We start from the raw sequence: 115,343 nt of genomic DNA, 5'->3' as shown, positions 1-115,343 counted from the left end.
ACTTGGACAGATAATGTTGTTGGCTGCGCCAGTACAAGCTGGAGTGGAGGGCAAAAGTTACAATGTCAATGTTAAATCGAGTCAGGGAGATAATTTCACTGCTTGTTTTGAATTTAACGCCGATGGTAGCAGCCTACGCTTTGTTGGGCTAGACGCTACTTATAGCCGTACAAATCTAGGTAAAGCTCAGAGAAATTGGCAAGCAGTCACAAATCCAACTTCAGTAGTAAGTGTCGCACTTAACGGTGAAGTAAGAGGAGACTTTGTTCCAGATCGGATGATAAGTGGTAATGCTATCAATTCCAACGGCACTACTTATACATTTAATGGAACACTCTTATCTGAGCCAACATGTCCGATTGAGATTGAATCCGAGATAGGTTCAGAAAATCCCTTCTTCAAATAATTTAATCTATGCAGATTTGATCGACCAGATCAGCTTTTGGTTAACGAAGACAGACAATTTATAAAAGATGTTTGTAGATTATGGTCAAGACAATACCTGTGTCATCAGTACTTAAATTCTGTCAAGTTCGGTAGGGCGTAGTTTACTGTCGTATGCATCGCGTTTAGCTCAAAGAACACTCAGAAATTCAATTTAGCTCAACATATTCAACAATATTTGCCAAGCCTTAGCAAATCTTAATCTGCTGTGAGAGATGCCGCTAAGAGGCGACGTATCCTCACCTTTTGCAAAGTATTTTCATTTCTCCCGCCTGAGAGTTACTTAAATTCGCTGGCGGGATTTCGGCTGGAATGAAGTCGACAGTTTTAGCAGCGATCGCTAAATTTAACCTCAAAACAGTACTGTAAGAGCAGATAATCACTTTGGTGAACCAAAATAAACTCGATTAATCTATGGCATCGATAACCGGAAAAGTTGCAATTATTACTGGTGCATCACGGGGAATTGGACGAGCGATCGCACTAAAATTAGCTGGTAACGGCGCATCTATTGTCGTTAACTATGCAGGTAATGCAGGCAAAGCAGAAGAAGTTGTTGCAGAAATTGAAAAGTTGGGAGTAGAGGCAGTTGCTATCCAAGCTGATATTAGCAAAGTGCCCGACATCCAAAGATTATTTGAGCAAACTCTTGAACACTTCGGTAAAATCGATATTTTAGTCAACAATGCTGGAATCGCCTTCTATAAACCAATTACTGAGGTGAGTGAAGAAGATTTTGACGCGATTTTTGCGATTAATGTCAAAGGTACTTATTTTACTTGCCAACAAGCCGTGCAACACATGGCAGAAGGAGGACGGATTATCAACTTTTCCTCATCAACCACAGCGATGATGCTGCCAACTTATAGTGCCTATGTAGGAACTAAGGGTGCTGTTGAACAAATTACGCGGGTACTAGCTAAAGAATTGGGTGCAAAAGCGATCGCAGTTAATGTTATTTCTCCTGGCCCCACCGATACAGAACTATTTCGAGAAGGCAAAACACAAGAACAGATAGATCGTTTAGCCCAAATGGCTGCTTTTAATAAACTGGGAGATGTGCAAGAAATCGCCGATGTAGTAGCATTTCTCGCTAGCAACGAAGCCAGGTGGATCACTGGACAAAACATTCGTGTCAACGGTGGAATCGCGTGAGGAAAAGCTCTCTTGATGAAAGCGATATTCCCCGTTTCAAAACCTCAGCCAGTAATGTGCAACGGCGTAATAGAGATTTAAGCGATGAATTCCAATATCAATCTTTTCACACCAGTTCAGCTTGGCCCTTACACCCTACCAAACCGGATCGTAATGGCACCAATGACGCGTTTACGGGCAATTGCAAGCATTCCCAACTCGCTAATGGCAACTTACTACACCCAACGCGCTAGTGCTGGGCTGATTGTTACCGAATGTACAATGGTTTCACCTTTAAGTTTAGGATACATTAATTGTCCAGGAATTTACTCAGAAGAACAAGTGGCAGGATGGCGGTTGACAACTAATGCAGTACATGAACAAGGGGGCAGAATTTTTTTGCAACTTTGGCATTCTGGGAGAGTTTCTCACTCAGCTTTACTTGGTGGAGAGTTGCCAGTTGCTCCTAGTGCGATCGCTGGGATTGGCTCACTCCACACACCCATAGGTAAAGTATCGTTGGAAACTCCCCGTGCTTTAGAAAGCGCAGAAATTTCCGAGATTGTTGAGCAATTCCGCAAAGGTGCCGAAAATGCTATGGCGGCTGGTTTTGATGGAATTGAACTTCACGGTGCATTTGGCTATTTAATCGACCAATTCCTCCAAGATGGCTCGAACCAGCGCACAGATGAGTATGGCGGTTCCATAGAAAAGCGTAGCCGATTTCTCTTAGAAGTTGTGGAAGCAGTCGCTGGCGTTTGGGGTGCAAACCGGGTTGGTATCAAACTTTCGCCAAGTAACACTTTTTATGGAATGCATGACTCTAACCCTCAAGAAACTTTTGGTTATGCGATCAATGCTCTTAACTCCTTTGGACTTGCCTATCTTCACCTGATGGAACCGAACGAAGTCGATTTAGCAACCCGCGAAGTCATGAACCCTGTTACACCCTACTTCCGCCAAGTATTCCAAGGTACTTTGATTACCAATGGTGGCTACAATCGCTCAACAGGAGATAGTATTCTTACTAGTGGCAATGCAGATTTAGTTTCTTTTGGCAAGCTATATCTTGCTAATCCTGATTTACCAAAACGCTTAGAACTTAACGCACATTTGAACACCCCAGATCCAAAAACATTTTATGCCTCTGACGCCACAGGATACACCGACTACCCATTTTTAGAACTTCAGACCACTTAAAGGAATCACAGTCATCTGTTTAAAATTCATCGAAAATTACCACGCCGATCGCTACGCTGAAGCCTTAGAAGTCTTAAATGGAGGACAAACAGCAACCAGAGTTGCAGATAAAGATTTTAGGCGTTGCAGAACAGTGGGATGAATTGGGGCAAGCAGGGGAGGCAGGGGAGGCAGGGGAAGCAAGGGGAGAATTTTGGAAGTTACTAAATCATCCCGCAACTATGCAACGCCAGATTTTAAAACTCGGAAATGGATTTGTAAACAATGCAGCATGATTTATGATCCGGTTGCTGGCGATTCTGATTCGGGAATTGCACCTGGTACACGCGAAGTATCTCAAGAGATACTTCGCATTCTTATCTTTATATAAAACTGATACAGTCAGTTAACAGGCTATTAGCATACCTTTTTACATGGATGCTATCCGAATACCTTAGTCTCAAAAATCTCAAAAACCTCACTAATTATTTAATATTTAAGTCTAGTAACAACTCATATCTTAATAATTTTTAATTAAATTTTAGTTAATATAAATAATAATTAATTTTTCGTAATACTTTTTTTGTATTATTGTCTGCTATCTTAAAAACTACACAAATTCCTTTTCCTTAATGTAAATTTAAGATTTCTAGCTTTTACTAACTTTCAAATATTTTGGAGATATTTTCGTGTCTGTCATTAAAATTGCACACGAGCAGACTCATGCATACCAAAAATTTTCACAACAGTATTCCAACTTAGGAATTGAAAGGACATATTATCTTGCGTTCGCCGATATTCCCCAACTCATTCAAAACCCTGCTTGCGATTTACTAGCTCTAGATTTTGGGTGTGGAGCAGGGCGATCAACTCGGTTTCTCAAGTCTTTGGGATGGAATGCGATCGGTGTTGATATCAATGCCGAAATGTTAGCCCAAGCTCGTCAAATCGATCCAACTGGAACATACTATTTGATTGATGCATTGACGTTGCCTTTTGCAGATGCTAACTTCAATCTGATTTTTCAAAGTTTTGTCTTGCTCGAATATTCCTCCATTCCTCAGATGATAGAAACACTCAAAGAGTGCGATCGCCTACTAAAAAATGATGGCATAGCGATCATCGTGACTTGTTCAGAGGAATATTACTCCCGTGATTGGTTGTCGTTTCAAAATGATTTTCTAGAGAATCATAACCTTCAATCAGGGGAAAGAGTTCGAGTCTCGATTCGGGGAACAGAGATAGTCTTATATGACTACTACTGGACAGATCGAGACTACCGAATTGCGTTTGAGCAGGCGGGGTTTGAGGTCATTCAAGCGCAACGACCTCTTGCTCAAGGAAACGAACCCTTTACTTGGGTAAGTGAACTAGAGCATCCATGTTGGGTGATTTATTCACTCAAGAAACGTACTAACTAAAAAAAGGAGACTTTACCCATGACCGGAGTATTACCTATCAAGGCTGAACTAGAAAATCGGCCTTCTGTAATGTCTACCCTTGAAGGGAATAATGTGGTGCAAGCTGTGCTTGACGATATCGAGAAAACTCTAGGTAATGCAGGGGGTGAAGTTTACTTCAGTGGTGTCGATGAGCGTCGTTTTATGGAGTCAAATCCAGACCACATTGTTTCCCGTTGGCGTCAACTAATAGCTCGAGGAATTGAAACACGAGTACTTACCCGATTTGGTGATGCTTTCACCCTTAGAGACTCCAAATCCCAACATCGTTGGATTCCAGAGCATTTCTTTAACCCCACTACTATTTGTGTCTACGGCGATAAGGTCGCCACAATTCTTTGGGGTTCTCCGGCTCAGGTATTAGTAGTGCAAGATTTTGCCTTTGCTGACGCACAGCGCAAACAGTTTCTCTGTATGTGGGAACAAGCAGAGATTCCAACAACAGAAAGCAACACACTAGAAGCAAAGCATCTCTTAGCTGAACGGACAATCAAACGATTTGGCGGTCGAGTCAGCTACATTAGTGGCAAAGATCGGCAGCTTTTTCGAGATTTTCGCCTATTAGACAAAACGCAGACTTACGGTAACAGCTTTTATTATGTCTGCCAAGCAGCTAATGGACTCGGGCCAGATCGCCTCGGACTGAAGTACTTTGATGGTCGGATGCTGGCTGGTATCGGTATTGGTAATCGCTTCTCACTCGGAGGTAATTGGCACTTCCATGTTGTTAACCCAATGGGAGAATTCGATCCACAGAGCTTACAGCGTCTATGTCGGCATTTATTAGAGCTAAGTGGCGTTCCTGTGTTCGTGAAAAAATTAACGACAGAAGAACGCGATCGCCTTTTAGGCATTGGCTTTTCACCAATCGAGGACTATCCCTGGCACGCCCAAGCTATGGAAGAAGATGATACCTTTGCTGAACAAATCCTCGATGTCAATGCCGTTTTGGAAAAGCTAAAGGTGCATCAACGCAGTGGTCTTAAGACCAACTATCGCTACTTCTGCTCTAAGTTTGGAGAGCAAACCACATCTGAGTTTCTCGGCGAAGAGAATGCTGCCCAAGCACATGATATCGTCAATAAGTTCTTTGATTATTTGGATATCAAGCAGTTGCACATTTCCCAGACCTCAGACTACGACAATATTATTCATTATCCACCATTAGGCAACAACGGCAAAATGTACTTCTCGCGGTTGATTCGGATTGGCGGTAAGGCTGCGGCTTTCTTTGCTATGGAGCCTATAAGTGATGATACAGTAGGGCTTTATGCTAGCATCACCCTGCATCAAGAATTTCCTAACCTTTCAGAGTACTTGATTGTGGAATGCTGTCGGCTCCTCCAAAAAGCAGGATATCGCTATTTAAATTTAGGTGGCTCAGAAACAAGTGGATTGTTTAGCTTTAAAGAAAAGTTCTCACCTGTAGAATATAAGAAGCTTCAATGGGTGGTGTATAAGGTTTAGGTTATTCCTGTTGTAGCTTGGCAAGAAAAAATAGTTATGATTTTTGGGAATTTGATTGCATGAAAATTTTGGACTTTAGATTGAAAATAAATTTCATTTAATTAACAATGGAATAAAGTTATTTCAATCAAGGATTTCAGATTTTCTTTATTGAAAGTAAAAAAGATTTATCATCTTAACAAACTAGATTAAAGAGTACTAATGTTGCCTTTCTTGGCAATATATACTGATTTAATCGGGATTTCAATGCAAAACTTTGCCCCTTGTCCTGGCTCAGAAATACACTCTATCTTGCCACCGTGTTTATCCACGACAATTTGGTAGCTAATAGATAATCCCAAACCCGTGCCTTGACCCACGGGTTTTGTAGTGAAGAAAGGATCGAATAGCTTCTGTTTAACACTTGCGCTGATTCCAGGCCCATTATCTTGAATAGAGATAACTATCCAATCAGGATTTAATACTTTAGTACAAATGATAATCTTACTAGGGTAGTTTTTGATTTCTGCTACTGTTCTTTCATCGTTGTACTTGTCTAACGCATCAATAGCATTACTAAGAATATTCATAAATACTTGGTTCAATTGTCCGGCATAACATTCTACGGTTGGTAATTCTCCATACTCTTTGTAAATCTCAATCGCAGGATGTTCTGATTTTGTCTTCAAACGATTATGCAAAATTAACAGTGTGCTATCTATTCCCTCATGAATATTGACAGGTTTCATCTCCGCTTCGTCCAGTCGAGAGAAGTTGCGTAAGGTAAGTACAATTTCGCGGATGCGCTCAGTACCGACTTTCATCGAAGAAAGGGTTTTGGGCATATCTTCTATCAGAAAATCAAGTTCAACTTCTGCAATCAAATTTTGAATATCTGCTACTGGATTTGGATAAACATCTTGATAAAGCTCGATTAATCTGAGTAGATCCTGGGTATAGTTATCAATGTGAGTGAGGTTCCCGTGGATAAAATTAACGGGGTTATTGATTTCATGTGCCACACCAGCAACAAGTTGACCGAGGCTAGACATTTTCTCGGTTTGAATTAGCTGTCCTTGGGTGTGCTGTAAATCTTGTAAAGTTTTTTCCAGTTCAGCCGCTTGCTGGCGCAAAGTTGCTTCAGAATAGCGTAATGCTTCTTCTACTTGCTTGCGATCGCTAATATCCCGTAAGAAAACAATATATTCTTGGCGCTGGTGATTGATTTTGTGTGAAATTGTTGTTTCAATGATTTGCTTATCTTGTGGAGACTTTTGTAAGATTTGCTCACTTCTGCTTTGCCAATAAGCAGGTGCATCATCTAATTCTGGAAAAAACTCATCAAGATGACGCCCAAGCAGCTGATTAACATCTATTCCTAACAATGCTTCAGCAGCCGAGTTAGCTTGAGTGATTACGCCATTTTCATCCAGCACTAAAACTGTATCTAGGACAGTATCTAAAGCAGTAATAAAGCGACTTTCAGCCACTTCGCGGGCTTCGGCAATCGATGCAATTTGTGGTAAAGTAGTCCAGCAAGCGATCGCCACTGCCATAAATGAGATTACTATCAGCAGAATGAAAAAAAGATTTTTATCTGCACCACTAGGAAGTTTTTCAAACTGCTCCTTAATCACCCAGGTAATAGTCGCAGTACTAGAAATTAATGCTACTAAAATTCCTACCTGAAACCCGACAAAATCTTTAATTTGGGTACTGTATAACTGTCGGCGTTGTATCCACCATCTGACATCGAAAGGTGCAAAAGGAATTCGCCTGATAGCCGCATCAGCTACCAAAACTATCATAGGTAACAGTAGCCCAGCAGCTAAATTTTGCCATCTCCAAGCTAAACCACCAACTACTAAAGCTACTAGCTCCACAAAACAAAAGCCCAAGGATAACCAAGGCCAGCGTATTCCAGGCTGTCCGCGGTTCAACCATAGCCCAAAGTGGAATGTAATAATACATAACAAATAGCTAATAGTGATAGTTATCACTAAATTATTAAGATCGCCCGAAATTAAATAAAACAAACTGAATATAAAAGCAAATATTAAACTAGGTTGCAATACCCCTTGACGAGAAACAACTGTAAAGACTGGAGACATATACCCGTCTAAAGCTAGTTGGTACAAAATACGAGGAGTATTAGCTACCCCGATAGCAGCACCAAGAAGGCAACTAGAGCAAATCAATAACGTTACAATTAGTGAAGCTGCCTGCCCCCAAAAAGGTGAAGCTGCGACAAAAGTCTTAAACAAATCGCCTTCTAACTCTGGGTTACTAGCTAAACGTATCAATACCCAAGAGCCACACAGAGAAATGATCGCGATCAAATAACCAGCTACTGATAATAAACGTAAGGTTTGATGGGGTTTTTGACTATCCGCGACAAACGCTGCACCTGTTTCAACACTATAAACAGCATAAACAGCGAAGAAAAACCACTTCGGCCATTCAATAGCCGAAAAACTAGGCAAACTGCCAGCAAACAAACCAGGACTTTGTGGCGAAAACGCTAACCAGCCTATGCCTTGAACAGAAAACAAAAGCACTAATCCTACTGCTGGAATAATGAAACATAAATGCAGAATCGCCAAAGCGCGTGTACCACTAAACGCGATACTGAATAAAAGTAGTGTGAAGCCAATTTTCATTACCATTTCTGGACAATGAATGCCCCAAGGTTCAAGCTGAACTTTAATCAATTCTGTAAGAATGACACCGTTGATCGGAAATGAAACCCAACCAACAAAATATCCTAGTGCTGCGTAGCGTCCTAAAAGCGGAAAATTTTTCAGCAGTCTGCTGGTGTAATTAGGTGTTCCTCCTGACACATCCGGCCATTGCCTGCCCAACGCTTGCACCTGAAAGCACAGCATTACACCTATAATCGTTGCTGGTATCCACACAAACAAGGCTTGTATGCCTAGCGCAGAAGTTATGAATGGTGCAGAGGTAAACCATGAAAGTAAGCCAGACAAACCAAAGCCAAAAGTTTCAATAGCAGTTAAGGAACGCGGAAGCTTCATGACTGATTTGTAATTTTTTTCCACACCCAAAACTGACTGGGTAGGCATAACTAGTTAAAAATGACACTACAAGCGTTTAAATAACATATTTTTATTTGTTGGAATAAGGGTGAAAATGCTGAAAGCTTCAAGATTAGCTCATATTATGACTATTTTGAGCGGTAATTATCCACAACCTTTTAAAGGAAGCATTACCTGTTTGATTACTTTTACTGGCATAGCTGTCTCTATTGCTTTGAATATTTCAGTACTTTGTATTTTGTAAGACTGTAGGAGAACTCTTAGAGATACACCACATTTTACAGATGACTCTAGGACTTCTGACTTGTTTTGCTTAGAAGTTCCAAGAGTCAAGAGTCTAACAGACTGTATATTTGGTTTTGAGACCTAAGTTCTATACCTCACAGAGTTACAAACTATTGTATTTTTATTCTTGGAAAGAATACTTAGATTTACATGACTTTGAGCTTTATACTGTTTCTTTATGAAACTGCAATATATTTTACCCCCCTTTTTAAGGGCAACCAGCTGGGGGATTTTATAAAGTGCATCTTCAGACAGAATTGCGATTAACTTAATTGTCTTGCTTTATATACATAGTAAATAACATGAATTCACCAAAATATCGGAACCATTTTCAAGACCAAAAACCTATTTATTTAGAGTTAAACTTTCAGATTATTTGTGCAGTTGTATTGATTGCTGTTATCGGAGTTTCTAGCGTAACTCCGGCTTTTCCGAAGTTAGCTAAAGACTTAAATATCAATCCGAAGAATTTGGGTTTACTGATTACAGCATTTACATTACCATCTCTGATTTTAGGGCCAGTTATTGGTATTCTTGCCGATAGATGGGGCAGAAAGAGAATTATTGTTCCTTCACTATTTATATTTGGCATAGCTGGGACTGCTTGCGCCTTCGCCCGCGATTTTAATTTATTGGTATGGTTGCGTTTGTTGCAAGGAATTGGTGCTGCTTCTTTGCTTTCTCTAAGTATCACCTTAATCGGTGATTTATACACCGGAGACAGACGGACTACAGCAATGGGTTACAATGCCAGTATTAGCAGCGTCGGCACAGCAAGTTATCCAATAATCGGTGGCGCATTAGCAACAATGGGCTGGTATTATCCTTTTATGCTGCCCATATTAGCGCTTCCTCTTGGGTTGTTGGTATTGTTTGCACTTCAGAATCCCGAACCAAAAGGCGATCGCAATCTCAAAGAGTATTTGAGCAATGCCGTCAAAGTTCTGAAAAATCGTCAGCTATTTGGACTTTTTGTTGCCAGTGCTGCTAACTTTGTTTTCCTTTATGGCGCTTATATTACATATTTACCACAGCTAATTAACGATACCTTCAAAGCGCCACCCACTATTATTGGATTGCTACTTTCTAGTATTTCCCTGGCAATTACCATCACAGCTTCCCAGTTAGGTAGATTAGCGAGAAGATTTCCCGCCACAAGTTTAATTAGTGCATCTTATGTTTTTTATGCTTTAGGGATGTTAATAGTTCCCTTTGTGTCAAATATCTGGTTACTATTAATTCCGTGTGCAATTTTTGGGATTGGACTTGGTATTAATTTTCCTAGCATCCAAACACTTTTAGCAAATTTAGCACCAAGAGAATATTTGGCGACGATTATATCGGTAAACGGGACATTCTATGGATTAGGACAAACATTAGGGCCGTTGTTGATGGGCTATGCCTTTGGTTTTGGCGGAATTAGTAGTGTGTTTTATGCCGCAACTGGTTTTGCAGTTTTGATATTTTTTGTGTTTAGGTATTGCACTTGTAAGTGATTTATAATTCATTTAGGAAGTGAGAGTCTTCTCAATCCGACGGTCAGGGATGAGCCACATAACTGCAACCAGAACGTATAATGCACAGGCAAACCATGAGTTTACAAAGGCAAGTGGAATTGCCACAGCATAGAAAACCAGCGATATCTTTTCCTTAAAGTTTCCACTGACTGCGATCGCTAGAGGCGAATCCTTGCCGTGGTGAGAAACTAGGGTGCGGGTAAGAATGAAGTAAGCGATCGCAGCTAACAACAACACCGTACCATAAAAGACAACTGGTATGGGGGCAAAGTGATTCTCACCCATCCAGCCAGTGACGAAGGGAATTAGCGATAACCAAAACAGCAGATGCAGATTAGCCCAAAGGATACGGCCATTAACGTGTCGGACTGCTTGTAGTAGGTGATGATGATTGTTCCAGTAGATGCCAATATAGATAAAACTCAACACATAGCTGAGAAATACCGGGATCAGTGGACGTAGCGCGGCTAAATTAAATCCATGCGGCACTTTGATTTCTAGCACCATAATGGTGATGATGATGGCAATTACCCCATCGCTGAATGCTTCTAATCTCCCTTTTACCATGTACGCATTCCTTTTCTATTTACTTGAAAGTAAGTTGTGACACCCTGTACTTTATCGTACCAAGTAGGCGTAGTTAATGAAGATTGTCTGTGTTGGCTACGCCAACGCTAAATATTTAATTCTCACTCGCCAATTTCCGCCGTAATTCCCGAATAGCAGCGCTAGTATTACGCTCGTAGGCAATTTTTAGAGACTCTATAATTACTTCTGATACATTGATGTTAGGGAAATAACGGCTTCTGGTTTTAATAGTGTAGCGATCGCCTTGCAATCTGTAAATCACCAGCTGGTTCTTCTTTAACAACCAAACTTCTGGTACTCGATAAGGTAGGTAGTCATTCACATCGGTGTAGTTGGTGATGTCTATTTCCACCACTAAATCAGGTGATGGATCGATGCCCAATTGATCCGATCTTTACCTGCAATTGCTTGCCAGTTTTCAATATAAAAACAGTAGTCTGGTTCCATACCACTTTCCTGTGGCAGTTCCATTGTGATTGGGGTAAATGCTTCTTATTCTTGTCCTAGATGATCGAGCAAAACTTTGACTACATCAGCAATTACACTTACTTTACGCTTATGTTCTGGTAGCGGTGCCATCAAGAGAATTTCTCCATCTCGATACTTAATGCGAGGCGAGGAGCGATCGCCTAGTTGTTCATTGAGTGCTTGATAGTCTTGCCAACTTCCGAGTAGGCGTACTACTGCACCTGGGGGCAAATGAATTGTATCGGGTGTGACAACAGCAAACATACAACTGAACCTCCACCTCCACTGTAATGCTTTAAATATCAATTGCTACGGCTGAAAAATACAGCAGCGATAACAATTAAACCTAAAAGTGCTAGAGGAACCCAGAGATTAGGGAGATCGGACAAACTCATAAAGGACTTCCAAATAATTAGGGTACATGAGGCAGATGGCAATAGACAATTGCTACTTTAATAAATCAACTTTTAAGTCAGCCTTTTTTTCACTTCTTCAGCTAAATTTTCTAGTAGTACTTCTACTTGCTCGCCTGTTTTCAAATCTTTAAGCGATGACTTTTGCGCGGCAGCTTCTTCAGAACCAATAATTACGCAGAATTGAATTCCTTGTTTGTCTGCTAATTGAAATTGTTTCCCCAAAGGACGTTTATCAAAGTTGGTTATTACATTAATTCCCGCTTGACGCAGATGTTGAGAAACTTTTAAATAAGTGGGCATTAAATCTTCTTGCATATTCACTACCATTACTTGGGCTGTTGTAGCAGCTAAGGTATTTAGAATTCCAGCTTTTAATAAACGACTAATTAAACGAGTTAAGCCGATAGAGATACCCACACCAGGCATTTTTTCACCCAAAAAAACCCCGACTAATTCTTCATATCTACCGCCAGAACAAATACTACCTAAAGTTTCATGTCCTAATAGGATTGTTTCGTAAACTGTGCCGGTATAGTAATCAAGACCACGGGCAATGGATAAATCAATACAGAAACGGTTTTCGGCAACTCCGAGATTACGCACCCCAGCAATTACCGTTTCTAATTCGGTAACTCCTAAGCTCAATTGCTCGGTTTCTGACAGATTTTGAGCAAGGTGCTTGAGCTTATCTAAGATTTCATCAACTGCACCGTCTATTTTGATAAATTCAATAATTTTTTGTGCCTGCTCGGCTGAAATTCCTTCTTTTTCTAAATCTTGTTTTACTTTAGTTTCACCAATCTTTTCTAGAGTATCAACAATACCAATACACGATTTAATTTGATTTTCGGCAATTCCCAGTGATTTAAAGAAACCAGTAAGAACTTTTCGATTATTGATGCGAATCAGAAAATCACCAATATTAATTGCTTCAAATATCTCCGTGATAATTGCAGGCATCTGAGCATCATAAAGCAAGCTGAGTTCATGACGAGCAACTACATCAATATCGCACTGACGAAACTGACGAAAACGCCCATCTTTTGCTCGTTCTCCACGAAAAACTACATCGGTTTGATAACGAGCAAAGGGAAAGGTTAATTCATTCAGATGACGGGCAATGTATGCTGCTAAAGGAACTGTTTGATCGAACTTTAAAGCTCTTGCCTCCGAACCAGTTTCACCCGATTTATCTCTCTCGGCTTGTCGATTTGGTGGCAATATGGGATCAATTCCATAAATGATATTGTCCCCTTGATTACCTTTAGCTTGCAGTACTTCTAAACGTTCTACAGCAGGTGTTTCAATGGGCGTAAATCCATAGCTTTCAAAAACTCTACGGATGATATCTAACAAATATAATTCTAGACGCTTTTCGCTAGGAAGGAACTCTGGAAACCCGCTAGGAGTAGAAAAGTTTATTTTGTCACCTTTGGCCATGCGTATACCTTACTAAGTTGAAATTTGAGATCAAAGCCTAACGACTGAAGTTGTGGCTACACAAACAAAGTCCGCCTGCGCGGACTGGAGAATAATGAGTGGTTATCTCTGAAAGGAGAAATTACTATCTTAGCCGTTCTTCTTGTCTTATCCGTCAAACTCACGCTAATTAGTGCCAAAATCCTGACTGAAAATTCTGCAAAGCAAAGAGTCTGCGAAAAATTGGGCTTCTGTATTCATCCCACTGCTAAGACTTCAGTCGTGAGAGCAGAAATTATAACTTGATGTGAAGCATAACAAATTCTGTTTTTCTTCCAAGCGATCGCGTTTTTCGTTGGCTTCTAATCTTCCGGTTGATCTGCTGCAAGTAACCTCTGTATCCACACCAATATCTTTCGCCAGTCCGCTCCAATTGGGTTGTTAGACCCAGTTTACGGTTTTATTGTCCACGCCCTGGCTTGCAATCTGCAAAACCCAACGCCTCTGTGTCGAGAAAACTTGCGATTGCCATCTCAATCACTGTTTCGATTGGATATTCAATTTCAGTAGCACGAGCTATTAAAGCGGCGCGAATTTCTTCAGGTAAGCATCCTAAAATAACTTCGGCGTCATTAAGGGAAAGTTGCTCTTGGAGTTTTGCTTGCATCGCTTTACTACCCTTCAGTTGGAATTTGGACGTTGTAAGGAGGTTCGCTGGCTCTTAAAAAAATGGCTTCTAGCTCCAATAGTAACGTAGGGTTTTCCCAATATGAAATGAATTGCACTGCGATTCGCACATCTTCATCGTTATACTTATCGAGCCACGCCCACAAAAAAGCTTTATGTCCACCACTGAAACGCCCCCGCAAGCTCTTGGTTTTACCGATGTACAGCAATCCGTCAGTCCTGTGCCTGATTGCATAGATGTCAGGACGAGCCGGAATGCTCGCAAAATCACGAGTCAAGGGTTGGCATTGTTCAAAGGGAATCAAGGCGATCGCATCCAGAATTTTCCGAGCTTGAGCTTGAAGTTCAGAATCATTTGTTGGCATGAACACGAGAGGGGTGATTGCACAGAAGTCATACTCTCACGAATTCAGTTATTTTCAAGCCCTTCCCAAAGTTGAGCCACCGGGACAGTTTGCCCAGTCATGGCTTCGTGCCAAGCTTGCCGGAAATCTGCTAAGACTTGTGCTTGAGATTGATTTTTCAAAGCTTTTCCTAAATTCGACTTTCACGCTTTCGGCTCCAAAAGTTGAAAGATGGATTCACGGCTAACTAGTTCAGTTGTTTCACCTTCAGCGAACGCTTGCTCCATTGCCACGTCTTCAATAATTTCTGCCACAAATTCAGAGACTTCTTTTCGATTGTCACGAATTAATTCGACGATCGCGCTTTTGAAGATTTCCTTAAGTTGCTCTGGGTTTATAGTAATCTCAGACTTTGTGCCTCCATTAGGTTAGTTTGGGTTCGATAGATTGATTTCTAACGCTTCAAGCTGCTGGTTGATCCAAGCCGTTGCTGTCGCTTCATCGGTTTTGATCGCTCTTTCTACTCCTGTTTTAGCAATTTCTAGCAGTTGCTTGGATTGCTCCCGTGCTTTGCGAGATTCCATTATCTCGCGAACGTCAGTTATCTTTAATTGCATCAACCTACTTAACTAATGATTTTGTGTTATTTCAAGGTTTTCTCAACTTAAACAAACCATTTGACTGGACTTCTCACGACTGCGTGGCGCGGGTGCGAAAATTGTTGCGCCTCAAACGTGTAGGACATGCAGGAACCTTAGATCCAGCTGCTATAGGAGTTTTACCGATCGCACTTGGTAAAGCCACAAGATTATTGCAATATCTGCCAGAAAACAAAGCTTACAAAGCTACTATTCAGCTGGGTGTGCGGACTACAACCGATGATTTACAAGGCGAAATCATCACTTCTCAACCTTGTGCTGGGTTGAGTTTGGCAAAGGTGAAAACTGCATTGGCACAATTTGAAGGCAAGATTGAGCAAATACCACCTAGCTACAGTGCAATTCAAGTGGATGGAAAACGTCTCTACGACTTAGCACGCCAAGGGAAAACGGTGGAAGTTCCAGTGCGAACAGTAGAAGTTTTTCACATAGAAATTTTGGACTGGAGAGAAGGAGATTTCCCCGAATTGGATGTGGCGATCGCCTGTGGTTCTGGTACATATATTAGAGCGATCGCTCGGGACTTAGGTGCAATCTTAGAAACTGGTGGCACTCTTACGGCTTTGATCCGTACCCAAAGCAGTGGTTTCGATTTAACAGATAGTCTCACTTTCACCGACTTAGAAACTAAACTACAAGGCGGGACATTTCAACCTCTCGTCCCTGATGCAGCCTTACAACATTTGTTATCTGTAACTTTACCAGCAACATCTGCTCAAAAATGGTGTCAAGGTCAGCAAGTTTCTCTAAATTCTGATGTTACTGGAATAGTGCGAGTTTATCAAGAAGAAACTCGCTTTTTAGGTGTTGGACAATTACAAGATGAAGTGTTGATTCCGCAAATGGTTTTTGAACCGATTTCTTGAAGAATTCAGAAGTCAGAATTCACAAGTCAGAATTTAGGAGTGCAGCCGGAGACACCCCGCCTTTGGTAAGAATTAAAATGTTCTCTACAAGACCCTGTGTGTAGCTTACTTTGTTCGCTGCAAGGGTACGCTGATTCGCTACCCTTGCGCTATCCACCAGTCGCACACAATTTAATTCTGAATTCTGACTCCTGACTCCTGAATTCTTTTTTGTTAAACCAAATAACTTGTATTTGGTATGATCGCAAAGAAAGCATACTCATACCAAGCAGTCCAGATGAAACTACGAATCCATCGCTGACGCTTTTCGGGACTCAATTCATATTCAAAAGCCCCACGAGATACATCAATGGAAGAAAGGTGAGAGTTGCAACCGCAGCCATGCTGATAAGTAAAACCGTATTGAGAAGCAATACTTTGCACCTTCATTTGAATAGCAAACACCTTACCTGCATGGAGTATGGCATCCCAAGCACGTTTATGTTCAATATCACGTCGATCGAATCGCAAGGCACGTTCTTCAAAAACATGATCGCGGTAAATTGGTGCTAAATGCACGTGATAAAAGCTAGCAGGTAATTCATAACCAAATTCATTGAACAAATCTATGCCAATACGAGCTACTTTTACTTCATCAGCGTAATCGATTCCTTGTGACTCCACTTCACGAAGAATCTCTGCAAAGTTCGGATAGCTGTGTTTGAGAAAGTCTTGCCCAAAAAACTCTAAGGTTTCCCATGCCAGTTGTGCAAATAACTGGGAAAATGATGGTATTAGGTGAGCTAGTTGGGGGCGATCGCTAAATAAGTCAACATCACCATGTTTTAGTTTATACAAAAATAACTGTGCCATCTCAATATAGCTTTGGGTCTGGGAAAGTTCGACACTCGTGGTTCCTCTAGCAATGTCTTGCCATATAGAAGGTAGTTGAGAAACATGAACCGCATTTTCTCCAGCAATGACTGCAACAGCAGGACATTCGAGAAGTTGCATCGACAATCTCCTTTAAGACTTTAATGTGTAATTTACCTTAAACAATCGCTAAATCTATCTTCTGAACACAATAAAAAATGTTTGACAGACTGTCTTTTGACAGCGATATCTACAATGGGCTACGCTTACGCAATTTTATCAAACAGAATTCAGGAGTTAGGAGCCAGAATTCAGAATGAATTTTGAACGAAAGAGTGGATGAATAAACGAGTTTAATAACCCCACCAAATTGAAAATTTAGTGGTGCAACAATTCAGTGGCAGGTCTGAATCTCTCACTGATATTGTGTCCGGTTAAAGACTTACCATTAAGACCGCAGAGGGGTAAAGGTGCTCCAGGTGCAGAGGGGAGGTATTTTGGACTTGATGCATAGATTCGGTAATTATGACTAATTAGCCGGATCTGATATGATTACATTCTGACTACTGAATTCTGACTTCTGAATTCTTCTTCAATTATAATTTTTAGGGCATTGGGCATTAGTTATTTTAGGATAATTCATAATTCAATTACCCACTCAAAGCACTCTCTTCACCCACCTGCTATTTTCTTATATATTTTTTCACCCTTGATTAACTCTTCGTAGTACTGTTCATAAGAGGTGAATCTGATAGATTCTTGTCTTCCTAAACCCAAGATGCCAAAGGTGCAAAGGCTATTATAAAACAGTTCGTGTACCCGTTTTTGAAGTACCTGATTAAAATATATAAGGACATTACGACAAAGAATCACATTAAACTCATTAAAAGAACTATCAGTGGCTAAATTATGCTGGGCAAAAACAACGTTTTCTCTTAGGGATGACCGAAAAATAGCATTGTCATAAGCTGCTGTATAATATTCAGAGAAAGACTTTTTACCGCCTGCTTTCAGATAAAGGTGAGTATATTCCTGCATCATTTTCAGCGAGAAAATCCCACTTTTGGCATTTTGTAATACCTTCTCATTCGTATCAGTAGCATATATGCGGCAACGATGATAAAGTCCTTCTTCTTGCAGTAAAATTGCCATTGAGTAGACTTCTTCACCAGTTGAGCATCCAGCGTGCCAGATGCGAATGAACGGATAGGTTTGTAAGAAAGGGATAACCTGATTTCTGAAGGTATTATAAAAGCTGGGATCACGAAACATTGATGTTACATTTACCGTCAGAGCAAGCAAAAATCGTTCTAAATAGGGACGATTATGGAGTAACCGCTCTTGCAATACAGAAACATTCGCTAACCCTTCTAATTGCATGAAGCCCTGAATACGACGCTTTAGTGAGGAAAGAGCATAATTGCGAAAGTCATAACCATAGTACTGATACACACCCTCCAAGAGTAGGCGTATTTCTATATCCTCCAAGATCGGTTTGGGCAAAGACATAATATTCATAATTCATCATTCATCGGTTTCAGTTTAACCAAGTGGCTTTTACTACTAAAACAGCGATCGCAATTACTGAAATTCCAGCTAGCCATCTCACCTGATAGCGTAGATTTTTAATTTCTTGGCTTAGACTTTCTGTCTGTGGTATAGAATATGGTTCCAGTTTTACAACTTCAATAGCTACTTGTTCAGATGTCTTTTGAGGCTTTTCAAAAGAGACTTGCGTGTGTAGCCAATTAGTAATCAGTTGGGGACAGTTCTTTTTAAACCAATATAAAGCTAAGATTTTAAAACCTGGTTTGGACATTCGGGCAATTAATTTCATCACCCTATTTAAGGGTTTCAGGCGAAGCTTTTGATTGATCAGATTGACTGAACCAACATCATAAAGACAATCCAGAATTAGTTTCACAGTGGCTTCTTCCCTGTTAACCAAGTTTTGCAGTAAAAGCAGAACATCATGCATACGCTCCGCTTCCATATACTTTTCTGCCAAGTTTTCTGGAGGACTTACTGAAGGATTTACAGTTGGATTTAGGGTGTTTTGTCTTACTATTGTCATAATATTGGTAACATAACAGCCATAATAATGTCAGTACACCTATCTACCGAGAGAAAGATTTTTTATCTAGAGAGAGAACCTAAAAGCCAAAATTTATTCGTGAGATACATCACTATATCGTGTCTGTAAAAAAGTTATTTATGTAGTTTTTGTAAATCTTTTTTTTTACTTCTGTGGAAATAAAATTTTTATTTAGATGCTAACACCTCAATTTGTGAAATCACCCGTTCTAATTCCTCAATAATTATAGGACTTTCAGTCTTTTTAAAAGCATCTACAAGCGCCCGATAATACCAAAGAGTACCTTCTTTACGCCCATGAAAACGTTCCCAAACTGATTCGCCCAAAATGCGATAATCTTTGAGAATAGACTGGGCATTGTAAAGTTTATCAGCTAATGACACAAGCAGTACTGATGGGGAAGCTGTAGGGATATGAGCGATATATGCTTCTTTGCGCTGTCGCCAAGGGGGTTTTGGAGTTGTATCAGCGTCAGTACAACCATCTACAATTGCCGTTACATTGTCACCAAAGCGACGGCGAATTTCTTCTCGTGTTGCAGCGCCACCTTGATCTTCGATCGCATCGTGTAACAGAGCTGCGATCGCTTCATCTTCATTTGCCCCGTATTCTAAAGCAATACTGGTGACACCTAATAAATGGGCAACATAAGGCACACCCGAACCTTTACGAACTTGGTTAGCGTGTAGTTGGGTAGCGTAGGTAAGGGCTGCGGTAAAACGTTCTGAGAGCATTGTATAAAAAAATTCCAGCAGTCAGAAGAATTTAATTGAAATATTTGGTTTGTGTCAATTTTATAACAAATCGCTCCAAGTGCAGAGGTAATAAAGGATAAAAAGGGTAAAGAAGTCAAATTTAAATTTGAAATTAGATATACAACATTTAAATCTATATTCCACCGCCAGATAGATAAAACTGTACTGTTAGTTTATTAAATTTACTCAAGGATGTGCTTGAAACAGGAATTAATTTACATAATGCCAGACAATCCCGGATTAGGAGAGCAAGCGCTCAATAAAGCGGCAGAAATAGGATTATCTAGTCAATTAGATGAAGTAGAAAATTTAGATGTAGACATCAAGACAGACCCGCTGAAACTGGTTCAGGGAGAAGTGGATGAAGTCATAATTGAAGGTGAAGGTTTGGTAATGCAAAAAGACCTCCGCATGGAGGAATTGGAAATGCAAATGACAAATATTGCCATTAATCCTTTAAGTGTAGCTTTCGGCAAAATTGAACTCACTAAACCGACCGAAGCTCAAGCACAGGTTGTGTTAACTGAAGCTGATATTAATCGTGCTTTCAACTCCGAATATGTGCGATCGCAACTGCAAAGTCAAAAAATACATATTAACGGAGAACTGAGGACAATTGAACCTCAAAATGTAGATTTTCGATTACCAGGTGATGGAAAAGTAGCACTAAATGCCAGCATAAAATTAGTAGAAACTGGTGAAAATCAGCAAATTGCTTTTTCCGCAGTTCCCAGGATTAGCAGCAATGGGAAAACTGTAGCATTGGAAAATATTGAGTATGGCGAAAGTGATGAAGTATCGCCAGATTTGACAAAAGCTTTGATAGATCAAACTAGCGAAATTTTGAATTTAAGTAACTTTGATTTAGAAGGTATGAGTCTGCAAGTCAACCAACTAAAAGTAGAAGTTGGCAAACTAATCCTACAGGCAGAAGCTTATGTGGAAAAAATTCCTTCAGCTTAAAAATGTAACGTTAATAAGTTCAGGATACTAATAATGGAAACTACAGAAACAACGCAAGTAGGTTCAACACCTTTCCCAAATATTCCACCACTTATTGAAAGTAACGATAGTGAGTATCGTGATACTGGTGTACCCAGTACAGTTGCGATCGCCGGACATCCCTTACACCCGTTGAGTGTAATCTTTCCCATAGCATTTTTAGCTGCTGCCTTGGGAAGTGACATTGGTTATTGGTTAACTGGCGATTTCTTTTGGGCTAGGGCTTCGTTATGGTTAATCGGACTTGGATTAGCTGGAGGCATCCTTGCATCTGCGATCGGTATTAGCGACTTTTTGAAAATTGAACGAGTCCGCAAGCGTGCCGCTGGTTGGACGCATTTGATACTTAACGTTTCTATACTAGTTTTATCACTCGTCAACTTTCTCCTACGCTTGGGTGATGCTGAATCCCGAATAGTACCTTGGGGACTGTTAATCTCGCTTGTTGTCGGTACACTGACTAGTGCTTCTGGTTGGTTCGGTGCGGAACTCTCCTATCGCCACAAAATTGGTGTAGTGGGTGGAGGTAGCAAAAGATATCCTTAAAGGAGGCAGAAGGCAGTGTTTCGACTACGCTCAACAACCAGCTAGGAAGCAGAATGCAGGTGGTCACTGAGCGTAGTCGTACCCATGCGGGGAAGCAAACTACGCGCAGCGTCTTCGGCAGGAGAAGTGAGGCAGAAGATAGGAAGAAAAACGCAGCACTTAACAAGATAGTTGGCTGGAGCTAGAAACCCAGTGAGAGATTATTATTTATAGCTTTCGCTAAGAATATTTAGCAGTTATCGTTTGTATTTGATACATCTTGTGGGATAGAGATAAGTCCGAGCTAAGGTTTTTTAAATCAAAAATTGGTAGGGTGTTTCTCTTATTCAGCAAGGCTTTTGAATTCATTTCACAACAAAAAATGTAGCTTGTTTAATTAATAACTGTATACTTTATCTATGTGATAAAAAAATTACATCTTGTTAAATACTAACTATTTATATACACAAGTTTATAAAAATTACAATTATACAAAAGGGTGAAATTGCAATATTGAATTTCATACTAAATTAAGTTTAAAAAAGTGCGCGAGCGGTAACTTTCAGACTTTAAAGTGTTTTAATAAAGTTATTACCGAAAGTTTAGAGAAGCAAAAACATGAAAGGTTTCAGGAAGTTATCTTCAATAGCAGTATTGCTATTTGCCTTTGTGTCTCCGCCCTCATTAGCTGAAGCGAAAGATATTTCTCTAAGTAATGCTCTGAATGAACAGAGTGTTGCACTAGATGCTAACCTGGTTGGAAATCAAACCGGAGAGCTTTTGATTGCTCAACGGTGGTCAAGACGATACTATAGACGAGGGCAGCCCTTCAGACGATACCAGAGAATCCAACGACGGCAGCCCTACGGACGATACCAGATTATCGAACGACGGCAGCCCTACGGAAGACGGCAGATAATCCGACGACGGCAGGAATTTAGACAACGCCAGATTATCGAACGACGACAGCCCTACGGACGATACCAGATTATCCGACGACACTATTAGAGATAGGAGTGAATTGACTATAGTGGCTCACCAGAACAGTGCTGAGTAAAAAGTAAAAAGTAGAAAGTAAAATTAATTGCACTCAGCATGTCGGGTTTGAAGCCCCTAAATTTATTTTTTTCGAGACACGTAGTGGAGGCAGCCTCTTAGGCGGGTTTCCCGACTTGAGCGGACTGCCTGCCGTCAAGAAAAAATATGTTCTTGTTTCAATCCCTTAGTTTTAACTATGGGGTTATACTCCAATACAGTTCAGTTAAGCATTTTTTCTCTTCTCTGTGTTTCGTGCCAGTTGCTTCTCCTGTCGGAGACGCTGCGCGTAGCTTGCTTAAGAGGAGGGGTACAAGTCGGGGAACCCGTCCAACGCACTGGCTTCTCTGCACCTGGAGCGGTTCCTTAAAAAAGTTGACTTTGATAAAAAGTTTTAGCCTTAACTGAACAGTATTGGGTTATACTCAGCACTATTGAATCCAGCCTGGGATTAATCGCTGGTATACCTTGAAATTGGCGATTTTCCAAGGTTGTATCATCAAGATTTGTTGCTGAGATAAAAATTTAGTACTAGCGGAACGCTCTAATAAATCTACTGAATTTCCAAGATTTAACCCTAAATCACTTTGTAAAGATAACTCAGCTGTTTCTCCGTGAGATTCATAACATCGTAGAATTAACTGCTGTGGATCGTCTTCAGATGGTTTCAAGGCCATCAAGATTAAATTTTCAGCTGATAAATCTAGGAAACTCACTCCTTCAATAGTGCTGTTAGCGGTAGCAGAGGGTTGAGCTAGTGGCCAATTCAATATCACTTGCAACGGTATATTTAATTCATAGCCACGCCGTACTGTATGGGCTGATTCCCAACTATCAGCATGAGGATACAAGGTATATTTGAACTCGTGAAAACCTCGGTCAGCCTCTGAGTCTGGCCAATTAGAACTGCGTAGCAGTGTTAGGCGGAGTTGATTTGGTTTGCTGTCATAACCGTATTTACAATCATTGAGCAAACTGACACCATAATGATTTGGGATTGCGGTATTTGTCTGTGTGTCTTCTGCTGTTAAATCAGCCCAACGCAAAGCAGGAACTTCCCATTTTGCTCGTTCTGCGGGGGTTTGTGGTTTAGTTGGGCGGCGAATCGCGCCACAGGGAATTTCATAAGTAGCAAAGTCGGCTTCAATATTTAGAGGAAAAGCAGCTTTCACTAATACATGATTTTCTTGCCAATTGACAGTTGTAGCAATGTTCAGCAGAGGTGAACCAGCTTGCAGAATATAGTCTTGGCAAAATTCCGATTCACCCAACTGACGCACCACACGCATACGACTTTGCACTGGGCCTTGTTCTAACCACTGAATAGATTGAAGATTTGTTGAGGGTAAGGGATGTTGAGCATAATTGGGGTCTATATTCCAAGCATCCCAATATTGCCCACTGTCTTTAAAAGCTTGCAGTTGATTCCCGGCTCCACTCAAAACTTCTCGCTGATAAGTTTTGTCAAAAACACTTGATAAATCTCCGGTATCAGGATTTATAACAACTCGCAAGAATTCATTTTCTAAAATCCAGTCTGGGAGGAGTGGGGGAGATGAGGGAGAGACACGATTAATCTCGTCTGTACTGGGGAGTGAAGGGGAAAGCCAAAATATGCGGTAGCCTACGGGTGGAATTTCGGTAGCGAGAAATAGTAGGGTTGATGGTTCAGATAATTGACAGACAAGCTGCTTGCCAGAAGCATCGTAAATCTGCCATTCTTGGGTAGTTGTTGGTGGTGTGGGTAAGGCTACAGAGATTACCTCAGAACGTTGCCAATTGAGAGAATTGAAAACAAAAATAGGCAGACTATCGGGTTTTGGTGGTTCTGATAGGGTAATGTGAGATGCGATCGCTAAAAGTGATTCCTGTAATATTTTCGTTCCCACTTGTTCCACTTGCTGCCATTGAGGCAAGGCATCTGTGTAAACTTGGGTAATTGAAGAACCAGGTAAAATATCGTGAAACTGTTGAAATAACACCAATTTCCAAGCTGCTTCAATTTCTGCTTTAGGATATGTCACACCACAGCCTACAGTTGCTAAGGTAGCAAATAGTTCAGCTTGATATAATAAATTTTCATAACGACGATTCCAGCGTTTTTGATCTGCGTGGGTAGTGTAGCAACCGCGATGGAATTCTAAATATAGTTCATCATTCCAAGTAGGAAATAAGGGAGAATCATCACTATTATCTCCTGCCTCCTGCCTCCTGCCTCCTTTACTGATTTGCTGTAAATACTTTTCAGCCGTCGTAAATTCTAAGTCTGGGAAGAAAGGCGACTTTTGCCAGCGTTGGACGGTTTCTAACATATCACGGGTGGGGCCGCCGCCGTGGTCGCCGACACCTGGAAGCCAGAGGGATTCTGGTAAACCAGTTTGGGTTTGCCACTCAAAAGCATAAGTTGCCATTTTAACTGGGTCTATAGCTTCACCAATAAGTGCAGACATCAAACTAAAGATTTCGCTGCCATCAGGCGATCGCCACCAAAAAGCCCCATAATCAAATTTAGTAGTATCATTCCACCGCAACTTCTGCGTCACAAAATACTCAATTCCAGCATTAGCGAAAAACTGCGGTAAAGTTGCACAGAAACCAAAAGAATCTGGAACCCACACCACAGTTGAAAGCTTGCCAAATTTTTCCTGGATGTAGCGTTGACCATATAGTAGCTGACGGACTATTGATTCACCAGCAATTAAGTTGAGTTCTGGTTCCACCCACATTCCGCCGACAACTTCCCAACGTCCAGCAACTACCTGTGCTTGAATTGCCCTAAACAAATCCGGGCGGTGTTCTTCAATCCAAGCATAAAGTGCGGGACTTGAATGACAGAAAATTAACTCCGGAAAATCTTCTTGCAACTTCAAAACCGACTCAAAAGTATTTTGCGCCGCATTCCAAGTTTCACTCACAGGCCATAACCATGCTAAATCTAAGTGAGCATGACCCAATAAAAAAATTTTAGATTTTATATCCGTAGCCTTCAAAAAGGGCGCTAAGATATCAGATTGAATTAAATTTTGGCGTAGAGCTAAAAACGACTTTACTAACTTTCCCTCCTCCGTGTTCTCTGCGCCTCTATGGTTTATAACCTCCCCCACCATCGCCGCCAAAACATCCAACCTCTCCGGCGCAAATTTTTCCAAATAAAGCTGCACTACAGCTAACTCATCAGCCACAAAACCCGGATCGGGATTATTATCAACATAAGACTCATAAACTAGGAGCGATCGCACTAAAGCACCATCACAATGTCCCGGACTCACTAACCGCAAAGCCACAGTGAATTCTTCCCCTGGCATCACCCCCTGACTGAGAAGCACTCTCGGCGAACAATCAAATAAATCACCCTCCAGTACTAACTCGCCATTTACATAAATCTCAGCACAATCCGCCCACCAAACCAGCGCCAGCCGCAAAGATAACCCAGCTAAGGGATAACCATGTAAATCTTGGGGAACTACCAATCTTTGCGCTAGCCATAGCACTTTTTTCCCGCCCGTCCAAGCAATATGTTCTTTAGCATTCAACTGGACTGGTTGCCAATCAGACAAATCAGCAGCTACAACATCAGTAATAACTAAATCAGATTCCTGATACAGCCACGTAGACTGAAGATTAACTTGACAAAAAGAGCGCAGTTGCTCAATTGCTTGTGAGATAAATTTGGTCTGGGATTGAGAGACAGTCGGGGTCATATATTCGCTAATATGAGGTGTTGGTTGTTTTTATTGTTTGGCGCGAGTCTCACAACTTAACAAGACTTGAACTAAAAAATTACTACTATGTCTTCTGGTTCCTCTGGTCGTTATCAAAGCAGACTATTTAACTTTGTCCACCAGCAATCTCGGCGGGTGACACAACAGTGGGAACACACCTTTCGGCATTTGCAAGTTGCCACTAAGTGGGGTGTCGAGGTACTACTTTACCCCGTGTATCTACTGTTTCAGTCATCTGAATCATCTGGGAAAACGCTACATACTAAAGAACCGCAAACTAGATTAAAGTTACAACCAAATGATACCGATTTCCAGCCTGAAACTCTACCCAATGCTGATAGTCCTATTCAAAATGTACTAGAGGCGGTCAATTACCTGTCATCAGATGAACCCGCCTCCACTCCTAAGAAAGCATCTGAACATTTCAATCCCTTGGCTTTATTGGGAGTTTTTCGGCTGAAGTTCGTTGAAAATAACTCTAATCTTACTCAATCTTCAAATATTACAGCTAACCAAGCTGTAAATCTCAACCCTTCACAATTAGAAAATGCCCTTCAACAGCGTCTTCCAATAGTGCGAGGAATTGCCACAAATTTGATGAATCGAAATTTAGTACTTGTTACTGCCGACAACGAAATTCTAGATATTTTAACACCCGAACAACAGGCAAAGTTAGAAGACCGAATTATTAACGAAGTTGCTAATTACTGGCAGTCTTATCTACGAGATGCTGCACAAAGGCGTTTGATTGTAGCTCAAAAAGAAACGCAGCTATTACCACAAATTGACCGATTATTAGCAAAACTCACTGACGTAAATTCAGCTGAAATTCCAGTTTTAGCGGAGGATACACCAAAAGATTTACTCAATACAGATAGATTATTAGCATTTCTAGATATAGCCATTGCTAAGTTGGAATCGAATGCTTTAGTTCCAGTGCAAGAACGTAGCCAGAAAATTGTCCAAGTTGCCCAAACTCAGTTAAACATATTTCTTTATGGCAAAGAGCAATTAGCTGCCAAAGGAGAAATTGCCCATAACGCTGATGGTTTAGAAACTCATTCACAGAATTTTCAGGCTTTGATTGAAGCGGCGCTTAATTACTTTTTTGGTGTTGGTAATAGAAAAACACTTGAGACAACAACCAGCAATGAGAAATTGCCAAGTAAACTATTTCCATCACGCCTGAGAAAAGCTTTGTCCAAAAGCCCTCTGATAGAGAACCAAGATTTAACAGACGATCCTTGGCTAACGTGGAATGATTTATTTGGTGACACCAAAACTGTTGCTGACAAGCCAGTTACACTTTCTGGGAAGAAAAATCCTGCTTTAGCCCCAAGTTTATCTATAGGGCATTTGCCACAAAAGAATTTGAGTATAAAACAACCTAAAATTGGATCTGGCTTGGTAAAAAGAAAACAACTAAGTAGTAATCTCGCCTCAAGTCAAAAAACATCTGGAAAAGTTGCCTCTGTAAAACAAACTCAAACTCGCATTTCCCAAATAAAAAGCGAGAGTCGTAAAGGGGAAATTTTGCAACAGCAATTTCACCAAAGCAGTCATGTTGAAGCACAGCCAGACTGGATAGAAACCACAGCAACTTCAACTGGCTATGAAAAGCATCCCTTAGAGCAACTTTTGGAATGGCTTGATTATATTATGGTCTGGCTAGAAGAGAGATTTGTAAAGATTTTTCAGTCGTTGCGGCAGCTATGGCAAGGAAAATAAGACTAATTCGTAATTTCTAATTAAGATTTGTCAGATTGCATCTGGGTTTCCAGGTTTACATCTATAGCCTAATTTTGGAGAATTTGTATAAACTGGTAGATATTTTTTAATAAACTATAGGACGAATGGTATTTACTTAAGCAAAAGTTGTTCACAGATACCCGACTTGTTCAAGAAGTCAGGTATCTAAGTCCAGCGATTTAGTAAGTGTTATTTCATCCTACATATTCTTGAATTTTGAATTTTGAATTTTGAATTGTTATTGGTGGTTGTCTAAGTGAAAATTATTGTTTACTGTAAATACTTTAATTTCAAAAATCCATTAGATAAACCGAAAATTGAGACGTTTGTAGTAAATGTATCTCAAATCCCGAAGATAGGTGAAACAATTGTAGTCGAAAGAATTTCACCCCAAAAGCAGTTTGTAATTATCTTTGAATACATTGTGACAGCAGTGCAATTTAATGCATCTAGGGAATCAGTTGATTCAGCAGATGCTCAAGTAAGTGCATTTTTGAACCACTGTTGGGAGGGAACATCAAATTTCAAAGTTACAAACTTTTTAGAACAATAATTTATCAACACAAGATATGATTGAGTAAATAACGTAACAGCTTTAATCCTGTTGGTTCCTGATAATCAGTTGGCAAAAGAGCCAGCATCGCATTTTGCAATTTTTCTAAAGCGATGTCTACTTCCTGGCGCTTTGGTCTGGTTGTTTGGGGAAAGTGTAATGGTTCGCCTACCCGAATTGTTAACTCTTTTCCCAAATAGAGGTCATGAGTTCCTATCAGTCCAACTGGAATAATCGGTACACCAGCCCGCAAGGCATAAATTATAGTCCCGCGCTTCAAGGGGAAATGCAATTGAGCTTCAGCAGTTCCTAGTCTTCCTTCAGGAAAGAGAATCATCCCATCCCCATGAGTCAAAATTGCCAGAATAATCCGGTCTATTTGTCGCAGTGTATGCATGTCTTTCCCTGTGGGTACTGTCTGTTTAATTGCTGCGGCTAGCTCAACTAAATCTTGCCTTCCTGCTTTAGCCGCTTCTATGACAGCAATTTCTTCTTTCCACACCCGTTCCAAAGGAATCACGCCTCCCGCAAAATCCAGGATGAAGCGCTTCCACCACTTGTTATAAAGGGTACGAGCATCGCCCAGAATGTAATAGTAAGGTTGCGTGGGGAGTTCAGCTAGGAGGAGCAAGGGATCGATATGGTGGAGATGGTTAACTGCTAAAATTGCAGGTTTCTGAGGTATTCTTTCAAGGTGTTCGACCCTTACTTTGAAAAAGGAATGGATGAGTGATCGCATTACAAAGCGACGCAGCCCTGAGTTGGCTCTAGGTTCAGAATGCACTTGACTTATAGCTTCGAGGCGATTAAGGGTTTTTTCGATAATTTGGCGAACAGCGCGTGAGCCAGCCGCAGCTACACCCTCTTTTACCCGCTTGATTGCAGCGGTATTCAAGGATGGCAAAGTTTCTGATTGTGTTCTATTTTCTTGCTGATGGCTAGATTTTGAGTCGATATGAACTTCGGAAGTTGCCCCATCAGCTAAGTCTTCTTGAACTGACTTGTTAGAAGAACTTTTGATAACACCCTCTTTGAATTCATAAAATAATCATAATTCTTGAGGTTATATCATTAACCAACCTACGGTTAGAAGTTGTGGAATTATTTTCAGGAGTAACTTAATTACCTGTAATTACTATAGATGTTGACTTTTTAGTAACTTGTTGGGAGAATATGTAAAAAATTAATCAGATGATTGACCATAGCGATCGCCTAGCTGCTCGTAAAGAAGGCAGATTCCAAGGTGTTGGAGGACTTGAACTGTATTATCAAAGCTGGCATCCAGAGGGTAAAATCCGAGCAATATTAGCCATTGTGCATGGACTTGGAGTACACAGCGATCGCTACAATAATATAATTGAGTATTTTATACCCAAGCAATACGCTGTCTACGCCTTAGACTTGCGCGGTCATGGACGCTCACCGGGTCAGCAAGGCTATATCAACGCTTGGAGTGAGTTTCGTGAAGACCTGGGAGCCTTTTTACAGCTAATTCAGACTCAGAATCCTGGATGTCCAATTTTTCTTTTGGGTCATAGTTTAGGGGCGGTGATTGTCTTAGATTATATTCTGCGCTATCCCCAACAAGCATCATTATTGCAGGGTGCGATCACTCTTGCGCCAAGCTTGGGGAAAGTAGGGGTTTCACCTATTCGTGTACTTTTAGGAAAAATGCTCTCACGGGTGTGGCCGCGTTTCACCCTGAATACAGGTATTGACATTAGTACTGCTTCACGAGATCCGCAGGTTTTAGCCGCGATCGCTCAGGATACACTGCAACATACCCTTGCTACTGCCCGTCTGGCTACAGAATTCTTTGCAACAGTTGATTGGATTAATGCTCACGCAGGTGATTGGCAATTACCATTGTTGATTCTCCACGGTGGCGCAGACCGAGTGGCTTTACCTGCGGGAAGTGACATCTTTTACCAACGGGTAAACTGCAAAGATAAGCTGAGAATCGAGTATCCGGGAGCCTATCACGAAATTCAGAGTGACCTCAATTATCGAGAGGTAATGGCTGATTTAGAAGATTGGTTGGAGCGACACCTACCACCAGAGGTAGTGCAGTTAGGACGGGGAAGCGCTGAGTTAGAGTTTCCTAGTTCTTAGTATTCTGACTACAACCTTCTTTCTATCAACCGTCGAGTTAAATCTTCGATTACATCTATACTCAGTTGATATCCATTAAAAATCGTAAACAAAGGGCTAACAGCCTGATTAACGTACTGTGCTAACGCCGAGCGAGGTGTTTCAAGCGGTAGATTAACGAACGCCAAAACTTCATCTTGATATGCTGAACCTTGTAAATAAATAGAACGCTCTTGATTTGCCCAAGAACTAAGTCTACGTCCCCGCAAGCCAGTCCATTTAAATGCAAAAGCTAATTGCGTTTTTTCTGGCTCACAACCCATTGCCTTTGCAAACTCAATACCAACTGCAATAGCTTCAGCCGTTCTAATTACTGGTAGAGCAAAATCAAGAACTGTCATAGGTGGGGGTGCGTAATTCTTGACTGACATATCATCTTCTAATGCTCGCCTCAGATAGAATTTACCCTTTGGATCGAACCATCAGCTGAGCGCATTTTCCTTCTTGACTTTTGCACCGTTGATCTTGAAAGATTAGCTATTGAAGATATTCACTGGCTTAACTATAACCGCCTTTAGCTACTTGTTCTTCGACAAAGACTTTCATCGATTTAGGAAAGTAAATCTGAATGTTAGTCATACCTTGAGATATCTGGTGGGCGATTTTATCTATTACGTTAGCACTGCGATCGCATCCACTTCTATCAAACAGAGCGCCTATTAAAATGCAGAGTCAGTTATTTACGTTATCTGAAAAATAGGTTGCTGAGGATTGAGAGTTTTTTCTAGCCAAAATAGGTTCTCCCTTTACTCCTCCACAGCTAAGAGTACAAATTTTATAAAGGTTTTCACAGTCAAAGATTGCCAGAACTAGCTCTTTCGCTGTTTGGTAAGAGGATAGTAAAGGTTTACCTACCTCGCATTCCATCTCAATTTCGTTATCACGCCACCGTAACTTCCAAATACGCTTTTCGGTTATTGGTGCTTTGAGAGACTGAGCAAGAGCACTATACACCTGCTCTGCTTTGATATCATCCTTGGCTGCTGGCACAAAAAACTTCATAGGCTGAGGTTACAAGTAATGTAGGTTTCATTAGCACCAGCGTAACTCAGTTACCAAGGCAATTTGCTCCCATCCCACGAGAAAAACTGTCCACTATCGCCTTCTTGAAGCTGTTCGATAACAGTCAATAATTGAGTAACAGTACGTTCCACTGAAAATAATTTTTCCGCAGGTACATTTCCCTGGAAAGGACGAGAAAGGCGGGTATCAGTTGTACCAGGATGCAATGTTACTATTAATGCTTTCGGACAACTTCTTTTATACTCAATTGCCGCAGTTCGCATCAACATATTGAGTGCTGCTTTAGAAGCCCGGTAGCCGTACCATCCACCAAGTTGGTTATCACCAATACTGCCCAATTTAGCAGAAATAGTGGCGAACACGCTGCGTTCTCCATGACGAAACAGAGGCAATAAATGTTTAGCCAGCAAGACAGCACCAATACTATTTATCTGAAAGTAGCGCAGCAAATTTTCTGAATTGATCTGTCTTAAGCTTTTTTCAGGTTGCAAAGTATCTTCATGTAACAGTCCTACACAGTTGACTACCAAATGCAGTTTGTCAACTTGAGTATGTATTTTTTGAACAGCTTCAATAATTTGTAACTCGTCAGTAATATCCATCTCCAAACAAATTAATCGCTCAGGATATTTGTCTACAAGAGCTATTAACTCTGAGGTCGATTTCGGTTGACGAGAAGTTGCATAAATTTTAGCTATTCTGTAATCTTGTAGCAACTTTTTCACAAAACCCAAACCAATACCTTGGCTGGCTCCCACAATCAAAGCATTGATAGAATTAATTTCATCGATAAAAGACATATCAATTTAGATAACTTGTGGAGGTCTTTGATATTCATAGCCAGAGACAAAATAAGCATCAACTTGTCTCTGGCTGCGATCGCGGAAACCAAAGCCTTGATATACTGCTCTCAGGCGCGGACGCGAATCATCGCAATCTAGACGTAAATAATGTTTACTAAGTGTTTGTGGGTGTTCAACAGCCCAGAGTAAAATTTTTGTTTGAGTTTGCATTAGTTACTACTCCTAAACAATTGCACAATAATATTCATTTTTCTTAACCTTGCAATAATCTGTAGGTGATTGCACTAATAATTGCAGCAGTTGGTAAAGTTAAAATCCACGATAGTAGAATCTGATAAAAAACATGAGTATTAGATTTAGATTTTTTGCTAATTAATCCTACACCAAAAATAGAACCAACTGAAACGTAAGTGATAGAAACTAGAAGCCCAAACCGAGTAGCTGCAATGACTAGAATCCCAGTTACTATATTTGCTGATAAGCCTTGAGTATGATTCATTGAGGTAATCTTTTCACTCATGGTTATTGCAACTTTTTGGGAGTTGAGTAAACCGCCAAGTGCCATCGCGATCGCTATCGTGATCATTCCTCCCTGAATCGAAAAATATTCAATAATTAGGATGAGTGAAACAATTTTAGGAGTATCATTTAATCCTCTAGCAAAACTGACAATTCCAGCACTGAAAAAATGGCAACCATCAATCATTTTTTGGTTTACTGGTAGATGCCATTTTGAATTAATATAGCCAGATAAGCTGTAAACTCCTGCTCCTAAGGGAATAGCAATGATTGGACTGAGTAATAAAGGCAAAATAAAGGAATTTCCCAGGGCGGCAAAATTAACTTGTAGTCCGATCGCCACTAATCCAGCGCCAACCAGCGCACCTGTTAAACTGTGAGTTGTGGAAATGGGAAACCCCATGAGGGTCGCAATGAGTACAGTTAATCCAGTAGCGATCGCTACTGCCAGATGAAACTCTGGAGCATTAGCGATCGCATCAGGTAATAGTCCTTTGCCAGAGAAGTTTTTAATTAATGCTCCTGCCAAAAAAGTTGCGGTTATTGCACCAGCAAAAGTTGTGAAAGTTGCCCACAAAATTGCTGTTTGATAGCTGCTAGTTCGGCTACCAAATAGCGTTGCTACACCTTTAAAATTATCATTTGCTCCATTTGAATATGCTAAAAAAAGCGTAGCTAAAAACAGACTAATTAACAACATTTTGGAGTTTATAAAGAAGAAGTCAGAATTCAGAAATTAGAATTCAAAATGTAATTAGTGAAAGATTCAAATTGTGCATTCATTACCCAGTCGCACAGAACCATTCTAAATTCTGGCTCCTGACACCTGAATTCTTTCTTAAATAAATTAACAGCAATCACCACTGCTATAATGCCAGGTTGAATTAGTAACTATTATTTCTGCTGGGTTACTAGCAGCAGTTTTATCACACACCGCAGCCGGAATACCTAGCTGAAGTATATGACCTGCTGAATCGTCAAAGAAGGATTCACGATAGAATTGCGCTGCTGTTTCTAGATAAGTCATGCCATTTTGGGTTTTTAACTTTGGATTTTAGACGATCAAAGCTTTGTGCATCCTAATATAAATAACTCTGAGTTGGATGAGTTTTTGCTGAGATTGCCAAAAACCCTAAATCCTTCTATAGTAGAAAGATTTGGGGTTTTACCATTATTTGACACTGGAAGACGAACAAGAAGTAAGAGGAGACAAGGGGACAAGGGGGACAAATCAATTCAAAATTCAAAATTCAAAATTCAAAATTAAAGAACTTCTGTCTCCTGCCTCTTCTTTTTCAATGCCCAATGCCCAATTCAATCATGCAATGTGTAGCCAACACCGATCACAGTTTGAATGAGACATTTTTCGTTATTGGCTTCAAGTTTCAGGCGCAGGTAATTAATGTAAGGTTCAATGATGTTGGCATCGCCCATGAAGTCATAACCCCAGACTTGCTCTAAAATGCGATCGCAGCTAATTACCTGTCGCGGATGAGCCAGTAAATATTCTAGTAAATCAAATTCCTTAGCAGTTAACTCAATTAACCGTCGATCTCGATACACTTCCCGCGTGCGACGATTTAAACTTAGGTCTTCAAATTCTAAAACATCTGCGGTCTCTGGTTGCTTGCTTTTTCGCAGGTGAGCGCCGACTCTGGCTAATAATTCATCAATGCTGAAGGGTTTAACGAGGTAATCATCAGCACCAGCCTCTAAGCCTGCAACGCGATCGCTCACTTCATCTTTGATGGTTAATAAGATGATCGGCACTTTCTCAGCTATACATCGCAGGCGGCGGCAAATTTCCAACCCCGACAAACCAGGCAACATCCAGTCTAAAATTACTAAATCCAGATGCAACTCACGCGCTGCGGTGAGAGCAGTCAATCCATCGTAGGCAATACTGACTTGATAGCCTTCATAATTCAATTCCAATTCGACAAATCGCGCCAGTTTGACCTCATCTTCAATCAGTAAGATGTGCGTCATGATGATGTTAATGATTTCAGCAGGATACGGTAAGCAACAATACGGTCTGGAAACACTTTAGTAAGATGTCAGTTACTTAATATAGCCAAACATCTAATTAGGTGTACGTTAGCTTAGTATAAACTTGAGGTAAGTAACAACCGTAAATCTGCAATTACCGATCGCGCCTCGCTCGAAGAACAATCCAACTGACTATCAGCAATAAGCTGTAATATCTTCACCACAATCATCAGCAAGATAACAGAGCGCTCTAAAACGCAAACCAACCACTTCTTCGTATAGTGGATTTAATTTACACATCGGTGGAAGATGAAATAGCTTCCGACCAAACAGCGCGATATCTCGCTCAAAGGGACACTGAGCAGGAATAGCTTTGCATAGGAAGTGAGCTAATTTGGAGTTATGAATTTCTATTGTTTCCAACCACTCGCGGACTGGGTGCAGTAGATCGTTGTGTAAGTGAACTTTAATAAAGCTTGTCATAATTTTTCACCTTGATAATTTCAAACTAGATTAAGTTTTTTGTATTTGAACCTCTATAAATAGATACAGTTAGGTTTTGTAGTTTTATGCACTTATTACTTTTTCTTTGGTTTAACTTTTCACTTCATATTGAAAAACCCATCCAAAACTTAACCCTCTAACCTTTCCCTCGTAGGGAAGCTCGATTTTCAGGGCAAAAATGTAGATAAGACAGCGCTTTGCAGCAAATTCGGCACTATTTGACAAATATTTCGGCTCAATCCCTTAACGATGCAAAATTTTTCAGGTCACTGACAGTACTTTATGTTTCTATCTAGTCTACGTATTTATTGATCAATTTAATATGAGTAAAGGTTTTTAAGTGCAATTACTGTTGTGATTTGCACATTAATGTAATTTATGCAAGCGAAATCTCGTGAAAATGACTACGGAAATATACTGAATAATTAACAAAATTTATTATTTGCCTTCTTATGTCTCAGAAAATATACGCTCACAATCATTAACTAATATAGATATCCTTTATTTGAGCTAATTCGCTCTCAAAGTTAAGAAACTTGGTATCAGTTACTAAAACTATGACGAGTAGTTGGGCTGCTAGTCACCCTTCTGTTTCAAAGACAAGAACGCGTGACGATCCTAGCGGCGCTAAGGCAGCGATCGCAAAGCGTCTCATTGGCGCAGCCTCTGGTAGAGAAAAGAAAATAGCCACTAGAGAGCGACTGTTACCGTTCTACAGCGCTGGCTCACCGTTTTGACCAATTTAGCCAGCAGCTACTTTTTCAACTAGGAAGGTAAAAAATGGAATGGGCTATTTACAAAAAGAATACAGGCAGTTTTGTAATAGCAGTCGCAATTATGACTGGTGTTGGCATAATCTCATATCTTAGTTTGCTTCAGTATAGAGAAAACGCTCAACGGGTAACACATACACGCGAGGTGCTTGAAAAGACAAAAGAAGTAATGTCAGAGATCAAAGATGCAGAGACTGGACAACGGGGCTATCTTCTCACGGGCAAAAAACGGTATCTAGAACCGTATCGCACTGCAACTGGCGAGATTGCTGAGAAACTTCAGGCTCTGCGCCAATTGACTGTGGATAACCTTAATCAACAGCAGCGGCTTGATCGCCTTGAACCCCTGATAGCCAAAAAACTGGTTTTGATTGAACAGACGATTAACGCTAGGAGCAAAAATTTAGAATCCGCGCTGCAAATAGTTCAGACAGATCAAGGTCAGCAGATTATGGAAGACATCCGAATCCTGACTACAGCTATGGAGAATGAAGAAAGTAAGTTGTTGAAACAGCGATCAATGAAGGCGAACGCCAGCGCTCATCAAACAACTTTGCTGACTGTTTTTGGCAGCATTATCGCTTCTGTTATCGTTGGTTTCGCAGCCACGATCACCAATCAGGAACTCGTCAAACGCAAGCGGATGGAAAATTCTTTGCAAAAGGCTCGTGATGAATTAGAAATAGAGGTTAGCAAACGGACTGCTGAACTAAGAAGCGCTAACGAAGAATTGCAAACTGAAATTAATGAGCGCAAAAAGGCGGAGTCAGAGATTCTGCGTCTGAACGTCCAGCTTGAGCAGCGAGTTGCAGAACGCACAGCACAACTCGAAGCCACTAACAAAGAGATGGAAGCATTTAGTTATTCTGTGTCTCACGACCTGCGGGCCCCTTTGCGGAGCATTGACGGCTTTAGTCAAGCACTACTAGAGGATTATGCTGACAAGCTAGACGCACTAGGTCAAAACTACCTCCAACGAGTGCGTGCAGCCACCCAGCGGATGGCACAACTAATTGACGATTTACTGAATCTGTCACGATTAACGCGTAGTGAGATGCGTTACGAAAAGGTCGATCTCAGCGCATTAGTGGAGGCGATCGCTACAGACTTGCACAAAACCCAACCAGAACGCCAAGTAGAGTTTATCATTACGCCGGGATTGGTTGCTAATGGTGATGCTCATCTGTTACGGATCGTGCTAGAAAACCTGCTGGGTAATGCCTGGAAGTTTACAGGAAAGCATCAAAAAGCCCGAATAGAATTTGGGCTTTTGCAGCAAGATGACACCCATGTGTATTTTGTCCGTGATGATGGCACAGGCTTCGACATGGCCTATATTGACAAACTCTTCGGTGCTTTTCAACGCCTGCACGCCATGACTGAGTTTGAAGGCACTGGCATCGGATTAGCTACTGTGCAAAGGATTGTTCACCGTCATGGTGGTCGTGTCTGGGCCGAGAGCGTAGTGGAGCAAGGCGCAACATTTTACTTCACCCTTTAACTATAGGAATACAACATGATTTTACTTGTAGAAGACAATCCTGACGATGAAGCGCTAACCCTACGCGCACTCAAGAAAAACAATATTCTCAACGAGGTAGTAATAGCACGGGATGGGGTGGAAGCTCTAGATTATCTCTTTGGTAAAGGTGTGTACGCCGATCGCGACATGAGCGTTATGCCGAATCTCATCCTTCTAGATTTGAAGTTGCCTAAAATGGATGGTTTGGAAGTTTTGCGACACCTGCGAACCGACGACAGGACAAAAATTCTTCCCGTCGTTATTCTCACCTCCTCCAAGGAGGAGCAAGACTTAATCAATGGTTACAGCTTGGGAGCCAACAGCTATGTTCGCAAACCAGTAGACTTTTCCCAATTCAGTGAAGCAGTGCGACAACTAGGATTGTACTGGTTTGTCTTAAACGAATCACCGCCGAGGATATAGCTTATACCAATCCTCCAAAATCAGGTTACAGACGCAAGGCTGACTTTCTTAATTACGAATTACGAATTACATGGGTATACCACTGCGCGTATTACTTGTTGAGGATTCAGAAGACGACGCTTTGCTGCTGCTGCGTGAACTACAACGTGGTGACTATGAAGTTACCTTTGAACGGATTGATACACCCACAGCCATGAAAGCTGCGATCGCAGAGCAAACATGGGATATCGTTATCTGCGATTATTTTATGCCCACCTTTAGCGCTCCTGCTGCATTGAAACAGGTTAAGGAAAGTGGACTTGACCTGCCATTCATTATCGTCTCAGGAACTATTGGTGAAGATACCGCAGTCGCCGCCATGAAAGCTGGTGCCCATGACTACATTATTAAAGGCAATTTAGCGCGACTAACCCCTGCTGTTGCCCGCGAGTTGCGCGAGGCACTAGTGAGGCGGGAGCGTAAACAAGCAGAGGAGCAGATTAAAGCATCGCTTCAAGAAAAAGAGGTGCTATTGAAAGAAATTCATCACCGGGTAAAAAATAATTTGCAGATTATTTCTAGTCTGCTCAACCTGCAAGCAGAGTATCTCAAGGACAATCAAGCCCTTGAGGTATTCAAAGATAGCCAGAACCGGATTGAATCAATGGCTCTGATCCACGAGAAACTATATCAGTCTCAAGACTTGGCAAGAATTAATTTTGCCGACTATATTCAAGATTTAGTAACTAATTTATTTTATTCATACAACGTTAATTCCAGCGCTATTACTTTGAAAATGAATGTTGAGGAGGTTTTTCTAGCCATTGATGCAGCTATTCCTTGCGGCTTAATTATCAATGAACTTATTTCAAATTCCTTAAAATATGCCTTTCCCCAAACAGAGGGGGGAGAAATTTCTATAGACTTTTGCTTCGATGAAGTCAACTTCTATACACTTACCATCAGTGATAATGGTGTCGGTTTTGCCCAAGATTTTGACTTTCAAAATACAGAATCATTAGGTCTACGATTAGTAAAAGGTCTAACACATCAGCTACAAGGCAATATCGATTTTAGCAGCAATAACGGAGTAAAGTATAAAATTATATTTCCAACTAAAAATTTATAAATTTATAATTTTAATAAAAACATGAACCCAGTAAATATATTAGTTGTTGAAGATGAATTCATCGTGGCAATGGATATACAAAATCGGCTAAGAAAATTTGGATACACTGTTCTGGGGCTTGCCGATTCTGGAGAAGAAGCAATTAAAAAAGCAGCAGATGATTCTCTAGATTTAGTTTTAATGGATATTCACCTTAAAGGAAATATGGACGGTGTGGAGGCCGCTCAAATAATTCATAATGTTTTTAATATTCCAGTCATATATCTGACTGCTAATGCAGATGAATCAACATTGAATAGAGCAAAGGTAACAGAGCCGTTTGGCTACATTCTCAAGCCCTTCAAAGAAAAAGAATTAAAGTTTACGATTGAAATTACTCTTTCTAAACATCGGACGGAAAAAAAATTAAAACAGAATGAACAATGGCTGACTACTGTACTTAAAAGTATTGGAGATGCTGTGATTACTAGCGACGAATCTGGAACTGTGACTTTTATGAATCCAATTGCCGAGGTACTGACGGGTTGGAATTATGCAGATGCGTTTGGTAAAGAAGCAGCAGAAGTATTCAATATTGCTCATGAAAAAACTCGTATAATAATTGAAAGTCCTGTAACGCAAGTCCTTCAGTCTGGCGTTACTGTCGCTTTACCAGAACAGACGATACTAATTGCTAAAAACGGTACAGAAATACCAATTGATGATAGTGTTGCACCGATTAAAGATGACAACGGTAACATCACGGGTGCAGTTTTGGTCTTTCAGGATATCACCGAGCGCAACCAAATTCTGGGGGCATTAGAGCGTCGCCAGCAAGAATTCAAAGCACTAGTTGAAAATGCACCTGATATTATTTCCAGATTTAACCCTCAATTGCGCTACGTTTACGTTAATCCAGCTATTGAAAACATTACGGGAATATCAGCCGAAACATTTATCGGCAAAACAAACGCAGAGTTAAATCTGCCGGAAGAATTTTGCCGGATATGCGATCGCAAGCTCCAGCAAGTTTTTCAAACGAAAGAAGAAATGGAGTTTGAATGCAGTTTAGCGATCGCCCAGCAAACCAGACATTACCATACCCGTCTTGTGCCTGAATTGGCTAGTGATGGCGAAGTATATTTTGTTTTGAGTATCGCTCGCAACATTACTGCTCTCAAATTTGCAGAGGCGCAATTAATTCATGATGCCTTTCACGATCTACTAACCGGTCTGCCAAACCGCGCCTTATTTATGGAACGGCTAGAGCGCGCGCTCATGCAGGTAAAACGACGTGCGAACTATACATTCGCTGTTCTCTTTCTAGACCTAGATCGCTTCAAAGTTGTCAACGACAGTCTCGGTCATACAATTGGCGATCAACTACTAACTGCCCTTGCTCGCAGATTGGAGAATTGCCTGCGCTCTGGAGACACAGTTGCCCGTTTAGGGGGAGATGAGTTTACAATTTTGCTTGACGATCTCAACAACATCAACGATGTCACAAACATAGTCGAGCGGATACACGAAGCTTTGACATCTGCATTCCAACTCAGTGGGTACGAGGTATTTACCACCGTCAGCATTGGCATTGCCCTGAGCAAGGGTAGTTACAACCGACCAGAGGAACTCTTGCGCGATGCTGACATTGCAATGTATCGCGCTAAAGCATTGGGTAAGGCACGCCATGAGATATTTGACTCAACCATGTACACCCAAGTAACGAAGCTATTAGAGTTAGAGATGGATCTACGACGGGCAGTTGAACGCCAGGAGTTTCAGGTTTACTACCAGCCAATTGTTTTATTAGAAACTTACAAAATTATTGGCTTCGAGGCTCTTGTTCGCTGGCAGCACCCGCAACACGGATTAGTTTCTCCAGACAACTTTATTCCCCTGGCAGAAGAAACTGGGCTGATTATCCCTATTGGTTATTGGGTACTAGGCGAGGCTTGTCGTCAGATGCGTGCATGGCAAGTACAATTTCCTACTGACCCACCCTTGACAATCAGTGTAAATCTTTCCACTAAACAGTTTTCACAACCTGGGTTGATTGAGCAAATTAACCAAATTATCCAAGAGACTGGTTTGTCAGCTAGCAGTTTAAAGCTGGAGATTACCGAAAGTGTACTTATGGAAAATATTCAATTAGCAACTTTTATGCTTTTGCAACTGCAACAGATGAATATCCAATTACACTTAGATGATTTTGGCATCGGCTATTCATCCTTGAGTTACCTGCACCGATTTCCCAGTAATGCCTTGAAGATAGATCGTTCCTTTATTAATAAGATTGGTGCTAATGGAGAAAACTTAGAGATTGTTCAAGCGATCGTCACCTTAGCACAGAGTCTAAATATAGATGTAATAGCAGAGGGCGTAGAAACCCTAGAGCAACTGACACAACTTAGAGCCATGAAATGCAAATATGCACAGGGATATTTTTTCTCCCAACCCCTTGATCGCAAGTCGGTAGAAACATTAATTGTATCTGGCATTGAACCCAGATATTAATCAGTCTTTAGCTTCGTGTAACTAACCCGACAAAAGCCCGATATTGCAACCAATTCAGAACCGCTATAGTTAATTTGTGTTCTTTACCAAATTCTTGGAGGCGCAGCTAAACTTACCCTCAAAAAGCATCAAGCTTTAAGAAAGCTGCGAAGACTAATGACTGATGACTTTTTCAATCACAAAAAGCTACTTTTTGACCTATGGGCATCAAGTTACGATTGGTTCTTTCCTTCAGTGTTTTATCGAGCCGTTCACCAACGGTTGCTGGAGTACGTCGATTTACCAGAGCCAGCAAATGTACTTGATATCGGCTGTGGTACTGGACGCTTGCTTGAGCGCCTTACTACTCAGTTTCCCGATCTCCGAGCTACCGGATTGGATTTATCTGCTAATATGTTGCGGGTAGCAAGACAGAGCAACCGCCACCGTCCACGCTTAATTTATATTCAGGGCAAAGCTGAGTCTCTTCCCTTTGCTGATGGTCAATTTGATGCCGTTTTCAGTACTATCAGTTTCTTGCACTATTTGGAACCTAAACAGGTAGTTAGTGAGGTAGCACGGATACTTTCTCCTGATGGACGCTTGTATTTGGTTGACATTACTTCTAAAAAAGAGACAGAACCTCAATTTTTGCCAGTCTCTCCCCGTGGAATTAGACTCTACAGCCCTAATCAACGTCAACTTCTTGGCTCCTCTGCTGGGCTATTGTGTTTGAATCACCATTATTTACTAGGGCCTGTCTTACTAACGATTTTTGCTAAACCTCCAAGTTGAAATAGGGAATGGGGAGAGTAAAGGGCTGGAAACATCTTGTATCAAGCTTTGTTCTGCATATGTGAAATTACGAATTACCTAGCTTGCTTTTCGCTGGAGGCGAGTATTACGAATTAGTCTGACCTTGATATTCCATAAACACCACAGGAACTTTGAGCAGCCTTTTAGCTAACTGCGAGAATCTAAATTTATCCTTGAGCGTAGATAAACCTATTGTCTTAGGAAATTGTGGCAAGTCTTCAAAAGATATTGGCACAAAGTCAAAGCGATTGTAAAACTGCACTAGCCGTTGACCTAAGCATTCCAGATAAAGTGGTTGGGTTGCCGTATTAATTAAATGTTGCGTTAGTAAACTACCCAAACCGCGACCTCTCCAAGCTGATGCAACAACCAAGCTACCAAGTTCTTGTGCCCCTGAGAAATTACGTAGCTGTCCACAAGCTATCAAATTCTCATTGTATTCAATTACCCAAAATTGCTGCCATTTTAATTGGGTTGGATCGAGTTTCGCCGAAAATACCAGCAATCGAATCGACCACTGATCCCTAGAGGTTGCCTTACGAAGGACACATCCAGATGGTAACGATAGATTGCTCTGGTTCATTAATTACACTTTGATAGTTTGTATTACAATCATCACACTATACTATTCATTCAGATCTAGTCAGATCGTTTGCCATTTTCTGTCAACTATCAATAAAGCAATTTTAAAAGCGTCTTGGACATAAAACCCATTCCGAGTTCTCCCTTAACGACAGCAAGGGTTCTCAGGTTAACAAATTCTATATTTATGGATTTTTATCAGCATATATGAGTAGTACTAAACGATACTTACGATAGAGGGACGAATCAGCTATAACTATATTCTGGATAGATACACTCACACCCCTAATTTTTTAAGATAATTCTAAGAATAAATGATTAGGAATTTGTAGTCATGGCTGAAGAACAAAAAGAAAAATCTAATAATCAAGAAGCTACACCTACCGCTTCTGGCGGCTACCAAACCCCTGTTGAAGAAGGTATCCGCAAAACTGGTGATGCTGAAAAGAGTGATGCTAAACCAACTGCTACTCCAGAAGCACCAGGAGATGATGCTGTAGCAGGTAGCCCTAGTCAAGGAACTGAGTCACGTTAATTGGTTTAAACTTTCCTAAGTTTTAATCATCTTGTCAGGTTTTTGTAATCACCCTAATACAGTTAAGTATCGAGTGGATATATAGTGTAACAGCTACAATTATCCACTTATTTTTTGTGTGATGAGTTACATTACCTCTAAGTGTCTTAGGGTTGCTTACCACAGGGATCGCAGTCAAAAACACCGATGCATCCAGCAGTATAAAGCCTTGCGAAGCAGTGGGATGAATATATGATTGATAAAATAAAGCAGATGCAGCAGTTTATTCAAGACTTGCTAGTATTACTCTTGTGTAGAGGCTCGCGGTCAAGAATTTGTGGTGTCGTTGACTGTAATATAGCACTGAGTCTACTCTAAGTAATTTATATATAGCGATCGCTCAGAATAATGCTCTGAATATCTTGAGCGAATTTTTGAAGTTTTCCAACGTCTTCATACTCGTCGAGAACAGTATGGTGGTCGCATCTGGGCTGAGTCGGAACCAGGCTGGGCCTAGAAACAGTATTTTATCTTACCTTCAACGCAAATTAAGGTATCTTTAAATATATATCTAATAACTATCTAATAACCGCTTATTAACCTTCTAGTAAGCGTAAAAAATAGGAAATCAGGTGATTATCTAACAAATTGATATAACCCTGTATTATGGAAAAGCTCACAATTCACATTCTATTAGTAGAAGATAGTGCAAGTGATGCTTATCTGCTACACCGGATATTTTTAAATTCAGATCGAGAACAATGGCAGATGTTACATGTTGAACGGTTATCTGAGGCAATAGAAGCTAGCAGGGAAAACTCTGCGTCCACCCTTAATAATTCTCAGATAGAGAGTCGAAAGCAACGCAGATTCGACCTAGTTTTGTTAGATCTCAGCCTTCCAGACTCTATTGGACTAGACACATTGAAAGAATTTAAGGCAGCAGTACCTGATATCCCAGTTGTGGTATTAACAAGTGTTGATGATGAAGATTTAGCACTACAAGCATTAGCAGAAGGAGCGCAAGACTATCTAGTTAAAGATAAAATGACTATACAAAGGTTAGTGCGTGCCATTCGCTATGCCATTGAAAGAAGCGAAATTCTTAACCAACTACGCGAGAGTGAAGAACGCACCCGTCAAGCACTAGCAAAGGAACAGGAACTCAACGAGTTAAAGTCAAACTTTGTAGCAATGGTTTCTCACGAGTTCCGCACACCTATGACTACGATTCGGACGGCTGTAGATATCCTTGAATACAACAGCAGTAGACTAAATGATGTCCGAAGAACTAAATATTTTGATCGAATACAAAATGCTATCAACCAGATGCTTAATCTCTTAGATGAAATATTGTTCTTAAGTAAAACGGAAGCAGCTAAACTCGAATACAAACCTACACTTTTAAATTTAAAAAATTTCTGTATCGAACTCACAAATATTCTTCAACTAAATGCAGGTAGTAAGCACAGCATTATCTTTACTTTTCAAGGTGAATCGACCCAAGCCCAAATGGATGAAGACCTACTAAATTGTATCTTAACCAATTTGATTTCCAATGCCATCAAATATTCCCCTGAAAATGACACTGTTTGGTTTAATTTGATTTGCAAAGATCGCCTCGCAATTTTCCAGATCAGAGATCGGGGAATGGGCATTCCTCTCAAAGATCAAACTCATCTATTTCAAACCTTCTATCGCGCCAGTAATGTGGGTGTAATTCAAGGAACAGGACTAGGACTCACTATAGTTAAAAAATGTGTGGAGCTACATGGTGGTCATATTCAATTAGAAAGTGAACAGGGTGTTGGCACAACAGTAATTGTCACTCTGCCACTACAATGATTAGGTAAATAAATTATATTAATTGGGCATTCTCTCTTGCTTATTTTGGTGCTTGGGGATTTGGCGTTGGACAAGTTTTATTAGCAAAATCACACTGATAAATATAGGGTTCTTGCCAATCGCTGGATGTAAAAGACCAAGAAAATCTGTTATTTGCATACAACATCTTTCAATGAATCATTGAATTCATCACAAAGGATAGTTTAAAGCATCGTACCATTACTTAAAATAATTTCAGATAAGAATTTGTTTAATATTTATTTTTGTTGTTTTTAGCTGATTTTAATCAAAAAATATTTGAATATCTTATAAAAGATGACTCTAAGAAATATTTCTATATTTTTTTTGATATCTAGAAATATTTTTTAATATAAAGTTACACAAATAGGTAGTCGAAAAGAATGATTTTCAGATAGGAACAATAAAGCCTCTTTTCTACAAGATGCGAATTCATATACATGAATTGTCCATACTTACAGCGTCTAGTTTTAGCTAAGTCCTAATTTTTTCCAAAAATATATTACTATGTGGATTTTCTATTTTCCAGAGTAAGTAATTATTGTCACCATAGACAACAAATGTTTTACAATTATAATTTGTTTCTATTTGTTTGCGCCAGCTATCTGAAGGATTTAGTAAAAAAATATCAGTGAAACCATCAGGAATATTGGGGATAAAACGGTCTTTTACTAATTGAAACTGCACTTTTGGCTGTACAAGATAACTGAGAGAAAAGACATTACCATAATTAATTCCAGAATCATTGCTAATCAAAAGTGGATGAGTAGCCTGATTGATAATTTTTGCAACTTGTGGATTACCATAGCTAATGACCTTACTCCACCAAGTTTCAGCCTGAGAACTCACTCCATAAGAAACTAGCCCACAAATAATCACTATTCCCATGATTATTTGCCAGATTCTCCGGCGTGCAAAACTTTTATTGTGTAGCTGCGTAGCTAGTAGGTAAGTAACAGCTAGTTGAATTCCTAAATAAGAAATCAATAAATAACGTTTGGCAAGTGAGCGTATACCCCCAAAAAGTAAATCTGGTAGCATTAAAGGTAATGCAGGAATCATAATCAGTGTGACAATAAATAACCAAACTTTATAGTTAGTTGTTCGACAAATAAAATAAATAGAATATCCAATAAGAACTAAAAAAATGGGCGTAATTACATAGCTAAACGGGTTTTCAAAGCCAAAGTCTAAATCAAAAAAAATCTGATTTAACTGTAAAAGCCAAGATTTAATTAAAATGTCTAGGGATAAATGTCTCTTTGTCCATGCTGTTGAACTCTCTACTTGCAAAAAGTTAACTATCAGAACCAATATCCAAGGTGTAAAAGCTAAAAATCCTGCTAAAGATGCTAATAGATAAGCTTTGACTGTTCTAGTAAACCTAAATTTTGCGGTGGAAATTACATAAATGCCATGAGCGACTACGACAAATCCACTGAACAAAAATGTATAGAGACTAAGTACCAAAGTGACTGCATACATTCCCCAATTTAATATGCGTAGTACTCGCTCTTTTGATTCCAACCGTAATGCTCGTAGCAATGAAGCACTGCATAGTAATACAGTCACTATCCAGAGAATATATTCTCGTGCTTCTTGGGCGTATACTAAGTGAATAGGGGAGATTGCCATGAGTGCGATCGCAACTTCCGATACCCATGCCAACGCTTTAAATAATTCTCGACACAGCCAATAAATACTGGGAAAAATCAACAAGCTGATGCATGCTGATAAACTTCTAATTACTGTCACCGAATTGCCAAAGATTCCTACCCAAAGCCGAACGAGTATATAATACAGTGGTGGATGCTGTGAATCGTCTACTTCCAAAGATATAATTGTGTCACCTAAGCCTTTCTCCATATTGGGACTTTGGAATTTGGCAAAACTTTCCTTATTAATTATGCGACCATTAAATATTTGCTGCCTGACTTCATTTGCCGTATAACCAGAAATCCGCAATGAAGTGAAAGTCTCATCGTGCCAGTAAACTTTGCGATCAAGGTTAAAAAAACGAAAAAATATACCCACCATTAACAAAACTACAATGAGAAACCGCAACCTATTTGGAGCAAGTTGGAGATGCTGCATAACTAAATTTAACAATAACTTGTACAACAATTATCTACTTTAACAAAACAACTTTTTTGCTCAAGTGGGAAAAGCGGGTTTAGTAGGATGTTGTGTAGGAACCCTGCAAGCAGGCTGATCTGTACAACAAGAAACTTTTCAAAAGTTGGCAGCTATAAAAAAATTGTTTGCCCAGTTGATAGCTCGGCAGATAATTTATTATTAGGTCAAATATTACGTCGGCGCAAATTACGAGTTTTAGCTAACTTCCAAATTGAATAATAGTTATCACTATAAACAATATTTGTCTTGAATTTATACTTTTTTTCTATTATTTTGCCCCAAGTGTCTGAAGGATTAAGTAAAAATACATCAGTAAATACATCAGGAATTTTAGGAATTTTTTGATTGTTTAGCAACAGAAATCGCACTTTTGGTTCCAAAATATAGCTTAAAGAAAAGACATCACCATAATTATTGCCCAAAGCATCACTAATCAAAAGCGGACGATTACTCTGATTAATGATTTGGGCAACTTGGGGATTGCCAGAATTCATATCCTTATTCCACCAAGTTTCTGCCTGAGAACTCACCTTAGAAGAAATTAAACCACAAATAATCACTAATGCCATGATTATGTGCCAAAAGTTACGGCGTAATACCCTCCCATTATATAGTTGCGTAGCTAGTAGATAAGCAACAGCAATTTGAATTCCTAAATAAGATGGGATTAAATATGCTTCGATAGACGATCGTATACTCCCAGCAATTAAATCTGGCAGTATTAGGGGTAATGCTGGTATTACAATTAATGTGATGATAAAAGACCAAACTTTATAGTTAGTTGTTCGACAAAGAAAATAAATTGAATATCCTACCAAAGTTAAAAAAGCTAGTGCAATTAAATAGCTTAGAGGATTTTCTGAACTAAGGTTTATATCAAAAAAAATCCGGCTTAACTGCATTAAAAAAGGAAATACAGGTATTAAATATGACTGAGTTTTTGCTGTATCTGCTGAAATTAAAAATTGAAAAAAGTCACCAATTACAACTGTTATCCAAGGCATGAAAGCTAAAAAACCGACTAGTGATGCTAGCAGATAAGTTCTCACAGTTTCAGTAAATTGAAATTTGGCAGTTATTATTACATAAATTCCGTGAGCAACTGCTACAAATGCACTCCAAATAAATGTATAAAGACTAATGGCTAAAGTTACTGCATAAATGCTCCAGATAGCGAACAAATCTGGTTTTTGTTTTTCTTTTGCTAGCTCATCTTCTCGCCGTATGGCTTGCAGCAGAGACGCACTGGATAGTAAAACGGTGACTAACCAAAGAATATATTCTTGTGCTTCTTGGGCGTATACTAAGTGAATAGGGGAGATTGCCATGAGTGCGATCGCAACACCAGGAACCGATAATGGCACATTAAATAATTCTCGACATAGCCAATAAATACAAGGGAAAACCAGCAAACTAATGCAGGCTGATAAACTTCTAATCGCCGTCACCGAATTCCCAAAGATTTCCATCCACAATCTGGCTATTATATAATATAACGGTGGATGGTGAGAATCTTGTTTTGCCAAAGACATAATTGTGTCATTTAAGCTTTTTTCTGAATTTGCACCTTGAAACTGGGCAAAAGTTTCTTTGCCAATCACACGATTATTAAAAAGTTGCTGTTTAGCTTCATTAATTGTGTAACCAGAAATTCGCAATAAGGTATAAGTTTCATCGTGCCAGAAAACTTTACCATTAAGATTAGAAAAGCGAAACAATATACCCATCGTCAATAAGAAGATAGTTAAAAATCGCAACCAACTCGGAGTAAATTTGAGATGGCGCATAAGTAGGTTTCCTAAAAAGTTTTCTCAAATCATCTAATTAAGTGGGCTGGATGAGGTGCTGCTGTTATGCCCGTCCTAGACATAGCTAAGACTTCAAGCAAAGCCTATTTCTTAAACATCCTCAGTGGTAAGGGTTTTTTGAGAGGATTTGGATAACGCCATCTGGCAAAGTCTGCAATATTAGATATAGTTAAAAAATCAATAGTTTTAAACTGCCGATCAATAGCAGGAAGGCTACATATTTTAGCTCCAATATTCAAGTATGCCTGCAAAATTTTAGGAATCTCAACATTAGATGAATCTGGACAATTTTGAGTCAGTTCTAGACAAAATTGTGAATTTGGGTAAACCAAAATACTTGGATGCATCAAGTTATTCTGCCGAAAATAATCATAAGCGCAAGTAGCTTGCCCAGGACATTGTGTGAGTAATGATGCACAGCCAAAGAAATATTGGTTTTTACTCCAAATGAGATAATTTGCCAGCCCTTCCCACAATAGTAAAAGTGTCTGACTATTGCGATATTCTTTAGCTATACATGCACGCCCAATTTCCACTGATACCTGAAGCACAGAATTGGGAATTCCATTAAGATTAAATATATCGGTAGCATCAAAGCCTAGTCTTTGAGAAGCCATTATATAGGTCTGCATCCGATAAGTTCCAATCGTTTTACCCGTATGTTTGGAGATTAGAATTAGATGATGGCAAACCGCATCAAACTTATCTATATCCATCTGGGTAAAGTTAGAAGCAGAAAATCCCAAGCCTAGTTCAAGATTAAAAACTTCAAAGCGCAACCGAAAAATTGATTCTAATTCTTCTTTAGTTGAAGCCAGCCGTAGGGTATATTTTTCAGTTTGAAGGACGGGAAAATCTTCAAGAGGGGGAGGAGGATTCAGTGGGTAATTGATGCGTCCAGAAACTTCCATCTATCTTCCTACTTAGATTTGCGAAAATATTCTACTAGGATTTAGGCACTATACAAATAGCTTAGATTATGCATTAATGTGTCGAAGTGTAATTGAGACAGTTTTCGATAAAAGATCCTTTAGAGCAATACGCTTGGATTAAAGATTTTTGGTACTGATTTTTGACCTGTAAAGACGCGTTAGCGCAACAAAATGTTAGCATAGTGGGGCAAAGCCCAGTCCAATTTCGCGTCTCTACCAAGGATTTTAGGTTGAACTGAACGTTATTGTGGTCTAGAGAGCTTTTTTACTTTGTTAGATTAGGGTTAGAGTGCTCTTATTATGGACATTAATTCCCAAAAAATCTGGCAATAAGATACAAAATTTTCTTTTGATATACGCTATAGATGTAAGTCATACCATTTTACACAAACCCTGATATATATTGTGGTGGTAACTACCCTCAGTGAGGGAGTTATGTCAATTGCTCGACCGAGATAACTTGCTATGGTATTCAAAAATTGAAGTATCGCAAGGAGCCTTATCAAAAAGATTTTTAGAATTTCCAACTTCAAAACCAGTTCTGAATTTGCTAACTGCACATCAGAGGGCTATTCCCGCTTGCCAGAGTGTGAGTAGTTCACTTAAAATATAGTGCCATTATTGCGGCAGTTCTCATGACTTCATCTGCGTCGTTTGACACATTAGAGTCTTTACAGGCGGATATCGCTGAATTGATCGTTCGTTTACCGACATTAAAAAATCGGCAATTTATTCTGCAAGCACTTACTACTATTGTTCGTCTGGCTGATACCGAAATTGAGCGTCTCGATTGGAAAATATTATCCGCTGTATTAGCAGATATGGAGCGCGGTTTCCAGCTTTTTTATGATTATCGACACGTTCGCAAAGTCACCATTTTTGGTTCCGCTCGTCTAGCTCCAGATAGGCCAGAATACCAAATGGCCCTTGAGTTTGCTCGTGCTATTTCTCAATTAGGATTTATGGTGATGACTGGCGGTGGTGGTGGAATCATGCAGGCAGGTCATGAAGGTGCTGGGCGAGAAAATTCCTTTGGATTAAACATTCAGTTACCCTTTGAACAGCAAGCAAACCCTTTTATAGAGGGCGATCCCAAGCTAATTAACTTCAAATATTTCTTTACCCGCAAGCTGTTTCTCCTCAAAGAAAGTGATGCTATAGCCTTGTTTCCGGGAGGCTTTGGCACTCAAGATGAAGCTTTTGAATGTATGACATTAAGCCAAAATGGTAAATTTGGGCCAGTACCTTTAGTTTTAATTGATCGCCCTGGTGGTAATTACTGGCGTTCTTGGAGCGAATATATTGATAAGCAATTAGTGCAAAATAGTCTTGTCAATCCTGAAGACTCTAGCCTTTACACGGTGACAGATAACCTGGATGTGGCTTGTGACGCTATCACCCGTTTTTACCAGGTTTATCATTCCAGCCGCTATGTAGGCGATAAGTTAGTCATCCGCCTGAAGACAGATATATCAGAGGCTCTTTTAGAACAACTTAATGTTGATTTTAGTGACATTATTATTCAAGGAAGAATTGAAAAAAGTCAGGCATTACCTCAAGAAGCACAAGATGAAACTGTTGGACTACCTCGCCTCATTTTGTACTTCAATCAACGTGATTTGGGGCGCTTGTATCAGATGATTGCCACAATTAACCGGATGGCTACTCCTTCACCAGAGGATGCAGCACATCCAGAAAGAAAGTAAGTAAGCTAAAACACATCTAATTTGCATTTGCATATTAAAATTTTCTCAATATCTTGTGGGGTGGACAACGTTCAACTGACTTGTACTGAGTTTCGATTGCGCTCAACTACCGCTTGTCGTTGGTGCAGCGTGGTAGAGGAATAGCGCTTACACCGAAGTCTTGTTGTTTGCCCTGATTATGCAACTTGAATCCTGATTAGCTTATTAAGGCAAAAAAGGGGGAGAATTTTGAATCCTTTCCCTTTTCTTGTTTCAAGATTATAGAATTACGTCACCGATCGCGCAGTGTAAAGCCTTTTCTTCTCAGGCTGTCTGCGACACACTGTGCGTAGCTTGCTTCTTTGCAGGAGTACGCCAACGGCGTAGTATCTGCACAGCTCAAAGATATTTTTATTTTCATGCGGCTATCTTCATGAGCAATAGGGATTTTGGCATTGTCAAAGCAAGCCACGAAAACAATATCATTCACCCTACTTACAGATGAGAAAAACACCAGTTATTATGACTCAATACTGATTTTTGTAAAAAAGCTTGTATATTAGCACAGTAAACAACGCTTGAGATCCTAACAGAGGAATAAAAAATGCTGGAATTATTGGGTTCAGGTTTGGTGTCGCTTTGGCTGGAAATGGCTGGGGTACAAATCAAACCCCTAGATGCCTTAGATGCACTAACTTGGCAAAGTAGCCCTGGCTTGGTTCTTGCCCCCGATCCAAATCCATCTGGGGCGACTACGGTGCAGGAATATTTGAAGAAGCTGATCACATCAAAAGTGGTGGCGCAAAATCTGGCTGAGAGTCAGGGGATTTGGATGCAGTCGGGACCAATGCTGATGGCAAATCACCAAGGTACGACTCCTCTGCCGGCTGCTTCTTTAACTAAAATTGCCACTTCACTAGTTGCTTTGAAAACTTGGGGGCCAGATTACCAATTTGATACTTTGGTGAGTGTCACTGGACCCGTGGTAAATGGAGTTGTGCAGGGCGATTTGGTGGTTACAGGCCGTGGCGATCCTTTGTTTGTTTGGGAAGAAGCGATCGCTCTTGGTAATACTCTCAATCAAATGGGCATCAAGCAAGTAAAGGGAAATTTAATTATTACTGGCAGTTTTGCCATGAATTTCCAACGTCAGCCGATGCTAGCAGGTCTGATGCTCAAGCAAACACTAAATAGTGCGACTTGGGGACGCCCTGCTATTTATACACACTCAATCATGCCCAAAGGAACGCCCAAGCCTCAAGTTGTGATTGCTGGCGCAGTGAAAGTTGAGGCGCAACCAAACCCTCAACAAACTTTGTTACTGCGTCATCGCTCATTGCCCTTAAAGCAACTGCTCAAGGAAATGAATGTTTATAGTAACAACGATATGGCAGAGATGCTGGCAGACTCAGTGGGAGGAGCAACTGTAGTTCAATCAACAGCTGCTAATCTGGCGAGGGTGCCACAAGTAGAAATTCAGTTAATCAATGGTTCTGGATTGGGCCCGGAAAATCGCATTTCCCCTAGAGCTGTTTGTGCGATGTTTATGGCTATTCAAGCGGAGGCATCTGTACATCAACTGAATTTGGCTGACTTGTTCCCCATGTCTGGATTCGATCATCGGGGGACACTACACACTAGACACATTCCCCTGGCGACTGTGATCAAAACTGGTACTCTCCGGGATGTGAGCGCTTTAGCAGGAGTGATGCCCACACGCGATCGCGGTTTGGTTTGGTTTGCTATTATCAACCGTGGGACAAATGTCTGGGGTTTGCGGACTGGACAAGACCAACTTTTGCAAAGTGTTGTTAAACAATTACAACTACCTCCAACCGTTCCTATTGCCCTGACTCCCCACTCAGCCATCAACTCTTTACCCCAACTAGGTGCAGTTAATCGGAATGAAATCTTATACAAAAGTTAGTTCATCCACAGTCTAGAGTTAGAACAGAGAGCGGACTAATCTTATTAGCAATCCAAAAGTTTTATTGATGGGTAAAAACCGAACTTGTAAAGAGTAAATGTCCATAATAGCTTTTGGGTGAAATTTTCCATTAAGTTGATTACAGGTAGTTCGCAAAATGCTCTAACGCTAGTAGTGAAAAGAGCAGGCGAAACCTGAAGTAAAAATAACTGTAAATAGATTTGTCACGACTAAGAAACAATTAGGCTTATAAATTAGGTTGTGATTATGCGATTTCCCAAATTATCTCGGTCTTTACGTCAATTCACTACTCATGTTTTAGCGCTCGCGCTAGGAGTTTTGCTAGCGGTTAGCACATTGCAGGTGTTACCTTCTCAAGCCGAACCAGCACCTACAATAACTGCTGGAGATACTTCAAATCTAATTGCTCAACGGCAATCACCAGCCACTGCTGCGATCAGTAACACTAGCTTTGTCACAGCAGCAGTGAATCGTGTTGGTTCAGCAGTTGTCCGTATTGATACTGAACGGACAATTACTCGTCGCGTTGATCCAACTTTTGATGACCCCTTTTTCCGTCGGTTTTTTGGTGACGGTTTCTCTCAACAATCCCCTTCTGAGCAGTTACGCGGTTTAGGCTCAGGTTTTATTATCGACAAGAGTGGGTTAGTTATGACTAATGCTCATGTGGTTGATAAGGCTGATAAAGTAACAGTTCGGCTCAAAGATGGTCGCGCCTTTGAAGGTAAAGTTCAAGGTATTGATGAAGTCACAGATTTGGCAGTAGTCAAGATTAACGCTGGTAACGATTTACCAGTGGCGCCCTTGGGTTCTTCCACCAATGTACAAGTAGGAGACTGGGCGATCGCAGTCGGTAATCCCTTGGGATTTGATAACACCGTTACCTTGGGAATTGTCAGTACCCTCAAACGTTCCAGCGCCCAAGTCGGCATTAGCGACAAACGTTTGGATTTCATTCAGACAGATGCCGCCATTAACCCTGGTAACTCTGGCGGGCCACTATTGAATGGTCAAGGTGAAGTAATTGGTATTAACACAGCTATGCGCCCTGATGCAATGGGTATTGGGTTTGCAATTCCCATTAATAAAGCCAAAGCGATCGCCGCGCAACTGCAACGTGGTGGCAAAGTTGCTCACCCCTATCTAGGCGTGCAAATGCTAACTTTGACACCTGAGCTTGCCAAGGAAAATAACACCGATCCCAATTCTCCTATTCAGATACCAGAAATCAATGGTGTTTTTGTTATGCGAGTTGTCCCCAATTCACCAGCTGCATCTGCGGGTATCCGGCGCGGGGATGTAATTCTTCAAATTGATGGTAAAGCTATTACCAGTGCTGAACAATTGCAGAATGTTGTGGAAGACAGTCGCCTTGGTCAAGTATTACAGGTGAAAGTGCAACGAGGTAATAAGACAGAGCAGCTTTCAGTACGCACAGCCGAGTTGCAAAATGCTTCGTAGGGGCAATATCGAAATAAATAATAGTAGAGGCACAGCATTGCTTATACGTGTCAACTGAAGCTGAAATCTGCTGAATGTAAGAGTTTTGCCCTCACCCCCAGCCCCTCTCCCAATTTTGGGAGAGGGGAGCAATTTGTTGTTTTAACTTATTTAATTGTACGAAGTTCATGGGGACTGACTTGTTTCTTTAAAGTGTAATGAAACTCTTATCCGCTAACAATTGCATTGTCCAACTCTCGCGCCCATATGGCGGATTGCTACAGGCAGTTGCAATCAAAAAAGCTTCTGCTTGTGGAGTCAGCTTTTTCTCTCTTCCCTTGGGAGGACTTCGCAAGGGAGCTAACTCTACTCCTTCTTCCACATATCTTTGACGTGCGCGGTGAACTGTTGATTCTCCTACCATAAGCATTGAAGTGATCGCACCATCTTCATAACCTTGGTCTGCCAACAGTAAAATTTGCGCTCGTTTTAAAACACGAGCAGAATTTTTACCTTTCTTAGTTAGATCCACTTACTGCGGATGTTCTTCTTTAGTTAGGTTAGCAGTATATTTAGTGGCATAGTGTGAAAAGTTTTTTTAGACTATATTCACACTTAGAAGCTCACCTGTCAAAATAAAGTTGGCTGACTACTACTAAGAAATATTAAAATTTCGGTTACAATAATGCTGCATTAACTGTTACCGAATCTGGGAACAGTAACACTAAAAATGCCTACTGTAAAGTGGTAGATGCCGTTGTTGCAGTTTTTCCCAACAAAAAGCTGCTGCTACCTTGCTATTACTTTACCCAAACCGGAGTTCTCATTGGAGAAAGTCCGACTCTAGAAGCTTCCTGCCCAAGTGGCTATCAAAGGAATCAAGCCTCTGTCTAAGAGTAGCAAATGTGGTTAATCTGAGGTAATTACGCAGAGTGGCGGTGACAACAAAGGTAGTCCCAACGGCTTTTGGCTTAGGGATAGCGGGTATTGCAGTTTGCCCATTCCGATTAAGATCGGGAAAAGTAGCTTAGGGATATTTGTCCGTAAAATTACTAACTGTAGACAAATACTGGTTTTTGAATCAAGCAACCTAATCTATGCCAGCGAATTCCTGGCCCGAAGAAGATTCTTATCAAGAGCTTGATCCGCTCAACTCCTTGTTGTCTGACCTATCAGCAGATGAGGAGTCAGTGTTAGAGACAGAGGATCTGTCTCTAACACCCCGGTTTCAAGGTCGTAGACGCAAAGCGGCTCTAGTCTTGACTATTGTCTGGAGTGGCACGATCGCTCTACATTTAGTTTCTTGGGCTTCCATATTTATTCTAGGACTGACCACCATTCTAGGATTTCATGCCTTGGTGGTAGTGTTTACTAAATCCCGTCGCTATCCAAAAGAAATACAGGGAGATTTGCCCTCTGTATCGGTGCTAGTGGCTGCGAAAAATGAAGAAGCGGTAATTGCTAAATTAGTCAAAAATCTTTGTAATCTGGAGTATCCAGGTGGGCAGTACGAAGTATGGATTATTGACGATCACAGCAGTGATCGCACGCCACATTTATTAGCAGAACTAGAACAAAAACACCAGCAACTGAAAGTACTAAGGCGTTCAGCAGAAGCTAGTGGTGGCAAATCGGGGGCGTTGAATCAGGTATTGCCACTGACAAAGGGCGATATTATAGCAGTATTTGATGCTGATGCCCAAGTGACACCAGACTTGCTCCAACAGGTAATACCTTTATTTCAAAGAGAAAAGGTGGGGGCGGTGCAGGTGCGAAAAGCGATCGCCAACGCTAAAGAAAACTTTTGGACTAAGGGTCAAATGGCAGAAATGGCACTTGATACCTGGTTTCAGCAACAGCGGACTGCCCTTGGTGGCATTGGCGAACTACGGGGCAATGGTCAATTTGTCCGGCGTTCAGCCTTGGAAAGCTGCGGTGGCTGGAATGAAGAAACCATTACCGATGATTTGGATTTGACAATCCGCTTACATTTGGACAAATGGGATATTGAGTGTGTTTTCCATCCAGCAGTGCAAGAAGAAGGAGTGACAAGTGCAATTTCACTCTGGCATCAGCGCAACCGTTGGGCAGAAGGCGGATATCAACGCTATTTAGATTATTGGGATTTAATTCTCAAAAACCGTATGGGAGGGCGCAAAAGCTGGGATTTGCTGATGTTTCTGCTGATTATGTATATTTTGCCGACAGCAACAGTCCCAGATTTATTAATGGCGATCGCTCGTCATCGCCCACCGATGTTAAGTCCGATCACAGGCTTATCCATTACTATGTCGATGGTAGGGATGTTTACAGGTCTAAAACGGATACGTCAAGATCAAAAATTCCCACTTTCTACATATCTGATGATGCTGGTGCAAACCCTGCGTGGCAATTTATATATGTTGCACTGGTTAGTCGTCATGAGCAGTACTACTGCCCGGATGTCGGTAAGACCAAAGCGCCTGAAATGGGTGAAAACTTTGCATACTGGGAATGGGGAATAGGGAATGGGGCATGGGGAGTTAAGAGTTAGGAATTCTCTCGCAATGCCCAATGCCCAATGCCCAATGCCCAATTTTTTATTCATCATCTACTTCTGATTCTTCTACCCATTCTGGTGTAGTTACCGAATCAGAAAATTCTGGGAAATCATCTGCAAAACGAATAATTTGTCCGTTGAAAAATTCTGCTAAACGTTGAGCTGCGATCGCTACTTCGTCAGGTTCCCAATCAGGTGCGGGTGTTTGTTTTGGGGGTAGAGGCAAAGTTTGCATGCCGTTTCCATTTAACCCGTTTCCATTTGCCCTATTTCCATTTACACCATTTCCATTTGCCCTATTTCCATTTACCTCATTTCCATCTCTTGCAACCAACTCGGTTTTTTGTGGTGGTGGATTAGTTGGCTGCGGTACTGACGCTGGAGGCAAAATTTGCTGGTTGTAACTGGGTGTGGGTGGCTGCTGAACGCGAGTAGAGTCTTTTGGCGGAGGATTTTTTTTGGCTAAGGTAGAGTTTGAAGAAGTTCCTTTTTCTAAATTTATCTGGATTTCACGCTGAAAAGTCTGTTGGAAAGCTGCCGTAATCATTGGTAAATAAGATTTCCCCTTGTCATACCATGCCTGTTTAATAGCAATTCGAGCCACAACACCATCGAACTCTATGAGTTGGCTCATTTGACGCAGCATTTCTTGCCTTGATTTTGGCTGGAGGTTGGCAAGCACTTGTTGCCAAATCTGAGTTAAGTCATATTCTGCTTCCTCAACAACTTCTTCCTCAACAACTTCTGAAATTATTGGTTCAATTTTTGCAGGTGACGCGGGCACAGATACAGGTTCTGGGGTTTGTCGTGAAACTGAGTTAGCAGCAGAATTGTGATTTGTTTGCTGTTCTATTGGAGGAGATGAAGTGACAGACTGATTTTGGGCAGCCGCTTGATGATTGGCAGATGCAGAATTATGATTTGTTTTCGGTTCAGCTACAGGTACAGAAGAGACTGGGTGATTTTGGGCAACTACTGGAGGATAGCTTGGAGATACAACAGGTGTATTCACTCGCGGCGGGACACTTGGGGCTTGTGGCTGAATATTTGTCGCACTGGGTAACAATCCTAGTAATGTTATCTCCAACCACAAACGCGGCTGGGTGGTATTTTTAATTTGTACTTCAGTTTCTCGCAAGTGTTTTTGTCCTGCCAAAATCACGCTCATATCGAAGTATTGAGCAAATTCAATCAGCGCTGTCCAAGTTTGCTGAGTACAAGCAACCAAATCGTGGCGGTTGGGTGCTGTTTTAGCAATCAGTAAATCGCGGTAAAAAGCGGCAAGATTTTGCAGAATAGTTAGGGGTTCTCGACCACGATCTAAAATGTAGTGAGTACAGTCTAAAACTGCTTCCGGTTTATCTTGAGCGATCGCATTTAAAAGCGCTAGTAAGTCCTGTTCGCTTACCGTCCCCACCAAATCCCAAACTTGCTCTGGTGTCACTTCACCCGCTAACAAGCCCAATTGGTCGAGTAGACTTTCGGCATCTCGCAACCCTCCCTGAGAAAGTTGGGCTACCAGGGTGACAGCATCAAGTGAAATATGAATGTTTTCATAAGATGCGATCGCACTTAAATGCTTCACCATCGCTTCTAACTGAATGCGTCTAAAATCAAACCTTTGACAGCGCGAAATAATCGTTGGTAACACCCGTTGCGGGTCTGTTGTCGCCAACACAAAAACTACATGTCTCGGTGGTTCTTCTAGTGTCTTAAGTAGCGCATTGAATGCCTGAGTACTGAGCATGTGGCAATTATGTACCAAAAGCCCATTTGCCACAAAGTTATGATTATCTGCTACTTCAATGTCATAGACTCGCTCAATCCCAGCGAGGTGAACAGATACGACTGTCTCCAAACTTGTAATCCATCGAGGGGATGGAATATTGTTTAAGGTCTGCCAGCCATTTTCTACTGGTGCTTGCCCCGAACCGTATATAGTGGTATATCTTGCCTGTACTACTTCTAGTGTAAAATTTTGTTGTTGCTGAGTATCCCATTGCTGTAAGCCAAGTAGCAATGAGTTGGTTTTCTGCGGCAGAAAATCCTTCAGTATGTAGTTGAATTTGTGGACTTCCTTCTGGACTGAGGGCAAGTGAACCATCATCGCAAAACCACCAAGCAATTCCTTCTGGGGTAATTCGATTAAGCCAGTCCATAGAGACAAGTTTTTTATCCCTATTCGGTTTAACGATGTCAAAGACATCTTTGAGTTGGGGATGGCAACCTGTGTTACAGGTAACTGATATGTTTCCGTATCCTTTGTTAGATGTAATTCGCAGTTTTGGACGCAATTCTTGAAGGCGATAGGCTTTGTATTCCAACCATTCTTGCTGCTTTTCTGAGTGTGTCCAACACAATCTGGGGAATCTGCTGTATTTATTGGGATAGCTGATAAAGCAATCTCCAAGCAAGGTTCCGTAGATAAGCCCAAGTGCATTTGGTTGTATAACTGCCGCATCTGCAAGGAACTTTTCTGTTCTAAGTTCCCAAATTCCGTGTCCTTTTTTATATGGATGTTTTTAAGAGCGAGACTGGATACTGATAATTCCTCGGCACTTTTTTTGTAAAAAGGTTGGGATATCCAGCTTTTCTCCACACCCGCAAGCACAGAAAGGTCGGAGTAATTCGGCTTGTTTAAGGATGGATTCCAGGTCGTATGATTTTTGCCCTGATGTATTGCCTTTAAACTGGTGTCCGCTAGCAAATCTCCGGGTGCGTCCATCGATACCAAATTTGTAAATGAGGATGCCGCATCCACATTCACAGGGGATAGTATCTTCACTCCTTCTCTCACGTCCTTTGCTGGTAGCCATCCCTGGTTTGTCCTAATTAAATGATTACCCGTACATCTAATCTCTTGGTTAGTTGTCTTGATAACCAGGGTTTGCCGTTCTCCTTGGTCTAACCACCTGACAACTTTCTTGAATTCCCACTTAAGAGATGAGTTGTTGTAACTCAGAACCCTCTTATCTTTGATTTTGGGGTCATCGATTCTGTTAAGTCCGTCATCAGTCAAGACCAGAGAATCTCCAGTTAGGCATTCGTCGATTACATAAACCTTGTAGCGACACTGCACAGGAGCAAACTGGGCTTTTTCAATCAACTCGCGGATATTATCGACACCAGTATTACTCGCTGCGTCGATTTCAATTACATCTAGGGTGTAGCCCTTAGTGATCCCCTGACAAACTTCACACACACCACAAGGTTCAGCCGTGGGCTTGTCATCTTTGAGACAATTAAGGGATTTAGCCAAAATCCGGGCACTAGAAGTTTTCCCCGTACCTCTAGGCCCAGTGAATAAGTAGGCAGGGGCGATTTTGGATGTGCCGATCGCGTTCGTGAGGGTGGTGGCGATCGCCTCTTGTCCCACCAGTTCAGCAAAACTTTTAGGACGATATTTGTGGTGCAGGGGTTCGTAAGACATGGAAATATAGACTTCAATGCCTTTCAAAGTTAATTACTAGCACCGAGTCGAGTTTAGGATTCAACTATTTTAAACTCTCATACCTGCTTTGTTTGTCGATATTGCCATAGCGCCAGACTCAACTACTGCCGTAAATTTTGGCACTCAGCAAAGCAAGCAGATATGATTTCAACATCAATGTATGGGAATTATAGCATATTTTTAGTACATTTGTTCTGATAAACAAGTGGGGAGCAGGGAAAAAAGTCTTGACAAATGACAAATGTCTATACGTTTTATTGACTGAACTAACGCCATAGTCCAGTGCGATCGCTACAATTTTAGAGATAAGTAAAACTTGATGGTGCAGCAGATGCTCAAGCGGCTATTTCAATGGCTCAAAAAGCTTTTTCAGAGCTTGTTTGGTGGAAAACAGACTACCTCAAAATCTAGGGGGAATGTGGAAAAAGAACCAGCACCACCCTTAAGCGATACGGATCTGGAATTTCTCTTCAACGAACTGTTGCAGGGAGTACATCAAGCAAGAGGAGAAGCATGGGCACAGAAGTGGCTGCATAATATCGAACATCGCATCACAACTCAAGACTGGGTTGAGTGGTTAGGGCGCTTTGGCGACAGATTGCTCGCATCTCCGACACCAAATAATGAAATGGCTGCGCGGTTAGTGCAATTGGGTGAATTGGGCGTCGGAGAAATTGGAGATGTTGCCTATAATATCGGGATGCAGTTGTTGACACGCAATGAAGGCGAACCAATTTGGGAATACGAAGGGCCAGATGCTTTTAGCACTCCTTTGACTTCTGAAGTAGCTGCCCCAGTCTCAGAGTCAGCAGATGCACTAGAGAACCTCCCAGAGGGAGAATATCAAACTGTCACCCTAGAACAGTTATTTGTGATGTTGCAGGAGGATGAAAATTTACGCCAGCAGATTGCTCAACAGCTTGCTGTTGAAACAGACGATCCACAAGTGCTTGTCCAAGCATTAATTAGTCAGTTATATCCTGATGGTCAATCGACTACAGAGCAAACTGAAAATTAACTGCTTGCCAGAGTCAAAGTCAAAAGTTAAATCTGGAAATTGTAACGTTGTAATGCTATTTCTTGAAGATTTGTATATTTTTTGCTAACCTGCTACGGAAGCACTGTCTGAATCGAATGGATTTTTAAGTAATTGATGATTTTTTTAACACAACGATGGCTACAATCTAGAAAAACAAAATCCAAGAGTGTGGCAGATGCTCAGGCGGATATCGCAGTCGCTTAAAAGGTTTTTAAAGCGCCTGATTGCAAGTAAACAGAATAGTTCTCTCAAGGGTTCGAGAGGACGAAATTTGGTGAGGGTACTACCAGAACTAACCAATGCGGATCTGGAACAATTGTTTATCCAATTGTTAGAAGGCGTGCACCAAGCACGAGGACGACAGTGGGCATTGAGGTTTCTGCAACGGATCGAAAATCGCATTCCGGCTGAACGTTGGATAGACTGGTTGGTGATGTTTGGTGAAAGCTTGCTAGCTTCACCGACACCAAATCCTCTTTTAGCAACACAGATGGTGCAATTGGGGGAACTTGGTGTTGGCAGAATTGGAGAAGTTGCTTATGACATTGGCATTCGGCTAATGCAAAACTTACCTACAGAGATAGAGGATCAGGGCAATCAGGCACAAGCTGACGTAGAAAGTACTCCTGGACAAGAACTGATCCGCGATTTGGGCGAGCAGTTATGGGAGTATGATGAGCCAGATGTAATAGAAAGTACTCCTGGGCAAGAACTGATCCGCAATTTAGGCGAACAGTTATGGGAGTATGATGAGCCAGATGTAGTAGAAACTACAACCAATGAAGAAATTCTCCCAACTTCCCCCGGACAAGAGCTAATCCGTAGCTTTGGCGAGCAATTATGGGAGTATGATGAGCCAGATGTTGAACCAATAACATCAGCACCCCAAAATGCCTCTTTTGAGCAGGAATCGTCTGAAAACTTTGAGGAAATAGTATGGGAGTATGAAAGGGAAGACGCCCAAACCACAATACCAGAAAATATTCCTCTGCCCGCACCGGAAGATTCAATTACCTCGTTAGCCCAATTGAGGTTTGACGATGAAGAAGAAGTTGTTCAAATTACAACAGAAGCAAATCTCCTTTCCACTAAACAAAGGACTGAATTAGCAACGTCTTCTTCGGTGGAAACCTGGGATAACACTTTAACGAATTTAGAGCCGAATGTGGCTAATACCTTAGATGAGTTGTGGGTAAAATTGGATCAAAGTACCAATTTAGTCCAACAACTTGCTTCGGATTTGGCAGTTCAAAGCAGTAATTCCCCTGATATTATTGAGCGAAATAACGATAATCCGATTATCCACGCTCAAGGGTGGTTTTACCAAGGTCTAAGCCAAGCGAAAACAGGTGATTTGTTAGGCGCGATTGCATCTTATGACCAAGCCATTGAACTGCAACCCGAATTCGCAGAATATTGGTTTAATCGAGGCTTAACGCTGTTCCATTTAGAACGTTTTGATGAAGCGATCGCCTCTTACCAAACAGCCGTAGAACTGAAACCAGATTTCTACAAAGCTTGGTACAACCGGGGTGGAACTCTCGGAGAATTAGGATATTTTGAAGAAGCGATCGCTTCTTTTGACAAAGCTATAGAAATCAAGCCAGACTATCAAGAAGCGTGGTCTAGCAAGGGTTTGGCACTGCTGAAATTGGGTTGGCTACCAGAAGCTATTGCTAGTTATGACCAAGCCCTGCAACTCGAACCAGAAGACCAGGAAAACTGGTATCACCGAGGCATAGCCCTAGCTGTCAGCGAACAATTTGCCGAGGCGATTATATCTTATGACAGAGCTATAGAAATTGACCCAGAGTACCACGAAGTTTGGATAGATCGGGGTGTAGTGCTGTTTAATTTAGGCAGGTGGTCAGAAGCGATCGCCTCTTGGGATAAAGCCTTGTCAGTTCAAGCCGACTTCTATTTAGCTTGGTACAACCGAGGTATAGCATTAGACAATTTAGGACGTAGACAAGAAGCGATCGCCTCTTATCGACAAGCGATCGCCATTAAACCCGACTTCCACTTAGCTTGGTATAATCAGGCAGTAGCACTGTTTTATTTAGAACAATTTGCTGAAGCGATCGTTTGTTATGACAACGCTTTGCAAATTAAACAAGATTATTGGGAAGCTTGGATTGGTCGGGGAACTGCAATCGGTAATTTAGTAGATTCTGAGGCATTGCGGAATTTGTCGAGTAGTCTGATAGCGACAAATCCCACCTTACAACAGGGCGGCTACGAAGGAAAATTAGCCAGTTACGAAGAAGGGTTAAAACATTTGCGGACAGATACCCATCCAGAAGGTTGGGGTAGATTGCATTTTGCGATCGCTAATACTTACTATGAGCAAGGCAAAAAACATACTAATCCCCGCGATTATTGGCGCAAAGCTGCATCTGAGTATCATCAAGCGCTGTTAACCTTGACACTAGAATATTTTCCCCAGTTGCACCTGGAGGTTTTGCAATCTCTCAGCAAAGTGTTGATGGGTTTGGGACAAACCACACAAGTTCAAGAATTGCTGCAACGTGGGACAGATTTATTGCGACAATTACTGAGTGAAGAAACTCGCTCAGACGAAAGTAAAAAACAGCTAGCTCTAAAATTTGCAGGTTTCAATCAATTGGCAGTTGATTTAGCTGTGGAGTCTGGTGATTTAGTAGAAGCTTGGGAAATCGCCGAACAAGGTAAAAATGCCTGTTTAAACTGGCTGCTTTCTGGCTGGAATGATCATATTTACTCGCCTTATTATGGCGCAATTCAACAACTATTCAATTCCACAACAGCAATTATTTACTGGCATATTAGTCCAGTTGCCCTACATACTTTTATTCTCAAAGACCAAGCACCATCACCAATTCTCCTGTTTACACCCATGCAAGATGCTGGTGTAATACCTTTAGGAGAAGACGTTATCCGTCTAAATGAATTGCCTCTACCCGAAGCAGTGCAACGCCTAATTGAATTTGAAATTTGGCTAGAAGATTGGCATCAACAATACCAAGAATATCGCAGCACAGCCCACGACAAAGAAAGTAAAAGTCAGCATTCTTGGCGAGTTGATATGGAAGAGAAACTGTTGCAACTGTATAAAATTCTGAATATTTCTACAATTGCCCAAGAACTCGAAGGTATCACCCAACTGGTCTTAATTCCTCACCGTGACTTGTACAGATTGCCCATTCATACACTTTTCCATCTTTCTTCGCCATCACTAGAAGAGTTACCGAATGTGGAATCAAATTTCAGCGTTACCTATCTACCTAGTGCCCAAATCGGTTTATCAATCAGAACTGAAGATATTTTGCAGTGGCAAAATAAGTTATTGCTCAGTGTCGAACATCCTGAAAGTACAGGTTATCCCACACTGAAATTTGCCAAACTTGAGTCTGAAATTGTTAGTCAGATGTTCAATAATATTCAACGAATTCAGGGAGCAGAAGCTACAAAAAGTATTGTTGAAAATGCCTTATCTGATAATTATAATATCTTGCATTTTACAGGTCATGTCACTAATAATCTAGCTGAACCTAAAAAATCAGAATTAGCATTAGCAGGTGAAGACAAATTTACTCTAGATGAAATCTGCCAACAAAATCTAGATAGTTACAACCTTATTACCCTCTCTGCCTGTGAGAATTTAAGTGCTAACAACTACACTATTAGCAGCGAATATGTGAGTTTAGTCAGTGGTTTTGTGAGTCAGGGCGTTCCTCATATAGTGAGTACTCTCTGGAGTGTAGAATCTTCGGCTAGTGCCTTGGTGATGATCGAATTTTACCGACGATTACAGCCCAATAAATCAGCAGTTACTGCCTTAGCTGAAGCAACACGATGGCTGAAAGAACTAACTGCTGGAGAACTGACAAAATGGTATGAAGATGTTTTGAATAATTTGCATCCAGAGGAAGTACGAATTCAAACTTATTTAGCGACACAACTATATAGAAACAGTAAAATGGCATCAGATAAAAATCTTTATAATCATCCTTATTACTGGGCAGCTTTTACGATTACGGGTAAGCCAAATTAATCCTTTGAAACTTAATCAAAATAATTCGTAATTGATAAAGTTATTAATTTTGGATAAAGTCGAGCTAAGGCATCAAGAAGTCTAAATGAGTCCCTGGTTTAGAACGTAGCTCATCTGGGGAGCCTTGAAGCACCAACTTGCCGCGCTCAAGTAATACAATCCAGTCAGCACGAATGATAACTCTAGGGCGATGACTAATTAGGATGGTAGTTTTGCCAAGCCGATGAGACAAAAGTTGGTCGAGGATTCGGAATTCACCAATGGGGTCGAGGTTAGCAGTTGATTCATCTAAAATCAGGACTGGTGGATCAGTAACAATCGCTCTGGCGATTGCTAATCGTTGCCGTTGTCCTCCAGAAATACTTGCGCCAAACTCTCCTAAAACCGTTTGATATTTATCAGGTAGTTGACTAATAAATTCATCCGCTTTTGCCATTTGACAGGCGGTAACGATTTCCTCAAAAGTGACATGGGGAGCGGCTAAACGAAAGTTAGCAATAATTGAACGACTCCAAAAGTGAGGTTCTTGGGGAATCAGAACAACTTGTTGGCGCAAACAATCAAGAGAAAGGTCTTGCAAGTTATACTTCCCGATGCGAATATTACCAGATTGCAAAGTATACAATCCCGCAATTAATTTCGCTAATGTACTTTTACCACAGCCAGATTCGCCAATTAAAGCAACGACCATACCCCCAGGAATTATCAGGGAGAAGTCCTCTAATAAATCAACTTGACCAGGATAATTAAAGTTGATGTCAGAGTAAACTATATCAGCACTAGCAGGGATGTTAACAAAAGGTTTAATGGCATCGCCTGGTAGAATTTCAGAAGACGCATCAGTAACTTCGCTCAGACGTTCAGCAGCAGTTTTTATCCAGGTTAATTCGTTAATGATGGTGACCAAATCAGTCATTAACCGAATCACATTTTGAGCTAGAGTATAGGAAGCAACGAGTTGACCAATACTAATTTCTCTAGCAAATACCAATTGGCTGGCAAGCCATAATAAACCAACGCTACCAAGATTAGAGACAATATCAGAGAACGTGCGGTTAACAACTATAATTCGGATGGCACGAAAAGTCATAGCACCCACCTTACCAGAACGCCATTGAAGTTGTTCCCATAATTGCGGAGCGGCGGAAGTAGTTTTAAGCGTCAGTCCTCCCTTAAAAGTTTCTACCAAAATCGCTTGGTTTTCCCCATCTTCAGCTAAGACTGTGCGAGTTTCTTGGCGGAGTTTAGGTAGTAATAGTAACGTCGATAGCATCATAATAGTTGCAATAAAAGCAGTAACTAGCATGAGTTTCCAGCTATAAAAAAGCAAGAAACCTAAAGACGCAATGGCAATAAAAAACTCGCTGGGTAAAGCAACTAAAAGCTGGGAGATGACATTTCTAATCCGTTGGATATCTCGAAGACGGCTAATAATTTCGCCGCTGCGATGCGTTTCATAATAAGTTAGCGGTAGGCGTAATATCGTCCTGGTAAATTCCAGAATCAGTCCCAACTCTAGGCGTTGAGCAAAGTGGGCAATCAAGTTTGACTGCACTAGTCTCAGTCCGCTACCAATTAGACTTATGACAACAACGGCAGTCACTATACCGTTAAGTAGCTTTGTATCTTGCCGTACCAGCACATCATCGCTAAGGATTTGGATCAGAAACGGGTAAGCAAGAGTAATTAGACCGAGAACGAAATTGAGTAGCAATGCTTGTAATACAATCTCTCGGTACGGCAAAATGCGCTGTAAAAAGCGCTCTAAATTGTTAACTTGATCATTTGGCTGTTCGGCGAGGCGAACTGGGTCAGCCTCCAGTAACAGCATGATGTAATTCTGCCAGCCCTCGGTTAGTTGCTTTTGGGACAAATAACGGATACCAATAGCAGGATCTGCGATCACATACTTCTTGCCCTGCCGCCCATACAATACCACCCAGTGATATCCCAGCCAGTGAATAATTGCAGGCAAAGGTAGATCATCAATTTGATCAAGAATCTCTGGTGCCGCTTTGACTCCTTGGGAATTGAATCCTAAAGCCTCTGCACCTCGTTTCAAACCCAGTAGCGTTGTTCCCTGTTGGCCTGTGCCGATAACTTCCCGAATGTGGCTAATTGCGAGATTAGACCCGTAGTGTTTAGCAATCGAAGCCAAGCAAGCTGCCCCACAATCTGACTCACCGTGCTGTAATATACACGGATAATTAATAAACATATATGTTTATAAATTAGCCAATAGAATTTGTTAGCCTATATTTACGCCATGCTGTACTAGAGTTAGTGGCGGTGTTTCCGAATGAAGATTAGCTTAGTTTTGATTGACATTATTCAAGTCTACTAAAACACCAAGGTAATTCAGTCAAACATCTGATAAATGACGGCACATTCTTCCAAATCATTATCATGTTGAGTGATCCACATGCAGACCTACTGCGTACAATAAAAAGCGAGGATTTTCTCCCTGCTATCGGCATTTGGACAAACTTTGGTAGCTTTTTTTTAGTCGCAACAGTGGGTGCAGCCATTACCTTTGCTGCTGTCATCAAGTATAATGTCACTGTCAAAGCTGTTGCAAACGTCCGACCTAGTGGGGAAGTACGGCTTGTGCAATCTGCTAGTGAAGGAAGTATTAAAAGTATTTTAGTCAAAGAAAATCAGGTGGTCAAAAAGGAAGATGTCATAGCCACCATCGACGATTCCCAACTCCAGATAAAAAAAAGCCAACTGGGAGGGAATATTCAACAAAACCAGTTGCAATTAGGGCAACTGGATGCCCAAATTGGTACGGTGGATGAGCAGATAAAGACCGAAACTGACCGTATTAACGGCGCTGTAGCCTCAGCCGAAGCAGGTTTAAGGAATACTCAACGCGACTATCAACAAAGAAAACTTACTGCTAGTAGTCAAGTCCAGGAAGCTGACGCTAATATTAAAATCGCTTCTAATGATTTGCAAAAAGTTCAAGTCGAGTTAAAATCAGCCCAAGCTCAGGTTAGAGCTAATGAGGCAGCATTACAAGCAGCAATAGTCAAGCGCGATCGCTATCAAATCATCGCCTCTTCCGGCTCAATTCCTCAGAATCAACTCGAAGAAGCACAACTGACGGTGACTCAGCAACAACAAGCTGTATTGTCGGCAAAAGCATCTGCTGAAAGTCAAAAGCAAGAGATTTCAAAGGCAAAACAGGCAGTGTCAGTGGCGATCGCCAAACGCAATAAAGAGATAGCTGCACTGAATCCAAGTAATGCAGTGATATCAATCGCAAAAGAGAAAATTGCTACAGAACGAGCCAGTGGTGGTACTAACTTAGCCCGATTAAACCAAGAACGAGAAAGTCTACTACAGCGTCGGATTCAAACTCAAAATCAAATTAACGATACTCAAAAAGACCTCAAACAAGTCGAAACTGAACTACAAAAAGCTGTAATTCGCACAACGCTGGCAGGCTCGATCCTGAAATTGGAACTGAGAAATCCTGGGCAAGTAGTACATTCTGGGGATGTGATAGCTCAAATTGCCCCTACTAATGCTGCTTTGCTAGTCAAAGCCCGTGTTGCATCTCAAGATATTGGCAAGGTGAAAGTTTGTCAGGAACAAAAAGTTTCAGATTGTAAACAGGGCAAGGTAGTTTTGCGGGTTTCTGCCTATCCTTATCCGGATTATGGTACGCTTGCTGGTGCTGTCAGAGCTATAACTGCTGATGCGATTACACCTCAAAGTAACACGATCACTTCACCTGCACCTTACTACGAGGTGACAATCCAGCCGCAAAAGCTTTTTTTAGAGAAGGACAATCAATCCTATTTCATTCAACCAGGAATGGAAGTTACAGCAGACATTATTACCAAAGAAGAAACTTTGCTGACATTTATTTTGAGAAAGGCAAGACTGATCACAGATTTATAATTGGGCTTTGGAAACGCTCCAAAGTTAAGTTCCCATCTAATTTCACGATTGTTCTTGCCAATGCTCTGCTAGGAATCCGGCGTTGCTAGTTACTCTTGGTTTTGCGCTTTGCGCTCAGAAGTACAGGGTACTTAGCATCTTGGAGTCGAATAACTCGCAACGCCGGGTTAGTAAGATGATTTCGCTTGCAGTGCTGGTTAAAGAACCTCTAAAAGCCTCTGTAACCCCTCTAAAATGCACTACAAAAGGGACTAACTTAGCTTCAAACTATAGCGCCGCCACTGACATGAGACATATCCTTGGCAGTCAAAGAAGACATACGTAACCAAAAAACCGGGAGAAGGGCTGCTTAAGCCCAACTCCGCCCACCGCCACTGACATGAGACATATCCTTGTCAGTCAGAGGCACCACTGGCAAAGTTGGCTTTGGTAGTGTTTTGGATTGTTCCTGAACTTGTTTATTAGTTTTCATGATAAAATCCTTCGTATTTAAATAAATTGAGATGGTTGGTTGAACTTGTTCCTAGTAACCGTAGTTGTCAGTTACTCTTGGCTTTGGGCGATCGCTTGCAGTACTGGTTAAAGAATCTCTAAAAGCCTCTATAACCCCTCTAAAATGCCCTACAAAAGGAACTAACTTAGTACCTTAGTATTATCTCCCCGCCTCTGACATAAGACATATCCTTGTCAGTCAGAGGCACTATGGGCAAAGATGGCTTTGCTACTGTTTTGGATTGTTCCGGAACTTGTTTGTTTGTTTTCATGATGCAATCCTTTGGTGATAAATACGACCAGTGGTGGTATTTTCTTGACCATCCAGAAGTACCTCCTGATAATAACTTGGCAGAACGCTCGTTACAACTAGCTGTTACTAAACGAAAAATTAGTGGTGGTTCGCGATCGCTGTGTCGATTTGGCCATACTCAAGTCTATTGACTGTCATGCAAACTTGTCATTTTCAGCAACGTTCTGTTATTGACTTCTTTGGAGAAGCATTACGTGCATCTGTAGATCATATAATTCCCTACCCTTCACTGATTCCTTGTTAGCCTTGATAGTGTTTAAGCTATTCGGACTCTGGTAGAGAATTATGGGTTACAGGAAAGTGAGATTGTGGTCTTTGGAGATCAAATTAATGACATCAAAATGTTCAAAATTGCTGATCATGCCATTGCAGTTGCTAACGCAGATGCCGAACTCAAGCGTTACTCGTCATTGTTAATTGGCTTAAATACAGAAGACAGCGTGGTTAAATACATTCGTCAGGATTGGTCGAACAAATGTGCTATGAAATCGGACTCTGACATCCGCTAGCATTGTCGGGGCTGCTATTTTGATGGAGATGCGATCGCTCGGTATACTCTTAAGAGATATTAAGCGGTCAAAAATTACTCTTAATGGTACTTAGATGATGAAAATTAAGCCGAAAATAACGCTTGCAAACCATTTTGCGGCAATGCAAGACCCACGAGTTAAGCATACAAAACGGCACAAATTAATTGATATTATTCGGACTTGAGAATTACGAATTAGTAATTATTTGATCAAGATGATAATGTCTCTAAATCCGCTTATCAATAATGTTTAAGATGCACTTACCTTAGTGATAGTAAATAATGATCAACGGGTGTATGCGGAGGTTTATTATGCCAGATGTTCGGTTTGATAAATACTATCGTTATGAAGACTTAACACGCATTCTACACAGTTATGCAAAGGAATTTCCCCAACTAGTACGCATAGAAAGCATTGGCAAGAGTTACGAAGGACGTGACATCTGGCTATTGACAGTAACTAACTTTGCCACTGGTGCACATCAAGAAAAACCTGCCCTCTGGGTTGATGGCAATATTCACGCCACTGAACTAGCACCATCAAGTGTTTGTCTATATCTCTTGCAAACATTAGTTACAGCTTACGGTTCTCACTCAGAAATTACCCGTTGTTTAGATACCCGCACCTTCTACATTTGCCCCCGTGTCAATCCTGATGGTGCTGAGTTGGCATTGGCTGACAAACCAAAATTTATTCGCTCCGGTACTCGTCCTTATCCCCATGATGAGGAAGGCAACGATGGGTTAGTGATGGAAGATATCGATGGCGATGGTCGGATTTTACTGATGCGAATCCCCGATGCTAATGGGGCTTGGAAAGTCTGTCCTACCGAACCTCGCCTGCTGGTGCGACGCGAACCAACAGAAACAGGTGGTCAGTATTATCGAGTACTACCAGAAGGAAAGATAGAAAATTATGACGGAGTTGAGATTAAAATTCAGCGTTCTAAAGAAGGGCTAGATTTAAACCGGAATTTTCCATTTTTGTGGCGGCAAGAATCTGAGCAATCGGGGGCTGGTTCTTATCCTACATCTGAAACAGAAGTGCGCTCGCTAGTTCAATTTATCACTACACATCCTAATATTACAGGAGCGATCGCCTTTCACACTTTCAGCGGTGTTCTGATTCGTCCCTACACCCACCTCAGCGATGATGAATTCCCGGTCAATGACCTCCGCACCTATCAACGCATTGGTGCAAAAGGTACTGAACTCACCCAATACCCAGCTATATCTGCCTTTCATGATTTCCGCTATGACCCCAAAGACGTAATTACAGGTACATTCGATGATTGGGCTTATGAATACCAAGGTCTATTTGCCTGGACAGTAGAAGTCTGGAGTCCGCAGCGCCAAGCTGGAATTAATGATTATAAATACATCGATTGGCAGCGAGAACATTCTGTAGAAGATGACCTGAAGTTGCTGCGTTGGAACGATGAAAAACTTGTAGGTAAGGGCTACGTAGATTGGTATCCCTTTGAGCATCCCCAACTCGGTCAGATTGAACTAGGCGGCTGGGATACCATGTACGCTTGGACAAATCCACCTCCTGAGTTTCTAGAGAAAGAAATAACCCTCTTCCCAGAATGGCTGGTTTGGCATCTATTAATATCTCCTCGTTTAGAGATTTATGAAGCCAGTGTTCACAACTTGGGTGATGATACTTATCGAGTGCGATTGGTTGTGCATAATACAGGCTGGTTGCCCACCAACGTTACCCAAAAAGCTTTAGAAAAAAAGCTGGTGCGGGGCTGTATCTGTGAAATTGAACTGCCTTCTGGGGGAACTTTAGTAACGGGTAAGCCCCGTGAAGAGTTAGGTCAATTAGAAGGACGAGCCTATAAGCCTTCAACTCCCATTAGACGGCACAGCGATCTTACCAAGGATCGGGCAAAGGTGGAATGGGTGGTGCGTGTGCCTCAAGGTAGTACAGTTAAACTGCTAGCCCGTCATGAACGCGCTGGAATTGTTCGCACTGAATTGACATTTCCATAATTTTGATATTTTAAATTGTCAAAAATTACCCTAATACAGCTTTGTCTAAACCGATAATTACCGTTCGCCTAATTACACGCGACGAACTTCCCCAACTTTTGGCTTTATATCACCACCTAAATCCCGTCGATGCACCTCTCCCGACTGATGATGTTTTACAATCTATCTGGAATGGGATTTTACACGATCCCCGTTTGTATTATATTGTAGCTGATGTTGATAACCAGTTAGTAGCAACATGTAATTTAACTATTGTCCCCAACTTGACGCGTGGCGCACGTCCATACGGCATTATTGAAAATGTTGTCACCCATCCCGATTATCGACAACAGGGATTGGGTACGCAGGTGCTACATTATGCCTTAGCTTTAGCGTGGGAGCAACAATGCTATAAAGTGATGCTTTTAAGTGGCTCAAAACGCGAAGAGACGTTGAACTTCTATGAAAATGCAGGGTTTAAGCGTGGACTAAAAACCGGATTTATTGCCTTACCTCCAGAAGAGTTGTAAGCAAGATTGATACTGATTAGACTTCTTCCAAAAACCTCAGTTTATCTTTGGGTTCATTTTCATAAAATTGTCTTTTGCAAAAAAAATAATTTTTAGGCGAAAATCTTGGCGCAATTAGCTCGAAATTTTTGATTGCGATCGCTAATTTCCACTTTAAGATTTTAAAATTTACCATTATAGACAACTATCTAAAGAGTGAAAGTTTTCTCTCAAAATCTAGCCATTAGTTAGTTGTATAATTTCGATCAGACAACAATAATGTGGCATAGCGCCAAGACACATTTTATTTATTAAATCTTGCTAAAGATTATGATACATTTAGTTTGACGGCATTAACCCTCGTCGGCAATTATAAAGAGACGGCTATTAAAGGCCAATTATTTTACTGCTTGACTGCAATTTTAGAACTGAATAAAATCGCCTACTTGCATTAATTCTCTTTATTGTTGCAACATATTATATTACCACAGGAGCCATGCTTATTTTTAGTGTGCTCTGCGGTTCTTTAAAAAAAATAGGAATTCGATACTATGTGTGGTGCACATGAGGATAAACGTTATGAGATATCAGAGCAGCTACTCATAATGTTCAACGTTTTAACTTTCCAGAGCTAACAGGTTTCATTTCTGGTTTTCATGTCGAGGCAAACCAAATAATCATCTAGATATTTGTATTCACTTAGCCTCGCATCCAGTATTTCCAATAGTCAACCCAAGAAATTGAAAAGAGGATATTTCCATGTCTAGTTTGTTTCGTTGGTCATCAGCAAAGGTTACTTTGCTAGTTCTGGGAATGACAGCTGCTACAATAACTCCCATCGTAATTTCTGCCCCAGCTTCATCTCAAACTCCTGTTCCATCTACGACACCATCTGACACACCATCACCTGTAACACCATCTGACACACCATCACCTGTAACACCAACACCTGTAACACCATCGCCTACCTCAACAGTTAACCTGTCTGATGTTTCCTCAGATTATTGGGCGCGTCCCTTCATCCAAGCCCTAGCTGAGAATAATGTGATTAGTGGCTTTCCTGATGGCACTTATAGACCAAATCAGCCTGTGACTCGTGCTGAATTTGCTGCCTTAATTCAAAAAGCTTTCGGCAATCAAAACCGAGTTCGGCAATTAAGTGCAGGTGGATTTAGTGATGTTCCTGCTAACTACTGGGCAGCTGCTGCAATTCAAAGCGCCTATGAAACTGGATTTTTGGCAGGCTATCCTGGGAATGTATTTAGACCAAATCAAGAAATTCCCAGAGTGCAGGGGATCGTTGCTTTAAGTAATGGCTTAGGTTTAACTGGTGGTGATACAAGTACTCTTACTAATTTCTATAACGATGCCTCAGCTATCCCAGAATATGCTGTTAACAGTGTGACAGCAGCAACAGTAGGTAATCTTGTTGTCAACTACCCAGATGTAAAACAACTCAATCCCCAACAGTCTTTGACTCGTGCTGAAGCAGCAGCACTTTTATATCAAGCTTTAGTTAAACAGGGACGGGCACAACCTATTGCTAGCAATCTTCCAGCTAGTCAGTACGTTGTAGCTGGAACTCCTGTTGCTACTGATATTGTTTCTTTGGCAGCATCCAGTAGTTCTTTTACAACTCTGACTTCTTTATTAAAGACAGCCGGTCTAGCAGATACTCTTCAACAGCCAGGTCCTTATACAGTTTTCGCTCCCACCAATGACGCATTTGCTGCTTTGCCTCCTGCTACTTTACAACAGTTAGAGCAACCAGAGAATAGAGAAGCATTAATTAAGATTTTGAGATATCATGTGGTTCCAGGTGCATTAACTGCTAGTCAACTCCCATCTGGGAAATTGAACACCGATGAAGGAAGACCTGTAAATGTTAAAATCGATTCCGCAAACAGTCAAGTCTCGGTGAATGATGCCAGAGTTCTCCAGGCAGACGTGAAAGCTAGCAATGGTATTATCCATGCAATTAACCAAGTCTTGATTCCGCCTGATGTTAACATCAGTAAGTTAAATCAGCCACCAACAGGAAATGGGACACCTGATGTTAACGTAGGTAGAAGTACTCGTGGTGGCAGAAGCTATATCGGAGTTGGTGGTAACATTGGTTTGAGCGGTGATGATACTGCTTTGAGTGACACTAACTTTTCTGTGATCAGCAAACTTGGTCTGACAAACTTTATATCGGTGCGACCATCGGTGATTTTCGGGGACGATACAGTATTTCTAGTTCCTGTGACTTTAGATTTTTCTCCCCGCAGAGCAGGTTCAGTGGGTGAAAGAAGCTTTGCTATATCTCCTTACATCGGTGCTGGTGTAGCAATTGAAGCTAATGCTGATACTGATATTGGATTACTGTTAACAGGTGGTGTAGACCTTCCTATCGGTTCTAAACTTACGCTAACAGGTGGTGTAAATGCTGCTTTTGTGGATGATACTGATGTCGGACTACAGTTAGGACTTGGCTATAACTTCTAAGTAAATAGAAGTAGAACATGCAATCAGGGCGCACAACTAGTTGTGCGCTCTTGCTGTATTAAGGTCGCTTGATTGCTAAAGTAAGTCCATCGCCGATGGGGACGAGAGAGAGGGTAACTCGCTCGTCATGATGTAACTTCTCGTTAAGCGCCCGGATTGCTTGGGTGCTTTGATTTTGATTTTGCTCGTCGGCTACTTGTCCAGACCATAAAACATTATCAATCGCAATCAATCCACCTGGACGCACTAATTGCAGCGATCGCTCATAATATCCATCATAATTTTCTTTATCAGCATCAATAAAGGCAAAATCAAAAGTTTCGGCTTGTCCAGTTGCTAATAGCCGATCTAAAGTTTCCAAAGCTGGTGCCAATCGGAGATCGATTTTATCAGCAACTCCAGCTTCTAGCCAATACCGCCGAGCGATCGCAGTAAATTCTTCACTCACATCACAAGCGATAATCTTGCCATCAGTCGGTAGTGCCAAAGCTACAGAAAGTGAGCTATAACCCGTAAACACTCCAACTTCTAAGGTTTTCTTCGCTCCAATCAACTGCACCAGAAGCCTCATTAATTGACCTTGTTCTGGTGAAATCTGCATTCCACTCCGGGGATGATTGGCAGTTTCTTGGCGCAACCTCCCAAGAATCTCTGGTTCCCGTAGCGAAACGGATAAAAGATAATTGTAGAGTTGGTTATCTAGACCTATAGACTGTTTTGACATGGTAGATAAGAGAATTGAGATAAACTACAGTTATACTATCGATAATAAGTGGAATTTCAGGTATAACTTGGTGCGGTCAGCTTTAACAGTAATATTGCTGGTACTAGTAACAGGTTGTGGCAGTATTGGACTGCTACCAACTAGCGATTTAGTGCAAAAAGCGATCGCACTTGGGCTAGAACAAACTCAACAAAAACTTAGTCAACAGTTGGATTTAGATTTTCAAGGATTTGAAATCAAGCGGCTATCAATTACCCAGGAACAACCCCTGACCATTAACAATTTGCCAGCTTTCCACGTTCAGGGAACCTACGACTTGATTGTTAAGCTGCCAAAACGGCGCTTGACGCAACCAAAAAAACCCTTTGATGTTTACCTACAAATTCAGCAAGAAGGTAAAACTTGGCGATTGCTGCTTCCAGAAAAAGGCAGTAAAGATAGTCAATCAGTTTGGCGTAGCTATTTAGTTGAGTAAAACTGTGTCCTCAAAGTGCTTTTTTTCGGTTGCGTAAGAATTGCAAACCAGTAGCGTAAACACCAAATGCCAGTAAACCCGACATAAAACTGGGTTCAGGAATACTAGCAGTAGATAGAGAATTAATACCTACAGCAAAGTCTTTATTCAAGTCTATATTATCAACAAATGAACTATCGGCAGCACCAATAAATATAAATTTTGCATCAATGGGAACTTGCACAATAGCACCATTAAAATCTATACGTGATATATAAAAAATACTATTGTTTAAACACTGGAATGGAAGACAACCATTGGGAAGAATTGCATTAATAGCACCAGGAACTCTATCAGTCGTTGCGCCATTATACGTTCCACTACTTGGTAGCAATCTATTGTCTGTGCTGAAAGTAGCCCACATTGCACCAAAGTATTCGTTAGTAGGATCGCCAAAGGGTGAAAAACTGCCAAACCGTTCCAGTTTAATTGTGTCCCCTGAATTAATTCCCAAATCTGTTAGAGAAAAAGGTACGCTATCAGGACTAAATGTATATGAAGAAATAAAACTTGCACTGGGGTCGATGTTGAATTTAGCTGCAAAAGCTTGAGCAGAATCAATTTTGAATAACAGTATTAAGCTGAAGGCAGTTTTAGCTGTTACAACTGATAATTTGGTGAATAATTTAGGAATTTTTTGATTAAAAAAAAAGATTGACATCAGGATTTTTTACAAATTGTTAATTACTGGAGTTAGACAGAAAGTGAGATATCAAGTTATAACTCAGATATCTTACTGTTTGATTTTTATTTTTAAGTATATTTAAATATTTAGTCGTAAAATTAACTTATAAAAGATAAAATTGTCAATCTATCAATAGCTAGTTGACAACAATAAGGGTTTTTAAATTTTGAATGACGTATAGTAGAATATGTGCTATTGGAAAAACTATCACAAGGATTCTGAACACAAAAATTTTAGAGGTTTGAATTCCGTACAGTGGGATATGTGCTACTCAAAAAACCATCACAAGTATTTACGTATAACTGCTAGGGCACAGTCATGATCGAGGTATAGTTTCACGGAGACAGGGTAAGATGTATATCAACTTTTTCATCGGTTCCATTATTGGAATTGTGGTTCCGGTGCTGGTGGCTTTTGGCTTACTGCAATGGTTGCACATACCTACAGGTAACTTTCTTGATTGGGTGATTGGCGGTGCTAGTTTTTGGTGGCTGTTGGTAATTGTCACCGTACCGTGGAATGTGCATTTTCAAGCCAAAGAAGTCTTAGCAGAAGCAGCACAATCAACTGAGAAAGGCATTCCAGTTGATGAGAAACAAGTGAAGTATGTCACACTTTTGGCAAAGCGATCGCTCTGGGTTGCCATTGCTTTACACTTGTTCTCAGCTATTGGTCTTTATACTCTTGCTGCCACTGGTATTAGTACGGTGGGGTATATAAGTTCTGGTGCAGCTTTGTTATTAACAATTCTGCGTCCTGCGATTCGCGCTTATGAGTATTTGTATGCGCGGTTAGCGATGATTCGCCAAGAATGGAAGTATCCGCGCGAAGATATTTTTGAACTGCGCGATCGCTTTTCTATATTGGAACAAAAAATCCAGTCATTAGAAGATCAACTCAATCCAGAACAACCCTATTCCTTATCCGCAACTCAACAACGTTTTGCTGAAGAAACTCGCAAAGATTTAGCTCGAATTGCGGTTAATTTAGAGGAATTACGGGCGACAAATCAAACGGAACATGAGCGTTTGGCAAGAGAAGCCAGAAATGCGATCGCACAACTTTCCACTGACGGGCAATTTCTCGATCATGTCCGCGAAATTATTCGATTTTTTAAGACCACTTAATTATTACTCTAATAACTGACCGAATTTTAAGTTTTGGATAATCATAGTGAATATCTATCATCCAAAATTTAAAAAAATTATTAAAAAAGGGTTAACTAAACCTACAACCAGAAAGTGTACCTCGCTAGAACAGGAAAGGCTATATTAAAGCTGACATAACTTCAGGAGTACTCACGGTGAATCAGATAAAACTGACTTTAACTATTGATTACTTATTAATGACATGCTATTTTTTAACTAATTGGTTAATATTTTCCCTACGTCATCCTGCTGACAATCCAGAAGATAAATTTTTATCGGATGTGATGTTTGTGGTGACAACTATCTTCTGGCCTCTGATGATTCCGATGTCTTGTTTAGAAATGGTTCAACAAAAGCGAATAGACTTTAGTAAAATGATACCTGTTCTCTTAACAATATTTGTATTTAGTATTTCATATTATTTAACCGAATAATTAATAATTCCTCTTCACCAATTGCATAGATATTAAAGAGAAGCCGGAGGTTTGACTTATTATCTTCCGGCTTCTTTGTGTACAACTACCTTTATTTGCTAGGTAGTCTTTTATTAAACTTGAAATTTCTTAACGGCGTCTGCTGCCAAAACCAGTTGAGCGGCGTGGTGCTGAACTACGACCACTACCAAAACCACTGCCAGAATTGCGTCTGGTAGTGCTGGAGTTACCAGAGGGTCGCAATGTACTACCACCAAAACCAGAACCAGAAGGACGGTTATTACCTGTAGTGCTACGCGGTGTATTGCGTATATTTGAATTTCCAGGATATGACCTTCTAATTGTCCCTGTATTGCGGAAGGCAGTGCGATTTGTCACAGCTGGGGGTGGCGCATTGTAGCGAGTTTGGTAACTTTGAACTGCCTGGCCATAGCTCCCACCATATCCACCAAAGCCACTTAATCCTTGTCCTGGGTAATAGGCAGGGGGTACATAATACTGGGGTCTAAACAACATACTACCAATTGCCTGTCCTGCCAAACTACCAGCCACAGACCCAGCAAATGGTGCCCAGAAGCTATTTTCTCGACGGACTACAACCGTCTCTTGTTGTCCTGTTTGGGGATTGGTTTGATTCTCAGTAACATTGTGGACATACTCAAGTTTAAAATCTTCCGTCAGATATAAAATCGGTTGTCCTTTATCTACCTTCAGATAGGTTTTTTTACCCTGCTTGATTTCATCATCAGTCAACCGTGCCATTTGCAAATTTTCCGTTGCAAAGGTTGGGGGCTTATTGTTTAGTAAAAACAGGTTGTACTCACCAGTTGCATCGTCATAAGTAGCTTGTTGTATTTGATACTCTCCATCACTCAACTTGGTGTTAGTAGAGGTTTGGCTAACGTTCTTAGCTGAAGAATTAGTTTGGCTTTCACCACCACAAGCAACAGTTGTGAGACACAAACTCAGAGCTAAAAAAACGGCTGTAAATTTACGTACTATGGTCATGATCATTGGATTATTGTCCTATCTCTGAGCTTAACAATTTATCGATACGAGTAGTAAGTACGGACTACCCAACATATTACAAAGGAATCAATTCTGGGTAATATTGCAGCAGTTGATCGCTAGTAAGTTCATCGCCTAACTGTGCCGGCGAAAAATGTACTTGGATTGCCTTTAATCTATGTTTATAATGCAAATTTATCAATGCTTTCAATCCTTCCTTGAGCGCCTGAACGTTAGAAAGGTCAGTTTCCAAATCTGGTACTTCTCCTTCATAAGCTACTGTAATCATCACAATCACGTTACGAGTTACAGGTATGGATAAAGGTTCATTCAATCCAGAGTTGGACGCGTAATCTGGTTCGCTGAGATATCTTTCGGCAGAGTCAGTAAATAATTCATTGACGTAATCTCCTGCCTCACCTTCATTCCAAAATACGTCACCTTCGTTGGCAGCAGAAAGCCAATATTCATCATATTGCAGCAGGGTTTGGCTAATTTCTACCAATCCTTCTCCTAAAACTTCTAAATCGCCATCGGCATCGATCGCATCCCGTCCAGCACTATTTAATACTCCCAAAATTGGCGCTACTTCACCTCCCCCTAAGTGCAGAAATAGGCGAAACACTACATACCGAGTTCGACCAATCATTTTATTAAAAATATTGCTCATTTTTTCCTCCAAAATTTTGTTTTTTGTCCTCTCTTACAAAGTTCTGAGCGGAGGAAACCTCCGCTCAGACTTTGCGCTTTGTCATAGTTCAATACCCAATGCCCAATCCCCCATAACTAATGATTAATATAATGAAATCCTTTAATAAAATCTATAATAATATCTAATGAAGGTAATATATTTTTTGTTGAATCACTGGACATATCATAAGCTGAAGCATTAAGAGCAGAGCGATTAATAAATCTTTTTCCAAAGTTGGGATGGTCATAAACAATCAAAGTGTGGGCACTGGAATTCGTTAAAACTATTTGGGCTGGGGCTTTACAAAAATTTAATTTTGCGGCTACTTCGATATTTTTTTTCATCTGTTTAATTGTTGTAGCCTGATTCATAACTTGTTCAAAAAGAGTATTTAATTGTTTCACTATCTGAGGCGATTTTAAGTTTTGGTTTGCAACAACTTCACTGTTAATCATTTCCACTATACTGGAAATATTTTTTTGAGTAGATGCCGCATCTAGAAAGGGAAGAATGACAATGTAAGCTGTGGGAAATAATGCTTCGTCGCTATCTACATGAAAGGTGAAAATAGTCCGACGACGGCCACTTTCGATACTTGGAGGTTGTTTCAGCCCTCGATATTCTTGAGCGATTTGGTAGTAAGCGCCAGCGATCGCAAAATTAGCTTCGTGTTCTAAGGCTGCATCAACAATAATCCGAATTGTTGGCGGTGTTTCGTTAAAAAAATCTTGTGACTCTTGAGAATGGAAGTTTTGGACAATGGAGCGATCGCCAGCTGGGCTAAGATCGACCCATTCACAAACCATGCCTTCGGTTTTTAAACCAAACCTGGAAGTGGCATAAAGCTTTGCTCCAGTTAAAGTTGCTCCTGTTAAATCAGCACCGATCCATTCTGCTCTAATTAATTTTGCCTGAGTTAAATTGGCGTGGACTAAACTTGTATTTGTTAAATTGGCATTGCTTAAATCTGCGCCAATTAAATCAGCGCCGCTCAATTTTGCACCGCTCAAATCTGCCCATCGGAGATTTGCACCGCTCAAATCTGCCCAGCGGAGATTTGCATTACTCAAATCTGCCCCGCTCAAATTAGTATGGCTGAGATTGGCTTGTCTGAGTTCGGCATCTCGCAAATTTGCACCGCTCAAGTCAGAACGACTCAGATCACTGGCGTTTAAGTTAGCCATCTCCAAGTTGGCTCCGGTTAAAGAAGCACCTTTCAAGATAGTTTGACTCAAGTTAGCGTGACGGAGATTCGCTTGGCGGAGTGTCGCCTCTCGCAAATCAGCACTGGTGAGATCGGCCTCTAACAAATCAGCGCGACTGAGGTCAGCGCGAATTAACTCGGCGCGGATTAATGAAGCTCCTCTGAGTTGAGCGCGACTTAAATCCGCTCGAATCAAATTAGCGACGTTGAAACTGGCGTTGTTGAGGATGGCGCTGCATAGATTCGCGCCACTCAGTCTGGCTACATTCAGCTTGGCATTGCTCAAGTTAGCTTCACTCAGATTCGCGCCACTCAGGTTGACTATACTCAAATTAGCATCGCTCAGATTTACACCACTGAGTTTGATCCCACTCAAGTTGGCTTCTGGGAGATTAACACCACTAAAGTTTAAGACTCCTGCTGCGTATTGTTCCAGTAATTCCTCTACAGTCATTGATGCTACCCCTTGGATGCCAACTTTAATAGTTGGTAAAGTCATAAAAACGGAATGTCAAAATCAAAAATGAATATTGGAATTTTAGGATTAGGACTGATTGGCGGATCTTTGGGTTTTGATTTGCGATCGCAAGGACATCATATCTTAGGAGTTAGTCGCCGTGAAGCAACCTGTCAAAAGGCAGTTACCCTCGGCAGTGTTGATCAAGCATCAGTCGATCTGAGCTTGTTAGCAGCCGCAGAAGTTGTATTTATTTGTACACCTCTAGCCCTTATTGTGCCCCAATTTGAACAGTTAGTCGCTCATTTGCCTACCGCTACAGTCGTCACTGATGTGGGTTCGGCAAAAGCACAGATAGTCAAGGATATTACTCCCCTTTGGGATAATTTTATCGGCGGTCATCCAATGGCGGGAAGAACAGATAGTGGGATAGAAGCTGCACAGCGCGATTTATTTGTTGATAAACCTTATGTATTAACACCGATAACGACAACACCAACTAATGCAATTACAGTTGTAGAAGAAATTGTGCGATCGCTAGGAGCTAATATCTATTTTTGTCAACCAGAGCAACACGACCGCGCTGTGAGTTGGATTTCTCATTTACCTGTAATGGTTAGTTCCTCGTTAATTGCTGCTTGTTTGAGCGAAACTGACCCCGATGTTTTGCAATTAGCCCAAAAGTTAGCCAGTTCAGGTTTTCGAGATACCAGTCGTGTCGGTGGTGGGAATCCAGAGTTGGGCGTAATGATGGCGCGGTATAATCGTCAAGCATTACTGCGATCGCTGCAACAATATCGTCAAAACCTCGATGAGTTAACTAACTTAATTGAGCAAGAAAATTGGCCAGTTTTAGAGGAAAAGTTTAAATCAAGGCAACAGGCACGACCTGATTTTGTTTAATGGTTTTCGGGTACGTTTAGCTATGGATAACGTACCCATTTTTTAATTTAGGGAACTCCAAAAAATAAATTATTCAATTTGTCTACTCAACTAGACTTCTTTCTTCCTTGTTCCCCTTGTCTTCCTTGTCGCTCTGCAATTGAATATTTTTTTACTTGGAAGTCCCTTAATGAGTTGATTAATAAAGTTTGTTGGCTGCTTTTTTGTTAAAACAACTCTCCAGAGCTACTCAAGAATTCCAACAATAAAATCTTTAAAAATACTACTCAACAGTTTGATAGTCACCAAACCGATGTACCATACAGATAAATTTACAAAAATCAACAATGGTAGAACGTCCAATCAAAAAATCGGAACGTCAGTCTCAAGGAAGTACTGACAGCAATTCTGAAAATTCGGATTCTGTAACCCCTATTGAATCCAACCCCAAAAGCTCAAAACCGAGCCGCGATGACAACGGCGGGCTGCGCCTACGCTCGTCTGACAAAGGCAAAAAAGCATCCTCATCTAGGGATGAAACCAGACCACCGGTGAATCCTGCACTAGCGCGTGGCCCAAAACCCGTTAAACCTCCAGCCGTCAAAGTTAAAACAGAAGAACTTGAAACAGAATCAGAATCTATCTCTGAGGAGTCTCAAGACTAACATTACAAGTGTTGTTGTGTGTGATGTGGGAGGCTATAAGCGTATAAAGACTGAGATTTCTGGCTTTGAAGGCAGCGATCGCATCCCCCATCACCATTTGGTTATTTTTAGCGATAGCGATTGCATCTCTCACAGAGTTCCTGTATTTCAAATGCACGAATGGGTATAGGTGTACAAATTCCACAGCCTCAAAAAAGTGCTTCTATCTCAGTACCAGCAAGCATTTCACCCCACTCATCACCCAATTATCATCCGCGCAATCTCTAAAATGCTCACAAAAATTAGGGTGTCAGCCTTTAATCTTTCCCAGCACTCTTCCTAAAGGAATTCTCTAATGCATTGAAAATCCCAAATTGCTAATCGCTCTACGAAAATCAAGCTAAGTGAAAAAATCTCAAATCCAAAATTGATTGCATAACTAATGGAGATAGAACAAAACGATCAATTTGTAACCGTGGTTATTACACAACTTGTCAAACCAGGATGCGAAACTGCTTACGAAGCTTGGTTAAAAGAGATTACCAGGGTTTCCAGAACTTACGTGGGTCACATGGGAACAAATGTGATTTGTCCCCAACTTGGGGTGCGAAATGAATATGTGATTATCTTCCGATTTGACAGTTATGAAAATTTAGAGGTGTGGATGACATCGCGTGATCGCGAAGATTTGCTCAATCAAGGTAAGCATTTAGTTGAATCCGATCCTTATGTTCAAAAAATTAGTGGATTAGAAGCTTGGTTTTCTCTTCCCGGTCAACCATTAAAAACTCCACCGCGCTATAAAACAGCCTTGCTAACTTGGGGAGCTGTATATGTATTAATGAATTTATTAAATACGTTCTTAGTACCTCTAATTTATGGTTTACCACCCTTGATTATTTCATTGATTATAACAATTACTATGGTTTTGCTGTTAACTTATGTTGTCATGCCTAGAATTAGCCGTTTATTTAGCTTTTGGCTATATCCGAAATCACGAAAAATTTAGCAATTCAAATTACTTTAACTAATCTACTTTTGCCATTTTACATTGCCTCCTTTTTTGGGTCAAAAACGATTAGCCGAACTTGGTAGCTTGGATTAATCAGCGTGATGAACCTCTGCGGAATGTAGAATAAAAGTTTTAGCATTAGCGCTCGTGCAACGACTCCGCAGGAGTATCGCGTTTCTAGAAAATGGATAAAGCTCGAGCTAACCCTATTTCAGATGCGAAGACAACCATCACGGCGATCGCCAGCCTGAATCAACAGAGCGATCGCGCTTAACATTTACTAATTAAAAGCGATCGTTCCACCAAAATATATTACTGTTCTTCACCTTTTTCTTGAAGGAGCGATCGCCAATCTTCAATCGCCTTCTCCGTCCACAGCCAATTTTTAGCTAATTTATCTACCTGAAAATTTTCTGGATCGGACTTGAGAACCGTTTGCCGCAACTTCATCGCTTCATTCAGATACTGTGTTTGCTTACCATTAGATTGACTAAGTGCAGATTTATACAATCCCAGAGCTAAACCAGCATAAGAAGTTAAAGCATCTTGAGGAACTGCTGTATTTCGAGATGTTGAACCTGTGTTCTGTTCTTTGAGAGCTAAATTCAAAGCCTTAAACCAAGAATCATTGGCGCGATTCAGATTGCCTTCTGTGTAATAGGCAAATCCCAAAGCGTTATTATACAAAAGCGATTCGGGTTTAGCTTTGGCAGCAGTTTCCCAATAACGACGGGCATCATCGACACTATAGTTATTGTCTCCAGTTTGGATAGACTGCCACGCCAATCTTCCCTTGTAAAAATTCACAGATGGATCGTCAGCTTGTTTACTGGGAATTAGTTTTAAGGAAGTTTCAGCCGCAGCTAGTGCGCCCCGATTGAGTAGTTCTTTTACAGCCAATAAGCCACCTTGCAAGTCACCCTGGCTCAATTTTTCCGTAGCAGTAGCAGTGACAATTCCAGTTGCTGCTATTTCTAAATCGATATTCGGCTGCTTGTGGATCGGTCGAGAATCAGGTAGAGATTGACTAGAAATTTCTGGTATTTTAGGCAGTACTTGGGGTCGATTTTGCCACCACCAATTTAAACCGATCGCAGCAGCTAACCCACTGATCCCCACAACGCCCACAATTGACCACAGCTGACGGCGACGGGTACGATTTCTTGGTGCAGGTGGTTGCGATGCCTGTCTTGAAAAGTTCAGATCGGAGGTTTCCTCCGCTCTGACTTTTCGCTGCTGCGGGCTATGCCTACGCGAAACATTAGAATTTTGCCAATTTTCTTCAAGATTCCCAGGAGTTGCAGGTGGCGGTGGAGGAACTTCTCCCCACAAATCTGCTGACTCTTCTGAGGAAGTCATTTCTTCTGAAACCTGGCTTTGGTGAAGACTATTTTCGCTAATTTGTCGATCTGGTTCAGTTGCAGCTTTTTGGTTATCTAGCTGACGAAACAAATCCGAAACGATCGCAGAATCTTCTTCATAGCTTGGATCATCATACTCAATTTCATCAACCAGATCGCCCCAAGTATCTTCACCCAGCCAGTCTAACCCAGAATCACGCGTCAAACCAGAAGGAATCATGTCTTCCATTCCTAAAGGTATCTCGCTATCATCAGGCATACCAGGGTACATCGTAGAAGTTGCCCCTAAAGGCGAACTATACTGATTCAGCGACTCCGTACTTGCGGATATCTCAGTTTCCTGACTTAAAAAACCGTCAAATTCTGGTTGGAGATATAAAATCGGTAATGCCCAGTACATCTGGTGAGAACCATAAGCAGAAATTAATCCTTGGCGCACCCGACTTACACACAAATCTACTGGATATCCCTGACTTAAATTGCGGTAAAACAATTGTGTGAGTGTCAACGCCACTTCATCAGGAATCCGTTCTGACATCGCCAAAACGCTTCTAATTCCGCGCTTCACCAGACTTTCTGCTAAGTTTCGTTCGCCAGTATCTCCAGAGGGATTGGACGCTGCTATGTACGCGCCCAAGCAGGAATTAAACACTGCCATTTGGATATTATTGTTGACGAGCAAACCTGCCAAATCGTCCCCAGTCAAGATTTCTGTTAAGCCAGTTCTGCGACTAACAAGATAAATTTCTCCGCCATTTGCGCCTAAATTACTATGACCAGAGTAGTGAAGAACGTGGTATCTACCTTGTTCTAGGGCTTGCGTCAGTTCTTCCCGTCCTGGTTGGTCTAATACAGTGAGTTCAATTTCAGGGAAACGATTGCGACCTTCACCAGGTCGTGACGTTTGACGGTGAAGTTCCGCTTGCAGTTTAATTGCTTCCTGTTTCTGTAAGTCAAGACGGACTTGATCTGAGGGAGAAGCAATTACCATCAAGACTTTCACACCACCTTGTTCTAGTGGTGTGGGCATATTTTGTGTAGGCGTAGCCCCCCGCAGGGATCGCAAAGGAGAAGCCCGCAAAATTCCACTTTGGAAGCGAGAAAAAGCCACATAAGGCCCAGTAGCCAGAGGGCGATCGCCTGCGTGCATTACTTCCCAAGGCAAACGAGCTAATCTAGTGTCTTTTAACCCTAAGCGTAACCGTAGTACTTGTTGATGGTTCTGGGCAATACCTTGGGCAGTAATCCAACTATCTCTGAGAGTGCCTTGAAATAGGGCATTATAAAATTGTTGACCCAATGCCACTAAATTCACAGAGTTTCTGGCGATATCGCTTTCATGCCCGCCAGAGGTAAATGGATCTCCTTGCAACACCGAATTCAACGGGTCATTCATCAAATGCCCAGCAGCCATCAACCAATCAGCTATAGGCCAAGTCACCAATTCTTCTGCCAATGGTACCCCAGGCGCGACTTGTTCCGTCCGCACCAAGTAGTCATTTTGCCCTACTGGGGTTACGGAAATATGGAATTCCTGGGTCACAACTTTTCCTGTCCGCCTCCTAAATCTGGTTTGAAACGCGAAAGTTTCAAGTCGATTTTTCGCTTCCTCTGATAATTTAGATGCATCGCGCCCCTGAATGTTTCTGATTCGGTGTCGTTTTGGTTTTTCTGCCTCTACAACTTTATCCGGATCGGATTACTTGGGTCTAGAACACTTAATTGGTAGATGCACCTTGATCTTCAACTCCCCTAGTTGGCTAACACCCACTGGGGGTTTTTTTATTTTTGGCAAACAACAGCAACTTCTGACGCAGATATTCTCTACCAGAAAATAGTACTTAATCCTAGAATACTTGATTAATAGATGGATGTCCCTCAATCTTTAATTCTCCTAATTGAGTTAATATCCACTTTTGTTTTTTTTGACACACGACAACAATCAATTTTTTTAATAAATTTATCCGGAGTATGGTGGTTAAACCTAGAACATTTAAGTGGTAGATGCACCCTGATAACTAGCTCCCCTGGTTGGCTAACGCCCACTGGGGGTTTTTTTATAAAAATTGAGTGCTATTAATTAACTCTGACACACCCATTTTGTAAAACAGCGCACCGAGCGTTTAATTGGTAGGTCTGTCCTTATAACTAACCCCTCTGAGGTTTTTCTTTGATCGATAAACAGTAACAACTTCAACCTCTGCTAATTTATCCGGTAGCGACCCATTTATTTTAGAAAAGATTATTGGTAGATGCACCCTGATAACTCACTCCCCTGGTTGGTTAACACCCACTGGGGGTTTTTTCTAGTTGCGTCATTGATAACAAATGCGTCTCTTAGAGAAATGTTACCGAGTCTTTTCCTCTCAGAGACGCTACGCGTAGCTTGTTTCTCCATAAGGGTACGAGCTTCACAGCCCATCGTAGACATCGCCTCTAATTTAGTTCTTTTTTCCCGGAAGATGCTGGCTACCCCTAGAAAAGATTATTGGTAGATGCACCCTGATAACTCACTCTCCTAGTAGGTTAACACCCACTGGGGGTTTTTTTATTAAAAAAAATAACTGACCCTGATAACTTACTCCCCTGATAGATTAACACCCACTGGGAGTTTTTTTTACTAGTTGCGTTACCAATAGCGATCGCAAATGCGTCTTTTAGAGAAATCTTAGCGAGTCTTTTGCTCTTAGAGATTCTACGCGTAGCTTGCTTCTCTATAGAGGTACAAGCGTCACAGCCCGTTGTAGACATCGCTTCTCATTTAGTTCATTTTTCCCGGAAGATACTGGCTGCCTCTAGAAAAGATTATTGGTAGATGCACCCTGATAACTCACTCCTCTAGTAGGTTAACACCGACTGGGGGTTTTTTTTAATAACTGACCTTTGTACAAATTTATCCGGAGTATGGTCTTCAACCTGAGAACATTTAATTGGTAGATGCACCCTGATAACTAACTCCCCAAGTAGGTTAACACCGACTGGGGGTTTTTTTGCTGTAGACGCGTAGCAGTGAGCCACATAACTGGAGTACATCACTATCAGGCGTTGCTACTGCTGGTAGACCTTGAGTATCCTCCTGTTGTTAGGATAGAGCATAACTTACTCACTCAATCCCTGAATGAATCGCTTTCTTTTTATTGTGAGCTAGAGATGCCACTCCAAAATGATTGCTATGATATTTAATCACATTCTTAATTTTTTTTATATATTTTGAGGAGTTCCCTTTTAACTTTCACTATTTGTCTGCCTGTCTGCCTCAGCAAACCTTATACTAATTTGAAAAAAGAATGCGACAGATACATACGGACATACCTTTGTTCTGTATAGCTTTCTTAATTTTAAATTTTGAATTTTGAATTTTGAATTTTGAATTTTGAATTGGTATTACCTTCTTACTCAGCACAGACTAACAGACTAAATGTCATGCTACCGCTAACAGCACTCCTGAAGCGATTGAAAACTGCTAGAAGTTCCAATTTTTTAGCTGGCTGGGATTAGACGGTCTTTGTGTGGTAAACAGGCGGTCTAAAATTTCTGATTTCTGTTCTGAACTGAAGTTGTCATAAAAATTTTCAAGCTTCTCAACTATTCCGAAATTTCTGAAAGCCTCTAAATTAGAATCTGGTTTTTCAATTAGAGGTTTTTGTCTATTCTGCGAATAAGTAAGTATGTCTACTGTATGATTATTCCTTCGATGCACAAGCTGCATCAATAAATCCATCGCAACAGTTGGCAGAACACGGTAGGTATAATTCACAAAAAAATCAAAAGTCATATTTCCTAGACGGATGCGATCGCCATCTTTGAGCTTGATCGGCCTAAGAGCACGATTACCATTCACAAACGAGCCATTGGTACTGTTAAAATCAATTAAGTAAAAGCCTTGCTCGTCAATATGCTGAATAGCAGCGTGGCGACGAGAAAGATGACTGTCAGCAATGTAAATACCACTGTTGCGATTACGACCTATCGTCCAGATTTGTTGTGGCTGTCGTAAACTTTGAGTCTGATTGTCGCTCAAGTTAGTCATCAGATAAATAGCAGTATTATCCACTACACCATGTACGTAACTCGCCTTGACTCTCCTCAATGACGGTTGAGATAGGTTTTCTAGCTGAAGAATTTCATCTAGAAGGCTGCTGTGATGTTCATACAACTTGAGGAATACTTGATATAAAGTTAATCGGCGCTCTATTTCCGTTTGTGCAAAGTCAGTCATTATACGTAAACCTTATACTACCTAATTTCGGTTGTGATCTACTTCTCCAGCCTACAATCAGGGATAATTGATTTTTTGCTTTTTGCTGTCATCTGAAAAATTTGGTGCTTTAGAATCATTTTATTTTAAAAATTTTGGTTGTGAGATTTCTTGTTGTTTATAACCATCAAAAGCATGGAAATATTTTTATAAAATTATTATGATGCTTTATTGTTTATTGTAAATAATCATTTGTTCTTTGTAACAGATCAAAATCATAAAGATTTCATGAAGAATTTACAAATATCTACGTGTTTTTACTAGATAATTGGATATTTCTGAATATTCGTGATCATGATAGCTACCGACTGGAGTTTAGACTAAATTTTATTTTTCAAGCTACAGCCCTTATGTAGCAAGCATTTTAAACTTGGGAATCTAAATAAGCCTATAAATTAGTAAAACCTTTCTGGATAAGGGTTTGGCGGTTTGGTAAGCAAAATTAGTCTAAACTTCAATACCGAGCAACTTAAACATTATATATATTTGGTCAATTCTGAATAAATCTAAGTTTTTATCGAGAAAAATCAGGGCTAATTTTTCCAGATGTGAGAAAAGTTCGGCCTTGTGATTCTTAGAAAATAAGCTTTTTAAAATTGTTAATAATAATGGAGAGCTTAAAAGCAGAGAGTTGAGGCTATTCTGCTAATCTCAAATAATTGATTTCAATAAAAAGGGTTCATCCGTCAGGATAATCTAGAATCTAATATAGGAGAATATTCGGATAAAGTACAGCGACAAGAGAGTCTATTCCCGACGAATTGGGAAACCCCATTCGTCTATAAGACTTCCAGAAATTAAATTATTCAATTTTGTGAGCGAAGATGATCTTTAGATTCTTCCTCCCCTGCTTAAGAAAGCGCCCCCTGCTTCCCCTGCTTACCAAAGCGATGGGTATTTTTTTAGTTGCAAGTCCCTATAGGCTGGGGTAGTTCACACTTTAAAATCACAACAAGCCTCGTTTCCCATTGGGACGCACGGTCATCCAATTTGTTTTTGCTAATGCTAGCTGCTCATCAGAAATTTTGGCACTGGTGAGATTAGCACCACACAGATTAGCTCCTCGGAGGTTAGCATTACTGAGATAAGCATTGCTAAGGTCTGCACCTCGCAGGTCTGCTCCTTCTAAATCAGCATGGTTAAAGTATGCTTTGCTCAAATTAGCATCTTTAAGATTTGCTCGAGTCAGACTGGCTCTGCCAAAGTCACTATTGTGAAGATTAGCTCCCTGAAGATTGGTTTTTTGCAATTGAGCAGAATGGAAATTTGTTTGAGATAAATCAGCACCTTGCAGATTCAGTAAATTTAAATTGTGTAAGGCAAAATCCCGTCTTCCCTTTAGATAAGCTGTTAATAAACCTTGGGTATCTAACTTCCGCCCAACTTTAGAATTTTGAACTTGTGAACCATTGCTGTTGCTAGTGAAAGTCGTTGATTTGGCCATCCCAGAACCCTGGTGTAATCCTGCGGCTTCCGCTGTCTTGGCTCGTCTAGCACGAATTGCAGCCGCGACCTGTGCCACTCCAGTACTAGTAGCAGGGTTGTTACATAAAACAGCAGAATTTTCCAGGTGGTTATGTGTTCGCTCTTTAGATCCATTATCAGATTTAATCAGCAAACCCTTTGCTAAACTATCTAAGTATGGTTCTATTTCCAATGCTCTGAGAACTTCTGCCGCTGACTGATAGCGATTACGTACAGACACCTCTAACATTTTTCGTAACACATTGCCCAGGTGATCGCTCACTTGCACAAGCTGCTCCCACATCATCTCGCCAGTATTGGGATTGTAATCTAAATCTTTAGGAGTTTTGCTAGTCAGTAAATAAATGCATGTTACCCCCAATGCATAAATATCACTGGCGTAGACTGGACGCATAGCCATTTGCTCTGGAGGTGCAAAACCAGGAGTACCAATAGCATACGCAGTTAATGCTGTCTGTCCTGATGGACTTGTCGCACTTTGACTAATTTGGTTTTTGACGGCACCAAAGTCGATGAGTACCATTCTGGCATCTTGGGTGCGGCGGATTAAGTTGGCTGGCTTAATATCACGGTGAATCACCTTTTGCTCGTGTATGTATTGCAACAGTGGCAAAATCTCGCTCAAAAATTGCTTAACTCCAGTTTCGCTCAAGATGCCATTAAGTTTGACCTCCTCTTGCAAGGTATCACCACTGATATATTCTTGAACTAAGTAGAATTGCTCGCGATCTTCAAAATAGTCTAACAATCTTGGTACTTGGGGATGATTGCCAATCTTACCTAGAGTTTTGGCTTCTCGTTCAAAGAGTTCTCTGGCCATCTGCAAAACGTGTGGGGCGCTTCCTGATGGGCGTAATTGTTTGATTACACAACTCGGTTCTCCTGGTAAGCCTTGATCGTTGGCTAGGAAGGTCGCTCCAAAGCCACCTTGACCTAATGGTTTGGTCGCCTGATAGCGATCGCGCAACAGTAGTTGCGAGCCACAAAACTGACACCTTTGGCTATATACCAAATTTTCTGGATTGGAACAAGTAGGATTTAAACAGTAGCTCATGCACTCTCAACTCGCTGCACGAATAATTACGGGGAGTGTTATACTCCCTTTCAATTATTTAGACATTGATCAACTCTTGCCAGGTAATTTTTGCTGGAAATCCTTTGAAGAGTTCCTAAAGTTTAACTGAGATTACCTAAAGCGATCGCTAAACAAGATTATTTATTATACTTAACATTGATAAATACTGCTTATGCTACTTTCTACCAATTCTCTCTCAAGGCTTGTGACGTGCATCGTGTTGTTATCCTATTCAAGAAATCAGCTTTAATCTGGTTTTTTGCATGGGAGAATTGGTATTTAAAGGTATTGGAGGGCAGTGCCCAACGCCAGTTACTATATTTGGGGAAACCCCAAGACCGTACTGGCTACCCTACAGAAAGTCGCTGTAGAATTTTGGATGCCCAAATTTGGAGGCAATTTAGAATCATCTCCATTAGTCGTTAAGAGATTATTAGCTAGCTTTCATGTTCACACTAATCAGCTGTTCGATAAGTGCAAAAACATCACTGCGGCTGAGTTTCTCTTTACCATTAGCAAGGGCGTCAAGAGTGCCGTTTGCCAAGGTGAAGGGGATTTGACAAAAATCTAAGGCTGGCCCCCCAGTAGGAAGGTCTTTAATATAAGCTTCTGCCAGAGCTAGATTGCGCCGGGCATACTCTTGCATATTTTCTGCACTCCAACCCTCTGGGAAGAATTCTACCCCACGCCCTAAATCTTCAGTATGGTTACGCAAGATATTGACTGCTTGTAAACCACGACCAAAACCAATCGCCTGGGTACGGTTTGTTTGTGTTCCATCATACCAAGTCCACAAGTCAGAAAGTAACAGTCCCACTGCACCTGCAACTCCAAAGGTATAACGATCTAAATCAGATTCTGTATAAATTTTCCAGTTTTTTTCTGCCCAATAAGCCATCCGGTCTGCCATTGCAGCAGTGGCATCCCAAATTCGAGGTGCAATGGTGTCTGGTGCTAGCAGTGACCATTCTCTAATCCTCAAAGTGACTTCTTCTAATGAATTCTCATACCCACTAAATCCTGCAAAGAAAGCATCTACCGCAAAGCCATCAACTCCCGCCTGTAATGTCAGGCTAATGGTTCTTAACAGCTTTGCTTTAGTAGCGTTATCTAGTTCGGGATGATCTTCTATTTCATCAATGGCACGCATACACAAATATGCTGATGCTACTGCTTCTTGCAATCCTGGCGGTAAAAGACTAATTGGAATATAAAAAGTTCGGCTAGTTTCTTTGAGGATTTGCAATGCATCTCTACGTAAATTCATGTTTTCACTCCCCACTTGATTTTTGCACCACATGAAGTTTGCAGTTTTTTGATGATACTGGATATAGTTTTGACTAAACCTTAAAAACTATAGACTATAAGATACGCTAGTATTTCATTTAAAATTTGATAGTTTTTGGTGTTGCAATTAATAAAACTCTCAAATTTATCAAAGTCTAGTCTAGTATAGAGGTTTTTGGGTGCAAAAATGTTTGAAGTGTCGTTTGATATAGCTTTCATAAACTTTTAGTATATATATAAAGAATTATGGTAATATTTGGTTGGATATGACGAAATTTTTCCATAAGCAAACATCCATTTTCGCGATTTAAAAGTGCTTTAAGTCTGCGTTAATCTGACTAACAAAGTGTAATTATTGTATATATAAAGACAATTCAGGAAAAGCTGACAATGGATAACAGTATTTGTATATACCTTTGGATGGGTACAGTGGTTTACCGAAGAGTTAGGGTCAGTTAAATTGGACGACATATAAGGCTGCAATGCCTGAGTTGGACTATACCTAATCAATTGGAGTCAAAACCGCCTTGCTGTTCAAAGTGACATAAAGTGACCAAAACTCAAAACAAGAAGTTCCCGTATATTTACGAGATTGACAATAAAAAAGTTGGCTGTTTGCCCACTCGACACAATATTTGTAAATAAATATTTGACCTCTCATATCATGTCCGCTTGATTGCTTATTAAACCCGAATAACCCCAAAGAGCGTTAAGCTACACTTCGTCTGGCCTCCTTGCTTGTCTACGCTGCACACCCAAGTCTTAAAAACCTAAGCTTGATGAGGTTTTCCTCGTTCCCATACTCTACATGGGAATGAGAAAAATAGTAAATCGAGCTTTTTTCGACTTGTGTACATGCTAGCCCCGCTTACAGACAGGGGATTAAGGAGAACATCAAGAAATTAGTAAGTTTTTAGAGACCCCTCCCAATCTGCTTTTACCAAGGGGAGGTGCCCCAGACGGTGGAGTTTTTTCGTGTATTCATGAAGAATCGGTATTATAGTCGAGATTATGTTTACAAACAAATCGAACAGTTTGTAAAAACTCAAAAAAATATTGAATTATTCCTAATGATTAAATTTTCTGAATTCCTTGTTGATAGTGTAAATATTTTTTCTGTAACTCCTCTGGAATGGGAATCAGACGATTATTTTGCAAACTGACAAAACCACCTTTCTGGCAAGCCATTGCTGCTAACTCATTGTTAGATAAAATTTCAGCTTGCACAGTCCACTTTAAGTGTCCTAAACTACTCAGCCATAAACGTCCAATTACCCGATCAATAATCTTTATCGGACGTTTATATTCAATTTCAGTCCCAGCTAGAATCGGTGTATGTCCTAGCTCAATTTGTTGATTGAGCGGCCAATGTTCATCTAAAAACTTTAGACGTAAATCCTCTAACCATCTGATATACACGATATTACTTACAATTCCCATAAAATCAATGTCGTATGTTTTTACAGGAATTGCTAATATTACTTCTAATGGTCTGTGTAAGTTGTTATTTACTAGCATTATTTCTCTTAATATTTTTTCATACTGCTCGGTCTGTTCAATTAAAGAGAAGTTTCCAAGTATTGATTCAGGTGATTAATGACCCTATGGATATGAATTGAATTCCCATAAAGCTTGCTGATCATTATGCCTCCTTCTAGCGTTGCGATGATGATGGTAGCGATTTCATCAGCACTCACTTCCGGGCGAATTTCACCCTTTTCAATTCCTTTTTCAATAATTCGACAAATTAGATGCAGCCAAGAGTTCATCGCTTGTTGAGCACGTTCTCGCAACGCCGGATGAGCATCATCACTTTCCACAGCAGTATTCAGCAGTGGACACCCTCCCTTAATCGGTGGATTTTCTGCGAAGCTACTAAACACCACAATGATTGCTTGCAGACGTTCTACTGCGTGGCATTTGCTTCGTAATGCAAATCTAGTATGCTGCTTAATGCGAGCGATCGCAAAATCAAAAGCCTGTAGTGCGAGATCATCTTTGCTTTGGAAGTGATTGTAAATTCCTCCTTTCTGCAATCCAGTTACACGCATAATGTCTGACATCGATGAACCTGCATACCCCTGTTGATTAAACAGTTCGGCTGCTTGCTGAAGAATTCTGGTTTTTGTTTCTTCACCTTTGGACATTACAGCGATTTTGATAGTAAGGAGTAGGAGTTTATTGAATTAAAAATAGCTGTAAATAAAATATTACCGACCGAATGGTTTGATTGAACTTAGCATGATACTTGCTTGCAAGTCAAGCTTTTTTCAATACTGAGTAAAGAACTAATATAACGCGAATACGCTGGACGTTTAATCATACTTTCGATTAAAATACGGTAAGTGCATCGTCTTACGTGATTTTGTATGTAAAACCGCAGAAAAACCCAGTTAGAAGTTGAGTTTAGCAGAGCGACTGACCAATAAGCAGTTATCAAAGTCTGTTTGAGCTAAATGCCAGTTGTCATGCTTACAAAAACTTCCACACAGGTTTTAAGTTGTCCAGAAATCCTTGAGAAACACAATAACTTGTCATAACTAGCCCTGTCTATCACCGGGCTATAGTTTGGCTGAGTTGCTGTTCTCTAGCTGCTCGTAGTTAAGTCAGTGAAAAGTTATCAAGGCTTGGTTTGGGGATTTAATCAATCCTTATCGACGCTGCTCACTTTAGAAGTGGGAGACTCAACAGGACTCTGATAACTGATAACTAATTGTTGAAACCCCCGAAGAGTATGCACTATTTCTTACTACCGTTCTTAAGCTTTTTTGTTGGTATCATCGTTGGTTTAACGGGAATTGGTGGGGCGTCTCTCATCACCCCAATGTTGATTTTTATTTTTCAGGTTCCGCCTTCTATCGCTGTGAGTTCTGATGTTGTGGCCGCCACCTTGATGAAAATTGTTGGTAGCGTCAAGCATTGGGAACAAAAAACCCTTGACACAGAAGTTGTCAAATGGCTGGCATTTGGGAGTGTTCCAGGCTCACTGTTTGGAGTGGGGATTTTGCACTTTATTAAACGTACAGGTGAGTATAACCTGGATAATATCTTGCTGCGTTTGCTTGGCGGGATGATTTTGCTAGTCACATTGTTAGCACTAGTGCAATTGTTGTTGTTGACTTTTTTCCCTAAACTTAATTTACCCGAACTGCCAAAGTTAGACTTAGAAACTAACTTTGGTCGATTTATGACAATTACTTTGGGAGCAATTTTAGGCTGTTTGGTTGGTCTAACTAGCGTCTCCTCAGGTTCAATGTTTGCCCTAGTGCTAATTGGATTTTTCCGCCTTAATGCCCGGAAGTTAGTGGGTACAGATATTTCACACGCAGCGATTTTACTGTTGTTTACAGCCCTTGGTCATCTGAGCCTGGGAACAGTTGATTGGAGTTTGGTACTGCCTATATGGCTAGGCTCTGTGCCTGGGGTGTTACTAGGTGCTAAAATCTGTCAGGTAGCTCCGCAACGCCCACTACGGTTTATCATTTATACCATTTTGATGATGGTAAGTTGGAAATTAGTTCATCAGGTTTGACAAAACTCGGTAATAGAGTTTGGTTATAAAAATTTTTCGCTGCTCACTCATTCTCCAAAAAGACGACACTGAGATTAGGTGCGGCTAAATCTATCCCTCCGTTCGTTCCAGTATTCGTAGGAAAACAAGAATTAGCGACATTTAGCAGTGTTTTGGGAGTGCAAGTGACATCAAAGGCAAACAGCGAGGTTCAATCCCACGAAATCCAGGATTGAAAATCCAATGTTGATCAACTTGTCACTCAAGGTAGTAGAGTGAATGTACCTCGCTCATACATAATGAATAGACCCAAGCCAATTAACACAAAAGGTACAACAGCTTTACCGTAGCGACTTAAAATATCAGCAATGGTAGGTTGACGGCTTAAAAAATAAGCGATCGCACACCAAACTCCTATCATGACAAAAAATATACTTAGAATTACTCCTAAGCTGGCAAGGTCATGACCAGCGAATAAGGGAATATATATACTAATATTGTCACCACCATTAGCGATCGTTACTGCTGCGACTTTATAGGTTTGGGGTTGCAAAATACTCAAAATAAAAGACAATACCGGGTTAGTAGGTGTAGACTCTCTAAAATCACTACTGACTGTCTGAACTGTTATAGTTTCTTCTTTTCTAAATAGTAATTGTTGAATTCCAATTGCTATTGGTAGCAGTCCTAGCAATCCTATCCATTCTCGCTGTACAACCAATCCACCAAAAAATCCTGGTAAGCTAGCGATGATAATGGCTGCAAAACCCAGATATTGACCGAGTAAGATATGCTGCCGTCGAAAATTAACATCTACCTGTGAAAAAAATATTAACAAGATAATGATGTCATCTATGTTAGTGGCAATGAAGGCAATTATCCCTTGACTGAAGGCTGTCCCTAGCTGACTCATGCTGGATTTTTAGAATCTCCGATTTACCACCATACCAAATTAACCTTTCAAGTAATTGAACTACACCAATCCTCACTACCCATTTATCATCTCAGTCGTAGTCTAAATACCTGAAAACTACTGTCAAATATGAGCGAGTTAGTTACTGAAATTACTACAGGGGCAATTGCGTTCATTGCCACTAACATTGATGATATTGTTATTCTATTGTTGTTTTTTTCTCAAATAAATACTAACTTTCGCCCTCGGCATATAGTTTCTGGTCAGTTTCTCGGTTTTACAGTTCTGTTAATTCTTAGTCTTTCGGGTTTATTTGGTGGATTAGTTTTATCAAAAAACTGGATTGGATTACTTGGTTTACTACCAATGTCTATAGGTATCAGTAGCTTAGTCAATCAGGAAGAAGATTCATCAAAAGAAGTTGTAGCTGCCACACAAGAAGCTGAAATATCAACAATTCCTAGCTTTTTTTCTCCCCAAACTTATAGTGTGGCTGCTGTTACAATTGCCAGTGGTAGCGATAATATTAGTGTTTATATACCTTTATTTGCTAGCTGCAATTTAGAGAGTTTTTTGGTAATTATCGGATTATTTTTTATATTGTTAGGAATTTGGTGCTACGCCGCATATAAATTAATTAACAACAGAGTTATAGCTGAAGTATTTACTCACTACGTTAATAATCTTGTGCCTTTTGTTCTTATCGGATTAGGCGCTTTTATTGTATTAAAAAGTGAAGCTTTAAGTCCAATAAAGCTAGCTGCTAGTGGTGTCTGTTTGATTATTTTGGTGAAAAAAGATGAAAGTACCGATGAATATTAAACCATTGCCTGCTTTGCCAATTGGGCCGTAACCTTCTTTTTTAGCCACAATACTGCCATAATCAAGACTCATTGGTGTCTCCAACACACAGCACTATATCGTATTCTGCAACAGTTTTCGCCGTTACTTTTAAGGAATCTAAAGTGCTACAACATAGCTGGAATAAAAACTACATCAATTTAAAAGTTTAACGACATTAATTTGATAACACGACAAATATAGCAGTCGCCAAAGCCGTTAGGACAGTTCGTGGGAAACGCGCCTTCAACAGGATACTATGTGATTTTATTGCTGTCCTAAGCTCCCTGTCCATTGCTATAAATTGTTATCCGACAGCAACCTGAGATCTATGGGCTTATATCTCTAGCCCCTCACCAAAACAGTGCTGAGTCAAAAAGTAATAATCGCACTCAGTACAGAAGGTTTGAAGCCCCTACTTTTAAGTATGGAAGAAGAAATAAATATTTATTTCAAGCGGAAAGTGCCACAAGAAATAATACGTCCTTACTTCAATCCCCCCGTTTCGCTATGGGGTTACTCAGATCAAAGGCGGAGCGTCTCCGGCTTTGCTCGACACTACTGAATCATTACCTCACACTGAGAAGAATTGATGTAATATAGTTCGCAAGAGCCGGAATGGAAAACAATGTTCGTAGAATATGGAACTTGATCCAGCGCGCGCGAATCTCAGTCCAGTTATCAGGTGGAGTTTGCACTGACCATTCTTCGATTTGCTTATTGATCCGCACGTTTGTCAGCAGTGCGATGGACATGACTGCTGCATAGCAGAAAGTACCTGCCAAGGCAAATTGACCTGACGCTGAGTCAATTCCGGGGGAAAGCGCCAATAATAGAATCCCGCCTAAGAGCGCGCCGACAGCGATGATCGGCATATAAGGATCGAATGTCTGATTTGTTGCTTGGTGAAGCTCTGTGTACCTGGAAGCAGAGGAGAGGCGAGCCATCGCACGCGCTAAACCGATCCAATTAACCATCAGCCCACCAGTAGCCAATGCTGCCAGCATCAACACAGTTAGACGAATAATGAGTGCAATCTCCATCACCTATACCTCCTAAGGGCGTTGTTGCATAAAAAGGCAGAGGGACTGACGTGGTAGGTTTTATTTACCACAACAAAACCACCGTATGAAACGTCAATACCGCATCCGCACTGGCAACGGTACGCCCGATAAAGTTAACTATAATATTGCCACCGCTGCCTGTCGAACTTAGGCTGCTGGTGCATAGGGTAATTCGGCTAGAGCGTAACCCGTTACTCCCGAAGCAGCAAAGCCCAAAAGTGCCTCTTGTTCGAGAGTTAGTGGCTGCGGCAGATATTAGACCTCTTGCATGAATCCTCAAAACCCCACCCCAACCCTCACGCCACTTGCTTGGCTGTCGGCAGAGCCGCCCAACGCAGTGGCTCCTCTTGGTAAGGAGAGGGAGTAAACTTGCTCAATTTTCCCCCAATATATCGGGGAGCCACTGCATTGCGAAGAGAAGTCTGAGCGGAGGCTTCCTCCGATCAGAACTTCGGGAGGTTCCCTCCGTTGTAGCAAGTGGCGTGGGATTAAGGGGGTCTATTAATATTTGTGCAAGAGGTCTATTGACTTTGATAATCCAATACAGTTCAGTTAAGCTTTTTTCTCTCCCCCTGCTTCCCCTGCTTCCCCTGCCTCCCCTGCCTGCCTTAACAAATAAATTTCCTTAACTGAACCGTATTGTTTGATAATCTAAAGGACTACCTAGCTTCATTCCTTTACCAAAGCGGCGCTCGCGCCGTCGAAGCATTGCTTCGATTAAAGAATAGTCTTCTTTGTTTGCCATAATTGGGTAGTGTTGGAATAATAGCAAGGGTTTCGGCGTTTTATAATTTAGCCGATTTTTTCGTCAATATCCTTACCCAGCAAGGGGTTCAGAAATACCGTGCGTTCGCTTTGGAAGGCTTCTAGTTCACTCAGCATCGCTGGCGATATCAATCAGTGCGTTTGAGGGCAAGTTCGGATTGATCGCCTTACGCGCACTGTCAACGCCCACAACGGGCAGCGTACCAGGATCGAGCAAGCCGATTTGAACCAATACACTCGCTTGATCCCAGTAGATATGCTCATGGGCTAGCTTGCCGTCACGGAACTGGACAATCGCTACCAGTGCCACTTCAACCCTTTTTCCTGTTGGAGCAATGCCGGGTAGCATCCAGTCCATCCTCATGGTATGAGTGAACTTAAACACCATTTCATCGACGAGCTGATCAGTCCCGATCGTGCGCGAGAGCGGGGTCAGCTCGGTGTCAGGCGGCATCTGTGGAATGAAGTATTTGGAATAAAACTCGTGCAGTGCAGGTTGCCCTACTCCCCCGGTCATTACCGGAATGTTGTTAACGTAAGCATTATCAACCATTGTGGCGAGGGTATCTTCAGTGTTGTGAGTGACAAACTCGTCCCGCAGATGCTCTTCCCAGAGTTCTTGCAAAAACTCCTGGGCTGGTGTCAGATTGGTGATTGCCTGTAAAGAAGTTTGTTCGTCCATTTGCTCTTTGACCATGTTGGTGTAAGTTCCTGATTTACGCTCTCCTTTCATGACTCTAGTAAGGAATGGCACTAAGAAAAGCGCAAATCCTTAATCTGGCTGGCTTTTGGGTGTAAGGGTGTAGGGGAAAAATTAAAACTAAGTAATCAGATTGACGAAACATTGAGATTCTTCTGTAGTCATGATTGTTTCTCCTGTTTCAGGTTTAATTTGAAAAACGTAGGATGGCTTAGCGTAAAGTAACCCAGGGCCTTATTATATTAATGCTGTCTTTTGTTTTTTTAGGACTTACGCAAAAAAACTCTCAAATCTTCATCAGTCCGTGTCCTCTGCGGTCGGACATAGATAAATCCAAGCGATCGCTTCTACAACAAAACCCCCTAAATTAGTCACCAAAAACCTTAAATTCCATCGCTGGCTTTGGATATTCGCTGTTGCTTTGTCTGATTTACCAGGATACGCAGTACGTATCCTAGCAGAACCTTCTTAGGGAGTGAATGGCTCCTCCTCAATTGCTCGACAGGAATCGGCTTGACAAGTACGCAGTTTATTCAGTCGGTCAACATGCCGTTTGAGTAGAGTTGGATCGGCTGTAGAAACCAGGTTGTTCAACTGATATGGGTCTTTTTTGATGTTGTACAGTTCCTTCGCCCCAGTTTCATATTCAACATAGGTATAATCTTGTGTGCGGATCGCCTGGTAAGTAGGGATCTTCGGTATTTGGTGTTTTCGCTCTGGTTGAAGCTGTAACTGTTCATCATCTCCAAGTGCATTGTCATTGAGTTTGTGTTCTACTAGAAATGCATGACGCCACTTAGGGAGTTCTGGTGTCGTACCCTTTAACAAGGGTAAGAACGAGCGTCCATCAACAAAAGCGGGTGGTTTAACTCCAGCAATATCAGTAAAGGTTGGGAAAAAGTCGATATTACCCACTTGCTCTTGCAGTTTCTTGCCTGCTGGAATTCCCGGTCCACGCACTACTAGATTCAAGCGAATATCTTCCTCGTAGGCACTTTGTTTGCCTGAACTTATCCGGTGAATACCTTGTTTGTAACCGTTATCAGAAGTGAAAACGATGTAAGTATTGTCAAGTTGCCCATTTGTCTTGAGCGTATCGACCAACTTGCCAATTGCCTCATCAACTGACTGTAGCGATCGCAAGCGCTTTCGATAACTTTTATCAATGTCGTCGATTTGTGTTTGATTGAGTCGATCCAGATTTTGAATGTATTGAGGCTTAGTACTAACATCAGCTTCGTTAAAATTGTCTGGACGGGGCGCTTTAGCATCTGGAAAGAGGTTCTTATGGCGTGGTGCTGGCGTATATGGTGCGTGAATGTTAAAAGGAGCTAGATAAACGAAAAACGGTTTGCCGTCTTTGGCAGAACGTTGGATGAAATCAATGGCAAAGCCAGTATAAACATCTGTACCGTAGTCTTTGGGCTTGTCACCGTACTTGATCAGCTTGCCATTCTTGTTCAGCGTGTAATTGAACTGAGAGTAAGGATTGCCATATTTCTTTTGGCCATTTTCCATCGGGCTATACCACTCTGTCCAACCAGGCGGAATGTAGGTATCATTGGGAGCTGTGTTGGGGTAGCCATTGAGGTACTTGCCAATCAACACTGTCCGGTAACCATTTGCCTGTAACGAGGTGGCGATCATCTGTTTTTCTAAGCCTTGGGCATAGACTTTTTGGAAACCCCCATCAGGTAAGGAGTTAGTCAAGACCCCTGTATTATGGGCGTTTTGACCGCGCAAAATACTCGTGCGCGATGGACAGCATAGAGACACGTTTACAAAAAAGTTAGGAAATGTCACGCCCTGGTCGAGCAAAAGCGACTTAATGCGTGGTGCATATTTCTCCGGATTTCTGTTAATTGTGTCAGCGTCCATGTCATCCACTAGGACGAAAACAATATTAGGTTTACTTGTCTGAGTGAAAGCTTTTTGTGGTGCTGATAAAAGCACATTGACTACTAAAACGCCGATCATTATTAGAACAAAAAACTTCGATCTCAAATTGAATGTTTTCATCAAATGACCTCTTAATTTACAATGTCATAGTTTCATTTTTTGGTTTTGGGGCTTTGGGCATAGTAAAAAACCAAACTTTTATCAAAACAGAATTCAGGAGTCAGAATTTAGAATTGAATTGGAGTCTGACTGGTAGATGAATAAAGGGGTTTAAAACCCCCATTAAATTGAATATTTAAACAACTGCTATATCTCCTGATAAATCGTCCATATTATTTGACTCTAGCAATATATTTTTGTACACTAATACGCTTAAGTTTTTGCCCTTGAAAGGTGGACATACTCTAAGCAAAAGATATTATTAAAATCAGAGATATCAAGGGACTATCACAAACATTGGTATTTTCTAATTTGTCGCCAGCACTTTTAAAGTGTCGAAACATTTCTCGGAGGCGGAATGTCTCCGACTCCGCTCAATATCAAAACGCTTTTTATAAGCACTTGGTACAGGTACCCTCTCCTCTAATTCTTAATTGGTAGCAGTGAAATGAATTTATTCACTGTGGAAAATCAAAGGTTTTTAGCTGAGCCTTCTGATTCTTAATTGGTAGCAGTGAGATGAGTTTATTCACTATCTTGCGCCGCTTTGATGACTCCAGATAGCTGCAAAGCAAAGCTGAGTCTTGATTAGCGTAGCACGAGAAATTCACGATACTCTGGCGCAAACCTTTACCGGAATTACGCTGCAACTCAACAACGCTCATACTACGCAACTGTTGATGCCGCGATCGCCTGGGACATTATTGAGCAAGTCAAAATCCTGGCGCGGGCTGGACTTGCCGAATCTCGTCGTTTAGTCTGGTCACTGCACCCCAACGCTGATGAGTACCAGGATTTAGTCGGATCGTTACAGCAATCGCGTGAAGCTGTTAGCCAAAGGCAAAAACACTCAAGCGATTAGTTTAGCATTGGGCATTACTGAAGGAACCGTCAAGTTTCACATTACTAACATTTTGCAAAAACTGGGCGTGAGTGATCGCACTCAAGCAGTCATGACTGCCTTCCAACGTGGAATCGCCAATCTATAACTTAAGCTTTACAAGAGCGATTTTTTTGGGAGAGATGGGCAAGAATTAATCAAGGGCTTTTACCATCAATCATCCCAAATACTTTGAAACTTAGTGTCTCTAACACACAGCACTACATCTTATTCTGCAACAGTTTCCACCGTTATTTGACAGTACGGTTCAATTAGTTTTGAAAATTCCACTCATAAACCCTTTTGAGTAGGGTTCGTCTGTTGAAGATTTTTGACAGCCCTTTGCCAAATCCTTGACTTAAAGTAAATTTGGCTCAGAACTCAGAGATTTTGGACTAGGATAAGATCTCAAATCCAAAATCTAAAATTCGTCTATCAAATCAAACTTTACTCAACCACTCATTCTCTTCTGGGTCTTTGAAGAGTGAGGTGCTGAGGTAACGTTCGCCGAAGCTAGGCTGGATCATGACGATGAGGCGACCTGCATTTTCTGGACGTTGTGCCACTTGAATAGCTGCGTATAAAGCAGCGCCAGTAGAAATCCCCGATAGCAATCCTTCTTCTTTTGCTAGGCGACGGCTGTAAGCGATCGCTTGTTCATCCGCTACCTGAATCACTTCATCTACCACTTCTGAACGATAAATTGCTGGGATAAATCCTGCGCCAATACCCTGGATTTTGTGAGGCCCTGATTTACCACCTGTTAACACCGGACTGTTGCTTGGTTCAACTGCGATCGCTTTAAAACTTGGCTTTCGTTTTTTAATAACTTCTGCAACTCCCGTAATCGTCCCACCAGTACCCACTCCCGCTACGAGAATATCTACTTCTCCATCGGTATCATCCCAAATTTCTTCGGCTGTGGTTTCGGCGTGAACTTTCGGGTTAGCAGGGTTGCGGAACTGCTGCAACATATAAGCATTGGACGTTTTAGCTACAAGCTGCTCTGCATGAGCGATCGCTCCTCGCATCCCTTCTACCCCTGGCGTTAACTCTAGTTGAGCGCCATAAGCTTTGAGCATGGATCGTCTTTCGTGGCTCATTGTGTCAGGCATCGTTAGAATGAGATGGTAGCCCTTGGCAGCTGCCACCATCGCTAGCGCAATTCCTGTATTTCCAGAAGTTGGCTCTACTAAAACAGTTTTTCCGGGGTGAATCAAGCCTGCTTCTTCCGCCGCTTCCACCATACTCGCGCCAATCCGGTCTTTCACAGAAGATGCTGGATTCATGCTTTCTAGCTTCACCACAATCCGAGCAACCGCTCCTGAAGCTTGGGGAATCTTGTTTAATTGAACTAAAGGAGTTCGTCCGATTAACTCTGTGATATCTTTCGCTATCTGCATGGGGGTACTCCGTCGTGTCTAAATATAATACATTGGACTCTGCTGGGCGCGAGTTTCTCTTTCCTCGCACAAGTCTTGGAGTGTATAACGACCCAAAACTTCAATTGAGGCAGCGTTAGCTTGCTCCCAAACTTCATAAACCAGAGTCTTTTCTAGAGTCGGAGAGTTAGAAGTATCTTTCTCTTTCCGCTCGCCTTCGACCAAAGTGACAATTTCAAGTATTGTAATCTGCCAAGGTTCACGAACTAAAACGAAACCTCCTTTAGAGCCGCGTTGACTCTGCACCACACCAGCACGCCGGAGGTTAGTCAAAATTTGTTCTAGATAGCGCTCAGGTATTGGTTGTTTAGCAGCGATCTCGCTCATGGTCAAAGGAAGTTTTTTTCCGTGGTGGCTTGCTAGTTCTAAGAGTGCCAGCAGCGCGTATTCCACTTTGGAAGACAGATCCAAAAGAGTGTAGTTTTGGCTATTCAACACTGTACTCAATATACTACGGTGAATTGAGGGACTTATCGCAGTTTATGCGAAATTAATTTTTTTCAACTGTGGAATGTGATAGCATCCCACTTATTCCCCACAAAAACACTATAATCTATCGACTTACCGTAGATTGCTATTTAACACAATTCCCATAAATAACTCGATCTTTTTGTGGGAATTATCCTGAGTTTCTGTTTTCAGAATCTCACCTACGAACAAAAATCTCAACAGAGTATGCTACTAACTGATTTGCAAACTATTTTTGAGCGTGACCCAGCAGCCCGTAACTGGCTAGAAGTATTGTTTTGTTACCCTGGATTCCAAGCCCTAATATGCCATCGATTGGCACACTGGCTGTATAAAATTGGAATTCCTTTTATACCAAGATTCATTTCTCATCTTAGTAGGTTTTTAACCGGAATTGAAATTCATCCTGGGGCATTAATTGGCCAGGGAGTGTTTATCGATCACGGCATGGGAGTTGTGATTGGTGAGACTGCGATCGTAGGGGACTACGCTCTGATTTATCAGGGTGTCACCCTTGGCGGGACTGGGAAAGAAAGTGGCAAACGCCATCCAACTTTAGGCTCTCATGTGGTTGTGGGAGCGGGTGCGAAAGTATTGGGAAATATTCAAATTGGCGATCACGTCCGCATAGGAGCCGGTTCTGTGGTGCTACGAGATGTCCCCAGTAACACTACAGTAGTTGGGATTCCAGGGCGCGTAACTCGTCAGAACAACTTAAATAATAATGTTCTGGATCATAATAAAGTACGCGACGTAGAAGCTGAAGTAATCCGCGCTTTGTTTGAACGCGTCAAGTCTCTAGAGAAACAGTTCGAGCAGTTGGAAGATCAATCAAGTTTGTCTCCAACTGAACTTGGCGACGAACCAATCGGTAAACCTAAGAGCAAAAATTCTGATGGGATGATTGAAGATTTTCTTGATGGTGCAGGAATTTAATTTAGGGAATGGGGCATTGGGCATTGAGAAGAGACAAGGTAGAGGGGGGAGATAAGGAGAGAAGTCTGAGCGCCGGCTTCCGGCGATTAGAACTTCGGAGAGAGACTTGTTCAATAAATTCTCCCTTGTCCCCCATGTCCCCCTTGGCTCCCCTACTCCCCTGCTCCCCTCTTTAAAATATCCATAGGTTCTTATAACCTGATATAAATGTAATACTACGGTTAATTTATCGGAGAATAGTTTTATATAATATGGTGTCTTTGTACACAAGCTTCTCTAGTTCAAACAGTAACAATACTAAGCAACTTTTTGCCCGTAGGTCATTTCTACCAGAGCATTATAACGACCTTTGGAAGATTGAAACGGGTTTTGTCAGAACTTTTAGCTATCTAGAAGATGGTACAACTGTTGCTCTAGGATTGTGGGGTCCTGGAGATGTCATTGGTAAGAGTTTGTCAAAATTAGAACCTTATCAGATGGAATGCCTAACTAAAGTGGAGGCGACAGTCTTACCTTTAAAGGAGTGGACTGAACTAACAGAAACTCTACTTGCCCATATCCAACAAGCTCAAGAATTAACGATCATTCGTAGTCATAAAAAAGTGGATACTATGCTCATCAAGCTGTTGGCATGGCTATCCAAAAAGTTTGGTTCAGAAGTTGAGAAGGGACGTTTAATAGATATGCGTCTAACTCATGAAGACCTAGCAGAAATGATCGGTTCAACTCGTGTGACTATCACTCGTGTTCTTGGGCAGTTTGAGCAAGAGGGCTTGATTGATCGTCTCTCTCTACATCGAATTGTGTTGCGAGAAGAGGAAATTTGGTACTATGAAATTTAAATTATTTTAATAAAACTAGCTATCGCCGTCAGCATTCGGCTTGCCCACAATTCTAAAATTCAAGAATTCTAGGTAAGCTAAACCGCTAGAAATTTGTGGCACTGTTCCCCGCAGTTCAATGTCAAAGCATCCTTCTGCATTTGCATTTGGTTGTAGCATAGCCTTGGTAATATTAACTACCAAGCTATAAGTAGAAATTAACTGCGAAATCACGGGTGCTTGCAGATAGCATTTGGGAATATGTATCCACAGACAAATCAGAGTAACTTGGCTTTTTTCGTAAACTGAAGAAACCAGTAATAATCTGTTTTGGGAATTGTTTTTTTGGTTATTTAGTGCTGTCATTGGATAGCGATCGCTATAAACGCTAGAAAAATCCAACCAAATCGGTAGTCCCAGTTTTTCTAAATAACTCAGGCTAGAGTAGAGTTGCTTTGTTCTCCCCCACAAATCCAAGTCAAATCAGCCATCATCTTGCGTATCGGGTTGAAGCAGCGCACTGGTGATATTGACTGTTAGTCCATAACGAAAAACTAACTTGGAAATCACTGGTTCGTCTTAATGAATTGATTAAACTTAAACTCTCATAATAACGAATTGTCATAATGAATATTCCAGTTAAATCCGTTATCTGACCAATTAAAAGCAATTTTTTATCTTGAGTTAACATAGTAGATTTTCTCAACTTTTGTAATTACTACATATTTTGCTAAATATCAAGTGGTTTGAGAGTCAAGCCAAATATTAGCATCAGTATTGGAACTTTTTATCTGATTAGAGATTTTACTATGTTGTAAATTTTCAAATATTTATTATAAATGAATATTGGAAATTTAACTGATATTAAATTAGCAGATTTCTGACATTTATAATAATATTTGTTCAATATTTTACCTGATAATTTTTGTACATTTGTTAGGTAGCTGTTTCTCATGGTACTGAAAGTAACTGTTTTTTTGAAGTTTTCATGTTACTTCTAGATTAACTGCTTCACTTCAAGTGAAACCATAAAAATGAATCTCAACTCGCAGACTTTTAGCTCAATCCGTAAACCTAAAATTTTCAATAATCCAGAGCGTTTTATTGAGGGATGGTATTGGGTAATACCCTCTCAAAATCTGCGGGTAGGTGAAGTAAAATCTGTCACGATTTTAGGTAGAGAATTAGTAATTTACCGTGGTAAAGATAAAAGAGCAGTTACCTTAGATGCCTACTGTCCACACATGGGCGCTCACCTTGCTGAAGGTAAAGTTGAGGGTAATGCACTACGTTGTTTTTTCCACCACTGGAAGTTTGATGCTGAGGGGATGTGTATTGATATCCCATGTTTAGATGTGCCGCCTTCCGTAAATTTACAAACTTGGCCCACTGCTGAAAAATATGGGATGATTTGGGTTTGGACTGGAGAAATACCACAACAGCCTCTACCATTTGTTCCAGAGTTAGAACAGAAAGAGTGTCATGTAGCCATTCATTCCCACTTCTTGCTGAATTGTCACCCCAATGTGGTGATGATTAATGCGATTGATGCTCAACACCTTAATACAGTTCACCAATTGCCACTAGAAATTATTTTTGAAAGATACGAACTGAACGAGAATGCGATTATCTTCAGTAATACTACACCCATCAAAGACAATTTCTTTTTAATTAAGCTCATCCGTCTTTTCTACAAAAATGTCATAACTTACAGTATTTGCTATTGGTACGGTAGTATTGGCATTGTGACAATTGGCCCTGATTTCTTACATATCCACATGATGGTTGCAGTTCGCCTCTACGAAGGGGGGAAAACTGAAGGTCAAGTTGTGTTGATGACTAAAAAACGTAAAGGAATTTTTGGTTGGTTATACAATCGAGTCGTCCTATGGCTGACTAAGATTGCGGCTAAGTACTTTCTCATGGGTGACATCAAGATTCTCCAAACAATTCAGTTTGATTTGAAAACTCCTATTAAAGCAGATCACTCAATTATGCAGTTTATTAACCATGTTGAAAAACAGCAATCCCTAATGTGGGAGACTTGGAAAGAAGCGCGATCGCGCGATGTGGAGAGCAAGCCCAAGCGTGAGAGATGGGAAGATACAATGAGTAATGACTAAGATCATGTCTATTATGACCAGAAATTCGTCAGACTGTTTGGCCAATTAAATGCACGCGATATCATAACTATTGTCAACAATCTTTGTAACATATAAATCGTTTGTAGGGGCGTATAGATGTACGCCTCTACCAATGAATGTTTAGCAGATATTTTGCGAAATATAGGAATCCTATTTGATTTTTGAAAAAACTCCGTACATCTCAAGAGTGGGAAAATCAAAGGTAGTGTGTCGAATAAACCACTCAAACATCCGTTTTAAATGCGAGAATGTTGGAATTAAGGCACAAAAACGTCGAACCCATGTTTTGGCTTGCAACCAAATATCCTCTATCGGGTTTTGTGACGGACAATTGGGAGCAAAGCGAACACAATGTATTTTCCATTGGTCAGTTGGCAAACCAAGATTTACTTCATCTAAAAAACCTCGAATTTCTTTGGAGCGGTGGTAACTAGCACCATCCCAAAAAATTAGCAATCTTTGATTATGGGACTGGGCTTGTAAATAACGTAGATAATCAATCGTATTTCCTGAGTTACCAGGATCATAAGATTTAAGCAGTAATTTTCGTTCTAGATAATCAACTGCACCATAGTAGGTCTGTTTGTCTCGCTCGTTAACCACTGGAACGGTTATCTGTTGGTCTGTTTTCCCCCACACATAACCGCTTAAGTCCCCCCACATCAAATGACACTCATCAATTAACAATACTCTCAACTTTCCGGCTTCGATTTCGGAGCGGTTACTTGCCAAGAGTGTTTCAATCTCTTTTTTTTTGCTGCAACAGCATCTTCGTCGGCTTTCGGATTTAGCTTTGTGGTTTTTTTCAACTAATAGAAGCTGCATCAAATAAGTCGTAGTAACTTTGTTTTGACTCATAGACCACATCGTACTCAAAAGCTAGCTTGTACTCCAGTTTACTAAGCTCCCAGCAGTTCTTCGTAGAGAGCCAACTCAATACCTCCTGTCGTTGTTGGGCACTCAGATAGCTCTTTCTTCCTTTATGGTTCAACCGTAGACCATCAATTCCATTCTGCTCATAAGCTTGTTTCCAACCTGTTATCGAACCAAGCGATACATCTAGAATTGTCTGAATCTCTTCATATAAGTAGCCTTGATAAACCAGTTTTACTGCTAACGCTTTCCTCACCTCACGTGCATGTGGACGTTGAGCAATAAATTCTTGCAGTTGTGCGAGCGCACAAAGGCTGCTTCCCTGCGAGAGTCTTGTTGCTTGTAGATGCTCCTCTATCATTGTCTGCTATTACACTTCTACACCCCTATGTATTCTCTCTTAATCTTTTTCAAAAATCAAATAGGAGTCCTATAGTATAATATTTAATAAATGTTAAAAATTTAACAAAGTTACTTTTAACTTTTAATCAATTTTTTATTGGAGTACCAGATAAATAAAAAGAAGTGGCAAAGCCACTTCCTAATTCCCAGGTAGAACCTAAGTTATGAGTATAACGACTACAAAGAATTGAAATAGTATAAACAAACACCAATTAACTGAATATCTCTATTTTACTTGTTTCTAAGTAAGTAAATTCTGATTTTTATGCACCAAATAACTGTATATTTACATAAGTATTATGATTGCAATCCAGACTCAATTTTGTCCAATTCATCGCTAAGATGTGCGAGTTTCGTCTCTTCATCAAGAAGTTGCTGTTCTAATTGAAACTTAACTGCCGTACCAGCCTCAATTGCTACAGCTTTCTTCATCTGCTTAAACTTCTCACTGCGGATGTCAAATTCTGCCTGAAGTGCGTCTAGTTTTTGTTGCGATCGCCGTCGTTGTCCAGCAGTTAAACTAGTAGGAATTGGACTAGTTTCAATAGTTGCTGTTTCACCAGGCAAAAATTTACTTCCACCAGCGTAATAGCAAAGGGGAAAATTATCGCCCAAATCCAGCACTTTATTTACAAACGGGTGCTGCGGCCCTGATGCTCTTTTTGGCACTTGGTCAAACAAGTAAACTAAAATATCAAGAATACGTGCATAGCCATCCTTATTCACCGCCGCTTTCCCTTGCAAGGCTGACAACAAGCAATCTGTGAAAGCACTGTAGGGTTGACCCGTGTAAGAATATTCGTCTTCTCGCGAAGAAGCAACCACAACTCGACCGCTTCCCGTTTCTAGCATATTTAACAGTTCCGGCGGTAAGGGTGATTTTACAAAGGTTTCCCCTGGTTCCTTCAAGGCTGGAACGCCACCAGCATGACAGCAATCTAATAAAACTACGAGTTTACGCGCTGTAATTGCTTCAATTTTTTGAGTAAATTCTACACCGGAGATAGCTGTGTCTGCGCGTTGACTGGGGTCATAGCCGAATGGTATAAGGAAGTATTCATTGGTGCGCTGGATGCGTCCACCGTGACCAGAGTAGTAAATGATCACAGTTGTATCAGGATTTTGATTTACTTGGGCGATGATTTGGTCAAAAACTGTGAGGATGTTTTGCCGAGTTGCAGAGGTTTCGGTGAGGAGTGTGACTTGTTCTGATGGATAGGCGGCGCGATCACCATCAATCAGTATATCTCGTATAGCCGTTGCATCGATGACTGTGACTGGTAAATCAGCACCTACGCCAATAACTAATGCATAACCGTTGGTAAAAGTTTGGTTTGTCATACGGTGGGTGAGGAATGCGATCGCCTTTTATACTCTATAACTTGTGGAGAAGTGCGATCGCATTTCCTTTGAGCGATCTGGTCTATTTTGATAAACCACTGATACGCTTTAAAGCAGAGTCAGCATTCTGGCGAACACCTGGATCTGAATCTTTCAGTGCTTCAGTCAGGGCAGGGATAGCAGTCTTTGCCTGTGAACCTAAGTTCCCTAAAGCTGAGGCAGCGGTTCGGCGAACATCTACACTAGCATTTTTCAGGGCAGCTATGAGATTATCAACTGTTGCCCTATCCCACAGAATTACGTCATTTCCGCTAGCACTAGCTAGTGTTTGAGCATCAGGGCTAAATGCTACGGAAGTCACTGGATTTTGTAAATTCAGGGTTTGCAGTTCTTTACCAGACACATCCCAGAGTTTGATTGTCCTGTCATAACTGCCAGAGGCGATGGTTTTGCCATCGGGGCTGAATGCCACGCTCAAGACATAACTGCTATACCTTCTGAGGGTTTTCAACTCTTTCCCGGCTGAATTCCACAATTTGATTGTCCTGTCATAACTGCCAGAGGCGATGGTTTTGCCATCGGGGCTGAATGCCACGCTCAAGACATAACTGCTATGCCCTTTGAAGGTTATCAACTCTTGCCCGGCTAAATTCCACAATTTGATTGTCTTGTCATCACTGCCAGAGGCGATGGTTTTGCCATCGGGGCTGAATGCCACGCTCAAGACATAACTGCTATGCCCTTTGAAGGTTATCAACTCTTGCCCGGCTA

Annotated in this window: 94 protein-coding genes and 8 pseudogenes (1 of these 102 running past the window's edge); 49 read left to right on the top strand and 53 right to left on the bottom strand. The window is 41.0% G+C overall.

Translation table 11 applies throughout. From position 1 onward, the window contains the following. From V7K56_RS04205 to V7K56_RS04170, 8 genes and pseudogenes are all read left to right on the top strand, one after another. A protein-coding gene (locus V7K56_RS04205; RefSeq protein ID WP_334907888.1) for a hypothetical protein crosses the window boundary here: on the top strand, nt 1–406 show its 3' portion. The gene continues 38 nt to the left of window position 1, outside the view; 406 of the gene's 444 nt are visible here — the last part of the coding sequence; the start codon falls outside the window, past its left edge; the stop codon is at nt 404–406. Nucleotides 407–858: 452 nt separating this feature from the next. Then, nucleotides 859–1,599: an SDR family oxidoreductase gene (locus tag V7K56_RS04200; protein WP_334907886.1), complete on the top strand. Its 741-nt coding sequence runs from the start codon at nt 859–861 to the stop codon at nt 1,597–1,599. 84 nt (nt 1,600–1,683) lie between these two features. Next, nucleotides 1,684–2,778: an alkene reductase gene (locus V7K56_RS04195; protein ID WP_334907884.1), complete on the top strand. Its 1,095-nt coding sequence runs from the start codon at nt 1,684–1,686 to the stop codon at nt 2,776–2,778. A 19-nt stretch (nt 2,779–2,797) separates the two neighbouring features. Continuing rightward, nucleotides 2,798–2,890 (top strand): annotated as a pseudogene (locus V7K56_RS04190) (rubrerythrin family protein); the annotation flags it as partial. Continuing rightward, nucleotides 2,856–3,053: a hypothetical protein gene (locus V7K56_RS04185; RefSeq protein ID WP_334908053.1), complete on the top strand. Its 198-nt coding sequence runs from the start codon at nt 2,856–2,858 to the stop codon at nt 3,051–3,053. The pseudogene V7K56_RS04190 and the gene V7K56_RS04185, both read left to right, overlap by 35 nt. Next, nucleotides 3,017–3,103 (top strand): annotated as a pseudogene (locus V7K56_RS04180) (rubredoxin); the annotation flags it as partial. The gene V7K56_RS04185 and the pseudogene V7K56_RS04180, both read left to right, overlap by 37 nt. 343 nt (nt 3,104–3,446) lie before the next feature. Next, the gene (locus tag V7K56_RS04175) at nt 3,447–4,178 is read left to right on the top strand and encodes a class I SAM-dependent methyltransferase (RefSeq protein ID WP_334907882.1); all 732 of its coding nucleotides are present in this window, start codon (nt 3,447–3,449) and stop codon (nt 4,176–4,178) included. Nucleotides 4,179–4,196: 18 nt separating this feature from the next. Then, the gene (locus tag V7K56_RS04170) at nt 4,197–5,684 is read left to right on the top strand and encodes a hypothetical protein (protein WP_334907880.1); all 1,488 of its coding nucleotides are present in this window, start codon (nt 4,197–4,199) and stop codon (nt 5,682–5,684) included. Between the two features lie 188 nt (nt 5,685–5,872). On the opposite strand, the gene V7K56_RS04165 is transcribed toward V7K56_RS04170, so the two are convergent. After that, a complete protein-coding gene (locus V7K56_RS04165; protein ID WP_334907878.1) occupies nt 5,873–8,746 on the bottom strand; it encodes an ATP-binding protein in 2,874 nt (957 codons plus the stop codon). A gap of 560 nt (nt 8,747–9,306) precedes the next feature. Here V7K56_RS04165 and V7K56_RS04160 point away from each other — a divergent pair. Further along, nucleotides 9,307–10,500 (top strand): MFS transporter, encoded by a 1,194-nt coding sequence (locus V7K56_RS04160; protein ID WP_334907876.1) that lies wholly within the window; start codon nt 9,307–9,309, stop codon nt 10,498–10,500. 12 nt (nt 10,501–10,512) lie between these two features. Here V7K56_RS04160 and V7K56_RS04155 read toward each other — a convergent pair whose 3' ends face one another. From V7K56_RS04155 to V7K56_RS04130, 7 genes and pseudogenes are all read right to left on the bottom strand, one after another. Then, entirely contained in the window at nt 10,513–11,088 is a 576-nt protein-coding gene (locus V7K56_RS04155; protein ID WP_334907874.1) for a TMEM175 family protein, read from the bottom strand. A gap of 115 nt (nt 11,089–11,203) precedes the next feature. Beyond that, a pseudogene (locus tag V7K56_RS04150) lies at nt 11,204–11,841 on the bottom strand (Uma2 family endonuclease). 203 nt (nt 11,842–12,044) lie between these two features. Further along, a complete protein-coding gene (gene hisS / locus V7K56_RS04145; RefSeq protein WP_334907872.1) occupies nt 12,045–13,433 on the bottom strand; it encodes a histidine--tRNA ligase in 1,389 nt (462 codons plus the stop codon). 439 nt (nt 13,434–13,872) lie between these two features. Next, complete coding sequence (locus V7K56_RS04140; protein WP_334907870.1) at nt 13,873–14,079, bottom strand: hypothetical protein; 207 nt, start codon at nt 14,077–14,079, stop codon at nt 13,873–13,875. A 7-nt stretch (nt 14,080–14,086) separates the two neighbouring features. Further along, nucleotides 14,087–14,464, bottom strand: a complete 378-nt coding sequence (locus tag V7K56_RS04135; RefSeq protein WP_334907868.1) for a GIY-YIG nuclease family protein — start codon at nt 14,462–14,464, stop codon at nt 14,087–14,089. Between the two features lie 182 nt (nt 14,465–14,646). Continuing rightward, nucleotides 14,647–14,841, bottom strand: a complete 195-nt coding sequence (locus V7K56_RS36925) for a hypothetical protein (protein ID WP_442939910.1) — start codon at nt 14,839–14,841, stop codon at nt 14,647–14,649. Between the two features lie 30 nt (nt 14,842–14,871). Continuing rightward, nucleotides 14,872–15,027 carry a hypothetical protein gene (locus V7K56_RS04130; protein ID WP_334907866.1) on the bottom strand — a complete coding sequence of 52 codons (156 nt, stop codon included), beginning with the start codon at nt 15,025–15,027 and terminating at the stop codon, nt 14,872–14,874. A gap of 56 nt (nt 15,028–15,083) precedes the next feature. Between V7K56_RS04130 and truB the strand changes: the two genes are divergently transcribed. Next, nucleotides 15,084–15,968: a tRNA pseudouridine(55) synthase TruB gene (truB, locus tag V7K56_RS04125; protein WP_334908049.1), complete on the top strand. Its 885-nt coding sequence runs from the start codon at nt 15,084–15,086 to the stop codon at nt 15,966–15,968. 213 nt (nt 15,969–16,181) lie between these two features. Here truB and V7K56_RS04120 read toward each other — a convergent pair whose 3' ends face one another. From V7K56_RS04120 to V7K56_RS04105, 4 genes are all read right to left on the bottom strand, one after another. Next, entirely contained in the window at nt 16,182–16,961 is a 780-nt protein-coding gene (locus tag V7K56_RS04120; protein WP_334907864.1) for a hypothetical protein, read from the bottom strand. A gap of 531 nt (nt 16,962–17,492) precedes the next feature. After that, entirely contained in the window at nt 17,493–18,329 is an 837-nt protein-coding gene (locus V7K56_RS04115; RefSeq protein WP_334908047.1) for a CheR family methyltransferase, read from the bottom strand. Between the two features lie 28 nt (nt 18,330–18,357). Next, nucleotides 18,358–18,894 carry a hypothetical protein gene (locus V7K56_RS04110; RefSeq protein WP_334907862.1) on the bottom strand — a complete coding sequence of 179 codons (537 nt, stop codon included), beginning with the start codon at nt 18,892–18,894 and terminating at the stop codon, nt 18,358–18,360. Between the two features lie 188 nt (nt 18,895–19,082). Next, nucleotides 19,083–19,649, bottom strand: coding sequence for an HD domain-containing protein (locus V7K56_RS04105; RefSeq protein WP_334907860.1), 567 nt, complete (start codon nt 19,647–19,649; stop codon nt 19,083–19,085). A gap of 243 nt (nt 19,650–19,892) precedes the next feature. On the opposite strand from V7K56_RS04105, the gene V7K56_RS04100 reads away from it, so the two are divergent. The 3 genes from V7K56_RS04100 (at nt 19,893) to V7K56_RS04090 (ending at nt 22,205) form a co-directional block, all read left to right on the top strand. After that, nucleotides 19,893–20,633 carry an LmeA family phospholipid-binding protein gene (locus tag V7K56_RS04100; RefSeq protein ID WP_334907859.1) on the top strand — a complete coding sequence of 247 codons (741 nt, stop codon included), beginning with the start codon at nt 19,893–19,895 and terminating at the stop codon, nt 20,631–20,633. Nucleotides 20,634–20,666: 33 nt separating this feature from the next. After that, entirely contained in the window at nt 20,667–21,218 is a 552-nt protein-coding gene (locus tag V7K56_RS04095) for a DUF2231 domain-containing protein (RefSeq protein WP_334907857.1), read from the top strand. Between the two features lie 597 nt (nt 21,219–21,815). Next, nucleotides 21,816–22,205: a hypothetical protein gene (locus V7K56_RS04090; protein ID WP_334907855.1), complete on the top strand. Its 390-nt coding sequence runs from the start codon at nt 21,816–21,818 to the stop codon at nt 22,203–22,205. Nucleotides 22,206–22,663: 458 nt separating this feature from the next. On the opposite strand, the gene V7K56_RS04085 is transcribed toward V7K56_RS04090, so the two are convergent. Continuing rightward, nucleotides 22,664–25,933, bottom strand: coding sequence for an alpha-mannosidase (locus tag V7K56_RS04085; protein ID WP_334907853.1), 3,270 nt, complete (start codon nt 25,931–25,933; stop codon nt 22,664–22,666). An 87-nt stretch (nt 25,934–26,020) separates the two neighbouring features. Between V7K56_RS04085 and V7K56_RS04080 the strand changes: the two genes are divergently transcribed. Both V7K56_RS04080 and V7K56_RS04075 read left to right on the top strand, forming a co-directional pair. Then, nucleotides 26,021–27,682 (top strand): hypothetical protein, encoded by a 1,662-nt coding sequence (locus V7K56_RS04080; RefSeq protein WP_334907851.1) that lies wholly within the window; start codon nt 26,021–26,023, stop codon nt 27,680–27,682. A 277-nt stretch (nt 27,683–27,959) separates the two neighbouring features. Then, nucleotides 27,960–28,256, top strand: a complete 297-nt coding sequence (locus tag V7K56_RS04075; protein ID WP_334907849.1) for a hypothetical protein — start codon at nt 27,960–27,962, stop codon at nt 28,254–28,256. A gap of 4 nt (nt 28,257–28,260) precedes the next feature. Here the strand turns inward: V7K56_RS04075 and V7K56_RS04070 are convergent, their stop codons facing one another. Beyond that, the gene (locus V7K56_RS04070) at nt 28,261–29,151 is read right to left on the bottom strand and encodes a lysophospholipid acyltransferase family protein (protein ID WP_334907847.1); all 891 of its coding nucleotides are present in this window, start codon (nt 29,149–29,151) and stop codon (nt 28,261–28,263) included. Nucleotides 29,152–29,447: 296 nt separating this feature from the next. Here V7K56_RS04070 and V7K56_RS04065 point away from each other — a divergent pair, with 296 nt between their 5' ends. After that, nucleotides 29,448–30,368, top strand: a complete 921-nt coding sequence (locus tag V7K56_RS04065; protein WP_334907845.1) for an alpha/beta hydrolase — start codon at nt 29,448–29,450, stop codon at nt 30,366–30,368. 8 nt (nt 30,369–30,376) lie between these two features. Here the strand turns inward: V7K56_RS04065 and V7K56_RS04060 are convergent, their stop codons facing one another. The 8 genes and pseudogenes from V7K56_RS04060 to V7K56_RS04025 form a co-directional block, all read right to left on the bottom strand. Next, complete coding sequence (locus tag V7K56_RS04060) at nt 30,377–30,778, bottom strand: hypothetical protein (RefSeq protein ID WP_334907843.1); 402 nt, start codon at nt 30,776–30,778, stop codon at nt 30,377–30,379. A 301-nt stretch (nt 30,779–31,079) separates the two neighbouring features. Continuing rightward, nucleotides 31,080–31,397, bottom strand: a complete 318-nt coding sequence (locus V7K56_RS04055; RefSeq protein WP_334907841.1) for a hypothetical protein — start codon at nt 31,395–31,397, stop codon at nt 31,080–31,082. A gap of 62 nt (nt 31,398–31,459) precedes the next feature. After that, nucleotides 31,460–32,230 (bottom strand): SDR family NAD(P)-dependent oxidoreductase, encoded by a 771-nt coding sequence (locus tag V7K56_RS04050; RefSeq protein ID WP_334907840.1) that lies wholly within the window; start codon nt 32,228–32,230, stop codon nt 31,460–31,462. A 6-nt stretch (nt 32,231–32,236) separates the two neighbouring features. After that, nucleotides 32,237–32,443 (bottom strand): hypothetical protein, encoded by a 207-nt coding sequence (locus V7K56_RS04045; protein ID WP_334907838.1) that lies wholly within the window; start codon nt 32,441–32,443, stop codon nt 32,237–32,239. A gap of 43 nt (nt 32,444–32,486) precedes the next feature. Continuing rightward, nucleotides 32,487–33,452, bottom strand: coding sequence for an inorganic phosphate transporter (locus V7K56_RS04040; RefSeq protein ID WP_334907836.1), 966 nt, complete (start codon nt 33,450–33,452; stop codon nt 32,487–32,489). Nucleotides 33,453–33,599: 147 nt separating this feature from the next. After that, nucleotides 33,600–33,743, bottom strand: a pseudogene (locus tag V7K56_RS04035) (arsenosugar biosynthesis arsenite methyltransferase ArsM); the annotation flags it as partial. 323 nt (nt 33,744–34,066) lie between these two features. Beyond that, entirely contained in the window at nt 34,067–34,741 is a 675-nt protein-coding gene (locus tag V7K56_RS04030; RefSeq protein WP_334907834.1) for a response regulator transcription factor, read from the bottom strand. A gap of 195 nt (nt 34,742–34,936) precedes the next feature. Then, nucleotides 34,937–35,224, bottom strand: coding sequence for a Mo-dependent nitrogenase C-terminal domain-containing protein (locus V7K56_RS04025; RefSeq protein ID WP_334907832.1), 288 nt, complete (start codon nt 35,222–35,224; stop codon nt 34,937–34,939). A gap of 578 nt (nt 35,225–35,802) precedes the next feature. On the opposite strand from V7K56_RS04025, the gene V7K56_RS04020 reads away from it, so the two are divergent. The 6 genes from V7K56_RS04020 to V7K56_RS03995 all read left to right on the top strand — a co-directional run bounded on the left by V7K56_RS04020 (nt 35,803) and on the right by V7K56_RS03995 (nt 42,338). Further along, nucleotides 35,803–35,982, top strand: coding sequence for a hypothetical protein (locus V7K56_RS04020; protein WP_334907830.1), 180 nt, complete (start codon nt 35,803–35,805; stop codon nt 35,980–35,982). A gap of 43 nt (nt 35,983–36,025) precedes the next feature. Continuing rightward, nucleotides 36,026–37,519 carry a sensor histidine kinase gene (locus V7K56_RS04015; protein ID WP_334907828.1) on the top strand — a complete coding sequence of 498 codons (1,494 nt, stop codon included), beginning with the start codon at nt 36,026–36,028 and terminating at the stop codon, nt 37,517–37,519. A gap of 15 nt (nt 37,520–37,534) precedes the next feature. Then, nucleotides 37,535–37,963, top strand: a complete 429-nt coding sequence (locus tag V7K56_RS04010) for a response regulator (RefSeq protein ID WP_334907826.1) — start codon at nt 37,535–37,537, stop codon at nt 37,961–37,963. Nucleotides 37,964–38,033: 70 nt separating this feature from the next. Beyond that, nucleotides 38,034–39,071: a sensor histidine kinase gene (locus tag V7K56_RS04005; RefSeq protein WP_334907824.1), complete on the top strand. Its 1,038-nt coding sequence runs from the start codon at nt 38,034–38,036 to the stop codon at nt 39,069–39,071. Nucleotides 39,072–39,092: 21 nt separating this feature from the next. After that, the gene (locus V7K56_RS04000; protein WP_334907822.1) at nt 39,093–41,564 is read left to right on the top strand and encodes a two-component system response regulator; all 2,472 of its coding nucleotides are present in this window, start codon (nt 39,093–39,095) and stop codon (nt 41,562–41,564) included. A gap of 156 nt (nt 41,565–41,720) precedes the next feature. Next, nucleotides 41,721–42,338: a class I SAM-dependent methyltransferase gene (locus tag V7K56_RS03995; RefSeq protein ID WP_334907820.1), complete on the top strand. Its 618-nt coding sequence runs from the start codon at nt 41,721–41,723 to the stop codon at nt 42,336–42,338. A 106-nt stretch (nt 42,339–42,444) separates the two neighbouring features. Here V7K56_RS03995 and V7K56_RS03990 read toward each other — a convergent pair whose 3' ends face one another. Continuing rightward, nucleotides 42,445–42,942, bottom strand: a complete 498-nt coding sequence (locus V7K56_RS03990) for a GNAT family N-acetyltransferase (protein ID WP_334907819.1) — start codon at nt 42,940–42,942, stop codon at nt 42,445–42,447. A 333-nt stretch (nt 42,943–43,275) separates the two neighbouring features. On the opposite strand from V7K56_RS03990, the gene V7K56_RS03985 reads away from it, so the two are divergent. Together V7K56_RS03985 and V7K56_RS03980 are read left to right on the top strand one after the other, a co-directional pair. Further along, nucleotides 43,276–43,476: a hypothetical protein gene (locus tag V7K56_RS03985; protein WP_334907817.1), complete on the top strand. Its 201-nt coding sequence runs from the start codon at nt 43,276–43,278 to the stop codon at nt 43,474–43,476. Nucleotides 43,477–44,121: 645 nt separating this feature from the next. Then, nucleotides 44,122–45,300, top strand: coding sequence for a hybrid sensor histidine kinase/response regulator (locus V7K56_RS03980; protein WP_334907815.1), 1,179 nt, complete (start codon nt 44,122–44,124; stop codon nt 45,298–45,300). A gap of 492 nt (nt 45,301–45,792) precedes the next feature. Here the strand turns inward: V7K56_RS03980 and V7K56_RS03975 are convergent, their stop codons facing one another. From V7K56_RS03975 to V7K56_RS03965, 3 genes are all read right to left on the bottom strand, one after another. Further along, nucleotides 45,793–47,412, bottom strand: coding sequence for a glycosyltransferase family 39 protein (locus V7K56_RS03975; RefSeq protein ID WP_334907813.1), 1,620 nt, complete (start codon nt 47,410–47,412; stop codon nt 45,793–45,795). 206 nt (nt 47,413–47,618) lie between these two features. Further along, complete coding sequence (locus V7K56_RS03970; RefSeq protein WP_334907811.1) at nt 47,619–49,241, bottom strand: glycosyltransferase family 39 protein; 1,623 nt, start codon at nt 49,239–49,241, stop codon at nt 47,619–47,621. A gap of 104 nt (nt 49,242–49,345) precedes the next feature. Continuing rightward, nucleotides 49,346–50,173: a GNAT family N-acetyltransferase gene (locus tag V7K56_RS03965; protein WP_334907809.1), complete on the bottom strand. Its 828-nt coding sequence runs from the start codon at nt 50,171–50,173 to the stop codon at nt 49,346–49,348. A gap of 656 nt (nt 50,174–50,829) precedes the next feature. On the opposite strand from V7K56_RS03965, the gene V7K56_RS03960 reads away from it, so the two are divergent. The 3 genes from V7K56_RS03960 (at nt 50,830) to V7K56_RS03950 (ending at nt 55,288) form a co-directional block, all read left to right on the top strand. Then, nucleotides 50,830–51,900, top strand: a complete 1,071-nt coding sequence (locus V7K56_RS03960; RefSeq protein WP_334907808.1) for an LOG family protein — start codon at nt 50,830–50,832, stop codon at nt 51,898–51,900. A gap of 583 nt (nt 51,901–52,483) precedes the next feature. Further along, nucleotides 52,484–53,806 (top strand): D-alanyl-D-alanine carboxypeptidase, encoded by a 1,323-nt coding sequence (locus tag V7K56_RS03955; protein WP_334907807.1) that lies wholly within the window; start codon nt 52,484–52,486, stop codon nt 53,804–53,806. A 267-nt stretch (nt 53,807–54,073) separates the two neighbouring features. Further along, on the top strand, nt 54,074–55,288 hold the full coding sequence (locus V7K56_RS03950; RefSeq protein WP_334907805.1) for an HhoA/HhoB/HtrA family serine endopeptidase: 1,215 nt from the start codon (nt 54,074–54,076) through the stop codon (nt 55,286–55,288). A 187-nt stretch (nt 55,289–55,475) separates the two neighbouring features. Here V7K56_RS03950 and V7K56_RS03945 read toward each other — a convergent pair whose 3' ends face one another. Further along, entirely contained in the window at nt 55,476–55,799 is a 324-nt protein-coding gene (locus tag V7K56_RS03945; protein ID WP_334907803.1) for a helix-turn-helix domain-containing protein, read from the bottom strand. A 565-nt stretch (nt 55,800–56,364) separates the two neighbouring features. Between V7K56_RS03945 and V7K56_RS03940 the strand changes: the two genes are divergently transcribed. Beyond that, on the top strand, nt 56,365–57,771 hold the full coding sequence (locus tag V7K56_RS03940) for a glycosyltransferase (RefSeq protein WP_334907801.1): 1,407 nt from the start codon (nt 56,365–56,367) through the stop codon (nt 57,769–57,771). 75 nt (nt 57,772–57,846) lie between these two features. Here the strand turns inward: V7K56_RS03940 and dnaX are convergent, their stop codons facing one another. Next, nucleotides 57,847–61,236: a DNA polymerase III subunit gamma/tau gene (gene dnaX / locus V7K56_RS03935; RefSeq protein WP_334907799.1), complete on the bottom strand. Its 3,390-nt coding sequence runs from the start codon at nt 61,234–61,236 to the stop codon at nt 57,847–57,849. A gap of 340 nt (nt 61,237–61,576) precedes the next feature. Here dnaX and V7K56_RS03930 point away from each other — a divergent pair, with 340 nt between their 5' ends. Beyond that, nucleotides 61,577–62,275, top strand: coding sequence for a hypothetical protein (locus tag V7K56_RS03930; protein ID WP_334907797.1), 699 nt, complete (start codon nt 61,577–61,579; stop codon nt 62,273–62,275). 196 nt (nt 62,276–62,471) lie between these two features. Further along, nucleotides 62,472–66,329, top strand: a complete 3,858-nt coding sequence (locus V7K56_RS03925; RefSeq protein ID WP_334907795.1) for a CHAT domain-containing protein — start codon at nt 62,472–62,474, stop codon at nt 66,327–66,329. A 64-nt stretch (nt 66,330–66,393) separates the two neighbouring features. Here V7K56_RS03925 and V7K56_RS03920 read toward each other — a convergent pair whose 3' ends face one another. Continuing rightward, on the bottom strand, nt 66,394–68,541 hold the full coding sequence (locus tag V7K56_RS03920) for a peptidase domain-containing ABC transporter (protein ID WP_334908045.1): 2,148 nt from the start codon (nt 68,539–68,541) through the stop codon (nt 66,394–66,396). 194 nt (nt 68,542–68,735) lie between these two features. On the opposite strand from V7K56_RS03920, the gene V7K56_RS03915 reads away from it, so the two are divergent. Continuing rightward, nucleotides 68,736–70,238, top strand: a complete 1,503-nt coding sequence (locus V7K56_RS03915) for an HlyD family efflux transporter periplasmic adaptor subunit (RefSeq protein ID WP_334907793.1) — start codon at nt 68,736–68,738, stop codon at nt 70,236–70,238. 349 nt (nt 70,239–70,587) lie between these two features. On the opposite strand, the gene V7K56_RS03910 is transcribed toward V7K56_RS03915, so the two are convergent. Further along, nucleotides 70,588–70,710 carry a hypothetical protein gene (locus tag V7K56_RS03910; protein WP_334907791.1) on the bottom strand — a complete coding sequence of 41 codons (123 nt, stop codon included), beginning with the start codon at nt 70,708–70,710 and terminating at the stop codon, nt 70,588–70,590. Between the two features lie 290 nt (nt 70,711–71,000). Here V7K56_RS03910 and V7K56_RS03905 point away from each other — a divergent pair. From V7K56_RS03905 to V7K56_RS03885, 5 genes and pseudogenes are all read left to right on the top strand, one after another. After that, nucleotides 71,001–71,287, top strand: a pseudogene (locus V7K56_RS03905) (IS66 family transposase); the annotation flags it as partial. Nucleotides 71,288–71,306: 19 nt separating this feature from the next. Further along, on the top strand, nt 71,307–71,552 hold the full coding sequence (locus V7K56_RS03900) for an HAD family hydrolase (RefSeq protein WP_334908043.1): 246 nt from the start codon (nt 71,307–71,309) through the stop codon (nt 71,550–71,552). A gap of 332 nt (nt 71,553–71,884) precedes the next feature. Continuing rightward, a complete protein-coding gene (locus tag V7K56_RS03895; RefSeq protein WP_334907789.1) occupies nt 71,885–73,570 on the top strand; it encodes a M14 family metallopeptidase in 1,686 nt (561 codons plus the stop codon). A 41-nt stretch (nt 73,571–73,611) separates the two neighbouring features. After that, a complete protein-coding gene (locus V7K56_RS03890; protein WP_334907787.1) occupies nt 73,612–74,079 on the top strand; it encodes a GNAT family N-acetyltransferase in 468 nt (155 codons plus the stop codon). A 738-nt stretch (nt 74,080–74,817) separates the two neighbouring features. Next, a complete protein-coding gene (locus V7K56_RS03885; protein ID WP_334907785.1) occupies nt 74,818–76,545 on the top strand; it encodes a fasciclin domain-containing protein in 1,728 nt (575 codons plus the stop codon). Nucleotides 76,546–76,603: 58 nt separating this feature from the next. Here V7K56_RS03885 and V7K56_RS03880 read toward each other — a convergent pair whose 3' ends face one another. Further along, complete coding sequence (locus tag V7K56_RS03880; protein WP_334907783.1) at nt 76,604–77,269, bottom strand: O-methyltransferase; 666 nt, start codon at nt 77,267–77,269, stop codon at nt 76,604–76,606. Between the two features lie 67 nt (nt 77,270–77,336). Here V7K56_RS03880 and V7K56_RS03875 point away from each other — a divergent pair, with 67 nt between their 5' ends. Continuing rightward, nucleotides 77,337–77,744 (top strand): hypothetical protein, encoded by a 408-nt coding sequence (locus V7K56_RS03875; RefSeq protein ID WP_334908041.1) that lies wholly within the window; start codon nt 77,337–77,339, stop codon nt 77,742–77,744. Between the two features lie 10 nt (nt 77,745–77,754). On the opposite strand, the gene V7K56_RS03870 is transcribed toward V7K56_RS03875, so the two are convergent. Then, nucleotides 77,755–78,444, bottom strand: coding sequence for a hypothetical protein (locus V7K56_RS03870; RefSeq protein ID WP_334907781.1), 690 nt, complete (start codon nt 78,442–78,444; stop codon nt 77,755–77,757). A 377-nt stretch (nt 78,445–78,821) separates the two neighbouring features. Between V7K56_RS03870 and V7K56_RS03865 the strand changes: the two genes are divergently transcribed. Next, nucleotides 78,822–79,595 (top strand): hypothetical protein, encoded by a 774-nt coding sequence (locus V7K56_RS03865; protein ID WP_334907779.1) that lies wholly within the window; start codon nt 78,822–78,824, stop codon nt 79,593–79,595. Nucleotides 79,596–79,813: 218 nt separating this feature from the next. Continuing rightward, entirely contained in the window at nt 79,814–80,050 is a 237-nt protein-coding gene (locus V7K56_RS03860; protein WP_334907777.1) for a hypothetical protein, read from the top strand. 129 nt (nt 80,051–80,179) lie between these two features. Here V7K56_RS03860 and V7K56_RS03855 read toward each other — a convergent pair whose 3' ends face one another. From V7K56_RS03855 to V7K56_RS03845, 3 genes are all read right to left on the bottom strand, one after another. Then, nucleotides 80,180–81,064, bottom strand: a complete 885-nt coding sequence (locus tag V7K56_RS03855; RefSeq protein WP_334907775.1) for a hypothetical protein — start codon at nt 81,062–81,064, stop codon at nt 80,180–80,182. Nucleotides 81,065–81,134: 70 nt separating this feature from the next. Continuing rightward, nucleotides 81,135–81,728: a DUF1517 domain-containing protein gene (locus V7K56_RS03850; protein ID WP_334907773.1), complete on the bottom strand. Its 594-nt coding sequence runs from the start codon at nt 81,726–81,728 to the stop codon at nt 81,135–81,137. 116 nt (nt 81,729–81,844) lie between these two features. Beyond that, the gene (locus tag V7K56_RS03845; protein ID WP_334908039.1) at nt 81,845–83,407 is read right to left on the bottom strand and encodes a pentapeptide repeat-containing protein; all 1,563 of its coding nucleotides are present in this window, start codon (nt 83,405–83,407) and stop codon (nt 81,845–81,847) included. Nucleotides 83,408–83,476: 69 nt separating this feature from the next. On the opposite strand from V7K56_RS03845, the gene V7K56_RS03840 reads away from it, so the two are divergent. The 3 genes from V7K56_RS03840 (at nt 83,477) to V7K56_RS03830 (ending at nt 85,945) form a co-directional block, all read left to right on the top strand. Next, nucleotides 83,477–84,313, top strand: coding sequence for a prephenate/arogenate dehydrogenase (locus V7K56_RS03840; protein ID WP_334908037.1), 837 nt, complete (start codon nt 83,477–83,479; stop codon nt 84,311–84,313). 326 nt (nt 84,314–84,639) lie between these two features. Beyond that, nucleotides 84,640–84,957: a hypothetical protein gene (locus V7K56_RS03835; protein ID WP_334907771.1), complete on the top strand. Its 318-nt coding sequence runs from the start codon at nt 84,640–84,642 to the stop codon at nt 84,955–84,957. A 421-nt stretch (nt 84,958–85,378) separates the two neighbouring features. Next, a complete protein-coding gene (locus V7K56_RS03830; protein WP_334907769.1) occupies nt 85,379–85,945 on the top strand; it encodes an antibiotic biosynthesis monooxygenase in 567 nt (188 codons plus the stop codon). A 315-nt stretch (nt 85,946–86,260) separates the two neighbouring features. Here the strand turns inward: V7K56_RS03830 and hetF are convergent, their stop codons facing one another. From hetF to V7K56_RS03800, 6 genes are all read right to left on the bottom strand, one after another. Continuing rightward, entirely contained in the window at nt 86,261–88,852 is a 2,592-nt protein-coding gene (gene hetF / locus V7K56_RS03825; protein ID WP_334907767.1) for a cell division protein HetF, read from the bottom strand. A 1,920-nt stretch (nt 88,853–90,772) separates the two neighbouring features. Next, nucleotides 90,773–91,528 (bottom strand): FHA domain-containing protein, encoded by a 756-nt coding sequence (locus V7K56_RS03820; RefSeq protein WP_334907765.1) that lies wholly within the window; start codon nt 91,526–91,528, stop codon nt 90,773–90,775. A 985-nt stretch (nt 91,529–92,513) separates the two neighbouring features. Further along, nucleotides 92,514–94,106: a serine/threonine-protein kinase gene (locus V7K56_RS03815; RefSeq protein WP_334907763.1), complete on the bottom strand. Its 1,593-nt coding sequence runs from the start codon at nt 94,104–94,106 to the stop codon at nt 92,514–92,516. Nucleotides 94,107–94,560: 454 nt separating this feature from the next. Continuing rightward, complete coding sequence (locus V7K56_RS03810) at nt 94,561–95,394, bottom strand: phytoene/squalene synthase family protein (protein ID WP_334907759.1); 834 nt, start codon at nt 95,392–95,394, stop codon at nt 94,561–94,563. A 1,094-nt stretch (nt 95,395–96,488) separates the two neighbouring features. Continuing rightward, nucleotides 96,489–96,932, bottom strand: coding sequence for an acyl-CoA thioesterase (locus tag V7K56_RS03805; protein ID WP_334907757.1), 444 nt, complete (start codon nt 96,930–96,932; stop codon nt 96,489–96,491). A 41-nt stretch (nt 96,933–96,973) separates the two neighbouring features. Continuing rightward, nucleotides 96,974–97,561 carry a TetR/AcrR family transcriptional regulator gene (locus tag V7K56_RS03800; protein WP_334907755.1) on the bottom strand — a complete coding sequence of 196 codons (588 nt, stop codon included), beginning with the start codon at nt 97,559–97,561 and terminating at the stop codon, nt 96,974–96,976. 587 nt (nt 97,562–98,148) lie between these two features. Between V7K56_RS03800 and V7K56_RS03795 the strand changes: the two genes are divergently transcribed. Then, on the top strand, nt 98,149–98,946 hold the full coding sequence (locus V7K56_RS03795) for a sulfite exporter TauE/SafE family protein (protein ID WP_334907754.1): 798 nt from the start codon (nt 98,149–98,151) through the stop codon (nt 98,944–98,946). 241 nt (nt 98,947–99,187) lie between these two features. On the opposite strand, the gene V7K56_RS03790 is transcribed toward V7K56_RS03795, so the two are convergent. Further along, a complete protein-coding gene (locus V7K56_RS03790) occupies nt 99,188–99,838 on the bottom strand; it encodes a cadmium resistance transporter (RefSeq protein WP_334907752.1) in 651 nt (216 codons plus the stop codon). Between the two features lie 129 nt (nt 99,839–99,967). Between V7K56_RS03790 and V7K56_RS03785 the strand changes: the two genes are divergently transcribed. Continuing rightward, a complete protein-coding gene (locus tag V7K56_RS03785) occupies nt 99,968–100,660 on the top strand; it encodes a cadmium resistance transporter (protein WP_334907750.1) in 693 nt (230 codons plus the stop codon). A 587-nt stretch (nt 100,661–101,247) separates the two neighbouring features. Here V7K56_RS03785 and V7K56_RS03780 read toward each other — a convergent pair. The 3 genes from V7K56_RS03780 to V7K56_RS03770 form a co-directional block, all read right to left on the bottom strand. Continuing rightward, nucleotides 101,248–101,721 (bottom strand): anthrone oxygenase family protein, encoded by a 474-nt coding sequence (locus tag V7K56_RS03780; protein WP_334907748.1) that lies wholly within the window; start codon nt 101,719–101,721, stop codon nt 101,248–101,250. A gap of 892 nt (nt 101,722–102,613) precedes the next feature. Next, on the bottom strand, nt 102,614–103,240 hold the full coding sequence (locus tag V7K56_RS03775; protein WP_334907746.1) for an ester cyclase: 627 nt from the start codon (nt 103,238–103,240) through the stop codon (nt 102,614–102,616). Nucleotides 103,241–103,675: 435 nt separating this feature from the next. After that, the gene (locus V7K56_RS03770) at nt 103,676–105,184 is read right to left on the bottom strand and encodes a sulfatase-like hydrolase/transferase (protein WP_334907744.1); all 1,509 of its coding nucleotides are present in this window, start codon (nt 105,182–105,184) and stop codon (nt 103,676–103,678) included. Between the two features lie 665 nt (nt 105,185–105,849). Here V7K56_RS03770 and V7K56_RS03765 point away from each other — a divergent pair. Both V7K56_RS03765 and V7K56_RS03760 read left to right on the top strand, forming a co-directional pair. Next, entirely contained in the window at nt 105,850–106,023 is a 174-nt protein-coding gene (locus V7K56_RS03765) for a histidine kinase (protein ID WP_334907742.1), read from the top strand. Between the two features lie 63 nt (nt 106,024–106,086). Next, nucleotides 106,087–106,254, top strand: coding sequence for a LuxR C-terminal-related transcriptional regulator (locus tag V7K56_RS03760; RefSeq protein WP_334907740.1), 168 nt, complete (start codon nt 106,087–106,089; stop codon nt 106,252–106,254). 163 nt (nt 106,255–106,417) lie between these two features. Here V7K56_RS03760 and V7K56_RS36920 read toward each other — a convergent pair. From V7K56_RS36920 to V7K56_RS03750, 3 genes and pseudogenes are all read right to left on the bottom strand, one after another. After that, nucleotides 106,418–106,498: pseudogene (locus V7K56_RS36920) on the bottom strand (hypothetical protein); the annotation flags it as partial. Nucleotides 106,499–106,585: 87 nt separating this feature from the next. Continuing rightward, nucleotides 106,586–107,548, bottom strand: a complete 963-nt coding sequence (gene cysK / locus V7K56_RS03755; RefSeq protein WP_334907738.1) for a cysteine synthase A — start codon at nt 107,546–107,548, stop codon at nt 106,586–106,588. 18 nt (nt 107,549–107,566) lie between these two features. Then, complete coding sequence (locus tag V7K56_RS03750; protein ID WP_334908035.1) at nt 107,567–108,049, bottom strand: RrF2 family transcriptional regulator; 483 nt, start codon at nt 108,047–108,049, stop codon at nt 107,567–107,569. Between the two features lie 213 nt (nt 108,050–108,262). On the opposite strand from V7K56_RS03750, the gene cysE reads away from it, so the two are divergent. Together cysE and V7K56_RS03740 are read left to right on the top strand one after the other, a co-directional pair. Beyond that, on the top strand, nt 108,263–108,991 hold the full coding sequence (cysE, locus tag V7K56_RS03745) for a serine O-acetyltransferase (RefSeq protein WP_442939909.1): 729 nt from the start codon (nt 108,263–108,265) through the stop codon (nt 108,989–108,991). Nucleotides 108,992–109,242: 251 nt separating this feature from the next. Continuing rightward, a complete protein-coding gene (locus V7K56_RS03740) occupies nt 109,243–109,833 on the top strand; it encodes a Crp/Fnr family transcriptional regulator (protein ID WP_334907737.1) in 591 nt (196 codons plus the stop codon). Nucleotides 109,834–109,848: 15 nt separating this feature from the next. Here the strand turns inward: V7K56_RS03740 and V7K56_RS03735 are convergent, their stop codons facing one another. Further along, a complete protein-coding gene (locus tag V7K56_RS03735; protein WP_334907735.1) occupies nt 109,849–110,289 on the bottom strand; it encodes an NIL domain-containing protein in 441 nt (146 codons plus the stop codon). 67 nt (nt 110,290–110,356) lie between these two features. Continuing rightward, a pseudogene (locus V7K56_RS03730) lies at nt 110,357–110,503 on the bottom strand (heavy metal-responsive transcriptional regulator); the annotation flags it as partial. A gap of 343 nt (nt 110,504–110,846) precedes the next feature. On the opposite strand from V7K56_RS03730, the gene V7K56_RS03725 reads away from it, so the two are divergent. Then, the gene (locus V7K56_RS03725; RefSeq protein WP_334907733.1) at nt 110,847–111,935 is read left to right on the top strand and encodes an aromatic ring-hydroxylating dioxygenase subunit alpha; all 1,089 of its coding nucleotides are present in this window, start codon (nt 110,847–110,849) and stop codon (nt 111,933–111,935) included. 171 nt (nt 111,936–112,106) lie between these two features. On the opposite strand, the pseudogene V7K56_RS03720 reads toward V7K56_RS03725, so the two are convergent. The 3 genes and pseudogenes from V7K56_RS03720 to V7K56_RS03710 all read right to left on the bottom strand — a co-directional run. Continuing rightward, a pseudogene (locus V7K56_RS03720) lies at nt 112,107–113,190 on the bottom strand (IS630 family transposase). A gap of 338 nt (nt 113,191–113,528) precedes the next feature. Then, complete coding sequence (locus tag V7K56_RS03715; protein ID WP_334907731.1) at nt 113,529–114,572, bottom strand: caspase family protein; 1,044 nt, start codon at nt 114,570–114,572, stop codon at nt 113,529–113,531. A gap of 82 nt (nt 114,573–114,654) precedes the next feature. Next, the coding region (locus V7K56_RS03710; protein WP_334907729.1) for a HEAT repeat domain-containing protein at nt 114,655–115,343 on the bottom strand (689 nt) is incomplete at its 5' end.

It is taken from the genome of Nostoc sp., from assembly GCF_036917535.1.
GTDB lineage: Bacteria > Cyanobacteriota > Cyanobacteriia > Cyanobacteriales > Nostocaceae > Nostoc.
Note: the sequence above shows the minus strand (reverse complement) of the source record. Positions and strands in the feature narration are given on the sequence as shown.

Coding starts and splice junctions, on each gene's coding strand:
- V7K56_RS04200 (WP_334907886.1), top strand. CDS start 859: ATGGCATCGATAACCGGAAAAGTTGCAATTATTACTGGTGCATCACGG.
- V7K56_RS04195 (WP_334907884.1), top strand. CDS start 1,684: ATGAATTCCAATATCAATCTTTTCACACCAGTTCAGCTTGGCCCTTAC.
- V7K56_RS04185 (WP_334908053.1), top strand. CDS start 2,856: ATGGAGGACAAACAGCAACCAGAGTTGCAGATAAAGATTTTAGGCGTT.
- V7K56_RS04170 (WP_334907880.1), top strand. CDS start 4,197: ATGACCGGAGTATTACCTATCAAGGCTGAACTAGAAAATCGGCCTTCT.
- V7K56_RS04165 (WP_334907878.1), bottom strand. CDS start 8,746: ATGCCTACCCAGTCAGTTTTGGGTGTGGAAAAAAATTACAAATCAGTC.
- V7K56_RS04160 (WP_334907876.1), top strand. CDS start 9,307: ATGAATTCACCAAAATATCGGAACCATTTTCAAGACCAAAAACCTATT.
- V7K56_RS04155 (WP_334907874.1), bottom strand. CDS start 11,088: ATGGTAAAAGGGAGATTAGAAGCATTCAGCGATGGGGTAATTGCCATC.
- hisS (WP_334907872.1), bottom strand. CDS start 13,433: ATGGCCAAAGGTGACAAAATAAACTTTTCTACTCCTAGCGGGTTTCCA.
- V7K56_RS04140 (WP_334907870.1), bottom strand. CDS start 14,079: ATGCAAGCAAAACTCCAAGAGCAACTTTCCCTTAATGACGCCGAAGTT.
- V7K56_RS04135 (WP_334907868.1), bottom strand. CDS start 14,464: ATGCCAACAAATGATTCTGAACTTCAAGCTCAAGCTCGGAAAATTCTG.
- V7K56_RS04130 (WP_334907866.1), bottom strand. CDS start 15,027: ATGGAATCTCGCAAAGCACGGGAGCAATCCAAGCAACTGCTAGAAATT.
- V7K56_RS04120 (WP_334907864.1), bottom strand. CDS start 16,961: ATGCAACTTCTCGAATGTCCTGCTGTTGCAGTCATTGCTGGAGAAAAT.
- V7K56_RS04115 (WP_334908047.1), bottom strand. CDS start 18,329: ATGTCTTTGCCCAAACCGATCTTGGAGGATATAGAAATACGCCTACTC.
- V7K56_RS04110 (WP_334907862.1), bottom strand. CDS start 18,894: ATGACAATAGTAAGACAAAACACCCTAAATCCAACTGTAAATCCTTCA.
- V7K56_RS04105 (WP_334907860.1), bottom strand. CDS start 19,649: ATGCTCTCAGAACGTTTTACCGCAGCCCTTACCTACGCTACCCAACTA.
- V7K56_RS04100 (WP_334907859.1), top strand. CDS start 19,893: ATGCCAGACAATCCCGGATTAGGAGAGCAAGCGCTCAATAAAGCGGCA.
- V7K56_RS04095 (WP_334907857.1), top strand. CDS start 20,667: ATGGAAACTACAGAAACAACGCAAGTAGGTTCAACACCTTTCCCAAAT.
- V7K56_RS04090 (WP_334907855.1), top strand. CDS start 21,816: ATGAAAGGTTTCAGGAAGTTATCTTCAATAGCAGTATTGCTATTTGCC.
- V7K56_RS04085 (WP_334907853.1), bottom strand. CDS start 25,933: ATGACCCCGACTGTCTCTCAATCCCAGACCAAATTTATCTCACAAGCA.
- V7K56_RS04080 (WP_334907851.1), top strand. CDS start 26,021: ATGTCTTCTGGTTCCTCTGGTCGTTATCAAAGCAGACTATTTAACTTT.
- V7K56_RS04065 (WP_334907845.1), top strand. CDS start 29,448: ATGATTGACCATAGCGATCGCCTAGCTGCTCGTAAAGAAGGCAGATTC.
- V7K56_RS04060 (WP_334907843.1), bottom strand. CDS start 30,778: ATGTCAGTCAAGAATTACGCACCCCCACCTATGACAGTTCTTGATTTT.
- V7K56_RS04050 (WP_334907840.1), bottom strand. CDS start 32,230: ATGTCTTTTATCGATGAAATTAATTCTATCAATGCTTTGATTGTGGGA.
- V7K56_RS04045 (WP_334907838.1), bottom strand. CDS start 32,443: ATGCAAACTCAAACAAAAATTTTACTCTGGGCTGTTGAACACCCACAA.
- V7K56_RS04040 (WP_334907836.1), bottom strand. CDS start 33,452: ATGTTGTTAATTAGTCTGTTTTTAGCTACGCTTTTTTTAGCATATTCA.
- V7K56_RS04030 (WP_334907834.1), bottom strand. CDS start 34,741: ATGACGCACATCTTACTGATTGAAGATGAGGTCAAACTGGCGCGATTT.
- V7K56_RS04025 (WP_334907832.1), bottom strand. CDS start 35,224: ATGACAAGCTTTATTAAAGTTCACTTACACAACGATCTACTGCACCCA.
- V7K56_RS04020 (WP_334907830.1), top strand. CDS start 35,803: ATGACGAGTAGTTGGGCTGCTAGTCACCCTTCTGTTTCAAAGACAAGA.
- V7K56_RS04015 (WP_334907828.1), top strand. CDS start 36,026: ATGGAATGGGCTATTTACAAAAAGAATACAGGCAGTTTTGTAATAGCA.
- V7K56_RS04010 (WP_334907826.1), top strand. CDS start 37,535: ATGATTTTACTTGTAGAAGACAATCCTGACGATGAAGCGCTAACCCTA.
- V7K56_RS04005 (WP_334907824.1), top strand. CDS start 38,034: ATGGGTATACCACTGCGCGTATTACTTGTTGAGGATTCAGAAGACGAC.
- V7K56_RS04000 (WP_334907822.1), top strand. CDS start 39,093: ATGAACCCAGTAAATATATTAGTTGTTGAAGATGAATTCATCGTGGCA.
- V7K56_RS03995 (WP_334907820.1), top strand. CDS start 41,721: ATGACTGATGACTTTTTCAATCACAAAAAGCTACTTTTTGACCTATGG.
- V7K56_RS03990 (WP_334907819.1), bottom strand. CDS start 42,942: ATGAACCAGAGCAATCTATCGTTACCATCTGGATGTGTCCTTCGTAAG.
- V7K56_RS03985 (WP_334907817.1), top strand. CDS start 43,276: ATGGCTGAAGAACAAAAAGAAAAATCTAATAATCAAGAAGCTACACCT.
- V7K56_RS03980 (WP_334907815.1), top strand. CDS start 44,122: ATGGAAAAGCTCACAATTCACATTCTATTAGTAGAAGATAGTGCAAGT.
- V7K56_RS03975 (WP_334907813.1), bottom strand. CDS start 47,412: ATGCAGCATCTCCAACTTGCTCCAAATAGGTTGCGGTTTCTCATTGTA.
- V7K56_RS03970 (WP_334907811.1), bottom strand. CDS start 49,241: ATGCGCCATCTCAAATTTACTCCGAGTTGGTTGCGATTTTTAACTATC.
- V7K56_RS03965 (WP_334907809.1), bottom strand. CDS start 50,173: ATGGAAGTTTCTGGACGCATCAATTACCCACTGAATCCTCCTCCCCCT.
- V7K56_RS03960 (WP_334907808.1), top strand. CDS start 50,830: ATGACTTCATCTGCGTCGTTTGACACATTAGAGTCTTTACAGGCGGAT.
- V7K56_RS03955 (WP_334907807.1), top strand. CDS start 52,484: ATGCTGGAATTATTGGGTTCAGGTTTGGTGTCGCTTTGGCTGGAAATG.
- V7K56_RS03950 (WP_334907805.1), top strand. CDS start 54,074: ATGCGATTTCCCAAATTATCTCGGTCTTTACGTCAATTCACTACTCAT.
- V7K56_RS03940 (WP_334907801.1), top strand. CDS start 56,365: ATGCCAGCGAATTCCTGGCCCGAAGAAGATTCTTATCAAGAGCTTGAT.
- dnaX (WP_334907799.1), bottom strand. CDS start 61,236: ATGTCTTACGAACCCCTGCACCACAAATATCGTCCTAAAAGTTTTGCT.
- V7K56_RS03930 (WP_334907797.1), top strand. CDS start 61,577: ATGGTGCAGCAGATGCTCAAGCGGCTATTTCAATGGCTCAAAAAGCTT.
- V7K56_RS03925 (WP_334907795.1), top strand. CDS start 62,472: ATGCTCAGGCGGATATCGCAGTCGCTTAAAAGGTTTTTAAAGCGCCTG.
- V7K56_RS03915 (WP_334907793.1), top strand. CDS start 68,736: ATGTTGAGTGATCCACATGCAGACCTACTGCGTACAATAAAAAGCGAG.
- V7K56_RS03910 (WP_334907791.1), bottom strand. CDS start 70,710: ATGAAAACTAATAAACAAGTTCAGGAACAATCCAAAACACTACCAAAG.
- V7K56_RS03895 (WP_334907789.1), top strand. CDS start 71,885: ATGCCAGATGTTCGGTTTGATAAATACTATCGTTATGAAGACTTAACA.
- V7K56_RS03885 (WP_334907785.1), top strand. CDS start 74,818: ATGTCTAGTTTGTTTCGTTGGTCATCAGCAAAGGTTACTTTGCTAGTT.
- V7K56_RS03880 (WP_334907783.1), bottom strand. CDS start 77,269: ATGTCAAAACAGTCTATAGGTCTAGATAACCAACTCTACAATTATCTT.
- V7K56_RS03870 (WP_334907781.1), bottom strand. CDS start 78,444: ATGTCAATCTTTTTTTTTAATCAAAAAATTCCTAAATTATTCACCAAA.
- V7K56_RS03865 (WP_334907779.1), top strand. CDS start 78,822: ATGTATATCAACTTTTTCATCGGTTCCATTATTGGAATTGTGGTTCCG.
- V7K56_RS03860 (WP_334907777.1), top strand. CDS start 79,814: ATGACATGCTATTTTTTAACTAATTGGTTAATATTTTCCCTACGTCAT.
- V7K56_RS03855 (WP_334907775.1), bottom strand. CDS start 81,064: ATGATCATGACCATAGTACGTAAATTTACAGCCGTTTTTTTAGCTCTG.
- V7K56_RS03850 (WP_334907773.1), bottom strand. CDS start 81,728: ATGAGCAATATTTTTAATAAAATGATTGGTCGAACTCGGTATGTAGTG.
- V7K56_RS03845 (WP_334908039.1), bottom strand. CDS start 83,407: ATGACTGTAGAGGAATTACTGGAACAATACGCAGCAGGAGTCTTAAAC.
- V7K56_RS03840 (WP_334908037.1), top strand. CDS start 83,477: ATGAATATTGGAATTTTAGGATTAGGACTGATTGGCGGATCTTTGGGT.
- V7K56_RS03835 (WP_334907771.1), top strand. CDS start 84,640: ATGGTAGAACGTCCAATCAAAAAATCGGAACGTCAGTCTCAAGGAAGT.
- V7K56_RS03830 (WP_334907769.1), top strand. CDS start 85,379: ATGGAGATAGAACAAAACGATCAATTTGTAACCGTGGTTATTACACAA.
- V7K56_RS03820 (WP_334907765.1), bottom strand. CDS start 91,528: ATGACTGACTTTGCACAAACGGAAATAGAGCGCCGATTAACTTTATAT.
- V7K56_RS03815 (WP_334907763.1), bottom strand. CDS start 94,106: ATGAGCTACTGTTTAAATCCTACTTGTTCCAATCCAGAAAATTTGGTA.
- V7K56_RS03810 (WP_334907759.1), bottom strand. CDS start 95,394: ATGAATTTACGTAGAGATGCATTGCAAATCCTCAAAGAAACTAGCCGA.
- V7K56_RS03805 (WP_334907757.1), bottom strand. CDS start 96,932: ATGCTAGTAAATAACAACTTACACAGACCATTAGAAGTAATATTAGCA.
- V7K56_RS03800 (WP_334907755.1), bottom strand. CDS start 97,561: ATGTCCAAAGGTGAAGAAACAAAAACCAGAATTCTTCAGCAAGCAGCC.
- V7K56_RS03795 (WP_334907754.1), top strand. CDS start 98,149: ATGCACTATTTCTTACTACCGTTCTTAAGCTTTTTTGTTGGTATCATC.
- V7K56_RS03790 (WP_334907752.1), bottom strand. CDS start 99,838: ATGAGTCAGCTAGGGACAGCCTTCAGTCAAGGGATAATTGCCTTCATT.
- V7K56_RS03785 (WP_334907750.1), top strand. CDS start 99,968: ATGAGCGAGTTAGTTACTGAAATTACTACAGGGGCAATTGCGTTCATT.
- V7K56_RS03780 (WP_334907748.1), bottom strand. CDS start 101,721: ATGGAGATTGCACTCATTATTCGTCTAACTGTGTTGATGCTGGCAGCA.
- V7K56_RS03775 (WP_334907746.1), bottom strand. CDS start 103,240: ATGAAAGGAGAGCGTAAATCAGGAACTTACACCAACATGGTCAAAGAG.
- V7K56_RS03770 (WP_334907744.1), bottom strand. CDS start 105,184: ATGATCGGCGTTTTAGTAGTCAATGTGCTTTTATCAGCACCACAAAAA.
- cysK (WP_334907738.1), bottom strand. CDS start 107,548: ATGCAGATAGCGAAAGATATCACAGAGTTAATCGGACGAACTCCTTTA.
- cysE (WP_442939909.1), top strand. CDS start 108,263: ATGCTACTAACTGATTTGCAAACTATTTTTGAGCGTGACCCAGCAGCC.
- V7K56_RS03740 (WP_334907737.1), top strand. CDS start 109,243: ATGGTGTCTTTGTACACAAGCTTCTCTAGTTCAAACAGTAACAATACT.
- V7K56_RS03725 (WP_334907733.1), top strand. CDS start 110,847: ATGAATCTCAACTCGCAGACTTTTAGCTCAATCCGTAAACCTAAAATT.
- V7K56_RS03715 (WP_334907731.1), bottom strand. CDS start 114,572: ATGACAAACCAAACTTTTACCAACGGTTATGCATTAGTTATTGGCGTA.